The following is a 111,971-nucleotide window of genomic DNA, read 5'->3' on the forward strand; positions in this document are numbered from 1 at the left end:
GGTGCCGAACAGCACCGTGCCGCCATTCTCCGAAAATTGCTTGAGCTGGTTGACGGTCGAAGCCACCAGACGATTGGTGACGTTCGGATCGAGCACCACGGTGGTGAACAGCGACAGTGTGGGAACGAGCGCAGTCCCATTTGCCTTGAACCGCGCCAGCTGATCCGCGGTGTAGCTGGGTTCGCCGGGTGTGGTGTGCGCGAGCACGTCGACGCCGGACTCGATCACCGTCTCGACACCGACCTTGTTCTGCGGATGCGCGAACACCGGTCGGCCCTGCGCATGCGCGACGTCGACAGCGGCCTTGGCGATTGCAGGGTCCATGTTGACAACAGGCTTGTCCCCCATGAACGCCCCGGTGAACAGCTTGATGCCGTCCTCGCCCATCGCGAGCCAGTCGCGCGCCCATTTCGTTGCCTCCTCCGGCGTCGCGACTTCAGGAAGCTGCACTTCGCGCGGGATGTAGACGGGGTGCCCGCCCTTCGGGAAGATGTTGCCGGCGAGCAGGATGTTGGGGCCGGCGACTTCGCCCGCGGCGATGCGCTTGCGCAGCGGCAACGTGTCGCTCGGATCGGAGCCGAGATCCCAGACCGTGGTAAAACCCCAGCGCGTCAGCATCTCCTGCATGTGCTGCGTCAGCGCCGCGGGCGGCGCAGCGCCGGCGTTGCGCCAGACTTTCTGCGTGAAATGGACGTGGCTGTTCCAGAAGCCGGCGACGATGGTCTTACCGCTGCAATCGATCACGCGGGCGTCCGGCGGCGCCTGGATGTCGCCGGACTTGCCGACCGCGCTGATGACGCCGTCGGTCATCACGATCACCGCATCCGGCAGCGCTTCCGCATCGGCCGATGCGTAAAGCGTGCCGCCGCGGAGCACGATGGTCTCGGCCTGCGCCGTCACCGAGGCGATAGCTGAGCCAATCAGGAAAAGCGTGACGCGCAGCCAGGTGCCGATCATGGAGAGTCTCCGTTGCAGGCCGGCAAAGGCCGGCGCGCGAAGATAGCCGCAAGGCGCAGAGCCGTTTGATCGTTGTTGCTGTCCGCGACGGATATTGGAGGCCGCGCTCCGCCCGTCACTCCTCGGGCGCGTTCTCGATCGGGTCGAAGCGGTCGGCCTCGAGTCCGAGCAGATTCCAGGATTGCAGCATGTGCGGCGGCAGCGGCGCGGTGGCATCGATCACGCCGCCGCGCGGGTGCGGAATCACGATACGGCGGGCGAGCAGATGCAGCCGGTTCTGCAAGCCGCCGGGCAGCTGCCAGTTCTCCTTGTTGAAGTATTTCGGATCACCGACGATGGCGTGATCGATATGCGCCATGTGGGCGCGCAATTGATGGGTGCGGCCGGTCACCGGCTTGAGCGACACCCAGGCGAGCTTGGTCGCCGAGGTCTCGACCACGGCATAATATGTCACGGCGTGGCTCGCGCCCTCGTCACCATGCTCGGCGATCCGCATGATGCTGTCCTCCTCGCTCTCCTCCTTGGCGAGATAGGTCGAGATGCGGCCCTGCTTCGGCTTCGGCACGCCGGCGACCAGCGCCCAGTAGATCTTGCGCGCGGAGCGATGGCGGAATGCGCCGGTGAGATGCGTGGCAGCGAAACGCGTCTTGGCGACCAGAAGGCAGCCCGAGGTCTCGCGGTCGAGCCGGTGCACCAGCCGCGGCTTCTGCCCCTTGGCGTCGCGCATCACCTCGAGCATCTGGTCGACATGGCGGGTCATGCCGGAGCCGCCCTGCACGGCGAGACCGGCCGGCTTGTTCAGCACCAGCACGTCGTCGTCCTCGTACAGCGTCATGTCCTTCAGCGCCTGCAGCGTCTTCGCCTCGGCCTCGGAGAGCGTGCCGGCCGTCTTCGGCGTATCAAGCCGCAACGGCGGGATCCGCACGCTCTGGCCCCCCTCGAGCCGGTCCTTGGAATCGGCGCGCTTGCCGTTGACCCTGAGTTCGCCCTTCCGGACGATGCGCTGGATGTGGGAGAACGACAGGCCGGGAAACCGTGCCTCGAGGAAACGGTCGACGCGCATGCCGTTCTCGTCGGCGGTGACGACAACAGTCTGAACCTTGGTCGGCAATGGCTGTTCGGCCGCGGCAGTCTTCGACATGGCGGGCTCAGCCCGCTCCTGCCGGTCGCGGCGCGGCTCGGCAAAGCGCGGTGGCTTTCCGGCCGCATGGTGCGCGAACGGACGGTCGCCGGTCTTGCGCTCACCGGACTTGCGCTCACCGAGCTTGCGATCGTCCGGCTTGCGGCCGCGCGGCGCCGATCCGCTCTTACCATGATCCTTGCCACGATCGCCGGCGCGGTCCCGTTCGCGGCCCTTGTCGCGCCCTTTGGCGCGGTCGCCCGGCGATGTGGTTCTCTTGATACGGCGGCTCATGGTGATTTTTCGGCTCCAGACCTGCATTGTGCCTAGCGCAAATGCCGCGAATCGTCACGGCGAAATCGGTGTGAATCCGGCGCAAGATCGGCCATGTTCGGCCGCATACGGCAATCGACGGGGCCCTGAAATGAGACTGGCGATATCGGCTTTGGCGGCGGCCCTGATGCTCACGGACCCTGCGCTCGCCCAGCAAAGCCCGATGTCCGAAGCCACGATGCCGGACGATCTGGCCTGGAAGCTCTTGGAACTCGGCCGCGTCATCGACCCACCCAAGACCGCCGCACTCTACGCGCCGTTGCAACAGAAGGAGCCCTATCAGGGCGTCAAGGTCGAGCGCGACCTCAAATACGGCCCCGCCGACCGCCATCTGCTCGACGTGTTCACGCCGGAGACGGCGGCGCCCGCACGACCCGTGCTGATCTACATCCACGGCGGCGGCCTCATTGCGGGCAACAAGCGCGCGCCCGGCAGCCCGTTCTACGACAACATCATGCTGTGGGCGGTGAAGAACGGTTTCGTCGGCGTCAATGCCACCTATCGCCTGGCGCCGGCCTCTCCATGGCCGGCAGGCGCGGAGGACGTCGGTGCGATCGTGCAGTGGGTTGCGGAAAACATCGCCTCCCGCGGCGGCGGGCCCAGGCGCATCTTCCTGATGGGCCAGTCGGCCGGCGCGATCCATGTCGCGAGCTATGTCTCCCATGGCGAATTCCACAAGGTGAAGGGCGGCGGGCTTGCCGGCGCGATCATGGTGTCGGGCCTCTATGATCTGACGGCCTCGCCGGCCGGCGACGCCGAGCTCGCCTATTACGGCTCCGACCCCTCGCGCTATGCCGAACGCTCCTCGCTGCAAGGTCTGGTCGGAAGCCCGATCCCGTTCCTGATCACCGCGGCCGAGCTCGACCCGCCGCGCTTCGTCGAGCAGTTCGAGCTCATGAAGCGGGCCAGCTGCAAGCGGCCAAGCGGCTGCGCGCGCAGCTTCATGCTGCCGCAGCACAGCCACATGTCGGAGGTCTATGCGATCAACACGCCGGACACGCGGCTGACGGATGAGATCCTGGAATTCGCAAAGAGCGTCAAGTGACGCGCCAAAGCAATACGAAGTTATGGGCCGTCGCAGCGGGCGCTGCCAAAATATCGAAAACAACCCCATGCAAAGTAGCCGGCGGCGGCCGGCGTTGCACGAAGCAACTTGACACGTCGGGCAACTCAGGGATACCCTTCTAATATTCCGAAATCATACAAGTGTTGCTCGCCCCTAGGCTGTTGCATATGGCATTTGCGGGCTTCTGCAACCGACGCTTCCACGCCGCAGGTGGAAACGGGAACGCACGTTACTCGCGGCCGCGACCCAATCTCTAGCTCCCGCCGCGCTCCTTGCGCAGCCGCTGCCAGTAATCCAGCCGCTTGCGGATCTCGCGCTCGAAGCCGCGGTCGGGCGGATCGTAGAAGGTCTGGCGACCCAGCGCTTCCGGGAAATAGTCCTGGCCGGAGAACGCGTCGGGCGCGTCGTGATCATATTGATAGCCGGTGCCGTAACCCTCCGACTTCATCAGTTTGGTCGGCGAATTCAAAATGTGCTTCGGCGGCAGCAGCGAGCCGCCCTGCTTCGCGGTCTGCATCGCGGCGCCGAACGCGGTGTAGACCGCGTTCGATTTCGGCGCGGTGGCGAGATAGACCACGGCCTGCGCGATCGCGAGCTCACCTTCCGGCGAGCCGAGGAAATCGTAGGCATCCTTGGCGGCGTTGCAGACCGCCAGCGCCTGCGGATCGGCAAGGCCGATGTCCTCGACCGCCATGCGCACCACGCGCCGCGCCAGGAACAGCGGATCCTCGCCGGCATCGAACATGCGCGCGAGATAGTACAGCGCCGCATCCGGATCGGAGCCGCGCACCGACTTGTGCAGCGCCGAGATCAGATTGTAATGGCCGTCGGCCGACTTGTCGTAGATCGGCGCGCGGCGCTGCAGGATGGCCTGCAACTGCTCGGCGTTGAACACCTCGCCCTTGCGGGCGGCGCGCCAGACCTCTTCGGCCAATGTCAGCGAGGCGCGGCCGTCGCCGTCGGCCATCCGCACCAGCACGGCGCGCGCCTCGGCATCGAGTGGCAGCTGCTTGCCCTCGATCTTCTCTGCATTGGCAAACAGTTTCTCGATCGCCGCCGTATCGAGCGAGTGAAACACCAGCACGCGGGCGCGCGACAAAAGCGCCGCGTTGAGCTCGAAGGACGGATTCTCCGTGGTGGCGCCGACCAGCACCACCGTGCCGTCCTCCATCACGGGCAGGAAGGAATCCTGTTGCGCGCGGTTGAAACGATGCACCTCGTCGACGAACAGCAGCGTGCCCTTGCCGGTCTCGCGGCGGGCACGCGCGGCATCGAACGCCTTCTTGAGATCGGCGACGCCGGAGAACACCGCGGAGATCTGCTCGAAATGCAGCTCGGTGGCGTCGGCCAGAAGCCGCGCCACGGTGGTCTTGCCGGTGCCGGGCGGTCCCCAGAACACCAGCGAGCCCAGCGTGCGCGTCTCCAGCATCCGCGTCAGCGCACCGTCGGGGCCGAGGATGTGATCCTGGCCGACGACATCGGCCAGCGTCCGCGGACGCAGCCGGTCTGGCAGCGGGTGCGGCGCGTCCTGCTCCATCCCCGCCGCGGCGAAGAGATTGCTGGCTTCGTGCGGTCGCTTTGGGCTCATCCGCCGAGCGTCACGTTGATCTGCTGGCCGCCACGCACCAGCGTGATGCGCCAGACCCGCGACCCCGTTTTCGAGGCCTTCTCGAGGTCGCTGGTCCGCGCAATCTTCTCGTTGTTGACCACGAGAATGATGTCGCCCTTCTGGAAGCCGACGTTGGCGGCGGTGCCGTCATCGGCCAGTTCGGTCACCACGACGCCCTCAGCGCCCGCGTCGAGATGCAGCTCATCGGCCAGCGCCGGCGAGATATTGGCGACCCTGGCGCCCTGGAACGGCGAGCGCGCGGTCAGCACGATCTCGTCGCGATTGGTATCGGGCGCGGTCTCCAGCGGCACGGTAAGCTTCACCGGCTTGCCGGCGCGCTGCACCTCGATCTCCGCGTTGCCGCCGAGCGGACGGGTCGCGAAGCGGTAGTCGAACGCGTTGGGATCGTCGATCGGCGTGCCGTCGATCCCGATGATCAGGTCGGAGAGCTTGAGCCCGGCCTTCGCCGCCGGGCTGTTCGGCGCGACATTGGCGACCAGCGCACCGCTCGGCAGCTTCAGTCCCAGCGTCTCCGCGATCTCAGGCGTGACCGCCTGCAGCCGCGCGCCGAGCCATGGCCGCTTCACCGCCTTGCCGCCGCTCTTGGCCGAGGCCACCACCACCCGCACCATGTTGGCCGGAATCGCAAAGCCGATGCCCTGCGAGCCGCCGGAGCGCGAGAAGATCGCGGTGTTGATGCCGGCGAGCCGGCCGGTCATGTCTACCAGCGCGCCGCCCGAATTGCCGGGATTGATCGCCGCGTCGGTCTGAATGAAGAATTGATAATCCGTGATCCCGACTTGAGTACGTGCCAAAGCCGAGATGATGCCGTGCGTCACGGTCTGGCCGACGCCGAATGGATTGCCGATCGCCAGAACGACGTCACCGACCTGCAGCTGGTCGGAGTTGGCGAAGTCGAGCGTTGCGAATTTTTCCTTGTTGGTGTTCTTCAGCCGCAGCACCGCAAGGTCCGTGCGGCTGTCCTTCAGCACGATCTCGGCCTCGTATTCGCGCTTGTCGGCGAGCGAGACCTTCACCTGGTCGGCGCCCTCGATCACGTGATTGTTTGTGACCACGAGGCCGGAGCCGTCGACCATCACGCCGGAGCCGAGCGAGCGCTGCATCTGCTCGGGCTGCTGTCCCGGCACGCCGAAGAAGCGGCGAAAAATCGGATCGTCCAGGAACGGATTGCGGTTCTGTACGGTCTTGGCGGCGTAGACATTGACCACCGCCGGCTGCACCCGCTGCACGATCGGCGCATAGGACAATTGCAGCTCGGCCTGCGAGGACGGCACGCGGCGATCCTGGGCCGCGGCTGCGGAAAGATTCCACATGAAGGCCAACGTGCACAGAGCGGATACGGCAACAAAGCGGACAGGTCGGAGCATTCTCACCTCTCGTGGAAACGCCGGAATATAGGCGTGTTCGCCGGGCAATTGAAGGGCGCCCGGCCGGATAACTGGCCCCCCGCCGGACCGGTGCACAACCCGCGGCAGCCGCGTTGAAGCGCGCCGCCAAGCTTCTATGATGGCTGTCATCTCACTGCGCCGCTCCGCTTGTTGCCTGCGGACCACAAGCGGAACTGCGATGCCCGGAAGCACTGTCGTGCGTCAGTCACGATACGCTCCTAGGACCGTTCAGTGAGTGGGGACTTCAAACACAACAGGGGTGCACGATGGGTGCGACAAAAGTTGGTGCAATCGCCATAGGCCTGGCAGGGGCGCTCGCCGCCTCGCCGGCCTATTCACAATCGGCCGGAGGCGGCAGCGATGCGGAGATCGCGCTACTGAAGCAGCAGCTGAAGATGCTCGAACAGAAGCTCGACAGACTGCAGAAGCAGACCAACGCCAATACCGCAACCGCCGCCAGCGCGAACGCCAATGCGAAGGCGGCGGATGCCAAGGCCGCGCGAGTGGCGAGCGCCAACGCCGCGATCCCGGTGAAAGGCCCGGTCGCGCCGTCCGGCGTCGTTGTGACGATGCCGAACAACCGGCCGACGATCTGCACCGCGGACGAACAGAACTGCGTTGCGATCACGAGTCGCGTGCATTGGGATGTCGGCGGCTACGACTATCGTCCGAACACCGCAGGCACCTCGCCGCAGAAGCTCGACAGCGGCGAGAACGTCCGCCGCGCGCGCATCGGCATCGTCGGCAAATTCTTCGGCGACTGGAATTACTCGCTGATCTACGATTTCGGCGGCTCGTCCGACGGCTTCGGCGGCGCGGCACCGGGATCGCTGCCCGGCGGCGGCACCTCGGGCATCGAGAATGCGTATCTGAGCTACACCGGCTTCAAGCCGTTCGGCGGCAAGATGGCGATCGAAGGCGGCATCATGGACGTGCCGTGGACGCTCGACGAAGCGACCAGCTCCAACGACATCCTGTTCATGGAGCGCGCCTCGGTCGGCATCATCGCCCAGAACATCGCCGCCGGTGACTTCCGTTCGGCCGCCGGCACCCGCTGGTGGAACGACCAGTTCTGGATCGGCGGCTATGTCACCGGACCAACGTCGGGCGCCATCCACTCCGCGTCCTCCGCCTCGCCGGCCGGCACGTCCGAGCAGTATGGCGGGGTCATCCGCGTCGCCGGCAATCCGATCAGCGGCAAGAACTATTCGGTGCACATCGGCGCCGATGCGGAATGGCTGGTGCAGCCGCCACGCAACCAGCTCACGCAGGCGCAGACGCTCACGCTCAGCGACCGGCCCGAGCTGCGCATCGATCCGACCACGCTGATCTCGACCGGTGCGATCGCCAACGTCTCCGGCGCGCAGGTCTACGGCGTCGAGGCGGCGGCGACCTATGGCCCGTTCATCGCGCAAGGCGAATATTACTGGTTCAATGTCGACCGCTCGGCGAACACGGGGCTGCCGCCATTCGGCGCGCCGAGCCTGAAGTTCGACGGCGGTTACGCGCAGGTCGGCTACGTGCTGACCGGCGAGAACCACGCCTACAACCCGGCGACGGCCTCCTATAGCGGGATCAAGCCGCATGATCCGTTCTCGCTCGCCGGCGGCGGCTGGGGCGCCTGGGAAATCGCCGGCCGCGTCAGCACGATGGACCTCAACGATCAGATCGCGCAGGCGGTCGGCGTCGCGGGCGGACGGCAGACCATCTACACCGCCGCGCTGAACTGGTACGTCAACAACAACGTCCGCTTCATGCTGAACTACCTGCACGGCGATATCGCCAAGCAGGCCTCGGCGACCTCGGCTGCGGACGTCGGCTCGAAGTTCGACGCGGTCGCGCTGCGCACGCAGGTTGCGTTCTGAGCTGATCGGAGCGGCCGTCAAGATCAACGGCCGGGAGCGACACCGCTCCCGGCCGTTACGCGCTGCCGAAATATCGAAAACAACCCATGCAAAGGAGCCGGCGGCAAAAGAACTTCGTCGTCCCGGACAAGCGCAGCGAAGCGGAGCGCAGATCCGGGACCCATAACCACAGGATCTGGCTTGACGAAGACTCGTGGTCGCTCGCCCGCGCCACAACCGCTCCCTGGGGTTATGGGTCCCGGCCTACGCCGGGACGACACCGAACTTTTCATTTGCGAGTGACCTGCCCCTCGGCGCGTGGCCGGCCTGATTCAATTCAAACTTGAGCTACGCCGCGCGCTTCTTCTTCACGACGACCTCCGGCGCCGGTGCGCAGGACAGCCGCTCCTGATGGCCCTCGCCCCAGGCTTTCAGAATATCGATCACCGGGCGCAGGCTCTCGCCGAGTTCGGAAAGCGTGTATTCGACGCGTGGCGGCACCTCGGCATAGACCTTGCGGATCACGAGGCCATCGTCCTCGAGCGCGCGCAGCTGCTTGGTCAGCATGCGCTGGGTGATGCCGGGCATCCGCTTCCGCAGCTCGCCGAAGCGCTGGGTGCCGGCCTGCAAGTGGTAGAGGATCACGCCCTTCCATTTGCCGTCGATCAGGTCGAGCGCCGCCTCGACCGCGCAGCCCGGCCGGCGCGCAAAATTCTGCCGTTTCATCCAGTATTTTCCCAATAGTATACAAACAGGGACTAGTTCCCTGTTTTTACAGTACTTGCCAAATGGACGCCAGCGCGACAGTTAATCGGCAGGCAATCGCCCACCACGGAGACCAGGCATGAAGGCCGTCGGATACCAAAAATCGCTGCCGATCGAGGCGGCGGACTCTCTCGTCGATTTCGAGATCGCCAAGCCCGAGCCGAAGGGGCGCGACATCCGCGTCGCGGTGAAGGCCATCTCGGCCAATCCGGTCGACTACAAGGTGCGCAAGCGCGCCGCGCCGACCGACGGCGGATACAAGATCCTCGGCTTCGACGCGGCCGGCGTGGTCGACGCGGTCGGGCCCGACGTCTCGCTCTTCAAGCCCGGCGACGAGGTGTTTTACGCGGGCTCGATCCTGCGCCAGGGCACCAATTCGGAATTTCATCTGGTCGATGAACGCATCGTCGGCAACAAGCCGGCGTCGCTGTCCTTCGCGCAGGCCGCCGCCCTGCCCCTGACCTCGATCACCGCGTGGGAGCTGCTGTTCGACCGGCTCGGCGCGGTGCCGGGCAAGAGCCTCGACCCGCGCACGCTTCTGATCACCGGCGGCGCCGGCGGCGTCGGCTCGATCCTGATCCAGCTTGCGCGCCGCCTCACCGGGCTGACCGTGGTCGCGACCGCGACGCGGCCGGAGTCGCAAAAGTGGTGCCGCGATCTCGGCGCCCATGCGGTGATCGACCACTCGCAGCCGATGAAGGAGCAGATCGAGAGCTTGAGGCTGCCGCCGGTCGGCCTCGTCGCCAGCCTCACCTTCACCGACCAACACTACAAGTCGATCGCCGACTTCATCGCGCCGCAGGGCAAGTTCGGCCTGATCGACGATCCGCCGGAGTTCAACGTCGCCGCCTTCAAGGGCAAGGCGGTGTCGGTGCACTGGGAATCGATGTTCACGCGCTCCTCGTTCCAGACGCCCGACATGATCGCGCAGCATCATCTGCTCAACGATGTCGCCGACCTGATCGACAAGGGCGTGCTGCGCACCACGCTCGACCAGACCTTCGGTACCATCAACGCCGCCAACCTCAAGCGCGCCCACGCTCTGCTGGAAAGCGGCAAGTCACGCGGCAAGATCGTGCTCGAGGGTTGGTAAGGCTCCTCACGTCCGCTTCCTCATGCCCGGGGCAACATCCCGGGCATGATATCCCCACAGGCCGGCGGGTGGCTTTGCCAAAGCCACGGCATCGCCTGTATGATTTGCGCAACGATCACCCCGTCCTCAATCCGGCCGCGCAGGACGCAGCCGGAGCTGTGGTGACGCCCACGGGGATGGGAGGAAACCGATGAATTTGCTCACGGCCGATCCGTCGCGGATCGATCCGGAGTGGATGACGCGGGCGCTGCGCGAAGCCGGTGTGATCGATCGGGTCAGAGTCGTCGATCTCGCCTGCAAGCCGGTCGGCAACGGCCTCGTCGGCGACAGTTATCGATTTCGTCTGACCTATGACGGTGACGAGCCGAACGCTCCCCTGAGCGTCGTCGGCAAATTCCCTGCTGCAGATCCCGACAGCCGCCGCTCCGGCTCCGCGCACACGCTTTACGTCCGCGAGGTCGCGTTCTATCGCGAGCTGGCCGCCACCGTCGCCATTCACACGCCCCGGCCGATTCTTGCCGAAATCGATCCGGCGACCGACGACTTCACGCTGATCCTGGAAGACCTCGCGCCCGCACGTCCGGGCGATCAACTCGCCGGATGCTCGATCGCCGACAGCCAGATGGCCATGACCGAGGCCGCGGCGTTGCATGCGCCGCGATGGAATGACCCGAGCCTCGATGCGGTGCAATGCTTCGTGGTGGCCGCAAGCCGGCGCAGAGACCTTCGCGCGGTGCTGCCCGGCATCATCGGTCACTACAAGGAGCGATATCGCGGCGTGATCGAGCCGGAATTCCTTGATCTGATCGACCGGCTTCCGGACGCCCTATTGCGCTATCAGTCCGATCGGTCGGCGCCGCGAACCCTGCAGCATGCGGACTTCCGGCTCGACAACATGCTGTTCGATGTGCGCGGCAACACCCGGCCGATGGCGACGCTGGACTGGCAGACGCTGACAGTGGGCCCGGGAATCGTCGACGTCGCCTATTTCCTCTCGGCCGGCATCGACCCGATCGAACGACGGCTTCATGAGGCCGACCTGGTGCGGCTCTATCATTCGGAACTGATCCGGCGCGGCGTGCGGGACTATGACTGGGATCGTTGCTGGCGCGATTACCGGCGCTACACGCTGCACGGCATCATGATGGGCGTCGTCTCCGCGCTCAGCGTCCAGCGCTCCGAACGCGGCGACGCGCTGTTCCTGAAAATGACCCGCGGCGCCTGCGCGCAAGCGCTGGACCACGACAGTTTTTCATACTGGCAGGACTGACGCGCTTTCGAGCGAAGTGGATTCAACGCGTCAGGCATCGAAAGGGATCGGCGTGCTCAACAAACTGGACGATTTCCCCATCCACCAGACGCCGGAGCCGATCGCGGTTCCCTCGACCAGCGACCGCAATGTCTATGACCGGACCTGGTTCAACGGCTACACCGCCGACGGCGCGTATTATTTCGGGATCGGCATTGCGATCTACCCGCACCGCAAGATCCTCGATTGCGCCTTCAGCGTCGTGGAACGCGGCGGACGGCAGCACTGCTTTTACGGTTCGCGGCGGGCCCCGATCGAGCGCACCGAGATGCAGGTCGGTCCGTTCAGGCTCGAAGTGCTCGAGCCGATGCTGCGGACCCGGGTGGTGCTCGACGACAATGCGACGGGCCTCGCCTGCGACCTGACCTTCTCTGCGCGCACCGCCGCGATCCAGGAAGCGCGCCAGACGCTTTGGTCGGGCGGCCGCCGCGCGATGGATTCGACCCGGTTCGACCAGTTCGGCCGCTGGAGCGGCGTCATCAACCACCCCGATGGCGGGATCAAGGTCGACGATCGCACCTGTTACGGCACCAAGGATCGGTCCTGGGGCGTGCGCAATGTCGGCGAACGCGACGTCGGAGGCGCGCCGATGCCGCCGCCGAGCGTGTTCTTCCTCTGGGCGCCGCTGGTCTGGGACGACCACATCTCGCACGCGATCTTCTTCGACGGGACGCAGGGCGAGGCGCTGGTCCGCGAGGGCATCACCGCGCCGCTCTACCGAAGCGAGGCCGAGATCCCCGGCGTGGTCGACGGCCTCGACCGCCGCATGGCGACCGCGCGGCATCGCGTCAAATACGTGCCGAACACCCGGCTCGCGCAGTCGGCTGAAATCGACCTCGTCGATATCGACGGCCACACCACGACCATCGCGCTCGACCCGATGCTCAAATTCCAGATGAAGGGCCTCGGCTACGGCCATCCGCAGTGGGGCCAGGGCATGTGGAAGGGCGAGCTCGAGATCGGCGGCGAGTCGTTCGATCCATCGACGCTCGATCCGCTGGCCCGCGAGAATGTGCACGTGCAGCAGGTGGTCCGCGCCCGCCAGAGCGGCCAGACCGGAATTGGCGTGCTGGAGCAGATTTGCTTCGGTCCCTACCGTCCCGCAGGCTTCAGCGAATTCCTGGACGGCGCGAAGGGATAGCTAGAGCATGATCCGGAAAAGTGCGAAGCGGTTTTCCGAAAAGATCATGCTCAAACAAAGAGCTAAGGCGCGATGACGATTCAACCTAATCTCATCGCGCTTTAGATCGGCGGCACGCCCTCGACGAACAGCAGGCGTCGCTCCAGCGCGGTTGCACGCAGCTTCAACGCTTCGGCGTATTCCGGTGACGCGTACCATTCGCGCAGGCGCGCCATGGTCGGAAATTCGACGATGACGATCGCGTTCGGTGGTGGACCGCCCTCCACCACCTCGACTGTGCCGCCGCGCACGACATAGCGCCCGCCATATTGTGCGATGGTGTTCGCCGCCAGCGTCCGATAGGCCTCGAACGCCGCGGCGTCCCGCATCTCGACCTCGGAGATCACATAGGCCGGCATGCGGCCTCATGCGATCGTGTTGACGATGCCGCCTTCGGCGCGCAGCGCGGCGCCGTTGGTCGCGGATGCCTGCTTGGAGCAGACATAGACCACGAGATTGGCGATCTCCTCGGTGCTGGCGAAGCGCTGCAGCAGCGAGGTCGGCCGGTGCTGCTTGACGAAGTTGGAGGCGGCCTCTTCGACCGATTGGCCGTTCTGCTTGGCGAGATCCTTGACGAAGGTCTCGACGCCTTCGGACATGGTCGGTCCGGGCAGCACGGAGTTGACGGTCACGGCGGTGCCTTTGGTCAGCTCGGCGAGGCCGCGCGCGATCGCAAGCTGCGCGGTCTTGGTCATTCCGTAGTGAATCATCTCGGTCGGAATGTTGAGGCCGGACTCCGAGGAAATGAAGACGATGCGGCCCCAGTTGCGCTTCAGCATGCCCTGCATGTAGCCGCGCGACAGCCGCACGCCCGACATCACGTTGACCTCGTAGAAGCGGCTCCAATCCTCGTCGGGAATGTCGAAGAACGGCTTCGGCTCGAAGATGCCGGCATTGTTGACGAGGATGTCGACCTCGGGCAGCGCCGCGAGCAGCGCCTTGCAGCCCTCTGCTGTCGAGACATCAGCGGCGATGCCGCGGACCTTCGCGTCGGGCACCGCTTTGGCGATCGCCGTAATCGCGGCATCGACCTTGGCCTGACCGCGGCCGTTGACGACGACCTCGGCGCCGGTTTCGGCCAGCCCCCTTGCAATGGCATTGCCGATGCCCGCGGTCGAGCCGGTCACCAGCGCAGTTTTTCCGGAAAGGTCGATTTTCATCTGTCATCTCCATTGATGTCGATGGAAATATCGTGCGCGGCGTGCAGCGCCGCAATTGCATCTCACCGACGCGTGAGGAAGTAGAACACGCCTCGTCGTGCTGGCGAAAGCCAGGACCCATTACCACCGCATTCGATTGTGAACGCGACCGTTGCCCCATCGCCGTGCAACAATGAGCAGTTGGGGTAATGGGTCCTGGCTTTCGCCAGGACGACGACGGGGATAGAGCGACGCCACCAAAACAAAAACGGCGCCCGAAGGCGCCGCTTTCAAAACCTGGCTCGAGAGAGAGCGGCCTGCGCCGCCTCAGCGAGAGCGGCTTACGCCGCCTCGGCTTCCTTGTCCTGCGTCGGACCGGAGTCCTGGCCCTTGGCGTCGACGTCGCGGTCGACGAACTCGATCACGGCCATCGCCGCGTTGTCGCCGTAGCGGAAGCCGGCCTTGATGATGCGGGTGTAGCCGCCCTGGCGGTCCTTGTAGCGGGTCGCCAGCGTGTCGAACAGCTTCCTGACCTGGTCGACGTCGCGCAGCTCCGAGATCGCCTGGCGGCGCAGGGCGAGGCCGCCCTTCTTGCCGAGGGTGACGAGCTTCTCGACGATCGGCCGCAGCTCCTTGGCCTTCGGCAGCGTGGTGACGATCTGCTCGTGCTTGATCAGCGCGGCCGCCATGTTGGCGAACATCGCACGCCGGTGCTCGGCGGTGCGGTTGAGCTTCCGATGAACCTTGCCGTGACGCATTGACTTCTTCCTTCTTCAATTCTGCCGCGGTGGTTCAGCGACAAGTTTTGCAGGTGGGCATCCTGCGTTCGCCCGGTAGAATCATGGCCGGGACAGCCCGGCCATGATGATGGAATCGGATCAGTAGTGATCCTCGAAGCGCTTGGCGAGCTCGTCGATGTTCTCCGGCGGCCAGCCCGGCACTTCCATGCCGAGGTGCAGACCCATCTGGGCCAGCACTTCCTTGATCTCGTTCAGCGACTTGCGGCCGAAGTTCGGGGTGCGGAGCATTTCCGCTTCCGACTTCTGCACGAGGTCGCCGATGTAGACGATGTTGTCGTTCTTCAGGCAGTTTGCCGAACGCACCGACAGCTCGAGTTCGTCGACCTTCTTGAGGAACGCCGGGTTGAACGCGAGATCGGGGATGATCTCCTGCGTGACTTCCTTGCGCGGCTCTTCAAAGTTGACGAACACGTTGAGCTGATCCTGCAGGATGCGCGCGGCGTAGGCCACCGCGTCCTCCGGCGTGATCGCGCCGTTGGTCTCGATCGTCATGGTCAGCTTGTCGTAGTCGAGGATCTGGCCCTCACGGGTGTTCTCGACCTTGTAGGAGACCTTGCGGACCGGCGAGAACAGGCTGTCGACCGGGATCAGGCCGATCGGAGCATCCTCGGGACGGTTGCGCTCGGCGGCGACATAGCCCTTGCCGGTCGTGACCGTGAACTCCATGCGGATCTCGGCGCCGTCGTCCAGCGTGCAGAGCTGCAGGTCGGGGTTGAGCACCGTGACATCGCCGACGGTCTGGATGTCGCCGGCGGTGACGGCGCCCGGGCCCTGCTTCTTCACGACCATGCGCTTCGGGCCTTCGCCCTGCATCTTGATCGAGATGTCCTTGATGTTGAGGACGATGTCGGTGACGTCTTCACGGACACCGGCGATCGAGGAGAACTCGTGCAGCACGCCGTCGATATGCACCGACTGCACCGCCGCGCCCTGCAGCGAGGACAACAGGATGCGGCGCAGCGCGTTGCCGAGCGTCTGGCCGAAGCCACGCTCGAGCGGTTCGGCGACCACGGTGGCGAACCGGCTCGCGTCCGAGCCGGGCGTCACCTGCAGCTTGTTCGGTCGAATGAGTTCTTGCCAATTTTTCTGGATCGTCACTGTTTCACCCATTTGCCGGTCATAGGGCCAAATCGAATGGCCGAACCCGGCGTTGGAGATCGCGGATCAGTCCGCGCGGTCAATTCCAAAAACCATCGCAGGGCGGCCAGAGGCCGCCCGCGACTTACAGATCAAACGCGCCGACGCTTGCGCGGACGGCAGCCATTGTGCGGGATGGTGGTCACGTCGCGGATCGAGGTGACGGTGAAGCCCGCAGCCTGCAGCGCGCGGAGCGCCGACTCACGGCCCGAACCCGGGCCGGCCACTTCAACCTCCAGCGTGCGCATGCCGTGTTCCTGCGCCTTCTTGGAGACGTCTTCGGCCGCGACCTGCGCGGCATAGGGGGTCGACTTGCGCGAGCCCTTGAAGCCCATGGTGCCGGCCGACGACCAGGCGATGGTGTTGCCCTGCGCGTCGGTGATGGTGATGGTCGTGTTGTTGAACGACGAATTCACGTGCGCGATGCCGGAGGCGATGTTCTTGCGTTCGCGGCGGCGTACGCGGGTGGCTTCCTTGCCCATTTCAAACCTTTCCTGTGATCTCGACGCCGCCGTAGTGCCAGCGGCTACACCTCAAAACGCAAATGGCGAGTAGCGAATTTCCATTCGCTACTCCCCACCTGCAATTCGCAAAACTTACTTCTTCTTGCCGGCGATCGCCTTGGCCGGCCCCTTGCGCGTGCGCGCATTGGTGTGGGTGCGCTGGCCGCGCACCGGCAGACCGCGGCGATGACGCAGGCCGCGGTAGCAGCCGAGGTCCATCAGCCGCTTGATGTTGATGCCGACCTCACGACGGAGGTCGCCCTCGACCAGATAGTCGCGGTCGATCACTTCGCGGATCTGCAGGACTTCCTGGTCGGTCAGCTGGTTGACGCGACGGTCCACCGGGATCTTGACCTTCTCCATGATGTCGGCCGCGTTCTTCTGGCCGATGCCATGGATGTACTGAAGCGCGATCAGGACGCGCTTGTTGGTAGGAATGTTCACGCCGGCAATACGGGCCACGGACTTCTCTCCTGTCGCCGATCCATCACGGATTCGGGCTTCTCAAGTTCTTGCTCTCTCGGGCTTGTGTCCACAAACGCGAACACGACGCCCTCCCCTCATGTCCTTCGGGGCCCGGCATCGTCATAAAACTATCCAACTTGGATGCGGGGCTTATTAAAGGATTCATGTCGGTTTCGTCAACCGCTCCTAGCGTTTAGCTCGCTTTTTCGTGAGCTTTTTTGCCGCCTTTTTGGCGGTCTTTGCTCCGTTGCGGGCTTTCGCGGCGCGGGCGGCCGTCTTTACCGCCTTCTTCGCGGCTTTCTTCACGGTTTTCTTGGCCGCCTTGGCCTTGGAGGGCGCCTTGGCAACCTTCCGGGCCGATTTGGCGGCCTTTTTGGCTGATTTAGCTACCTTCTTGGCCGGCTTCTTACTGGCCTTCATGGCCGCCTTGGCGGCCTTCTTGGCTGACTTGGGGGCGTGATCCTCGTGTTCCTTCGGTTCCAGCGCGCCGAGCGCGGTCAGGATCCGGTTGATCTCGCGGGTGACGTGCTCGATGGTCATCATGCCATCGACCGTCAGCAGCTTCCGCCGCTCCGAATAATAGTGAATCAGCGGCTCCGTCAGCGAACGGTACTGCGCCAGGCGCTTGGTCAGCACTTCCGGCGTGTCGTCGAGGCGGACTTCCTCGCCGCGCGCGCGGGTTTCCTCGGCACGCTTCTCAACGCGGGCGAGCAGCGCGCTCTCGTTGACGCGGAGCTCAACCACCGCGTCGAGCTTGAGGTGCTTTTTCCGGAGCAGATCGTCGAGCGCCTCGGCCTGCGGCACGGTGCGCGGGAAGCCGTCGAGAATGAAGCCCTTCTTGGCATCGGGCTCCTCGATTCGGTCGGCGATGATTCCCACCACCACCTCGTCGGGAACCAGGCCGCCATTGGCCATGATCTCCTTGGCCTGCAAGCCGATCGGCGTGCCCGCGGCGACCGCAGAGCGCAGCATCTCACCGGTCGAGAGCTGGACGATGCCGTGCTTGTGCACCAGCCGCTGCGCCTGGGTTCCCTTGCCCGAGCCCGGCGGCCCCAAAAGGATCAATCTCATATCTGTTTCGCCCCCCGGCTAGGTGGGCGACGTCCGCACACCTGTGTTTTGAGTTCGAAGCCGAGCCGCGATCAGCGGCGGCGGCCCCCCCTGAGCTTCGACTTCCTGATCAGCCCTTCATACTGATGAGCGAGCAGATAGCCCTGCACCTGCGACACCGTATCCATCGTCACGCTGACGACGATCAACAGCGACGTGCCGCCAAAGTAGAACGGGACCGATGCGTAGGAAATCAGAATTTCAGGAATCAGGCAGACGATCGCGAGATAGAGCGCGCCGAGCACCGTGATGCGCGACAGCACATAGTCGATATACTCGGCGGTGCGCTCGCCCGGCCGGATGCCCGGGATGAAGCCGCCATGCTTCTTCAGATTGTCCGCGGTCTCGGTCGGATTGAACACGATCGCAGTGTAGAAGAACGCGAAGAACACGATCAGCGCGAGATACATGAACAGGAACAGCGGCCGGCCGTGGCTGAGCTGGGTCGTGATCCACTGGAACCATTCCGGCCCCTTGCCGGCGTTGAAGTTCGCGACCGTGGTCGGCAGCAACAGCAGCGACGAGGCGAAGATCGGCGGAATCACGCCCGAGGTGTTGAGCTTGAGCGGCAGATGCGAAGACTGGCCCTCGAACATCTTGTTGCCGACCTGGCGCTTCGGATACTGGATCAAAAGCCGGCGCTGCGCGCGCTCCATGAAGACGATGAAGGCGATCACGGCGACCGCCATCACGATGACGATCAGGATCAGGCCGGTCGACATCGCACCCTGGCGGCCGAGTTCCAGCATGTTGGCGAGCGCCGACGGCAATTCGGCGACGATGCCGGCCAGGATGATCAGCGAAATACCGTTGCCGATGCCGCGCGAGGTGATCTGCTCGCCGAGCCACATCAGGAACATGGTGCCGCCGGTCAGCGTGATCGCGGTCGAGATCCGGAAGAACATGCCGGGGTCGCTGACGACATTGCCGGCGCCTTCGAGGCCGATCGCGATGCCGTAGGACTGGAACAGCGCCAGGATCACCGTCAGATAGCGGGTGTACTGGTTCAGCGTCTTGCGGCCCGCCTCGCCTTCCTTCTTGAGCGCCTCGAGCTGCGGCGACACGGTGGTCAGGAGCTGCACGATGATCGATGCCGAGATGTACGGCATGATGTTGAGCGCGAAGATCGCCATGCGGTGGATGCCGCCGCCGGCGAACATGTTGAACATGCCGAGGATGCCGCCGGACTGGCTGCGGAACACCTGCTCCCAGATGTTCGGATCGATGCCGGGCAGCGGGATGTAGGTGCCGAGCCGATAAACAAGCAGCGCACCTAGGGTGAACCAGATGCGCTTCTTCAGCTCGTCGGCTTTCGCCAGCTGTCCGAAATTGAGGTTGGCGGCAAGTTGTTCGGCTGCTGAGACCATGTTTCGGCTTTCTCCCGGAGCCCCATTCGCCGGCGCCCCCAAAGAGATCAACTCCCTGGGCGCCGGCAGACACCGGACATTATCTGGTGCTCGGCCTCGATAAGTCCATCATTCGATCTGCGGATTGCCCGCGCGTCGCGGGCAATGACGCAGATGTTACGCCGCCTCGCCTTCTTCCTTGGCGGGGGCCAGGATCTTGACCGAGCCGCCGGCCTTCTCGACAGCGGCAATGGCCGACTTGGAAGCGCCGTGCACCTCGATGGTCAGCTTGGTCTTGATCTCGCCGCGGCCGAGCAGCCGCAGGCCGTCCTTGGCGCGGCGCAGCACGCCGGCCTTGACCAGCGATTCGACGTTCACCGTCGCGCTCGCATCGACCAGCTTGTTGTCGATCGCTTCCTGCAGACGGTCGAGATTGATCTCGGCGAAGTCGAGCCGGAAGATGTTGTTGAAGCCGCGCTTCGGCAGACGGCGATGCATCGGCATCTGGCCGCCTTCGAAACCCTTGATGCGGACGCCCGAACGCGCGGTCTGGCCCTTGCCGCCGCGGCCCGAGGTCTTGCCCTTGCCGGAACCGATGCCACGGCCGACACGCATGCGCTTCTTGCGCGAGCCGGCGTTGTCGGCGATATCGCTGAGCTTCATCGCCCTTCTCCTTATCTCTGCTTACTCGCCGACGACGCGGACGAGATGCTGAACCTTGCTGATCATGCCGCGAACTTCAGGGGTATCCTGCAGCTCGGCAATCCGGCCGATCTTGTTGAGCTTGAGGCCGATCAGCGTCGAACGCTGCGAGTGATGGCGGCGGATTGCGCTGCCGATCTGCTCGACCTTGATGGTCTTGCTGGCCTTGGCCATGACAGTAACTCCGAATAGCGCTTCGAGAAGCGCGTTGTTATTCCGCCACCACTTCGGCGTCGCCGCCGACGCGGCGCGACTGCAGGGTGGAGACCTTGATGTTGCGGCGCGCAGCCACCGAACGCGGCGAATCCTGATGCTTCAGCGCATCGAACGTCGCGCGAACCATGTTGTAGGGATTCGACGAGCCGATCGACTTCGCCACCACGTCCTGGACACCGAGCGTCTCGAACACCGCGCGCATCGGGCCGCCGGCGATGATGCCGGTACCGGCCGGAGCGGCACGCAGGTAGACGCGGCCGGCGCCGTGACGGCCGGCGATGTCGTGATGCAGCGTGCGGCCTTCGCGAAGCGCGACGCGCGTCAGGTTGCGCTTCGCCGATTCGGTCGCCTTGCGGATCGCTTCCGGAACTTCGCGCGCCTTGCCGTGGCCGAACCCGGCCCGGCCCTTCTGGTCGCCGATCACGACCAGCGCCGCAAAGCCGAAGCGCTTGCCGCCCTTGACGACCTTCGCCACGCGATTGATGTGGACGAGCTTGTCGACGAACTCGCTATCGCGCTCCTCGCGCTCCCTGCTCCGTTCGCGTCCGCCGCGTTCGCGTTCACCTGCCATGGTGTTTTCCAATCTCTAGGAGGCCTTGCGCCTCTTTCCTCGTAATCGTTCGTAAAGTTTAGAAGCTCAATCCGCCTTCGCGCGCCGCATCCGCGAGCGCCTTGACGCGCCCGTGATAGATGTAGGCGCCGCGATCGAACACGACTTCCTTGACGCCCTTCTGCGCCGCGCGCTCGGCGAGCAGCTTGCCGACCGCCTTGGCCGCATCGATATCGGCGCCGGTCTTGCCGGCGTCGCGCATGGTCTTCTCCAGCGACGAGGCGGAAGCGAGCGTCTCGCCCTTCTGGTCGTCGATGACCTGGGCGTAGATGTGCTTGGACGAGCGGAACACCGACAGCCGCGGACGGCCGCCTGCCGAGCGGCGAAGCGCAAGGCGCACGCGCTGCTTGCGCCGGGCATTCGTAACCTTGAGTGACATGACCGGCTCCGTTACTTCTTCTTGCCTTCCTTGCGGAAGATGAATTCGTTGGCGTACTTCACGCCCTTGCCCTTGTAGGGCTCCGGCGGACGGTAGGCGCGGATCTCGGCGGCGACCTGGCCGACGCGCTGCGGATCGTTGCCGGTGATCGTGATCTCGGTCGGCTTCGGCACCGCGATGGTGATGCCTTCCGGGATCGCGTACACCACGTCGTGGCTGTAGCCGAGCGCGAGCTGCAGGTTCTTGCCCTGCATCGCGGCACGGTAGCCGACGCCGGTGATCTCGAGCTTCTTCTCGAAGCCTTTGGTGACGCCCTCGACGAGGTTGGCGACCTGCGCGCGCGCGGTGCCGTACATCGCCTGCGCGCGGTTGGTCTTGACCCGCGGAGCAACCTTGACCTGGCCGTTCTCGAACTTCACCTCGACGTCGTCATGCACGACGAACTGAAGCTGGCCCTTCGGCCCCTTCACCTTGACGGTCTGACCTTCGACGGTCGCCGTCACACCCGACGGGATCGCCACCGGCCTTTTGCCGATACGTGACATCGTAAAATCCTTCCTCAGAACACCGTGAAGAGAACTTCGCCGCCCACGTTGGCGTCGCGCGCCTGGTGGTCAGCCATGATTCCCTTCGGCGTCGACAACACCGAAATGCCGAGACCGTTGTTCACGCGCGGCAGGTTCTTCACCGAGGCGTAAACGCGGCGGCCCGGCTTCGACACCCGCTCGATCTCGCGGATGACGGGCTCGCCGTCGAAATACTTCAGCTCGATCTCGAGCTCGCTGCGGCCCGAGGCATGCTCGACGCTGGCGTAGCCGCGGATGTACCCCTCGGACTTCAGCACCTCGAGCACGTTGGCGCGCATCTTCGAGCCGGGGCTCGAGACCTTGGACTTGGAGCGCATCTGCGCGTTGCGGATGCGGGTGATGAGATCGCTGATCGGATCGTGCGTAGACATTGTTCCGACCCTCCTTACCAGCTCGACTTCACGAGGCCGGGAACCAGGCCCTTGGAGCCGAGTTCACGCAGCGCGATGCGCGAGAGCTTGTTCTTGCGATAGTTCGAGCGAGGACGCCCGGTCAGCTCGCAACGGTTGCGGATGCGCGTCGGCGACGAGTTGCGCGGCATCTCGGCGAGCTTCAGCGTCGCCGCGAAGCGCTCTTCCATCGGCTTGGTCTTGTCGGCGATGATCGCCTTCAGCTTCTCGCGGCGCGGGCCGGCGTTCTTCGCCATCCGCTTGCGCCGGTTGTTCTTCTCGACTGAACTCTTCTTTGCCATGCTTGGCTCCTGGGTATCCGCGTTTGAGTGGCTTTGGCTCAGCTACTCACTGCCGGAACGGGAAATTGAAAGCGGTCAACAAGGCGCGCGCCTCGTCGTCGGTCTTGGCGGTGGTGCAGACCGTGATGTCCATGCCACGCGCTTCCGAGACCTTGTCGAAGTCGATCTCGGGGAAAATGATGTGCTCCTTGATGCCGAGCGAATAGTTGCCGCGGCCGTCGAAGCTCTTCGGGTTCAGGCCGCGGAAGTCGCGGACGCGGGGCAGCGCCACGTTCACCAGGCGGTCGATGAACTCGTACATATGGGTCTTGCGCAGCGTGACCTTGCAGCCGATCGGCTGGTTCTCACGCAGCTTGAAGGTCGCGATCGCGATCCGCGAATAGGTCACGATCGCCTTCTGGCCGGCGATCTGGGTCAGCTCGGCGGCGGCGGTCTCGGCCTTCTTGCGGTCGTTGACGGAGTCGCCCACGCCCATGTTGAGCACGACCTTATCGAGGCGCGGCACCTGCATCACGTTGGCATAACCGAACTTCTCGGTCATCATGCCGCGGATCTTCTTGTCGTACTCCGCGCGCAGACGCGGCGTGTAAGCTGTATCAGCCATCGATCTCTGCTCCCGAGCTCTTGGCAACACGAACCTTCTTGCCATCGGCCTGAATCTTGAACCCGATGCGGGTCGGCTTTCCGTCCTTGCCGACATACGCAATGTTCGAAAGGTCGATCGGCATCTCCTTGGAGATGATGCCGCCTTCCTGGGTCTGGGTCTGCTTCTGGTGACGCTTCACCATGTTGATGCCGCGAACGAGAGCCTTGTTCTCGTCCGGACGCACCTCGAACACCTCGCCGGTGCGACCCTTGTCGCGGCCGGTGAGCACCATCACCTTGTCGCCCTTGCGGATCTTGGCAGCCATCACAGCACCTCCGGCGCAAGCGAAATGATCTTCATGTGGTTCTTGGCGCGCAGCTCGCGCGGCACCGGCCCGAAGATACGGGTGCCGACCGGCTCGGACTGATTGTTGATCAGCACGGCGGCGTTGCGGTCGAAACGGATGACCGAACCGTCGGCGCGGCGGATGTCCTTGCGGACCCGGACCACGACGGCCTTCATCACGTCGCCCTTCTTCACCTTGCCACGCGGAATGGCTTCCTTGATCGACACAACGATAACGTCGCCCACGGTGGCATAGCGGCGCTTGGAACCTCCAAGAACCTTGATGCACATGACACGGCGTGCGCCTGAATTATCGGCCACGTCGAGGTTGGTCTGCATCTGAATCATTGATGCACCTCGTCCTCTTTCTGCGCTTTAGCGCGCTCAAAATTTCCCTGAATTTCCCCGGCCAGGCCGAAGTAATCAGGCCGTTTTCTTGTGTTCGCCCCGGACCACGGTCCAGCGCTTCAGCTTCGAGATCGGCTTCGATTCCTCGATCCAGACCATGTCGCCCGGCTTGAACTGGTTGTTCTCGTCGTGCGCGTGGTAGTTCTTGGAACGGCGGATCGTCTTCTTGTAGATCGGGTGGGTGAAGCGGCGATCGACGCGCACCACGATGGTCTTGGCTTGCTTGTCGCTGACGACCACGCCCTGCAGAGTACGTTTCGGCATAGCTGGCCCCTTACTTCTTCTTCGCGCGCTGCTGGGCAGCGATGGTCTTGATACGAGCGATATCGCGGCGGGCTTCCCGCATCCGCGACGTGTTCTCCAGCTGCCCGGTGGCGCGCTGGAAACGCAGGTTGAAGCGCTCCTTCTTCAGGTTCAGGATCGCGTCTTCCCGCTGGTCGTCGCTCATCGCGCGAATGTCTTCAACTTTCATCTCGGCCATGGCGATTACTCCGCAATGCGCGCAACGAAGCGCGTCTTGATCGGCAGCTTGGCAGCCGCGAGCGACAGCGCTTCCTTCGCGGTCTGCACCGGCACGCCGTCGATCTCGAACATCACGCGGCCCGGCTTGATCCGGACAACCCACAATTCCGGAGCACCCTTGCCGGAGCCCATGCGGACTTCGGCGGGCTTCTTCGACACCGGCACGTCCGGGAACACGCGGATCCAGACGCGGCCGGCGCGCTTCATGTGACGGGTCAGCGCGCGGCGGGCGGCTTCGATCTGACGGGCGGTGACGCGCTCAGGCTCCATCGCCTTCAGGCCGAACTGGCCAAACGCCAACGTCGCGCCAGAGGTCGCAACGCCGTGGATACGGCCCTTATGCGCCTTCCGGAACTTCGTTTTCTTAGGTTGCATCATGGCTTTAAGCCCTCAAATTCCTGCTTTGCCTCAAGCGGCGTCGCGGCGCGAACGCGGCGTGTTGTCGCCCTCGGCCATCTTCTTGTCCTGGGCCATCGGATCGTGCTCGAGGATCTCGCCCTTGAAGATCCAGACCTTGACGCCGCAGGTGCCGAAGGTCGTGAACGCGGTGGCAACGCCGTAGTCGACGTCGGCGCGCAGCGTGTGCAGCGGCACGCGACCTTCGCGGTACCACTCCATGCGCGCGATTTCTGCGCCGCCGAGACGGCCCGAGCAGTTGATGCGGATACCGCCGGCACCGAGACGCATCGCCGACTGCACGGCGCGCTTCATGGCGCGGCGGAACGCGACGCGGCGCTCGAGCTGCTGGGCGATCGATTCAGCGACCAGGGTCGCGTCGAGCTCCGGCTTGCGGATTTCGACGATGTTGATCACGACGTCCGACGAGGTGATGTCGGCAACCTTCTTGCGCAGCTTGTCGATGTCGGCGCCCTTCTTGCCGATCACGACACCCGGACGGGCCGAGTGGATCGTCACGCGGCACTTCTTGTGCGGACGCTCGATCACGATGCGGGCCACGGCCGCCTGCTTGAGCTCCTTGTGCAGGATCTCGCGGATCTTGACGTCCTCGTGCAGCAGCTTGCCGTATTCCTGCTTGCCGGCGAACCAACGGGAGTCCCAGGTCCGGTTGATGCCGAGACGCAGCCCGATTGGATTGATCTTTTGACCCATCGTCTTCTCCTGCGCCCTTCTTAAGCGCTTGCCTCGGCCTCGACCTGACGAACCACGATGGTCAGGTGCGAGAACGGTTTGAACACACGGCCCGAACGGCCACGGCCGCGCGGAGCAAAACGCTTCATCACGATGCCGTTGCCGACATGCGCCTCGGCAACGACGAGATCGTCGACATCGAGGTCATGGTTGTTCTCGGCGTTGGCGATCGCCGATTCCAGGCACTTCTTGACGTCGACTGCGATCCGCTTGCGCGAGAACTGCAGGTCGGCGAGCGCAGCGGACGCCTTGCGGCCGCGGATCAGCTGCGCCACCAGGTTCAGCTTCTGCGGGCTGACACGCAGCATGCGGGCGACGGCCTTGGCCTCATTGTCCGCGAGGCTACGTTCGCGCTTTGGTTTGCTCATCGGTTAATCCTCAAGCCTTCTTGGCTTTCTTGTCGCCCGAATGGCCGTGGAAGGTCCGGGTCGGCGAGAACTCGCCGAACTTGTGACCCACCATTTCCTCGTTGATTGCCACCGGCACGTGCTTGTGGCCGTTGTAGACGCCGAACGTCAGGCCGACGAACTGCGGCAGGATGGTCGAGCGGCGGCTCCAGATCTTGATGACGTCGTGACGGCCGGACGAGCGCGCGGCATCTGCCTTCTTGAGCAGAGAACCCTCGACGAACGGGCCTTTCCAGACTGAACGAACCATGTCCGGCGTTCCTTACTTCTTCCGCTTGTGGCGGCTGAGGAGAATGAATTTGTTGGTCGACTTGTTGGTGCGGGTCTTCTTGCCCTTGGTCGGCTTGCCCCACGGAGTGACCGGGTGGCGACCGCCCGAGGTACGACCTTCACCACCGCCGTGCGGGTGATCGATCGGGTTCATGACGACGCCGCGGTTGTGCGGACGCCAGCCGAGCCAGCGGGTACGACCGGCCTTGCCGATCGAGATGTTCATGTGATCCGGGTTCGAGACCGCGCCGATCGTGCCGCGGCAACGGCCGTGCACCAGACGCTGCTCGCCCGAGTTCAGGCGGACGATCACGTAGTCCTGGTCGCGGCCGACGATCTGGGCGTAGGTGCCGGCGGAGCGCGCCAGCTGACCGCCCTTGCCGATCTTCAGCTCGATGTTGTGCACGATCGTGCCGACCGGCATGTTGCCGAGCGGCATGACGTTGCCCGGCTTGACGTCGACATAGTTGCCGGCGAGGACGGTGTCGCCCGCCGCCAAGCGCTGCGGCGCCAGGATGTAGGCCAGCTCACCGTCCTGATACTTGATCAGCGCGATGAAGGCGGTGCGGTTCGGATCATACTCGAGCCGCTCCACGACCGCCGGCATGTCCACCTTGTCACGGCGGAAGTCGACAGTGCGGTAGGCCTTCTTGTGGCCGCCGCCGCGGAAACGCACGGTGATGCGACCAGTGTTGTTGCGACCGCCATTGCCGAGCTTGCCCTCGGTCAGGGTCTTCACCGGCTTGCCCTTGTAGAGCGCCGAACGATCGACCATGACCAGCTGGCGCTGGCCCGGCGTCGTGGGATTGTAGGTTTTCAATGCCATCGTCGTTGCGCCTTATAGTCCGGTAGTCACGTCGATGCGGTGGCCCTCTTCCAGGGTCACGATCGCGCGCTTGGTGTCCGACTGCGAGCCGAGATTGCCGCGGAACACCTTGGTCTTGCCCTTGCGAACGAGCGTGTTGACGCTCTTCACCTTGACGTCGAACAGCTTCTCGACCGCTTCCTTGATCTGCGGCTTGGTGGCCTTGCCGGCGACCTTGAACAGCACCTTGTTGTGCTCGGAGGCGAGCGTCGCCTTTTCCGTCACGACGGGAGAGATGATGACGTCGTAGTGGCGCGGATCGATGTTCTTCATTTGAAGCGCGCCTCCAGCGCATCAACCGCAGCCTTGGTCAGCACCAGCTTCTGGCGGCGGAGAATGTCGTAGACGTTGATGCCCTGGATCGGCAGCACGTCGATGTTCGGAATGTTGCGGGCCGCGGTCGCGAAACCGGCGTTGAGCTCGGCGCCGTCGATGATCAGCGCATTGGTGAGCCCGAGGCCGGAGAAGTGACCGAGCAGCGCCTTGGTCTTGGCGGCCTCGAGCTGCGCATTGTCGATCACGATCAGCCCGCCGTCCTTGGCCTTGGCCGACAGCGCATGCTTCAGCGCGAGCGCGCGCACCTTCTTCGGCAGGTCGGTCGCGTGCGAGCGAACAACCGGACCGAACGCACGGCCACCGCCGCGGAACTGCGGCACGCGAGCCGAGCCGTGACGGGCGCCGCCGGTGCCCTTCTGCTTGTACATCTTCTTGCCGGTGCGCCAGATCTCGGCGCGGCCCTTGGCCTTGTGGGTACCGGCCTGACGCTTGTTCAGCTGCCACTGCACGCAGCGCTGGATGATGTCGGCACGCGGCTCGAGACCGAAGATCGCGTCCGAGAGCTCGACGGATCCGGCGTCCTTGCCTTCAAGGGTCGTGACTTTCAATTCCATCTCACACGCCCTCCTTCTCGGCCACAGCCTCGGCAGCTTCGCCGCCTGCAACCTTGAACTTGCCGGGCTTCGGGGCTTCCTTCGGCAGCGGCTTCTTGACGGCGTCGCGCACCGAGATCCAGCCGCCCTTGGAGCCGGGAACGGCGCCTTCGACGAGGATCAGGCCGCGCTCGACGTCAGTCGAAACCACGCGCAGATTGAGCGTGGTGATGCGGTCGACGCCCATGTGACCGGGCATCTTCTTGTTCTTGAAGGTCTTGCCGGGGTCCTGACGGCCACCGGTCGAACCGATCGAACGGTGCGAGATCGACACACCGTGGGTGGCGCGCAGACCGCCGAAATTCCAGCGCTTCATGCCGCCGGCGAAGCCCTTACCGATCGAGGTGCCGGTCACGTCGACGAACTGGCCGACCACGAAATGGTCCGCCTGGATTTCCGCGCCGACCGGGATCAGCGCGTCCTCGGACACGCGGAACTCGGCGACCTTGCGCTTCGGTTCGACCTTGGCGACCGCGAACTGGCCGCGTTCGGCCTTGGGCATGTACACGGTCTTGCGGGCGCCCGAGCCAAGCTGAAGAGCGACATAGCCGTTCTTCTCGGTCGTGCGGTGGCCCAGCACCTGGCAGTTGCCCAACTTCAGCACGGTCACAGGGATATGCTCGCCGGTCTCCGTAAAGACCCGCGTCATCCCGACCTTTTGTGCGATCACTCCGGAGCGCATCGGCGTGCTTCCTGTCTTTCTGTCCGCAAGCGGCGGACGTAAAAATCCAAAACCTTAGAGCTTGATCTCGACGTCGACACCGGCGGCCAGGTCGAGCTTCATCAGCGCATCGACGGTCTGCGGGGTCGGGTCGACAATGTCGAGAAGGCGCTTATGGGTGCGCATCTCGAATTGCTCGCGGCTCTTCTTGTCAACGTGCGGCGAACGGTTGACGGTGAACTTCTCGATGCGGGTCGGCAGCGGAATCGGTCCGCGAACCTGCGCACCGGTGCGCTTCGCCGTGTTCACGATCTCGCGGGTCGACGTATCGAGGATTCGATGGTCGAACGCCTTGAGACGGATGCGAATATTTTGGCCGTTCATTGCCGTATTCTTTCTTTAGTGAGTGGCGAGTAGCGAATAGCGAATGGAGTGACCCACTCGCTACTCGCCATTCCCTATTCGCGTAGTTACTCGATGATCGCGGCGACGACGCCGGCGCCGACGGTGCGGCCACCTTCGCGGATCGCGAAGCGCAGCTTCTCTTCCATCGCGATCGGCACGATCAGGTGCACCTCCATCGCGATGTTGTCGCCCGGCATCACCATCTCGGTGCCTTCCGGCAGGTGCACGACACCGGTCACGTCGGTGGTGCGGAAGTAGAACTGCGGACGGTAGTTGGTGAAGAACGGGGTGTGGCGACCGCCCTCTTCCTTGGTGAGGATGTAAGCCTCAGCCTTGAACTTGGTGTGCGGCTTGACCGAACCGGGCTTGCACAGCACCTGGCCACGCTCGACTTCCTCGCGCTTGGTGCCGCGGAGCAGCGCACCGATGTTGTCGCCGGCCTGGCCCTGATCGAGCAGCTTGCGGAACATTTCGACGCCGGTGACGATGGTCTTCTGGGTGTCGCGGATACCGACGATTTCGATTTCCTCGCCGACCTTGATCACGCCGCGCTCGACACGGCCGGTGACGACGGTGCCGCGGCCCGAGATCGAGAACACGTCTTCAACCGGCATCAGGAACGGCTGGTCGATCGGACGCTCCGGCTGCGGGATGTATTCGTCGACATTGCGCATCAGCTCGAGGATGGCGTCGTGGCCGAGCTTCTTGTCCTTGTCTTCGAGGGCGGCGAGCGCTGAGCCCTTGATGATCGGGATCTTGTCGCCCGGGAATTCGTACTTCGAGAGCAGCTCGCGGACTTCGAGCTCGACGAGCTCGAGCAACTCCGGATCGTCGACCATGTCGCACTTGTTGAGGAACACGACGAGCGCGGGCACGCCGACCTGGCGGGCGAGCAGGATGTGCTCGCGGGTCTGCGGCATCGGGCCGTCAGCAGCCGACACGACCAGGATCGCGCCGTCCATCTGGGCAGCGCCGGTGATCATGTTCTTCACGTAGTCGGCGTGGCCGGGGCAGTCGACGTGGGCGTAGTGGCGGTTGGTCGTCTCGTACTCGACGTGCGCGGTCGAGATCGTGATGCCGCGGGCCTTCTCTTCCGGCGCCTTGTCGATCTGGTCGTAGGCGGTGAACGTCGCGCCGCCGGTTTCTGCGAGCACCTTGGTGATCGCTGCGGTCAGCGAGGTCTTGCCATGGTCGACGTGACCGATGGTGCCGATGTTGCAGTGGGGCTTGTTACGTTCGAATTTAGCTTTGGCCATTTGACTCTCCGTTCAATCGTTGACTGCCATCAACGACAATCAGGCAAACTTCTTCTGGACTTCAGCCGACACGTTCGCCGGAGCTTCGGCGTAGTGATCGAACTGCATGGTGAAGGTCGCGCGACCCTGGCTCATCGAGCGCAGGTTGTTCACGTAACCGAACATGTTCATGAGCGGCACCATCGCGTTGATGACGTTGGCGTTGCCGCGCATGTCTTGGCCCTGGATCTGGCCACGCCGGGAATTCAGGTCGCCGATGACCGAACCGGTGTAGTCTTCCGGGGTCACCACCTCGACCTTCATGATCGGCTCGAGCAGAACGGACTTGCCCTTCGTCAACGCTTCGCGGAACGCAGCCCGCGACGCGATTTCGAACGCCAGTGCCGACGAGTCGACGTCGTGATACTTGCCGTCGACCAGCTGCACCTTGACGTCCACCACCGGGAAGCCGGCAACGACACCGGAGCCCATCACGCTGTTGAGGCCCTTTTCGACGCCGGGGATGTATTCCTTCGGCACCGCGCCGCCGACGATCTTCGATTCGAACTCATAGCCCTTGCCGGGCTCGTTCGGCTCGACGACGATCGACACTTCGGCGAACTGACCGGTACCGCCGGTCTGCTTCTTGTGCGTGTACTTGACTTCGGCCTTCTTGGTCACGCGCTCGCGGAACGCCACCTGCGGCGCGCCGATGTTGGCGTCGACCTTGTAGGTGCGCTTGAGAATGTCGACCTTGATGTCGAGATGCAGTTCGCCCATGCCCTTGAGAATGGTCTGGCCGGACTCCTGGTCGGTCGACACGCGGAACGACGGATCTTCCGCGGCAAGCTTGGCAAGCGCCACGCCGAGCTTTTCCTGGTCGGCCTTCGACTTCGGCTCGATCGCGATCTCGATCACCGGCTCCGGGAATTCCATCTTCTCGAGGATCACCGGCTTGTCGGGATCGCACAGCGTGTCACCGGTGCGCGCTTCCTTCAGGCCAGCCAGTGCGACGATGTCGCCGGCATAGGCTTCCTTGATGTCTTCGCGGTTGTTCGCATGCATCAGCAGCATGCGGCCGATACGCTCCTTCTTCTCGCGGGTCGAGTTCACCACGCCGGTGCCCGACTGCAGGATGCCAGAATAGATGCGGCAGAAGGTGATGGTGCCGACGAAGGGGTCGTCCATGATCTTGAACGCGAGCAGCGCCAGCGGCTCCTTGTCGTCCGCCTTGCGCACGACTTCGTTGCCCTCATCGTCGGTGCCCTTGATCGCGGGCACGTCGATCGGCGACGGCAGATAGTCGACGACGGCGTCGAGCAGCGGCTGCACGCCCTTGTTCTTGAACGCGGAGCCGCACAGGACGGGATAGAACGCGCCGGTCAGCACGGCCTTGCGGATCAGACGCTTCAGGGTCGCCTCGTCCGGCTCCTTGCCGTCGAGGAAGGCAGCCAAAGCGTCGTCGTCGAGCTCGACGGCGGCTTCCACCATCTTCTCGCGATATTCCTTGGCCTGCTCGACCAGATCTTCCGGAATGTCGACATAGTCGAACTTGGCGCCGAGCGATTCATCGTTCCAGATGACGCCCTTCATCTTCACGAGGTCGACGAGACCCTTGAAGTTGCTCTCGGCACCGATCGGCAGCTGGATCGCGATCGGCTTCGCGCCGAGGCGGTCGACGATGTCGGACAGGCACTTGAAGAAGTCGGCGCCGGTCTTGTCCATCTTGTTGGCGAAGACGATGCGCGGAACCTTGTACTTGTCGCCCTGGCGCCACACGGTCTCGGTCTGCGGCTCGACGCCCTGGTTGGAGTCGAGAACGCAAACGGCGCCGTCGAGCACGCGCAGCGAACGCTCGACCTCGATGGTGAAGTCGACGTGGCCGGGGGTGTCGATGATGTTCAGGCGCTTGCCGTTCCAGAACGCGGTGGTCGCAGCCGAGGTGATCGTGATGCCACGCTCCTGCTCCTGCTCCATCCAGTCCATCGTCGCGGCACCTTCGTGCACTTCGCCGATCTTGTGGCTCTTGCCGGTGTAATAAAGGATGCGCTCGGTGGTCGTGGTCTTGCCGGCGTCGATATGCGCCATGATACCGAAGTTGCGGTAGTCCTCGATGGCATGTTGGCGGGGCATGAGACTGTTCCTTAAATTCCGTTGTTCGCCTTACCAGCGATAGTGCGAGAACGCGCGGTTGGCTTCCGCCATCCGGTGCACGTCTTCACGCTTCTTGACGGCGTTGCCGCGATTGTTCGAGGCGTCGAGCAGCTCAGCCGAGAGACGCTCCGTCATGGTCTTCTCGTTGCGCTCGCGGGCGGCCGAGATCAGCCAGCGGATGCCGAGCGCCTGACGGCGCACCGAACGGACTTCGACCGGAACCTGGTAGGTCGCGCCGCCGACGCGGCGGGAACGAACCTCGATGGTCGGCATCACGTTCTCGAGCGCCTGCTCGAACACGCCGAGCGGGTTCTGCTTGGTCTTGGCCTCAATCATGCCGAGCGCACCGTAGACGATGTTTTCGGCAACCGACTTCTTCCCGGCGTACATCACCGAGTTCATGAACTTCGTAATGATGATGTTCCCGAACTTCGGATCCGGAAGAACTTCACGCTTCTCGGCAGAATGGCGACGCGACATCTGATCGGTTCCCGCTTACTTCGGACGCTTCGCGCCGTACTTCGAACGACGCTGCTTACGGTTCTTGACGCCCTGGGTATCCAGCACGCCGCGGAGGATGTGGTAGCGCACACCGGGCAAGTCCTTGACGCGGCCGCCGCGGATCATGACCACCGAGTGCTCCTGCAGGTTATGGCCCTCGCCCGGGATGTAGCCGATCACCTCGAAGCCGTTGGTCAGGCGCACCTTGGCGACCTTACGAAGCGCCGAGTTCGGCTTCTTCGGGGTCGTGGTGTAGACGCGCGTGCACACGCCGCGCTTCTGCGGCGACTGCTGCAGCGCCGGCACCTTCTTACGCGACTTCTGCACTTCACGCGGATTTGCGATCAGCTGGTTGATCGTCGGCATGTAGCCTTCACCCTTTAGTTCGCGCGAAACCTTGAATCGGTCCGCCAATTCTTCTCGGGAAAAGCCGTCCCGTACGGCCCGCTCGGCACGGGACAAATACCCGCGCAAAGCGAAATCGCGCCAACCACTCATCGCTGAGCGGAAAGCGCTTCGACGCCACAGAGGACCGCGATCCCGAACCGTTCAGCGTTCGCTGTTCGGTCCGCCACCGAGGTCATGCATCCGAAATCACTCTCAAGAGGACGTGCTCAAGAGAACCAATATCGTCCTGGCATTGCCTAGCTATCATCGACAGCGTTTGAGCGGCATTCGTCGAGGTTGGTGCCCGTCCGGCTCCTCAAAAAGGGCCTTCGGGTGTTCCGTTCCGACGCTGGCGTAGCTCACCGCCTGTCGTTAAGTGGGCGCCTTGTATAATCGAGAGATAGTGAAGTCAAGCAAAACGACAAGCAAAGAAACGCCTCTGGCACTTGCGGATTTCGCATTTCGCCGCGGTTCGGGCAAGGCGAAATGTGACGGCCGACCAACCTCCCCGCGCCCTCATCCGAATCTTCGGGCGCGTGCGGAATCATATTATATCCGGGTAAAATACGAATAGAAACAACTCTCCCCAAGTTAGTCTCGAAGGCAAACTTCGAAACTAAGCCTTTATTTGCCATTCGCAGCGCAAAAATCGGGGTCACAGCCACGGAATTCTCATGCGGTACACCGACATCGCGATCATCGGCGGCGGTCTTGCGGGCTCGACCGCAGCCGCCATGCTCGGCCGTGCCGGGATACCGACGGTCCTGATCGACCCCCACCAGGTCTATCCGTTCGATTTCCGGGTCGAAAAGATCGGCGGCGACCTCCAGCTCGAGCGATTCGCCAGGACCGGCCTCGCCGAGTCGGTGCTCCGCTCGGCGACGCTGGACGGCGAGAACTGGATCGCGCGATTCGGCCGGTTGCTTGACCGGCAGCCGAGCCGGCAATACGGCATCATGTACGACGCGCTGATCGCGGCGATTCGGAACGAAATCGCCGGGCCGGCGGAATTCATCTGCGACAAGGTGATCAATGTCGCGACCAGTTCCGAGCGGCAGCGGCTCGTGCTTGCCAATGGCGAGGAGATCTCGGCGCGCCTTGTGGTGCTCGCCAACGGCCTGAACGTCGGGTTGCGCCGGATGCTCGGCATCGAGCGGCTGGTCACGAGCTTCTGCCACTCGATCTCGCTCGGCTTCGATTTCGTCCCTGTCGGCCGCCCCGCCTTCCCGTTCGCGGCCATGACCTATTTCTCGGAGCGGCCGAGCGACCGCATCCCCTACATCACGCTGTTTCCGGTCGGAAACCGGATGCGCGCCAACCTCTTCACCTATCGCAAGGCCGACGATCCCTGGCTGCGGGCGATGCGGCGCAATCCGGTCGAGACGCTGAACGCCGCGCTGCCGCGGCTGCGCCGGCTCACCGGCGAATTCGACATCGCCGGCGATATCAAGATCAGGCCCGCCGACATCTATGTCAGCACCGGCTATCGGCAGGCCGGCATCGTGCTGGTCGGCGATGCCTTCGCCAGCACCTGCCCCGTCACCGGCACCGGGACCGACAAGGTGTTCACCGACGTCGCCCAACTCTGCAACGTCCACATCCCGGCCTGGCTGTCGACCGACGGCATGGGCGAGGAGAAGATCACCGCGTTCTACGACGATCCGGTCAAGACCGCCTGCGACGCCTGGTCGAATGGCAAGGCATTCAGCTTCCGCGAGGTGTCGGTCGGCAACGGGCCCACCTGGCAGGCCCAGCGCTGGGCACGCTTTTTCGGCTATCTCGGCCGCGGCTGGCTGCGCCGGCTGCACAACCCCGCGGCGGCGGCGTCACCGACGCAGCCGGCCAACCACTTCCGGCAGCGTCCGCACGCCGCGGACCGGGCGTAAAGTAGAATCTAGCGCTCGGCCATCGCCCGCGACGCGACGCGGGCCTTACGCCTCCTCATCCTCGTCTTCGTCCTCATCTTCATCATCGTCATCATCCGCGTCGTCGGCGTCCTCGTCGTGAGTCAGATGTCCCTGGTCGTCCCACAGCTTGCGATAGACGCCATTGCGGGCCAGCAGCTCCTCGTGCGAGCCGCGTTCGATCGCCCTGCCGCCGGAGATCACGATGATCTCGTCCATCTCGACCACCGAAGTCAGGCGATGCGTCGACCAGATCATGGTGCGGCCCTCGGCGACCTTGAGCAGCGTGCGATTGATCGCAGCCTCTGTGGTCTGGTCGAGCGCCGAAGTCGCCTCGTCGAGCAGCAGCACGGACGGGTTACGGATGATCGCGCGCGCGATCGCGATGCGCTGGCGCTGGCCGCCCGACAGGGTATCGCCGCGCTCGCCGACCGGCGTGTCGTAGCGCTGCGGCAGGCTCATGATGTAGCGATGGATCTCGGCCTTGCGGGCAGCGTCCTCGACCTCCGCATCGGTCGCGCCTTCCTTGCCGAGCCGGATGTTCTCGCGGATCGACATGTTGAACAGCATGTTCTCCTGGAACACGACCGCCATATTGGCCCGCAGCGACTCGCGCGTCACCCGGCGGATATCGACGCCGTCGACGGCGACGCGGCCCTCGTCCGGCACGTAGAGCCGCAGGATCAGGTTGATCAGCGTGCTCTTGCCCGAGCCGCTGGGACCGACGATCGCAATGCTTTTGCCGGCATTGAGCTTGAGGCTGAGATTGTCGAGCACCGGCGTCTGCGCCCCCTCATACTGGAAGGTGACGCGATCGAAGGAGATGTCGTTGGTGATGCGCGGCAGATCCGGCGCGCCGGGACGGTCGGCGCCGCGGGTCGGCTCGTCGAGCAGTTCCTGGATGTGCCGCACCGCCGCCGCCGACTGGATCGACACCGGGATGAAATGCATCAGATGGGCGATGTTGTACGACACCTCCCAGAACGCGCTCTCGAAGGTCACGAAGGTGCCGACGGTGATTTGCCCCTTGGTGGCGAGATAGGCGCCGATCGCCAGCACCACGAGGTGGAGCAGCAGCACCGCGATGGTGACGGTGCGCTCCACCATGGTCGACAGGAACATGGCTGACGCGGCCTTGGCCCGGACGTCGCGGTTGCGCATCGTGAACCAGCCGAGCGCCCGGCGCTGCAGATTGAACGCCTTCACCACCGCCTGCGCGGCAACGTTCTCCTGCACGGTTCCGAGCAGCGCGGCCTCGTTCTGCTTCTGCTCGTAATTGGCCTGCACCGCCTTCGGCGTCAGGATGCGCGGCCCGATCAGGGTGATCGGAAACACCAGCAAGGCGACCACGGCAAGCTGCCAGTTCAGGAACAGCATCAGGATGATGCCCGCGACCAGTTCGAGGCCCGGCAGCGCCGCGCTATTGGCGAAGGTCTTGACCGAGCCCTCGAACGCCGACAGATCGATCGAGAAGCGCGACAGGATCTCGCCGCGCTTGGTGCGCGCGAAATAGGCCGACGGCAGGTTCTGGACATGGTCGAACAGCCGCGTCCGCACGTCGGCGATGATGCCGGCGGCGAGCCGCGCATCCCAGCGCTCGTACCAGACCGCGATGATCGAGGTGACGATGCCGGCCACCGCGAGCACGCCGAGGATCTTGTAGAGGGCCCCGAAATCTTCCTCGCCGAGGGCGTCGTCGATCAGGAATTTCAGGCTGAGCGGCATGATGACGTTGAACAACGTCTCGACCAGCACGCCGAAGGCGACGCAGGCGAACGGCTTCTTGTAGTTCGCCAGGATCGGCCTGACGAAGCCAAAGATCGTGGAGAGCGCGCCGGCGGCTTCCTTGGCGGTGAAGACGACGAGGTCCTCGTCATCATCGTCGTCATCGAGCTCGAACTCGTCGTCCGCGTCGTCTTCCTCTTCATCGTCAGCCGGCGCCGCGGCCGGCTTTGTGGAGGCGGCCGCCGCGGGCGGACCGGACGCGGGCTTCTTCTTCAGCTCGGGATCGTCGGCCGCCGCTCTCGTCGGATCGTCTGATGCAGGAGGTCTTGGCGCCATGAAACCAACCGATGCTCCACGGCCGGCATGACCGCAAATCGAAAACGCAGCTGATGACACTGCGGCCGTAATCCTATGCGATCACGACGAATTCGGCAAAGCGTTTGGAACGGCCGACGCGTCGCCGCACGCTCGCGCGGTTTCGCGGAGCAAAGCATTGCCGCCGTTTGACAGCTGGTTGACACGAGGCCGGTCGGCTGGCGGCAAGAGCTTCCGATCGGTCCCGCTAGTCGTCGAGGTCGGCTTCGACCTTGTCGAAGAAGGAATAGCGCAGGCTGTCGGAGTCTGCGTACCACTGCCCCGGCCCCTTGTTGGCGGCCAGCGTCAATGTCCACAGCGCATCGGTGCAGTCGCGTCGGTGCATCGACAGGTCGAAGCCGTTGCCGAAGAACAATTCCGACCACTCCCACCAGGTGCCGAGCTTCTTCACCCCGCGCAGCAGGTCGTAGCGATCGATCACCGCCGGCGCCATGTCGGAGGTCACCGACGCGAACACGACGCCGGTCTTGACCACGCGGTTGAGCTCGCGCACCCCGCGCACGACCTGCTTCTCGCCGAGATGGCACAGCGAGGTCTCGAACACGAAGTCGAACTCGTTGGCCTTGAACGGCATGTCGGCGATCGAGCCGAGCTTGTTGTACTTCTTGAGCGCCTTCGGCGTCTTGCCGTGGATGTAGCGGTTGTTCTCGATGCCCCAGGCATCGATGCCACGTTCGCGCAGCGCGCCGACCAGTTCGCCGCTGGCGGAGCCGGCGATCAGCAGCTTGTAGCCCTTCGCCCTGCCCCAGACCGTCTTGATCAGGTCCGTCAGATAGGCCGGGTCGGTGAAGTTGCGCCAGACCTCGCTGTAGGGCCCGGCGCCGCGATAATTGTCGAAATAGCTGCGATCGATCTTGTCGGACAGCGCGCCCTCGTCCTGCGCGCGGGCGCGGCGCAGCCGCATCATCTCGGTGAGGATGATGTCGGTCGCGGCATCGGAGGAATCGAGCAGTCCGTTCAGCGTCGAATCGAACAGATAGTCGCCGACCACCACGATGCCGGGGTGCTCCTTCGGCTCAGGCCGGTGGTTGGTCATGACGTCGCGCACCGGCAGGCCCCCCGGCAGCGCGTTGACCGACGACAGCCAGCGATGGATCTTGCCCTCCAGGAAATGCTCGCGCGTATCGCCGAGCGAGGCCGGCAGCGACTTCAACGCGGCGTCGATCAGCTCCTGGTCGCTGAGATTGGCGAAGGCCAGCGCATCCGAGCCCGCGATCAGCCAGTTCAGCACGCCGTGCTTGCCGACATCGTGGCGCGCGCCCTCATTGTAGACACAGCAGCCGCCGAAAGCTTCCGACATGAACCAGGCGCCCGGGATCTTCTCGCCCCAGAACGGCTCGTCGAACAGGACCGAGACCCGCAGATAATGCGCGGGCCGGTCGAAATAGGCGACGTGCTTGACCATCGACTTGCGCAGCTGCTCGCCGTCCCAGCGCATGGTCGCGAGCCAGGAGTGCGGCAGGCAGACCAGCACGAGATCGAAGTCGCGCGCCTCCGGCCCCTTGCCGTTCATCATGTTGAGCTGGTAGCGGCCACCGGCGGTCTTGCCGACCTTGAGCACACGATGGTTGAGCTGGATGTCGGCGCTGACTTCCGAGCGCAGACAATCGATCAGCTGCTCGTTGCCGTTCTGGATCGAATACAGGCCGATATAGCCGTCGACGTCCATCACGTAGTTCTTCAGCGCATTGAGGCCGTTGGTGTTGTGGCTCTCGGTCGCGATGTCGGAACGCGCCATCACCTTGAAGAAGCGCTTGGCGGTCGCGTCCTCGACCTCCTCGTCGAGGACCTGCTCGGCGGTCTTGTAGGCCCACGGGTGTTCGTTGTCGTGGGCGCCGACGCCCTCGTAATATTCGATCGGCGACACCAGGTCGCTGCAGCGCTTGCGGAACGCCTCGATCGCGGCCGCGGTCTTCGCCCCGTATTTGCGGCGCATGCCGGGAACGTCGGCGAGCAGTTCGCCGTCGAGCTGCACCTGCTCGGCATCCATCGGGATCGTCTGCAGTCCGAAATGCTGGATCAGTTCGCGCAGCGGATCCGGCCCCGTCATCGAGTAATCATAGATTTCGGCGACGCCGGCCTCATACATCGCAGGCGCAGTGTCGAATTTGCGCGTGACGATCTTGCCGCCGAGGCGGTTCGACGCCTCGAAGATGGTAACGCGGCAGAGGTCGCCGAGTTTGCGCTTCAAATACCAGGCGCTCATCAGCCCCCCGGGGCCGCCGCCTACGATAGCCAAGTCGAGCATATGGATTCCGTCGTCTCCGGCGCGAGCCAAACAGCCGGTCTAAGTCACCCTAGCAAAGGCACTTTTTTGCCTGAAGGAAAGATGAACAAACTGCGTCCCTGCACCGCAGCAAGCAAAGAAAGCAGCAAAAAGGCCGGCTAAACGCCGGCCTTCTCGCCATACCCGTAGTCTTGCGGATGCCTATTCCGCGGGCGGCAGCGCCAGCGGCTCCGCTTCCGGAGCCGTCGGCACGATCGCCGCCTGCTGCTTCTCGCGCTCGTCGAGGATCAGCTTGTCGCGCTTGACCGCGACTTCGCGGATCCGCGCCATCGAGGCGCCGGTGCCGGCCGGGATCAGGCGGCCGACAATGACGTTCTCCTTGAGGCCCTCGAGCGGGTCCACCTTGCCGTTGACGGCAGCTTCGGTGAGCACGCGCGTGGTCTCCTGGAACGACGCCGCCGAGAAGAAGGAGCGGGTCTGCAGGCTCGCCTTGGTGATGCCGAGCAGAACCGGCGTACCCGTGGCGGGCTTCTTGCCCTCCTCCTTGGCCTTGGTATTGAGCGCGTCGAACTCGATCTTGTCGACCTGCTCGCCCGAGATCATGTCGGTGTCGCCCTGATCGGTGACCTCGACCTTCTGCAGCATCTGACGGACAATCACCTCGATGTGCTTGTCGTTGATGAGCACGCCCTGCAACCGGTAGACCTCCTGGATTTCGTTGACCAGATAGGCAGCGAGTTCCTCGATGCCCTTGATCGCCAGGATGTCGTGCGGCGCCGGATTGCCTTCGACGATGAAATCGCCCTTTTCGACGATGTCGCCGTCCTGCAAGTGGATGTGCTTGCCCTTCGGGATCAGGTACTCGCGCGGCTCCTCGGTCTTGTCCATCGGCTCGATCGAGATGCGGCGCTTGTTCTTGTAGTCGCGGCCGAAGCGGATCGTTCCCGCGGTCTCCGCGATGATCGCCGCATCCTTCGGCTTGCGAGCCTCGAACAGTTCCGCCACCCGCGGCAGACCGCCGGTGATGTCACGCGTCTTGGCGCTCTCGGTCGAGATACGCGCCAGGATGTCGCCGGGCATCACCTTCGCGCCGACGTCGACCGACAGAATGCCATCGACCGACAGCATGTAGCGGGCATCGCCGCCACGCGCGAGCTTCAGCACCTTGCCGTCCTTGCCCTTGACCACGATGGCCGGACGCAGGTCCGAACCGCCGCGCGTCGTGCGCCAGTCGATGACCACGCGCTTGGCGATACCGGTCGATTCGTCGAGCGTTTCCGAGATCGACTGGCCTTCGACCAGATCCTCGAACCCGATCGTGCCCTCGACTTCGGTGAGGACCGGGCGGGTATAGGGGTCCCACTCGGCGATGCGCTGGCCGCGCTTGACCATGTCGCCTTCGTCGACATGCATCTTCGAACCGTATTGAATACGGTGGGTTGCACGCTCGGTGCCGTCGGCATCGACGATCGCAACGACCATGTTGCGCACCATCGCGATCAGGCTGCCTTCGCTGTTGCGGGCAATCGCCTTGTTCTTGATCACGATCTTGCCGTCGAAGTTCGATTCCACGAACGACTGCTCGTTGAGCTGCGCGGCGCCGCCGATGTGGAACGTGCGCATCGTCAGCTGCGTGCCGGGCTCACCGATCGACTGCGCCGCGATGACGCCGACGGCCTCACCGTGGTTGACCGGGGTGCCGCGGGCCAGGTCGCGGCCGTAGCACTTGGCGCAGATGCCGTTGATCAGCTCGCAGGTCAGCGCCGAGCGGATCTTCACTTCCTGGATGCCGGCCTGCTGGATCGCGTCGACATGGCTCTCCTCCATCAAGGTGTCACGCTTGATGATCACCTCGTTGGTGGCGGGATCGCGCACGTCATCGCAGGCCACGCGGCCCAGGATGCGGGAGCCGAGCGAGGCGACGACCGTGCCGGCGTCGACGATGGCGCGCATCTTGATGCCGAGCGTGGTGCCGCAGTCGGTCTGCGTGATGATGCAGTCCTGCGCGACGTCGACCAGACGGCGGGTCAGGTAGCCCGAGTTCGCGGTCTTCAACGCGGTGTCCGCGAGGCCCTTGCGGGCGCCGTGGGTCGAGTTGAAGTACTCGAGCACCGACAGACCTTCCTTGAAGTTGGAAATGATCGGCGTCTCGATGATCTCGCCCGACGGCTTGGCCATCAGGCCGCGCATGCCGGCGAGCTGGCGCATCTGGGCCGGCGAACCACGCGCACCGGAGTGCGCCATCATGTAGATCGAGTTGATGTCGGCATCCGCGCCCGCCGCCGTCTTCTTGGTGGACGAGATCTCCTTCATCATCGCCTTGGCGACTTCTTCACCGGCCTTCGACCAGGCGTCGACGACCTTGTTGTACTTCTCGCCATGGGTGATCAGGCCGTCATTGTACTGCTGCTCGAAATCCTTCGCCAGCGTACGGGTCTGATCGACGATCTTCCACTTCGACGCCGGCACGACCATGTCGTCCTTGCCGAACGAGATGCCCGCCTTGAAGGCGTTGTAGAAGCCGAGCGCCATGATGCGGTCGCAGAAGATCACCGTCTCCTTCTGACCGCAGTGCCGGTAGACCTGGTCGATCACGCCGGAGATCTCGCGCTTGGTCATCAGCTTGTTGATGATGTCGTACGAGATCTTCGGGTTCTTCGGCAGCAGGTTGCCGAGCATGACGCGGCCCGCGGTGGTTTCGATCCAGCGCTTGGACTGCTTGCCTTCCTCGTCGAGGCCTTCCCACCGGTACTTGATCTTGGTGTGGAGGTGGATGACCTTCGAATGCAGGGCGTGCTCGAGCTCGGCCATGTCGCCGAAGATCTTGCCCTCGCCGGGCAGGCCTTCGCGCATGATCGAGACGTAGTAGAGGCCGAGCACGATGTCCTGCGACGGCACGATGATCGGCTGGCCGTTCGCCGGATGCAGGATGTTGTTGGTCGACATCATCAGGACGCGCGCTTCCAGCTGCGCTTCGAGCGACAGCGGAACGTGCACGGCCATCTGGTCGCCGTCGAAGTCGGCGTTGAAGGCGGCGCAGACCAGCGGATGCAGCTGGATCGCCTTGCCTTCGATCAGCACCGGCTCGAATGCCTGGATGCCCAGGCGATGCAGCGTCGGCGCGCGGTTGAGCAGCACCGGATGCTCGCGGATCACCTCGTCGAGGATATCCCAAACCTCCGGACGCTCCTTCTCGACCAGCTTCTTGGCCTGCTTCACCGTGGTGGACAGGCCCTTGGCGTCGAGCCGCGAGTAGATGAACGGCTTGAACAGCTCGAGCGCCATCTTCTTCGGCAGGCCGCACTGATGCAGGCGCAGCTCGGGACCGACCACGATCACCGAACGGCCCGAATAGTCGACGCGCTTGCCGAGCAGGTTCTGGCGGAACCGGCCCTGCTTGCCCTTCAGCATGTCGGCGAGCGACTTCAGCGGACGCTTGTTGGCGCCGGTGATGACGCGGCCGCGGCGGCCGTTGTCGAACAGTGCGTCGACGGCCTCCTGCAGCATGCGCTTTTCGTTGCGGATGATGATGTCGGGCGCACGCAGCTCCATCAGCCGCTTCAGGCGGTTGTTGCGGTTGATGACGCGGCGGTACAGGTCGTTGAGGTCGGAGGTCGCGAACCGGCCGCCGTCGAGCGGCACCAGCGGACGCAGGTCCGGCGGAATCACCGGCACGACCGTCATGATCATCCATTCCGGCTTGTTGCCGGAAACGCGGAAAGCCTCGACGATCTTCAGACGCTTGGCGAGCTTCTTGTGCTTGATGTCGGAGTCGGTCTCCGCCATGTCGGCACGCAGCGTCGCCTCGAGCTTCTCGAGCTCGAGCCCCTTCAGCAGCTCGCGGATCGCCTCCGCGCCGATCATGGCGGTGAAGGAATCCTGGCCGTACTCGTCCTGCGCCTTCAGGTACTCGTCTTCCGACAGCAGCTGACGGTCCTTCAGCGCGGTGAGACCCGGCTCGAGCACGACGTAGTATTCAAAGTACAGGATCCGTTCGAGATCCTTCAGCGTCATGTCGAGCAGGAGGCCGATGCGCGAGGGCAGCGACTTCAGGAACCAGATGTGGGCGACCGGCGCCGCCAGCTCGATATGGCCCATGCGCTCGCGCCGGACGCGCGACAGCGTCACCTCGACCGAGCACTTCTCGCAGATGATGCCCTTGTACTTCATCCGCTTGTACTTGCCGCACAAGCACTCGTAGTCCTTGATCGGCCCGAAGATGCGCGCGCAGAACAGGCCGTCACGCTCCGGCTTGAAGGTGCGGTAGTTGATGGTCTCCGGCTTCTTGATCTCGCCGTAGGACCAGGACAGAATCTTCTCCGGAGACGCGATCGAAATCCGGATCTGGTCGAAGACCTGGGCCGGGGTCGTCGGATTGAAAAGATTCATAATCTCTTGATTCATGGTCTTCTCCTCGCGTGCCGATCGTCACCGGCAGCAAATTCGAAACTTCTATTCAGCCCGCGCCCCCACCCAACGTCCGAGCGGAGTGCGGAGGCCCGGCGCGTCTCGCGCCGGGCATGATCACAGCGTTACTCGGCCGCTTCCGACGTCGGCGCCGGTCCCACCTTGGAATTGTGCAGGTCGACGTTGAGGCCGAGCGAGCGCATTTCCTTGACCAGCACGTTGAACGATTCCGGAATACCGGCCTCGAAGGTGTCGTCGCCGCGCACGATCGCCTCGTACACCTTGGTACGGCCAGCGACGTCGTCCGACTTCACGGTCAGCATCTCCTGCAGCGTGTAGGCGGCGCCGTAAGCTTCCAGCGCCCAGACCTCCATTTCGCCGAAGCGCTGGCCGCCGAACTGCGCCTTGCCGCCCAGCGGCTGCTGGGTGACGAGCGAGTACGGACCGATCGAACGCGCGTGGATCTTGTCGTCCACGAGGTGGTGCAGCTTGAGCATGTAGATGTAGCCCATCGTCACCTTGCGATCGAACGCATCGCCGGTGCGGCCGTCATAGACGGTCGACTGGCCGGAGGCGTCGAAGCCCGCGAGCTTCAGCATCTCCTCGATGTCGGCCTCCTTGGCGCCGTCGAACACCGGCGTTGCGATCGGCACGCCGTGGCTCAGATTGCGGCCGAGCTCGACCAGCTCGTTCTCGTTCAGCGACTTGATGGTTTCATCCTCGCCATAGATCTTCTTCAGGGTCTCGCGCAGCGGCTTGAGATCCTGCTTCTGATAGTAGGCGTCGATGGTCTGGCCGATGCGCTTGCCGAGGCCGGCGCAGGCCCAACCGAGATGGGTCTCAAGGATCTGACCGACGTTCATGCGCGACGGCACGCCGAGCGGATTGAGCACGATGTCGGCATGCGTTCCGTCCTCGAGGAACGGCATGTCCTCGATCGGCACGATCTTCGACACCACACCCTTGTTGCCGTGACGGCCGGCCATCTTGTCGCCGGGCTGGATCTTGCGCTTCACCGCGACGAAGACCTTGACCATCTTCATCACGCCGGGCGGCAGCTCGTCGCCACGCTGCAGCTTCTCGACCTTGTCGAGGAAGCGCTGCTCGAGGCCCTTCTTCGACTCGTCGTACTGCTTCCGCATGGCCTCGATCTCGGCCATCAGCTTGTCGTTCGGCGAGGCGAACAGCCACCACTGCGACTTCGGATACTCGTCGAGCACCGCGCGGGTGATCTTGGTATCCTTCTTGAAGCCCTTCGGGCCGGCGATGCCCTGGCGGTTCTCCAGCAGCTCGGCGAGGCGGTTGTAGACGTTGCGGTCCAGGATCGCCTGCTCGTCGTCGCGGTCCTTGGCGAGACGCTCGATCTCCTCGCGCTCGATCGCCAGCGCACGCTCGTCCTTGTCGACGCCGTGGCGGTTGAACACGCGGACTTCCACGATGGTGCCCTGCACGCCCGGAGGCACGCGCAGCGAGGTGTCGCGGACGTCGGAGGCCTTCTCGCCGAAGATGGCGCGAAGCAGCTTCTCTTCCGGCGTCATCGGGCTCTCGCCCTTCGGCGTGATCTTGCCGACCAGGATGTCGCCGGCGCGGACTTCCGCACCGATGTAGACGATACCGGCTTCGTCGAGGTTCTTCAGCGCTTCTTCCGAGACGTTCGGAATGTCGCGGGTGATTTCCTCAGGACCGAGCTTGGTGTCGCGGGCCATCACCTCGAACTCCTCGATGTGAATCGAGGTGAAGACGTCGTCCTTCACGATCCGCTCGGAGAGCAGGATCGAGTCTTCGAAGTTGTAGCCGTTCCACGGCATGAACGCGACCAGCACGTTGCGGCCGAGCGCGAGCTCGCCGAGATCGGTCGACGGACCGTCGGCGATGATGTCGCCCTTCTTGACGATGTCGCCGACCTTCACCAGCGGACGCTGGTTGATGCAGGTCGACTGGTTGGAGCGCTGGTACTTCATCAGCCGGTAGATATCGACGCCCGACTTGGTCGGATCGAGATCCTCGGTGGCGCGGATCACGACGCGGGTGGCGTCGATCTGGTCGATCACGCCCGAGCGGCGCGCGGCAATCGCCGCGCCCGAGTCACGGGCGACCACGCCTTCCATGCCGGTGCCGACGAACGGCGCCTCGGCGCGAACCAGCGGCACCGCCTGGCGCTGCATGTTCGAGCCCATCAGCGCGCGGTTGGCGTCGTCGTTCTCGAGGAACGGGATCAGCGCCGCGGCGACCGAAACCAGCTGCTTCGGCGACACGTCCATGTAGTCGACCTTGTCCGGCGTCACCGGCAGCACTTCGCCGGCGTGACGGCAGACTACGAGGTCGTCGGTGAAGCGGCCCTTGGCATCGAGCGGCACGTTGGCCTGCGCGACGCGGTAGCGGCCCTCTTCCATCGCCGACAGATAGATCACCTCGTCGGTGACCCGGCCGTCCTTGATCTTGCGATAGGGCGTCTCGACGAAGCCGTACTTGTTGACGCGCGCGAACGTCGCCAGCGAGTTGATCAGGCCGATGTTCGGACCTTCCGGCGTCTCGATCGGGCAGATGCGGCCGTAATGCGTCGGATGCACGTCGCGGACTTCGAAGCCGGCGCGCTCGCGGGTCAGACCGCCCGGGCCAAGCGCCGACAGACGCCGCTTGTGGGTGATCTCCGACAGCGGGTTGGTCTGGTCCATGAACTGCGACAGCTGCGAGGAGCCGAAGAACTCGCGCACCGCGGCGGCCGCGGGCTTGGCGTTGATCAGGTCCTGCGGCATCACGGTGTCGATATCGACGCTCGACATGCGCTCCTTGATCGCGCGCTCCATGCGGAGCAGGCCGATCCGGTACTGGTTTTCCATGAGCTCGCCGACCGAGCGCACCCGGCGGTTGCCGAGGTGGTCGATGTCGTCGATCTCGCCCTTGCCGTCGCGCAGGTCGACCAGCGTCTTGATGACGGCCAGGATGTCTTCCTTGCGCAGCGTGCGATGGGTATCAGGCGCATCGAGCTCGAGGCGCATGTTCATCTTGACGCGGCCGACCGCGGAGAGGTCGTAGCGCTCGGCGTCGAAGAACAGCGACTGGAACATCGCCTGCGCCGAATCCAGCGTCGGCGGCTCGCCCGGACGCATCACGCGGTAGATGTCGAACAGAGCGTCCTCACGCGTCATGTTCTTGTCGGCAGACAGCGTGTTGCGGATATAGGCGCCGACATTGACGTGGTCGATGTCGAGCAGCGGCAGGTCCTTGTAGCCCTGCTCGTTCAGCACCTTGAGCGACTTCTCGGTGATCTCCTCGCCGGCTTCGGCGTAGATCTCGCCGGTCTTCGGGTTGACGAGATCCTCGGCGAGATAGTTGCCGACGAGCTCCTCGTCCGACATGCGCAGCGCCTTCAGGCCCTTCTCCTGAAGCTGGCGCGCCTGGCGCACGGTCAGCTTCTTGCCGGCCTCGAGCACCACCTTGCCGGTGTCGGCGTCGATCAGGTCGTTGACGGTCGAATAGCCGCGGAAGCGGTTGGCATCGAACGGCACGCGCCATCCGTCCTTGGTCCGCTTGTAGGTGATCTTCTTGTAGAAGGTCGACAGGATCTGCTCGCCGTCGAGACCTAGCGCGTACATCAGCGAGGTCACGGGCAGCTTGCGGCGGCGGTCGATGCGCGCGAACACGATGTCCTTGGCGTCGAACTCGATGTCGAGCCAGGAACCGCGATACGGAATCACGCGCGCGGCAAACAGCAGCTTGCCGGACGAATGGGTCTTGCCCTTGTCGTGGTCGAAGAACACGCCCGGCGAACGGTGCATCTGCGAGACGATGACGCGCTCGGTGCCGTTGACGACGAAGGTGCCGTTCATCGTCATGAGCGGGATATCGCCCATGTAGACGTCCTGCTCCTTGATGTCCTTCACCGACTTGGCGCCGGTTTCCTCGTCGATATCGAACACGATGAGACGCAGCGTCACCTTGAGCGGCGCAGCGAAGGTCATGCCGCGCTGGCGGCACTCGTCGACGTCATATTTCGGCTGTTCGAACTCGTAGCGGACGAATTCGAGCATCGAGGTGCCGGAGAAATCCGAGATCGGAAACACCGAGCGGAACACCGCCTGCAGGCCCTCGTCGAGCCGACCGCCGGTCGGCTCGTCGACCATCAGGAACTGGTCATAGGACGCCTTCTGAACCTCGATGAGGTTCGGCATCTCGGCGACTTCCTTGATGTGACCGAAAAACTTGCGTACGCGTTTGCGACCGGTGAATGTCTGCTGCGCCATCGTGGCCTCTCATTTTCGTCGCCTTTGTGGGGCGAACCTTCCGGGAGCGACTGCCATCGGCCCCGGGTTGAATTTCGAATCGTCTCGAAGGAACGAAGCGTAAAGTCAGGAATTAAATCCCCGTCCCGGCCCCGACCACCTCCAAAACGCAAAACAACGCGCGGGGCGCATCACTGCACCCGCTCGTCCAAACGCTCCGCTTTACGGACTGAAAAAGCCCGAAATCTGACTGTCTCCCAACGGCTTCCGCCGAGGACCCTGCCGTCCCCGCCGCCTACCGTGTTTTTCCGCTGCCAACCCGATATGGGATGGCAATAAAGGAGATTCGAGGGTTAAGTCCACGGATCCCCACACTTTTTTGTGTCCGGCACGCCACGCGACAACCTGTCGCACGCCGTTTGCATGGCCCGGGAGCGCCCTGCGGCGCTCCCGGATCGCGCATTACTTGAGCTCGACCTTGGCGCCAGCCTTCTCGAGCTGGGCCTTGATCTTGTCGGCTTCTTCCTTGTTGACGCCTTCCTTGACGGGCTTCGGAGCGCCTTCGACGAGGTCCTTGGCTTCCTTCAGGCCCAGGCCGGTGATGGCGCGGACTTCCTTGATGACTTCGATCTTCTTGTCGCCGGCCCCAGCCAGCACGACGGTGAAGTCGGTCTTCTCTTCAGCCGGAGCAGCGGCACCGCCACCACCAGCAGCCGGGCCGGCAACCGCAACGGCGGCAGCGGCGGACACGCCCCATTTTTCTTCGAGGAGCTTGGCGAGTTCGGCCGCTTCGAGCACGGTGAGGCTCGAGAGGTCGTCGACGATTTTCTGCAAGTCAGCCATTGTTCAGTTCCTTAAACGTTTGGTTCGAACCAGGTTTGAGATTAGCGAAGGGTCAGGCCGCTTCGCCCTTTGAGGCATGAGCCTGAATGACGCGTGCGAGCTTGGCCGCGGGCGCGTTGGAGAGCTGAGCAAGCTTGGTCGCCGGCGCCACGAGGAGGCCAACGATCTTGCCGCGCAGTTCGTCGAGCGACGGCAGTGAGGCAAGCGCCTTCACGCTGTCGACATTCAGGACGGTTTTACCCATCGAGCCGCCGAGGATGACGAACTTCTCGTTCGCCTTGGCGAATTCGATGGCAACCTTTGGCGCCGCAACCGGATCGTTCGAAGTGGCGATCACGGTCGGTCCCTTCAGCAGGGAGCCGATGGCAGCGACGTCAGTGCCTTCAAGAGCAATTTTGGCGAGACGGTTCTTCGAGACCTTCACCGACGCGCCCGCCTGCTTCATCTGCATGCGCAGCTTCTGCATCTGGGCCACGGTGAGGCCGGAATAGTGAGCAACGATCGCAACCGACGTGGTCTTGAAGACCTCGTTAAGTTGTTCGACCGACTCTTTTTTTGCCGCTCGTTCCACAGCAAGCTCTTTCCGGTTGGCGGCCTTTCCGCGAAGGCAGGACCGCCGGGTTGCACCCATCGTCCCGCCCTAAACCTGATCCTTGGGGCGCAAGACCCTTCGGACATGCCGGGCAAGACGACATCTAGAAGCCTGCCCTCCCAGAGCCTTGCGGCCATGGGCTGTCGAGGTTCGAACCAAACCAGCCTCCCGGCCGCGAACTGATCGCGACGTGGAGTGCAAAATCCGGTCTTCACCCGTCTATGCAGGCCATGCGATTAAGCCGTTGAAAACACCAGGTTCTCGCGGGCGCCTGCAGTCTTGGACAGGATCGAGGCACTTCAGCACGCTGAAGGCCCCTGCTCTCATTCCTCTGAAGGCGACGGGTCTCCTTCCTTTCGAGCATCCTTGCGGGCATGCGGAAAGGAATGATCTCCTATCATCTCAGGTTTTCGGATTGCGAGCACGGACATGCCAGCAAGTGCCAGCACGCCCGGAAGGGGCTATGTAGCCGGTCCTGCCCTGCTTGCCAAGAGCAAATTTCAGACCAGTTCGGCGACCTGCTGGCCCAGCGAAAAATTTCTTCCCGGACGGCGTCACGCTCCAATGCCGTCGCTCGTCTGGGCGCTGGAGGCTCGCATGAAACGATGGATTGCAGGAATTCTCGCCCTCTTCAACCTCGCCAATGGGCTGGTGATGCTGTCGGCCGGTTCCCTCTGGTGGTCGCTGGTGCCCGGCGCCGCCGATACCGGTCCGTTCAACCCTCATTTGGTCCAGGACGTCGGCATTGCCTTCATCGTGGCCGGGCTCGGCTTGGCGGCGCGAGCCTTGTGGCCGGCCTGGTGGCCGGCAGCGGTCGCGGGCGCCGCGTTCCTGGCCGGCCACGGCCTGCTGCATCTCGTGATGATCGCCGGCGGCCACGACCGCCATGCCGCATCCGATCTGGTGGCGGTCGTCCTGCCCGCGGCGCTCGCCCTCTATTCCGCCCTGCCAAATCAAGGAGAACGACATGCGTAGCTTCATCGCGCGCCGCATGCTGCGCGCCTATTCCAGGCGCTACGGCTACGACACCACCTATCTCGAGATCATGCTGAAGGAATCGCCCGCCGCGTTCTTCAAATTCGCCGGCGCGATGAAGGCCGCCGCCTACCGCGCGGTCGCGCCGGTTGAGGCCTTCTACGCCGCCAAGCTCACCGGCGCGCTGGCGGAAGATTGCGGTCCCTGCGCGCAACTGGTCGTCGACATGGCGATCGAGGCAGGAGTGGCGGAGCGGCAGGTCACCGCCGTGCTCCGGCGCGATGTTGCCGCCATGACCGCGGACACCGCGCTCGGCTTCCACTTCGCCGACGCGATCGTGCAACGCTCGGCCGACGATGACGCCTGCCGCGACGCGGTTCGCGCGCGCTGGGGCGAAAAAGGCGTGATCGACCTCGCCATGGCCCTACAAATCGGCCGCATCTTCCCCATGATGAAGCTGGCGCTGGGATATGCCAGGGAGTGTCGCCGCGTGACCGTGGCCGGCCATCAGATCGATGTCATCAAGCAGGCCGCCTGAGCGCGACCCGCTGGCGCCGTATCGGGCGCGGCTGACCGGGCTTGCCTATCGCATGCTCGGCAGCCGCGGCGATGCCGACGATGTGGTCCAGGACGCCTGGCTGCGCTTCGCCGCGGCGGACGACGTCCGCAATCCCGAGGCGTTCCTCGTCACCGTGGTGACCCGGCTTTGCCTCGACCGGCTGAAGAGCGCCCGCGCCCAGCGCGAAGTCTATGTCGGCGCCTGGTTGCCCGAGCCGGTGTTCGACGAGACGCTGTCGGCCGAGGCGGCGACCGAACTCGCCGACGATCTCTCCTTCGCGCTGATGCTGGCGCTCGACGCCCTGACGCCGCTCGAGCGCGCCGCGTTCCTGCTGCACGACGTGTTCGACCGGCCATTCGCGGAAGTTGCCCGCACCCTCGAGCGCAGCGAGGCGGCCTGCCGGCAGCTCGCCGCGCGCGCCCGCCGATCGGTCCGCGACAACCGCCCTGTTCCCGTCGAGCCACCCGAAGGCCACGCACGGCTGCTGACGGCATTCTGCAAGGCCGCGGCCAGCGGCGACGTCTCCGCCCTCGCCAACCTGCTGCGCGCGGATGCCATCGCGATCACCGACGGCGGCGGCCGCAAGCTGGCGGCGCTGAAGCCGATCAAGGGGGCAGAGAAGATCGTCCGCTTCATCATCGGTATCGCCGGCAAGAACGCCGGCAGCGAGGTTCGCGTCGAACCGATGCTGGTCAATGGCAGCGCGGGCGCGCTGATCTTCCTCGATGGCGAAGTCGACCACACGCTGAGCATGGCGATCGACGGCGAGACTGGCCGGATTGCGGCGATCTACATCGTCCGCAACCCGGACAAGCTGTGCCACGCGCCGCGCCGGAGCTGAAGCTCCGGTCAGGACGCCGTCGCCACCGGATAGGCGAGCGGCTTGCCGGCAAAGAACGCGTCGAGATTGGCCAGCACGCAATCCTGCATGGCGACGTGCGATTCCAGCGTGTGGCCGCCGAGATGCGGCGACAGCACCACGTTCGGCAACGCGGTCAGCGCATCGGGCGCATGTGGCTCCCTCGCGAAGACGTCGAGGCCGGCTCCGGCGATCACGCCGTCGGTCAACGCTGCGACCAGCGCCTTCTCGTCGATGACCGAGCCGCGCGCGATGTTGACGACGAACCCGTCGCTGCCGAGCCGGCGCAGGATGTCGGCATTGACCGCATGCTCGGTCTCGGCGCCGGCGCGGACGGCCACCAGCAGCACGCTGCACCAATCGGCGAGCGCCTCCAGCGTCGGAAAGTATTGATAGGGCACCTCGTGCTTCGAGCGGCTGAAATAGCCGACCTCGGTCTCGAAGGCGGCGACGCGGGCGGCGATCTTGCGGCCGATCTCGCCCATGCCGTAGACGCCGACCTTGCGGCCGCGCATGCCGGCCTGCGGCCGCATCATCGGCGAGGGCTTTGCACCGGCCCAGTCGCCGCCCCGCACGTAATCGTCAGCCACCAGCAGCCGCCGCACCGACGCCAGCATCAAGGTGACCGCGGTGTCGGCGACGGAGGCCGCATTGGCCCCCGGGCTGTGGCCGACCGCGATGCCGCGTCTGGCGGCAGCGGCGAGATCGACGCCGTCATAGCCGGTGCCGTAGCAGACGATCGCGCCGAGCTTCGGCAGCATGTCCATGGCCTCCGTGCCGAGCGCCGTGCCGCCCGCGGTGATCATGGCGCTGATATCGGCGAGCTTGGCCGCCGGGAACGCTTCGTCCAATCGCTTGCCCGCCGCGTTCAGCAGCTCATAGCGCTCGCCGAAGCGGATCAGCTGGGCCTTGGGAAAGCGTGAATAAACCAGGACCTTATCGGGCATTGTTGTTCTTTCTTGCGAGAGGCTTCAGATCTTGTCTTGGCGCGTTTTCTTCACGCGAACCGGTAGCCACTTCGCTTGAAAACGCTTTGGCAAAAACAAAGGGCGGAACCGGTTGCCCGGTCCCGCCCCTCTTTATCTCGTCACGGCCAAGGATCTCAGCCGAGGATCGTGCCCGGCTCGACCTTCACGCCCGGGCCCATGGTGGAGGAAACCGCCACGCGCTGGATGTAGGTGCCCTTGGAGCCCGCCGGCTTCGCCTTGGAGACGGCGTCTGCAAGCGCCTTGACGTTCTCGACCAGCTTGTCCTCGGAGAACGAGGCCTTGCCGATGCCGGCCTGCACGATGCCGGCCTTCTCGACGCGGAACTCGACCGAGCCGCCCTTGGCACCCTTCACGGCGTTGGTGACGTCCATGGTCACGGTGCCGATCTTCGGGTTCGGCATCATGCCGCGCGGACCGAGCACCTTACCGAGGCGGCCGACCAGGGGCATCATGTCGGGCGTGGCGATACAACGATCGAAATCGATCGCGCCGCCCTGCACCTTCTCGACCAGGTCTTCGGCACCGACGACGTCGGCACCGGCGGCCTTGGCTTCCTCAGCCTTGGCGCCGCGCGCGAACACGCCGACGCGAAGCGTACGGCCGGTTCCGTTCGGCAGGTTGACGACGCCGCGGACCATCTGGTCGGCATGGCGCGGGTCGACGCCGAGATTGATCGCGATCTCGATCGTCTCGTCGAACTTCGACTTGGCGCGCTCCTTGACCATCTTGATGGCATCCGCGAGCGGATAGAGCTTCTCGCGATCGACGCCCTCGCGGGCCTTCTTCAAACGCTTTCCGATTGACATGGCCCGTTACCCCGCAACTTCCAGACCCATCGAACGGGCAGAGCCCTCGACCATCTTCATGGCCGATTCGATGGTGTCGCAATTCAAGTCCTTCATCTTCTTCTCGGCGATCTCGCGCACCTGCGCCTTGGTCACCTTGCCGGCCTTGTCACGGCCCGGCGCCTTCGATCCGGACTGGATCTTGGCGGCCTGCTTGAGGAAGTAGGACATCGGAGGGGTCTTCATCTCGAAGGTGAAGGACCGGTCCGCATAGATGGTGATGATCACCGGGATCGGGGTGTTCTTCTCTTCCTTCTGGGTCTGCGCGTTGAACGCCTTGCAGAACTCCATGATGTTCAGACCGCGCTGACCAAGCGCGGGACCGATCGGGGGCGAAGGATTCGCCGCACCGGCCGGGACCTGAAGCTTCAGGTATCCGGTCACCTTCTTTGCCATTTATCACTCCTGTTGTGCCGGACGGGCCGGCGGTTTCAGGTTCCGTGGTTCGGTTGAAGGGGCTGGCGACCGCCTCCTCCCTCCCACGGCCTCTCTACTTGACGCGAGGCATATACCCCGCGCCGTCCGGTCAGACCACCTTTTCGACCTGACCGAATTCCAGTTCCACGGGCGTCGCGCGGCCGAAGATCGACACCGCGACCTTCACGCGCGAGCGCGCCTCGTCGATTTCTTCCACCACGCCGGAGAACGAAGCGAACGGGCCGTCGGCCACGCGCACGTTCTCGCCGATTTCGAACGACACCGACGCCTTCGGGCGCTCCACGCCCTCCTGCACCTGGTGCAGGATCCGCATCGCCTCGGCCTCCGAGATCGGCATCGGCTTGTTTTCCGCGCCGAGGAAGCCGGTCACCTTCGGGGTGTTCTTGATCAGATGGAACGCCTCGTCGGTCAGCTTCATCTTCACCAGCACATAGCCCGGGAAGAACTTGCGCTCGGCATCGATCTTGCGGCCGCGCCGCACCTCGGTGACCTTTTCGGTCGGCACGAGAATCTGCTCGAACAGCTCTTCCAGTCCGCGCTGCTTGGCCTGCTCGCGGATGGATTCCTGAACCTTCTTCTCGAAGTTCGAATAGGCGTGAACGATGTACCAGCGCTTGTCCATCAATTGAGTTCCCATGCTCATCAGTGGATGCCCAGTATCAGGGTAATCAGATAACGAATGATCTGATCTGCGGCGAAGAAGAAGACCGAGGCCAGCGCCACCATCACGAACACCATGATGGTGGTGATGGTCGTCTCGCGGCGCGTCGGCCAGGTGACCTTGGCGGTCTCCGAGCGCACTTCCTGCAGGAATTTGAACGGGCTGAAAGCCATCGTGAGATCCGCGTCCGTCTCCGGACGATTGCAACGTTTCAAGGAATCCGAACAGCCGACCTTGCGGACCCAGCCCTCGTTTGGAAGGTTGAGCCGATAAACGAGCTCGAATGTTCGGGGAATTAGGCCGCGCCGGATATCCGCCATCAAAGCGGGCCGGCTGCGAGTGCCGGGTATCTACTGCGAGACCGGCCAAACGTCAAGGTCGACGGGGTCCGACCCGGCGCCCGCCCGGTTCGGGCAGATCGGGCATTGGTCTCTCCAAATCAAGGGCTTAGCCGGCGCCCTGCAATCCCCTGGCGTCCTGGCGCGATCAGCGTCGTCCGTCTCGCCTCCTCTAGGCCAGGCCGGGTTTTGGCGGCAGCAGCATCGATACGAGCAGTCCACTCGGCTCCCGCAGCCTCAACGCGATGCTGCCGCCATGGCGCTTGGCGATATCCTGCGCGATCGATAGCCCCAGCCCGAAGCCCCCCTCCTGCCGGGCGCTGTCGGCCTTGAAGAAGGGCTCGAATACCTTGTCGTGCAGCGCCGGCGGAATGCCCGGACCGTCGTCGGCCACCTCGATCTCGATGTGGCCGGCCTCCATGGGGCGAAGCGTCACCGCGACCTTGCTGCCGTGCTTGACCGCATTCTCCACGATATTGGTGACGGCGCGCGACAGCGCGCGGGGCCGGCAGGCATAAGGCAGACGCGCCGGCCCGACATAGGATACCGCGTGGCCCATGTCGGCGAAGTCCGAACAGATGGTCTGCAGGAAGCTCGGCAGGTCGATGAATGACGCCGCCTCCGAGCGAGCATCCTCGCGCAGATACTCCAGGGTCTCGTTGATCATGCGCGTCATCTTGGCGATATCGCCCAGCATCGCAGGGCGCAGGGTGTCGTCGCCGACGCGCTCGGTACGCAGCCTGAGCCGGGTCAGCGGCGTCCGCAGGTCATGACTGATGGCGGCGAGCATGCGGGTGCGGTCGTCGAGCAGCGCTGCGATACGCGTGCGCATGTCGTTCAGCGCGTCGGCGACCTGGGCGATTTCGAGCGGACCGCGCCGGCGCAACACCTCGGGAGCCCGCGGCGAGCGGCCGAACGAGGTCGCGGCACGCGCGACATCGGCCAGCGGCGCAATCACCCAACGCACCGCATAGACCGACAGCAGCAGCATCGAGATCAGCACGATGATCCCGCCTCCTGCCACCGGGCGGAGCAAAAAGGACCAGAAGCCGCCGTTGACCGCAACGTCGGCCATCAACGCGTGGCCGTCGTCGAGCTTCACGAGCACCTGTGACGACGAGCCCGCCGGATGGCGCAGTTCTTCCAGCAACTCAATTCCGGACTCGGCCGCCAGCTGCCGAAACGCTCTTATGGAAAACGGCCGCGTCTCACCGACCGTCCGAGGCACGAGTTCGCTCAACGCGACGCGCCTGGCGTCGAGACCGCCGCGCCTGGCTGCCGCCAGCAGTTCTTCGGCGTCGACGGGCGTCTTCGTGAAACGCAGAAGCTGCGTGAGCTCCGCGACCCGCCCGGCAAGAAACTTCTGCGTGTCGTTGACCGAGGGAGAATCGAACAGAAAGATGACGGTCACAGCTGCGAGCATGATGCCGATCAATTCCGAGAGCGCGACGAGGCTCATGAGCTGCGCGGCGATGCTGCGCGGCGTCAGCCGCTGCGCCCATCCCATCAGAGCGGCTCGACCGCGGGCGTGAACACGTAGCCGCCGAGCCGCACCGTCTTGATCATCGAGCGGTCCTTCGGATCCGGTTCGATCTTCTGCCTGATGCGGCTGATATGAACGTCGACGCTGCGCTCGACCGATGCGATCAGGCCGCCGAAGGCCTGCTCGATCAATTGCTCACGTGACAGCACCTGCCCAGGATTGCGGCAGAACGCCAGCAGCAGATCGAACTCGGCACCGGTCAGCGTGATCCGAACGCCCGCGGGGTCATGCAGCTCGCGGGTGGTGGGGTTGATGCGCCATCCGGCAAAGGTCAGCGGACGCGGCCGTGACCGCGACGAGGCGCCGCTCTCGACGCGGCGCAGCAATGCCCGGATGCGGGCGACCAGTTCGCGAGAATTGAACGGCTTGGTGACGTAGTCATCGGCACCGAGCTCGAGGCCGAGGATGCGGTCGATGTCCTCGCCGCGCGCGGTGACCATGATGATCGGAATCGAAGACGACATGCGCAGGCGCCGGCAGATGCTCAGCCCATCCTCGCCCGGCAGCATCACGTCGAGTACGACGAGATCAAAGCTCTCGCGCTTGAGCAGCGCGTCCATCTCCACGGCCGAGCCGACCAGCACCGGTCGGAAGCCGTTGTCCTCAAGCGCCTCGGCCAGCATGCGCGCGATATCGGCATCGTCCTCGACGCAGAGGATGCGTGCGTTGGTGACGGGGAAAGCCACGAGGTCGTATTCCAGGATTTGCATCACGGCATTTTAGAGGCCTCGGCCCCGGATGCGCAGCGCGCAAATATAGCGTTTTGTTAAGCCTGCACGGCCAAATGTGGCTCAAATAGGTCGCGCGGTTTCGCGAGCTACATCTGACTTAATATCTCTTAATCCCGACCCGGGCGGCCCTGCCCTATCGTGACGTCCGATCGTTCGTGGGGTGAGCGGTCGTTCGAGGGGTACATGAGAATCGAATTTCTGCCGGGCGCTGCGACTGATGCGCAGAGCACGGACCGGGCGTCGCGCAATGGTCAGCCCAATCGGCCGTCCCTGCTTGCCACCGCTGCGGTAGTGGTGGCGTTGTTGTCGGGCTGTGCCAGCGCACCGATGACGCGGGGCGGGTCATTGGCATCCTACGACAATCTCACGCCGTCCGACGGAGTGCTGGCGAAATCGCTGGTTCGCGTCAACAAGGACGAGGTCCTCGCTGCGAAGACGGTGCGGATCGTCCCGACGACCTTCTCGCAGGCAGCGTCGCCGACGCTGTCGCAGGAGCAGCGGCACCTGGTGGCCAACGCGATCGATCGTTCGCTGTGCGTCGGCCTGAGCGAGCGGCTTCAGGTCGTTGGTGCCGATCAGCCTGCGGATCTGTCGTTGCATGCGCTTGTCACCCAGGCGGCGCCCACCGACGAGGTCGCGGCGGGCACTTCCAAGGTGGTCAGCTTCCTGCCGAGCGCGCTCGGCGCAGGCGTGCCGGTGCCGGTGCCGCGGTTGCCGGTCGGACTTGGCAGCCTGACCGTCGAAGCCGAGGTGCGCGATCAGGCCAGCCGCCAGCAGGCGGCGATGATCTGGGCCCGCGGGGCGAATTCGTTCACCAACTCGCCCATGGTCTCGAGCGCCGGTGACGCCTACGATCTCGCCCCTTCCTTCAGCGACGATTTCAGCAAGCTCGTCGTCACCGGCAGCACGCCGTTCGGAAAGGCGCCAGAGCTGCCATCGTTCGACAAGATTGGCGCAACGCTCGGCGGCAAACCGAAATACGCGGCCTGCGAGGCGTTCGGCCGCAGTCCCGGCCTGGTCGGAATGGCCGCCGGCAAGCTTGGCTTGCCGCCGGAATGGTCGGACAAGGCGCCGGCGACGGCAGGCCAGTAGACCGCCGCCTAGCCGGCGAAGCTCTTCTGCACCGCCTGGTCCAGCGTGGCGCCGCCGACATAGCGCTGGCGCAGCTCGCGCTTGAGCAGCTTGCCGCTCGGATTCTTCGGCAAGGCATCCACGAAGATGACCTGCTTCGGCACCTTGAAATGAGCCATCGACGCCGCGCAATGCTTGATCACCATATCGGCATCGAGGCTTTCGCCGGCCTTGACCACGACGATCGCGGTCACCGCCTCGATCCAGCGCGGATCGGGCAGCCCGACCACCGCAACCTCCGACACCGAAGGCAGGCGATAGATCATCTCCTCGACCTCGCGGCTCGCGACATTCTCGCCGCCGCTCTTGATCATGTCCTTTACGCGATCGACGACGGTGATGTAGCCGTCGGCATCGACGGTCGCGAGATCGCCGGAATGAAACCAGCCGCCGGCGAACGCGGCCGCGGTCTTGACCGGATCGTTGTAATAGCCGGACAACAGATGCGGCGAGCGATGCACGATCTCGCCGACCTCCCCGACCCCGACGTCGGTCATGTCCGGCCTGACCACCCGCGTCTCGACATTGATCGCGGGCTTGCCGGCCGAGCCCGCCTTCGGCAGCTGGTCCTCCGGCGTCAGCACGGTCGCGAGCGGCGCGATCTCCGTCTGGCCGTAGAAATTCCAGAACTTCACCTCGGGCAGCCGCCGCTGCAACTCGAGCAGCACCTCGACCGGCATGATCGAAGCGCCGTAGTAACCCTTGCGCAGGGTCGACAGGTCGGTGCGGTCGAACGCGCCCGAGCGCAGCATCGCGATCCAGATCGTCGGCGGCGCGAAGAACGAATTGATCTTGTGGGCCGCGATCAGCGCCAGGACATTGTCAGGCACCGGCTTGCCGGTAATGAGACTTGTGGCGCCGAGGTAGATCGCGGGCCCCAGGAAAACGTCGAGCTGCGCGCAGTGATAGAGCGGCAGCGCGTGCAGCACCGTGTCGTCCGTCGCCATGCCGCCGTCGATGATGCAGCTGACATACTGCCACATGACGGCTTCGTGGGTGAGGATCGCGCCCTTCGGCAGCGACTCGGTGCCGCTGGTGTAGATGATCTGCGCGGGATCGCGGCTGTCCACCGACGCCTCCGGCGCCGACGCGTCGCTGTGCAGCAGGCTGTCGAACGTCGTGATACCTTCGGGCGCGGTGGCCGGATCCTCGCCCGGCAGCCAGATCAGGGTCTCGACCGCCGAGCCCTTGGCGGCGGCGGCATGCGCCGTCTCCACGAAGTCGGGGCCGACCGCGAGCAGCTTGGCGCCGGAATTGGCGAGGATGAAATTGATCTCGTCCGAATTGAGCATGAAGTTGATCGGCACCAGGATCGCGCCGATCCGGGCCACCGCAAAGCGCAGCGCGGCGAAGCCGTGCGAGTTGCGCGACAGCACCGCGACGCGATCGCCCTTCGCAACGCCGAGCGCGAGCAAGCCTCGGCCGAGCCGATTGCAGATCGCGTCCATCTCCGCAAAGCTCCAGCTCACCGCGCCGCAGATCAGCGCGGTCTTGCCGGGGTAGCGCTTCGCCGACCGGCGCAACAGATCGCCGATGCTGTGCTCGCGGGCGCGCTGGATGGTTGGTGCGATGTCTCCGCTCATTTGTCCCTCCCGAATGTGCTTGTTGTCGTGGTCTTGTTTTCGTCTTGTCTTGGCCGCTTGTCTTGGCCGCGCCGTCGCTATTGCCGCGCGGCGTAAGCGTGTTCCATGTAGGTGTGCTCGACCGAGCGATCGAGCGAGGCGATCTTCTCGAAGCCACGCCGCCAGTCCTGCAGGTGCCGCCGCGTCCACAGCACGCCGGCCTCCTTGTCGCGCCGCTTGATCGCGTCGAGCAGATGATGGTGCGCCTCGACCAGCCGCGTGCCGCCCTCAGGCACGCCGCCCACGATCATCTCGGTGGTCGGAAAGAACAGTTGTGCGGCGGGCTCGCGCGCCAGCTGCAGCACGCGGTTCTGCGAGGCCTTGGCCATCAGAACATGGAATTCCGCATCGAGCTCGGCAAGCGCAGCGGGATTGCCGACGACAGCTGCGCTGCGCTCGAGATTGCCGGCGAGCTCGGCGATGTTCTCCTCGGTCGCGCGCTCCACCGCGCCCTCGACGCTCGCGACCTCCAGCGTCATCGAGGTCTCGAACAGTTCGCGGAACGTCACCTCGTGCAGGATCAGTGCACGGGACAGTCGCGTCGCGAGCTTGTTGTAGCGCGGCAGGCAAGCCTGCAGCCGGCGGCTGGAATCGCGGCGGATCAGCCCGCCCTCCTCGAGCACGCGAATGCCTTCGCGTACCGTCGAGCGGTTGACGCCGAACTGCGCAACCAGCTGCTGCTCGGTGCCGATCGGCTCGCCCGGCTTGATCCGGCCGTTGATGATCTCGCGTTCGATTGCGTCGGCGACCTTCTGATAGGCCGGCGCGACATCGATGCGCCGGAACAGCGGCGTGGTGGGCATCTTAAGCTCCCCCGGCTCCCGATTGTCGTTTGTCCGACAAAGGATAGGCGAAGGCCCTTGGAGCGTCAAATGAGCAATATCCGGCCTGATTGTCGCACCCGAACGGCCGGAATTGACACCGGAACCGGGCAAATCTAGCTTTGTCGGACAAACTGATAAGAACACCCTTGGGGAGGCACGCCATCATGAAATCCATCGTCACGAATCTGTCCGCCGCCGGCCTGATCGCGGCTGTGCTGGCAGGGCCGGCGCTCGCGCAGCAGGCGCCGCTCAAGATCGGCGTGCTCACGGATTTCCAGTCGGTCTATTCGGACATCGGCGGCGCCGGCAATGTCGAGGCCACCAAGATGGCGATCGAGGAGTTCGGCGGGTCGATGTTTGGCAAGCCGATCGAGCTCGTCACCGCCGACGCCCTCAACAAAGCCGACGTCGCCGCCACCATCACCCGCAAATGGTACGAGGCCGAGAATGTCGACATGATCATCGACATGCCGACTTCGGCGACCGCGCTCGCCGGCATGGAGATGTCGAAGCAGTTCGAGAAGATCATGATCGTGACGGATGCGGCGAGCTCCGACATCACCGGCAAGTCCTGCTCGCCCTACACACTGCACTGGACCTACGACACCTACGCCAATGCCCACACCGTCGGCAGCGCGATCGTGAAGAACGGCGGCGATACCTGGTTCTTCATCACCGCCGACTACCTGTTCGGCCATTCGATCGAGCGCGACACCGGCGACGTGGTCCGCGCCGCCGGCGGCAAGGTGCTCGGCAGCGCGCGGCATCCGCTCAACACGCCGGACTTCTCGTCCTTCCTGCTGCAGGCGCAGGCCTCGAAGGCCAAGATCATCGGCATGGCCAATGGCGGCGCCGACACCATCAACACCATCAAGCAGGCCTCCGAATTCGGCATCGTCGCGGGCGGGCAGAACCTCGCCGGCATCGTGATGTTCATCTCGGATATCCACAGCCTCGGGCTGAAGCTCGCGCAGGGCCTGATCATCACCGAGGCCTACTACTGGGACCTCAACGACCGCACCCGCGCCTTCGGCAAGCGCTTCTTCGAGCGCATGAAGCGGATGCCGACGATGAACCAGGCCGCGACCTACAGCGCCACCCTGCACTACCTCAACGCGGTGAAGGCCGCCGGCACCAAGGAGACCAAGCCGGTGCTGGCCAAGATGCGCGCGACCCCGGTCCGCGACGCCTTCACCGACAACGGCGTGGTGCGCGAGGACGGCCGCATGGTGCACTCGATGTTCCTGTTCGAGGTCAAGAAGCCCGACGAATCGAAGGCGCCGTGGGATTACTACAAGGTACTCGCCGAAGTGCCCGGCGACCAGGCCTTCCGGCCGCTGAAGGACGGCGGCTGCCCGCTCATCAAGTAGGCAAACATGATCATGGCCGGGGTCGGGGACCTCGGCCAACACCTTCAAATGATTGGGTAAAAGCTGGCAGGAGTGGCAGGGCTCGAACCTGCGACCCCCGGTTTTGGAGACCGGTGCTCTACCAATTGAGCTACACTCCTGCAGGGAACCAGCGTCGCCGCCGGTTCGCGCCGTTTCAAGCACAGGGCATGGCCGGTTTGCAAGGGCGAAGCGGTGAAGCTTCTGTTCATTGCAAAACTTCTGCGCCAGACTTCGGCGATCACCCCAAGATCACGCCGTGTCGGCACCTCGCCGCAAGAATCAAGAACCAGGGAGAGACCATGAACGCCCAAACCGCCACCAAGCACGCCGCCAACCCGACCACCCCCTCCCTCCCCCTCGCCAAGCCCGAATCGATCGGACTATCGAGTGCGCGGCTGCAGGCGATGTCCGACACCTTCCGCCGCGAGGTCGACAAGGGAACCGTGCCCGGCGTGACGGTGCTGGTGGCGCGGCGCGGCCAGATCGGCTGGTTCGACGCGATCGGCCGGCAAAGCCCGACCGCCTCGGCGCCGATGGCCCATGACACGATCTTCCGCATCTTCTCGATGACCAAGCCGATCGTCTCGATCGGCATCATGCAGCTGCTGGAGGACGGCCACTTCCTGCTCAACGACGCCGTCGCGAAATTCATTCCCGAATTCGCCGAGACCAAGGTCGGCGTCGAGAACAACGGCAAGCTCGAGCTGGTACCCGTGCAGCGGCAGATGACGATCCAGGACCTGCTCCGCCACACGTCTGGACTTACTTATGACCACACCGGCAACGGCCCGGTGCAGCAGCTCTACCAGCAGTCGCGGCTGCGCAGCCGAAAGATCACCAATGCCGAGCACGCCACCATGCTCGCCGGCATGCCGCTGGTCTGCCAGCCCGGCGCCGAGTGGAACTACAGCCGGTCCACCGACATCCTCGGCCGCATCATCGAGGTCGTCAGCGGCAAGACGCTCGGCGCGTTCCTCACTGAGCGCATCCTCTCGCCGCTGCAGATGACCGAGACCGCCTTCCACACCGGGGAAGCCAATGCCGGCCGCCTCGCCGAGGCGTTTGCCAACGATCCCTGGACCAACGAGAAGGTGCAGCTGTTCAACATGCTGGAGAAGCCGGCGATGGAATCCGGCGGCGGCGGACTGGTTTCGACCACGATGGACTATGCCCGCTTCGCGCAGATGCTGCTGAACGGCGGCTCGCTCGACGGCACCAGGATCATCGGCCGCAAGACGCTCGAATTCATGGCCTCCGATCACCTCGGCGCCGGCGTGAAGATCCAGGGCACGCTGGTGTCGCCCGGCCACAGTTTCGGCCTCGGCTTCGCCGTGCGCATGCAGCAGGGCATCGCGCCGTTCTCCGGCTCGGTCGGCCAGTACTTCTGGAGCGGCATGGCCGGCACGTTCTTCTGGATCGATCCGAGCGAAGACCTGATCGCGGTCTTCATGATGCAGGGCCCGGGCCAGCGCGAATATACCCGCTCGCTGGTGCGCAACGGCGTGTACGCGGCGGTGGAGTAATCGCCGCGCTCCCCTCGTCCTCAACACTGTCATGCCCCGCGCATGCGGGGCATCCGTACGCCGCGGCAGTCGTGATGAATCGAGAGGCCTCGGCGTACTGGATCACCCGCTTTCGCGGGTGATGACACCTTGAGTGCGTGGCGCGCTTTGCGCACCAACGAAGGCGTCAGCTGATCGTCGCGCCGCCGTCGATCACGATGGTCTGGCCGGTCATGAAGTCGCCGGCGCGCGAGCCCATCATCACGGCGGCGCCCGCGATCTCGTCCGGCACGCCGATCCGCAGCAGCGGCGAGCGCCCGGTCGAGGCCTTCAGATTGTCCGGATTGTCCCACAGCGCCTTCGCAAAGTCGGTCTTGATCAGGCCGGGCGCGATGCAGTTCACGCGGATATTGTGCTTGCCGTATTCGCAGGCGAGGTTGCGCGCGAGCTGCATGTCGGCGGCCTTGGAGATCGCGTAGGCGCCGAGGATGGTCGAGCCCTTCAGGCCGCCGATCGAGGACACGATGATGATCGAGCCGTCCTTGCGCTCGATCATCTGCGGCACCACCATCGAGATCAGCCAGTTGTTGGCGACGATGTTGTTGTCGAGGATCTTGCGGAACTGATCGTCGGAGATGCCGGCGAGCGGACCGTAGTAAGGATTGGACGCCGCGTTGCAGACCAGTACGTCGATCTTGCCGAAGGCGCGGTTGCTCTCGTCGACCAGGTTCTGCAGGTTTTCCTTCGACGAGATGTTGGCCGCGATCGCAACCGCGGTGCCCTTGCCGTAGCTGTCGTTGATCTCCTTCGCCACCTGCTCGCAGACGTCAGCCTTGCGCGAGGAGATCACGACCTTGGCGCCGTGCTCGGCCATGCGCTCGGCGATCGCGCGTCCGATGCCGCGCGTCGAGCCGGTGATGACGGCGACTTTTCCCTTCATGTCGAACAAGGTCATGTTTCTCTCCCTGATGTTACGGTGTTTGAATTCTGCGGTGAGCTTAAGCAGCGTCGTGGGGTTGCGATAGCAGCAATCACGCAAGCTTGCTCGCCGGCCTGACTTCAGGCCCGGATGGCTGATGCATCGCGGCGTGGCGCGGATCGGCAATCCACGGCTGCTGGTTCACCATCGGCAAGCGCCAGGTCGACAGGCCTGCGCTCGCGATGTGATCAAGTCGCGTCACCGAGACATTATCGATATCGAACGACAGCCCCCTGTCCGGCTGGCCGCCGAGCGCCAGCCCGACCGCGGCCTTGATCACGCCGCCATGGCCGACGGCGATGATATTCCTGCCCGCTTCCGCGGCGGTGATCCGCACAATGGTGCGGCAGACGCGGGTGTAGAGATCCATGTAGCTCTCGCCGCCGGGCGCGGGATCGTTGACGTCGGCGAACCAGGCCGTACCCGGCGGACGACTGGCGAGAAACGCGGCGCGGTTCATACCCTGCCATTGACCGAGATGCTGCTCGGCGAAGTCGCGTTCCTGCGTCATGCTTTCCGGCTTTGGAAACCCGGCAGCCCAGATCGCGTCCGCGGTCTTGTGCGTGCGCTTCAAATTGCTCGAATACCAGACGGCGTTGCGCGGCAGCATCTTGGCGACCGCCTCGAACACCTCGACATCGCCGGTATCGCAGTCGATATCCTCTTGTCCGTAGATGTTGCCGCCGTCGCTGCGCACCGGCGCGTGGCGAACCCACCACCACCGCGTCACCGTCACGTCAGGTTTGTCTGGATTGGACATCGGATGAGCCCTTCAATAGTGTCCCGTCTCGCTGTACGTCACGCCGCACATCGTCTCAAGTGCTTCGGACGTTTGAAATTTTGTTTGAATTCCGTCGCGCGGCAGAGGCGCCGCGGATCACGTGAACAGGGAGAAAATCATGGGCCGCCTCGAAGGCAAATCCGTCATCATCACCGGCGCTGGCAGCGGCATCGGCCGCGCCGCCTCGCTGCTGTTCACCAGAGAAGGCGCCAAGCTGATCGCGGTCGATCGAACCGAGGGCGTGAACGAGACCGCCAAGCTGGTGCGCGATGCCGGCGGCACCGTCGAGGCCGTCACCGCCGATGCCGGCTCGGAGAGCGACGTGAAGGCCTTCATCGAGAAGGCGGTTTCGAAGTACGGCAAGCTCGATGCGATCTGGGCCAATGCCGGTGTCAGCGGCGGCCTCGTCCCGCTCGCCGACCAGACCGTCGAACACTGGCAGGAAGTGCTGCGCGTCAATTTGATCGGCCCGTTCCTCGCGATCAAGCATTCGATCCCGCACATGACCAGGCAGGGCTTTGGCTCGATCGTCTGCACCGCTTCCGTCGCGGGCCTGAAGTCGGGTGCCAGCGGACATCCCTACGGCGCGAGCAAGGCCGGCGTCATCAGCCTGGTGCAGACCACCGCCTACTCGCTCTCCGGCACCGGCGTGCGCATCAATGCGGTGTGCCCGGGCCTGATCGAAACCGGCATGACCAAGCCGGTGTTCGATCGCGCCAAGGAGCGCGGCACCCAGGACAAGATCGGCCAGCTCAATCCGCTCAAGCGCGCCGGCCAGCCGCACGAGCTCGCCGCGATGGGATTGTTCCTGGCAAGCGATGATGCGTCCTACGTCAACGGCCAGGCCATCCCGGTCGACGGCGGCCTCACCGCATCGATGCCGTATACGGGCAAGCCGATCTAGCGAGGCCGTCTCCGTTCGCTGGGCCGGTGAAGTCCGAATGGCGCGGTGACGCGGCCACATCCACCACTGTCGTCCCTGCGAAAGCAGGGACCCATACTCCGCAGCCGGAGTTGTGAGCGGGACTCGTCGTTCCGACGTCGCGCAACAAGCAGCATTGGTGGTTATGGGTCCCGGCCTTCGCCGGGACGACGGCAGTGGATGGTCTCCGATTCATGATGACAAATGCGCGGTGTCATCACCCGCGCACGCGCGGGTGATCCAGTATTCCAGAGACGTCTGTGCTTGAGCCGAGAGGCCGCGACGTACTGGATCGCCCGGTCCGAGCCGGGCGGATGACAGCCGAGAATGGGGATACAGTTTCGCATTCTCGCGACATGAATCGCCCGAGTCTTGAATCGCCCAAGTCTTGCCTTTCGTTCCGCCCTAGGTCCGCGCAACGCGCGCGACCCGATGATAAGCTCCACGAAACCCATCATCTCGCCGCGCGGATATATTCGATGGGTTTCGCTTCGCTCTCCCCATCCTACAGGCCTGGACCTGCAATAACCGCCGGCAACGGTCCGAATATTGCTTGGCCTTGGCAGGCCAACCAGCTGCTATACTTCGCTGGCAGGATCGCCCGTACACGCGTAGTTCCTCGCACAATCCCCTCGCAAACGAACAGGCAATGCAAAATCAACGTTCCGACCGCATCCGCAAGCTATTGGCCGACCTCGTCGTCTTCGACACCGTCAGCGACCGCAGCAATCTGCCCCTGATCGACTACATCGAGCGCTACCTCGCCTCGCTTGGCCTCACGGGGCAACGCATCGTCGATGAAACCGGGCAGAAATCCTCGTTGTGGGTCACGATCGGCCCCGAGGACAAGGCCGGGCTGGTGCTGTCGGGGCATACCGATGTCGTGCCGGTTGTGGGACAGGACTGGAGCCACAACCCGTTCGAGCTCGTCGAGCGCGATCGCCGGCTGTACGGCCGCGGCACCACCGACATGAAAGGCTTTGTCGCCGTCTGCCTCGCGATGGTTCCCGAGATGCTCGCGGCCGATCTGAAGACGCCGATCAATCTTGCCATCTCCTATGACGAGGAAATCGGTTGCGTCGGCGTGCGTCCGATGCTGCGCGAGGTCGCGCGCAAGCCGATCAGGCCACTCGGCTGTTTCGTCGGCGAGCCGACCCAGATGCAGGTGATCATCGGGCACAAAGGCAAGCACGGCGTGCGCGCTACCTTCCGCGGGCTCGCCCGCCACTCCTCGATCACGCCCGACGGCGTCAACGCCATCGAATATGCCGCCGACCTCATCACCGAGATCCGCCGCCGCGCCGCGTTGCTGGCCGCGGATGCCGAACAAGGCAGCCTCTACGATGTCCCGCACTCGACCCTGCTCACCAGCATCGTGCACGGCGGCGCCGCGCTGAACATCGTGCCCGACAGTTGCGTGGTGGAATTCGAATGCCGCGGCATCGGTATCACCGAGTCGAGAGAGGTGACGGACGCGATCATCGCCTGGGCGAAGGCCGAGATCGAGCCTGACATGCGCAAGCGGCACCCGGAATGCGGCATCGACTTCGAGGAGATCCTCGATTATCCCGCACTCGACACCGCCGCCGACGCCGCCATCGTCACGCTCGCCAAGCAATTTGCTGGCCGCAACGACCACGCCAAGGTCGCCTTCGGCACCGAGGCCAGCCTGTTCGTCAGCATGGCGGACGTGCCGTCCGTCGTGGTCGGCCCCGGCTCGATCGCACAGGCGCATACGCCGGACGAGTTCGTCGAGATGTCGCAGCTCGAGGCTTGCGGCGCATTCGTCGCACGGCTGATCGCACATTGTGCGAAGTGATTCGCAAATGATTGCGTAGGATGGGTAGAGCGAAGCGAAACCCATCACCTCGTATCAGCGGCGTCATGATGGGTATCGCTGCGCTCCACCCATCCTACGGATCACGGATGCCTCACAGCCCATCCGGCGGCAGGCCCGGTCCGGTCGCGGCGGGACGGAGCTTGTCGCGCTTGCGCTCGCGGTAGAAGGCATAGAGGCCGGAAGCGACGATGATCGCGGCACCCGCGAGCATTGGACCGTCGGGCTTGTGGCCGAAGGCGAGATAGCCCGTCAGCATCGCCCACGGCAGCGCGGTGTAGCGGAACGGCGCCACCGCCGAGATGTCGCCGGTTCGCAGTGACACGATGATGCACTGATAACCGATCAGGATCAGGACCGCGGCCAATGTGAGCAGGCCGAGCGCATTGCCGGACGGCGCCCGCCAGCCGCCGAGCGGGACAAGGACGACAGCACCTGCCGTCGTCACGGTCACGGTGGTGAGCAGCGTGATGAACACCGTCGGCAGATGCTTCGGGATGCGGCGGGTCGCGAGATCGCGCACCGCGCAGAACCCGACCGACGCCAGCGCCAGCAGCGCAGCCTGGCTGAAACCTTCCGCGCCGGGCCGAACGATGACGAGCACGCCGATGAAGCCGGCGGCGATCGCAAGCCATCGCCGCCAGCCGACCGGCTCGCCGAACACCAGCGCCGCGCCCAGCGTGATGACCAGCGGCAGCGCCTGGAAGATCGCCGAGGCGTTGGCGAGCGGGATTTGCGCGATCGCGGAGAGATAGGTCAGCGTGCCGCCGATCTCGCCAAGGACGCGCAGCCCGACCGGCCAGATCAGCAGCACGCTGAAACTGCGCAGCGCGTCACGGTACCAGGCGAGCGCCGCGACCAGCACCATCGCAACCAGGCCGCGCACCAGCAGGATCTCGCCGATGTTGAGCTCCGCCGACACCGCCTTGGTGATGGTGTCGTTGACCGTGAAGCTGGCCATGGCCGCAGCCATGAACAGGCTGCCGCGAAGATTCGAGGAGAGGGTCAAAATGAAAATGTCCGATCAGGACCAGGGCGGGCGTTGACCGGACTGACTTGCCAAAGCGGCAGCGCGAACTCAAGTCACAGATGGCTACAATGCGGAAACATGCCGCACCTTGCAGCAGTGGCGCGAACTTTTGGAATCGCGATCGGCCTAGTGCTCCCTCGCCCCGCTCTTGCGGGGGCCGAGACGAGCGAAGGCCGCTCTTCGGGGATTTCGGTGAGGGGCTCTCTCCGCAAGCGATGTGCGTGGATAGTCCGGTACCCCCTCACCCGGATCGCATTTCGCTTCGCTGCATGCGGTCCGACCTCTCCCCGCAAGCGGGGCGAGGTAGAAAGAGAAGCGGCGCGAACCCTGTGGGACCGCGCCGCATTCGGATCAGGTAGCGCCGGCCTTCTGCGCGTATTCCCATGACGCCTGCGACAGCGGCACGGTGCGCTTGGCCGACTCGAGGGCCTTGGCATTCGCCGCGGTGCCGTCGCGGACCCGGCCCGCGATGCCCTGCGTGATGCCCGCAAGGCGGAACAGATTGTAGGAGAAATACCAGTTCAGGTCGGGCACCGGGATGCCGGTCACGTCGCAGTAGATCTGCGCCGCCTCATCCTGGCTCGGAATGTTCAGTGCCTTGAGGTCGGCATTGACGAGGCCCGGCATGGTCCACTGCATCAAGAGGTAGGTGAAGTCGGCCATGGGATCGCCGAGCGTCGACAGTTCCCAGTCGAGCACCGCCTGCACCCGCGGCTCGGTGGCGTGGAAGATCATGTTGTCGAGGCGATAGTCGCCATGAACGATCGAGACGCGCTTCTGCTCCGGAACGGTTTTCGGCAGCCACTCGGCGAGCTTCTCGAATTCGGGAATGTGCTGGGTTTCGGAGGCACGGTACTGCTTGGTCCAGCGATCGACCTGCCGCGCAAAATAATTGCCGGGCTTGCCGAAGTCGCCGAGACCGATCGTCTCGGGATTGAACAGATGAAGCTTGGCCAGCGTCTCGATCTTGCTGGCGAAGATCTTGCGCCGCGCGTCGGGCTCCTGGCTCGGCAGCGTCGGATCCCAGAACACCCGCCCCTCCTCCATCGACATGATGTAGAAGGCCGAGCCGATCACCGCGTCGTCGGTGCACAGCGCGTAGGCTTTCGCGACCGGGAAATTCTGCTTGCCAAGCGCCGCGATCACGCGGAACTCGCGATCGACCGCATGCGCCGACGGCAACAATTTACCGAACGGCTTGCGCCGCATCACGTAGTTGCGGCCGGGGGTCTCCAGCTTGTAGGTCGGGTTGGACTGGCCACCCTTGAACTGCAGGACCGTGAGCGGGCCCCGATAGCCTTCGACGTGTTCCCTCATCCAGGCGTCGAGACTGGCCTCGTTGATACGATGGCGCTCCTCGACTTCCCTTGTGCCGGAAAATTCTTCGTCTTTCCTGACGCCGTCCGCCACGATGACGCTCCCTCAACTCGATTTTTCAAGGAGCGCGTCGGGGCGCTCCCTCAATCAGGCTGGCACGCCAGCCTGATCTCTCTTTTTCATTCTGAGCACGATGTGCGCGCGAACGCCATGCGTTCCGCATCATGCTCAGTGCGACGTGTTTGCATACTTCCGAAGTTCAAGTCTGGCAATGGCGCGATTGTGCACCTCGTCCGGACCGTCGGCGAGACGGAGCGTGCGGATGTGGGCATAGGCGCGAGCCAGCCCGGCGTCGTCGGAGACGCCGCCGCCGCCAAAGGCCTGAATCGCCTGGTCGATGATCTTGAGCGCCATGTTGGGCGCCGCGACCTTGATCATCGCGATCTCGGCCTGCGCGGTCTTGTTGCCGACCTTGTCCATCATGTCGGCGGCCTTGAGGCAGAGCAGACGGTTCATCTCGATGTCGGTGCGGGCATCGCCGATGCGCTGCTCCCAGACCGAATGCTCGATGATCTTCTTGCCGAACGCGGTGCGCGAGGCGAGCCGCTTCACCATCTTCTCCAGCGCCTCCTCGGCCTGGCCGACGGTGCGCATGCAGTGATGGATACGGCCCGGACCGAGCCGGCCCTGCGCGATCTCGAAGCCGCGGCCCTCGCCGAGCAGGATGTTTTCCTTCGGCACGCGCACATTCTCGAGCAGCACCTGGGCGTGGCCGTGCGGCGCATCGTCGAAACCGAACACCGGCAGCATCTTCTCGACCTTGATGCCGGGGGTGTCGAGCGGCACCAGGATCTGCGACTGCTGCTGATGCTTGGCGGCGTTGAAGTCGGTCTTGCCCATCAGGATCGCGATCTTGCAGCGGGGATCGCCGACGCCCGACGACCACCATTTGCGGCCGTTGATGACGTAGTGATCGCCATCCTTCTCGATGCGGGTCTCGATGTTGGTGGCGTCGGACGAAGCAACCGCAGGCTCGGTCATCAGGAAGGCGGAGCGGATCTCGCCGTCCATCAGCGGGCGCAGCCATTTGCGCTTCTGCTCCTTGGTGCCGTAGCGGATGAACACTTCCATGTTGCCGGTATCGGGGGCGGAGCAGTTGAACACTTCGGACGCCCAGGAGATGCGACCCATCTCTTCCGACAGCAGCGCGTATTCGAGATTGGTCAATCCCGCGCCATGGAATTCGTCGTCCTCATGTGAGGACGGCGGCATGAACATGTTCCAGAGGCCTTCGGCCTTCGCCTTCTTCTTCAGATCCTCGAGGATCGGAATCACCTTCCAGCGCGGGCCCTCGGCGTCCTGCTTCTCGTAGATCGGCACGGCCGGGCGGACATGCGTTTTCATGAAGGCCTGAACGCGCTCCAGCCACTCCTTCTGCTTGGGCGACATCGTGAAATCCATGGGACGCTCCTCGTTTCCTAGACTTGGGCCGCTGACCTGGGCCGTAGCCATTTGTCGACATTGTTGACCCCGCCCCCGCGGCTCGCAAGGGCGTTCGCGGAAGGGCGGCGGTGGTGTGCCGGAAGACCGCCCGCGATCAGCGGATTGACATTTCCGGCTCTTCAAACGATAGTTTCATACAAATGTTTGAAATGCAACCTCGCGTTCGTCATTCCGGGGTAGCCCGCAGGGCTGAACCCGGAATCCGGAAATTGTGGAGCGAGATTCCGGGTTCGATGCTGCGCATCGCCCCGGAATGACCGGAGGCTCTCAGCCATGGCCAGCGACCAGACCCGATCCGCCATTCTCGCCGCCGCCGAGCGGCTCTATGCCGACCGCGGCTTCGGCGACGTCACGCTGCGCGACATCGTCGCGGAGGCGAACGTCAACCTCGCGGCGGTGAACTATCATTTCGGCTCCAAGGACGAATTGATCGCGGAGCTGTTCGTCACCCGCAGCATCCAGACCAACCGCGAGCGCCTCAACGAACTGCGGGCGGCGGAGGAAAAAGGCGGCGGCCGCGCCTCGATCGAGGACATCATGCGCGCCCTTGTCGGCCCCACCTTGCGCGGCTGCCTCGGGCCGGATCGCGAGGGCTCGACCGCGGCGCGCTTCATGATCCGCGCCTCGATCGAATCCGTGCCGCCGATCCGCCGCATCAAGAATCGCGAGGTCGATCACTTGCGCAAGTTCGCCGCCGCGATGCGCCGCGCGATGCCGGCCAGCAGCGACACCGAGCTCTATTGGGGCCTGCACTTCGCACTCGCGATGGCGCACCACACCATCCGCGAGAAGGAACGCCTGCTGCGGCTGTCGGAAGGCAAATGCGACCTCGACGACGTCCGCGCCATCATCGACCGCGTGGTCACGGTCTCGGTAATGGCACTGACGATGGGCGACGTGCCGAGCAAGCCGGCGCCGCGAACGGTCGCGATGCACGGGCGGCTGACGCGGCAGGATCTCTGAAGCGAGGATGCCGCTACGGCGCCCTGCCCCTAGACCATCGCGATGCAGTCGATCTCGACGTCGAACGGCCCGGTCCATTCCGGGATGCAGACGAAGATCCGCGCCGGCGGCTGGTGCGGGAAGTACCTTGCATAGACTGCGTTGAAGGTTGTGAAGTGCTTTGCCGAGGTGCAGAACACGTTGCACTTCATCACATTGTCGAGCGTGGCACCCGCAGCCTCGAGGCATTGCTTGAGCTGCTCCATCACCAGCTCGCTCTGCCGCTCGATCGACGCGCCGGCGGCGATCTCGCCGGTTGCGGGATCGAACGGTGGCAGGCCGGAGACGAACACCATGTTGCCGGCGCGCGTGACCGCCGATGCCGGCGCCTTCCAGCGTTCCAGCCAGTTCGAGATCGGCTCGACGCGGACCACTTCGCGTTTCATGATTGGCACCTTCGATGAGGGATCGATGGCGCCAATCTAACAGGCGGATGTCAATGATGGTTCGACATCGGCCGAAGTGTTTCTGCGGAATGACGACCCTGGTCCCGTCACCCTGAGGAGCGCGCCCTTGCGCGCGTCTCGAAGGGTCGACGGCCACCAGCGGGGCTGTTCATCCTTCGAGGCTCGCAAGAGCTCGCACCTCAGGATGACGGAGAAACTCCACCGCCCGCGGCCTCGAAGTCAGCGCCTACAGAATCCCCTGCGCCTTCAGTCCCTCGACCTTGGCGTCGTCATAGCCGATGGTCGCCAGGACTTCCTTGGTGTCGGCGCCGAGCAGCGGGGGGGCGCGGTATTCGGTGATCGGCGTGCCCGAGAAGGTCAGCGCGTTGCGGATCAGCGACAGGTTGGGCTCGAAGGGATGGTCGACCTTGACCCGCATGCCGCGCGACTGCACGTGCGGATCGCTGAAGACCTGCTCGAAATTGTTGATCGGGCCCGACGGCACGCCGGCCTCCTCGAGCTTCTCCAGCCAGTAGGCCACCGGGTGCTTCAGGAACAGCCCGGCGAAGATCGCCATGATCTCCTTGCCGTGCACGACGCGGTCGTTGTTCTTGACGAAGCGCTTGTCGTTGGCGAGCTCGGGCTCGCCGAGCACGGCGCATGTGCGCTGGAACTGGCCGTCATTGCCGACCACCAGCATCAGCTCGCCGTCGGTGCAGCGGAACACGCCGGCCGGCATGCCGCCATTGCCCCAGGTGCCGCGGCGTGGCGGGGTCTTGCCATTGACGAGGTAGATCTGCAGCCAGTGCGACAGCGACGCGATCACGGTGTCGAACAGGCAGACGTCGATATGCTGCCCTTCCCCGTTGTTGGCGTCGCGATGGTAGAGCGCCGAGAGGATGCCGATCGAGGTGTTCATGCCGGTCATGTAGTCGACGATCGAGGGGCCGACCTTCATCGGGCCCTCGCCGGGCTCGCCGTCGATATGGCCGGTGACGCTCATCAGGCCGCCCATCGCCTGCAGAATCGCGTCATAGCCGGCGCGCGGCGCGTAAGGTCCGGTCTGGCCGAAACCCGTCACCGAGCAATAGATGATGCCGGGGTTGAGCTGCTTGATGGTCTCGTAGTCGAGGCCGTAACGCTTGAGGTCGCCGACCTTGTAGTTCTCCATCATCACGTCCGCGGTCTTGGCGAGCTCGCGGATGATCGCCTGCCCTTCCGGCTTGGCAATGTTGACGGTGACCGACTTCTTGTTGCGGTTGGCGCAGAGGTAGAACGAGTTGTTGTTGTTCTGCTTGCCTTCGGGATCGGCGAGATAGGGCGGGCCGAAGGCGCGGGCGTCGTCGCCGCCGCCGGGCCGTTCGATCTTGATCACCTCGGCGCCGAGATCCGCCAGCATCTGGGCCGACAGCGGGCCCGCGAGCACCCGCGTCAGGTCGAGAATCTTGATGCCCGAGAGTGGCAGAGCCGACATGAACCTTCCTCCAAATCTTGCGATATCTTGATTATTCGGCGCCCGACCGCTGCCCGGGCGCGCTCAAGCCTGCCGATACACCATTTTGGTGTGGCGAGCACTGCATTGTCGGCATGAAGCCATCCCCGGACGGCCTATGTGCGACGCACCGGGGGGGCAGCCCCGGGGAACCGGCTGCGAGAATCGGGCGATTGCCGCCACGCGAAATTGTGAAGATGGCCGACACCGATTTGCCGCAGCGTCAGCGGTATTTTGCCGCGACGGGGAGGAAACCATGCGGACGATCACGACGGTCGGGCTGCTGCTGACGCTGTTTGCGGCCGCAATGCCGCCGGTGGACGCGCGCGGCGGCCGCGGCCATGGCGGCGGGCACAGTCACGGCATGCACGCGGGCGGCGCCGATAGCGCCGGCGGATTTGCTGAGGACAGACGCCGCGGCAACGATGCCTATACCAAGGCAGCCTCGGATGAGGAGGACCGCCTGCTCAACAGCAAGCTGAAGAGCATCTGCCGCGGCTGCTAGAGCATGATCCGGAAAAGTGCGAAGCGGTTTTCCGAGAAGATCATGCTCAAAGAGGCCTCGGATACCGAGCGGATCAAGCGGCTCAGGACGCGATCGCCTGCCGCGGCTGTGCGGTGGCGCCGATCAGCTTGCCGATCTCGGGCTTGCAGCCGCCGCAATTGGTGCCGGCCTTGAGGCAGCGGCCGATCGCATCGACGCTGTCGGCGCCCTTCCTGATCTCGGCGGTGATCTGGTGCCGTCCGATGCTGAAGCAGGAGCAGACGATCGGGCCGACATCCTCGCCCGCGCCGAACGGCCGTCCGGCGAGCAGCGACATCCGCGCATTGGCCGACAATTGCTGCTCGGCGAACAGCCCGGTCAGCCAGGCCCGCGACGGCAGCGTGTGATCGGGCGCGATGAACACGCAGCCCTCGAGCCGGCCGTCGCGCACCGCCGCGTAGCGGAAGCGTCCCGCCGCCGGATCGCGATAGGCGAGCCATTCGATCTCGACACCTTCGAGGCCGAGCTGTGCCCTCGCCCAGTCGCGCCAGCTCTCCGGGCGAGTGTCGAGCGCGAGCTCCAGCCGCGTGCAATCGCCGGCCTTGCCGTAAACCCAATAGCCGCTTGCCGGACGCCTGATCGCGTCACGGCTCAGGATGAAGGCGTGCCATTTCGGCGCGTAAGGATCGGCCTTGACCGGCGTGTGCTTGGACTCAGGCTGGCCGGACAGCGGATCCGTCGCCGGATTGACCAGCGCGTTGACGCGTCCCTCGCCGGCGAACTCCGCGTTCCAGTGCATCGGCACGAACACGCAGCCGCGGCGCTGGTCGGCGCTGACCACGACGCGCGCGATCATCTCGCCCCAGCTGCTGGTCAGCCGCACCAGACCCTCGTTTTGCAGCCCGGCCTGTCGCGCATCCTCGGGGTGAAACTCGGCATAGGGCTCGAAAACATGCGCCATCAATCGTCCGGTTTTGCCGGTCCGGGTCATGGTGTGCCACTGATCGCGCACGCGGCCGGTGTTGAGCACCAGCGGATAGTCACGGCTGGTCGCATTGCGCGCCGCGCGCGGCGCCACCGGCACGAAGCGCGCCTTGCGGTCCGGCGTAAAGAATTGCTGGCTCTCGAACATCCGCGGCGTGCCGGCCGGATAGTCTGATGTCACCGGCCACTGCACCGGCGCCAGCGCGTCATAAGCGCCGTCGTCGAGCGCCGCCAGCGCCGAGATATCGAAATCGCGCCGGCCGCTATTCTCGAAGCCCGACAGTTCGGCGTGCTCGCGGAACACTTCGGCGACCGAAGCGTAGTCGAAGCCCGAATATCCCATCCGACCGGCGACGTCGCAGATGATGCGCCAGTCGGCGCGCGCCTCGCCCGGCGCCGCGAGAAACGGCCGCTGCCGCGAGATCCGGCGCTCGGAATTGGTGACGGTGCCATCCTTCTCGCCCCACGCCAGCGCCGGCAGCAGCACGTCGGCATGGCGCGTGGTGTCGGTGTCGCGCATGCAATCCGTCACCACGACGAGCTCGCAGGCGTCGAGTGCGGCGCGGGCGCGATCGGCATCCGGCAAGCTCACCACCGGATTGGTCGAGATGATCCACACCGCCTTGATGCGGCCGTCGGCGATCGCGTCGAACATGTCGACCGCTTTCAGCCCGGCCTTCTCCGCGATCACTGGCGCACGCCAGAACCGCTGCACCAGCTCGCGGTGCGCGGGATTCTCGATCTCCATATGCGCGGCGAGCTGGTTGGCGAGCCCGCCGACCTCGCGGCCGCCCATCGCGTTGGGCTGGCCGGTCAGCGAGAACGGACCCATGCCGGGACGGCCGATGCGCCCGGTCAACAGATGACAATTGATGATGGCGTTGACCTTGTCGACGCCGCTCGACGACTGGTTGATGCCTTGCGAATACAGCGTGACGACGCGCTCGGTGCGCGTGAACCAGTCGAAGAACAGCCCGACCGCGCCTTCGGTCAGGCCGCAGGTCGCCGCGGTCTGCGCCACGGTCTGGCCGCCGATTTGCTTGAGCGCGTCGACGATCCCCGTCGTGCAATTGCCGACAAAGCCGCGGTCGACCGCGTTGCTGCCGGCGAGGAAGGCGAACAGCCCGTTGAACAGCACGGAGTCGCTGCCCGAGCGCAGCGGCAGATGCAGATCGGCGCCTTCGCAGGTCGCGGTGCGGCGCGGATCGATCACCACGATCTTGCAGGCCGGGTTCTTCTCCTTCGCCGCCAGCATGCGCTGGTGCAGGATCGGATGGCACCAGGCGGCGTTGGAGCCTACCAGCACGAGCAAGTCCGCCTGCTCGAGATCCTCATAGCAGCCCGGCACGGTGTCGCTGCCGAAGGCGCGCTTGTGCCCGGCGACGCTGGAGGCCATGCACAGCCGCGAATTGGTGTCGATATTGGCGGTGCCGACGAAGCCCTTGGCGAGCTTGTTGATGACGTAATAGTCCTCAGTCAGCAGCTGGCCGGAAACATAGAACGCGACCGCGTCGGGCCCGTGCTCGCGTATGATCCTGCTAAAGCCATCGGCGACGCGACCGAGCGCATCGTCCCACGCCGCCGGCGCGCCGTCGACAACAGGCTCAAGCAGGCGTCCGTCGAGATCGATGGTCTCAGCGAGCGCCGAGCCCTTGCTGCAGAGCCGGCCGAGATTGGCCGGATGGTGCCTGTCGCCCTCGACGGTGACGGCACCCGCCGCGTCCTTCGACGCGATGACGCCACAGCCGACACCGCAATAGGGACACGTGGTCTTGACGGACATGCCCGGCCGCTCAGCTCACCGCAGCCGCCTGCCGCACCGACAGCCAGACAACGCCGTTCTCGACCTTGGCCGGATGGGTATGGGTGCAGCCTTCGTCGGGCGCGACCGCCTGCCCGCTCGCCAGCTCGATGACGAAATTATGCAGCGGACAGGTCACGCGCTTGTTGTGCACGATGCCCTGCGACAGCGGCCCGCCCTTATGCGGGCAGCGGTCGTCGAGCGCGAACACCTCGTCGCTCTCGGTGCGGAACACCGCGATGTTGCCGCCCGGCGTGCGCACCACGCGCGAGCCGAGCCGCGGAATGTCGGTCAATGCGCCGATTTCGATCCACTGGGTCATGCGAGCTCCAATTCGGCGAGAGGCGCGAACTCGTTGCGGTCGACGCCGCGGCTGGCACGCTCGGCCCACGGATCGGTCTGCGCGAACTGCTGCGAATAGGCAAAGCGGGCGAACAGCGCCTTGCGGTTCGCAACGTCATCGACCACCCGCTTCCTGATCTGCTCGAGACCGACGCGGTCGCACCATTTGTACATGCGCTCGAGATACCAGCCCTCCTCGCGGTAGAGCTGGGTCAGCGCCACGATCACCTCGAGGCATTCGTCCTCGGTCTCGACCTTGGTCAGGAACTCGGTGCCCTTGATGTGCAAGCCGGCGGCGCCGGCGAAATGGATCTCGTAACCGGAGTCGACGCAGACCACGCCGACGTCCTTGCAGGTCGCCTCCGCGCAGTTGCGCGGGCAGCCGGAGACGCCGAGCTTGACCTTGGCCGGCGTCCACGAACCCCACATGAACTTCTCGAGCTTGACGCCGAGGCCGGTGGAATCCTGGGTGCCAAAGCGACACCATTCGGAGCCGACGCAGGTCTTCACCGTGCGCAAGCCCTTGGCGTAGGCGTGGCCCGACACCATGCCGGCGTCGTTGAGATCGGCCCATACCGCCGGCAGGTCCTCCTTCTTGACGCCGAGCAGGTCGATGCGCTGGCCGCCGGTGACCTTCACCGTCGGGATGTTGAACTTCTCGGCGACGTCGGCGATCGCGCGCAGCTCGCTCGGCGTCGTGACGCCGCCCCACATCCGCGGCACGACCGAATAGGTGCCGTCCTTCTGGATGTTGGCGTGGACGCGCTCGTTGATGAAGCGCGACTGCTGGTCGTCGCGATATTCGCCGGGCCAGGTCGCAAGCAGATAGTAGTTCAACGCCGGACGGCAGGAGTGGCAGCCGTTCAGGGTCTTCCACTCCATGAAGCGCATGACCGCGGGAATGGTCTTGAGCTGCTGCTCGACGATCACGCGGCGAACGTCGTCGTGGCTGTGATCGGTGCATTTGCACAGCGGCTTGACCTTCGGCGCCGCCGAATAGTCGCCGCCGAGCGTGAACGCCAGGACCTGCTCGACGAGCCCGGTGCAGGAGCCGCAGGACGACGATGCCTTGGTATGGGCGCGGACGTCGTCGAGCGTGAACAGCTTCTTCTCGCTGATCGCCTTGACGATGGCACCCTTGCAGACGCCGTTGCAGCCGCAGATCTCGGTCTCGTCGCTCATCGCGGCAACCGAGCTCTGGCCGCTGACGCCGCCGTCGCCGAGATTGGCGGCGCCGAACACCAGGCGCTCGCGCATATGCGAGACGTCGGTGCCGTCACGCAGATGCTGGAAGTACCAGGGGCCGTCGATGGTGTCGCCATAGAGCACGGCGCCGACGATCTTCTTGTCCTTCAGGATGATGCGCTTGTAAACGCCGCGGTTGGCGTCCTGCAGCACGATCTCCTCCTTGTCCGGCCCCGGCGCGAAGTCGCCGGCCGAGAACAGGTCGATGCCGGTGACCTTCAGCTTGGTCGAGGTGACCGAACCGTCATAGGTGGCAAAGCCCTTCATCGCGAGGTGGTTGGCGCAGACCTTGGCCTGGTCGAACAGCGGCGCGACGAGACCGTAGGTCTGGCGGCGGTGCTGCACGCACTCGCCGACCGCGTAGATGCGGCCGTCATAGGTCTGCATGGTGTCGGAGACGACGATGCCGCGCTCGCAGTACAGCCCGGCCTTCTTGGCGAGCTCGAAATTCGGGCGGATGCCGACCGCCATCACCACGAGATCGGCCGGCAGCTCGGTGCCGTCGCCGAACCGCACGCCGGTGACGCGGTCCTCGCCCAGGATGGCCTGGGTCTGCGCCGGCATCTTGAACACCATGCCGCGCTCTTCCAGCGACTTGCGCAACAGGCCGCCGGCCACCGGATCGAGCTGACGCTCCATCAGCGTGTCGAGCAGATGCACGACCGTGACGCTCATGCCGCGCTTCATCAGCCCGTTGGCGGCTTCGAGGCCCAACAGGCCGCCGCCGATCACCACCGCGTTGCGATAGTCGGTCGAGGCCTTGATCATGCGATCGACGTCATAGATGTCGCGGAAGCCGATCACGCCCGGCAGGTCCTTGCCCGGCAGCGGCAGCATGATCGGGTTTGAGCCCGTCGCGATCAGCAGGCGGTCATAGGGCACCCGCTCGCCGGCTTCGGTGACGACTTCGCAGGTGCGGCGATCGATCATGGTGATCGTCTCGCCCTTGCGCAGCGTGATGTTGTTGTCCTCGTACCAGTCGACGGTGTTGAGCATGATGTCGTCGACGGTCTTCTCTCCGGCGAGCACCGGCGACAGCAGGATGCGGTTGTAATTGCCGTAGGGCTCGGAGCCGAACACCGTGATGTCGTAGAGATCGGGGGCGCGCTCCAGCAGCGCCTCGACCGTCCGGATGCCGGCCATCCCGTTGCCGATCACCACGAGCTTCTGCTTGGTCACTTTGTCGAGCATGGTCCGCCTTTCAATTCCGACGGCGCTGCGCAGCGACGCGGCGTGCGTCGTTGATGGGCACCGTTAAAGGTTTGGAGTTGTAGGAAGCCCAGCCGCGGGCGCAGACCGTCTTCGATGACGACCGATGTTCCGTTATTGATTGATATTCAAAACGCGTGCCAACTCGTAGCGGGCGAATCCGGCTGCAAAATCAAGAGGTTTCCAGCCGATCAAAATCCGTCGGTTCGCGCGCTGCGGCGACAGCCGGCCGAAATTTTAGCCACGCCGATGATCTCTTGTGCATCACAGCATCGCGGGCCGCGATGGCAATCGCGAAATCGCATTTGATGCGCGATCGCACGGACTTGGCGCATCGCACAAAAAAGCACCAGCGTGCGCGTTTGCGCGGCGGCACTTGCCGCAAGCCACGCCACGCGCGGAGGCGGAACGCTGTTCACGATTGCGCGGCAACGTCTTGCGACTGCACAGCAAAGCGACACGACCGGATCGATGGCACGGTAATTGCTGACCACAGCTGTTGACGGAGTGCGTCTCAACGACGAGCGCACTCACCATTCACCAACATTCCATTTGTCTGCGCCCGAGATGGCCGCGCTTTTGCGGCTGCCTCCGCCGCATCAACGCGAGATGCTTGCGATGAAGCTAGCCGAGTTCAAGAAGGCAGGTCACTGGCCGACACTGCTTGCCGCGTTCCTGTACTTCGACATCAGTTTCATGGCGTGGGTCGCGCTTGGACCGCTGATTGTCTACATCGCGCGAGACATGAATCTGGCCGTGAACGAGAAGTTCACCCTGGTTGCCATTCCCGTGCTCGCCGGCGCGCTGCTGCGCGTACCGATGGGCATTCTCGCCGACATCATCGGCGCCAAGCGCACCGGCATCATCGCCCAGCTCGTCGTGATCGCCGCGACTGCTGCAGTGTGGCACTTCGGGCTGACCAGCAAGCTCGCGATCGAGCTGTTCGGGCTTGCGCTCGGCGTCGGCGGCGCCTCGTTTGCCGTCGCCCTGCCCCAGGCGAGCCGCTGGTATCCGCCGCAATATCAGGGCGTGGTGATGGGCATCGCCGGTGCCGGCAATATGGGCGTCGTGCTCGACACGCTGCTTGCGCCGACCATTGCCGAGCATTGGGGCTGGCAGGCCGTGTTCGGCTGCCTGCTTATTCCGATGCTGATGGTGCTCGCCTATTACGCGTTCGCAGCCAAGGACGCGCCGGGCGAACGCAAGAAGGTCTCGCTGCAAGCCTACGGCGCACTGCTGAAGGATTCCGACAGCCGCTGGTTCATGTTCTTCTACTTCATCACCTTCGGCGGCTTCGTCGGCCTCGCCAACGCGCTGCCGCTCTATTTCACCGTGCAGTATCATGTCTCCGGCGTCGCGGCGGGCATGCTGGTCGCGCTGATCGTCGCGTTCGGCTCGGGATTCCGTCCCGTCGGCGGCATGATCGCCGACCGGATCGGCGGCATTCGTTCGCTGTCGATCCTGTTCGGTGTCGTGGTCGCCGCCTATCTCGTCATCGCCTTCATGCCGGAGGGCCCGACGGCGCCGACGCAGGCCGGCTGGGCGTTGACGGAATTGCCGCGCATTGCCTGGATCTCGGTGCTGCTGTTCTCGATCGGCGTGCTGGCGCTCGGCATGGGCAACGGCGCGGTGTTCCAGCTGATCCCGCTGCGCTTCCGTCACGAGATCGGCCTGATGACCGGGCTGGTCGGCTGCGCCGGCGGCGTCGGCGGCTTCTTCCTTGCCCAGACGCTCGGCGCCGCCAAGGGCATGACCGGCGGCTTCGGGGCCGGCTTTCTGTTCTTCGGCGGGCTGGCGTTGCTTGGCTTCATCGGACTTGCCATGGTCAAGGTCCGTTGGCGCACCACCTGGGGCGCGGTATCAGGAGCGCGCGTCTGAGGACTCCGCTCCGCAACGTGACGGGGCTCGGACGTGGCGAATGGTTCGCAACGGGACTTGGGGGTGCGCGTCGGCTTCGCCAGCGAGACCGGCAAGCGCGCCGCCAATGAGGACTATGTCGCGGCCAGCCTCGGCCAGCCGGGCGCGGTTCACCGCGACGTCGTGGCCGCGGTCGCCGACGGCGTGGGCGGCCACAAGGGCGGACGCGAGGCCGCGGAGGTCGCGGTCCGCAGCTTCATCGACGCCTATTATTCGTTGCCCGAGACGCTCGGCGTCCGCCGCCGCGCAGCGCGGGCGCTGGAAGCCGCCAACAGCTGGATCTACGGCCAGGGCCGCGTCGATGCCGCGCGCAGCGGCATGGCCTGCGCGTTCTCCTCGATCATCCTGTCACGGCGGCAATGCCATGTGATCCATATCGGCGACACCCGTGCCTATCGCCTGAGCGACGGTCGGCTGGAACGCCTGACGCAGGATCATATCGCCGGCCGCGGCGACCTCGCCCACATGCTGAGCCGCGCCATCGGTTTCGAGGAGTTCGCCCGCTTCGACTACACGTCCCTCGGGCTCCGGCAACATGATCGCCTGCTGATCTGCAGCGACGGGGTTCACGGTGCGCTCGGCGATTTGCGCCTCCAGCAATTGCTGGAGGAGCGCACGCCGCCCGACGAGTCAGCGCGCGGCATCGTCGATGCCGCCCTCGCGGCCGGCAGCAGCGACAACACGACCGCGCTGGTGCTCGACGTCGTCGACCTGCCGCCGGCGGATCGCGACGATCTTACGCACGCGATCGCGACGCTGCCGATCCTCGACTTGCCGGTGACCGGCGATACGATCGACGATTTCAGCCTCGGCGACGTCCTGTCCGACGGACGCTACAGCCGCCTGTTCAAGGCGACCGACAAGCGCGCCGGCCGCGAAGTGGTGCTGAAGTTTCCACATCCGCGGGTCGCGAGCGAAGGCTCCTACCGCCTCGCCTTCGTGCGCGAGGCCTGGGTCGCCGCGCGCGTGCGCAGCCTCTGGATCGGCGAGATCATCGAGGTGCCGGCGGAGCGGCAGACCAGGCTCTATTCGGCGATGCCGCTCTACGAGGGCGAAACGCTGGAGCAGCGGCTTGGCCGCGCGCCGCGGCTGTCGCTCACCGACGGCATCGCGATCGCGACCAAGCTGGTGCGCGCGGTCACCGCGCTGCACCGCGCCGGCATCATCCATCGCGACATCAAGCCCGACAACGTGATCCTGCTGAAGGACGGCGGGTTGCGCCTCGTCGATCTCGGCGTCGCGCGGGTGCCGCTGCTCGAGGATTTTCCCGCCGAGGACATTCCGGGCACCGCGAGCTACATGGCGCCCGAACTGTTCGGCGGCAAGGCCGGCGACGAGGCCTCCGACCTGTTCGCGCTCGGCGTCACGGTCTACCGCATGTTCACCGCGAACTATCCGTTCGGCGAGATCGAGCCGTTCTCGCGGCCGCGCTTCGGCAAGCCGGCGCCGCTGTCGCGCTACCGGCCGGATCTGCCGGCCTGGCTCGATGCGGTGATCGGCAAGGCGCTCAGCGTCGACCCGGCACAACGCTTCGGCGACGCCATCGAGTTCGCCCACGAACTGGAAAACGGCGCGACCTGGGCTGGGCCCGCCGTCACCACCCGCAAATCGCTGCACGACCGCGATCCCGTGACCTTCTGGAAGGTGCTGTGCGCGATCCTGGCCCTGATCATCGTGGTGCTGCTGGCGCGGCACTGAAGCAGGTGATCTTGCTTCGAGCCGCGAGCATCGCACTCCGCTTCACCTCGCCTCGCCTGCGGCGAGAGGTCGGAACGCATCGCTCATCACGCTCAAGACCCGGCACGACGAATCGTGATCCGGGTCTCGTCGGTCATGTCTTTGAGCTCCTTGTTCGGCTCGCGATAGAGATGACGCTCGATCTCGACCGTGCGGCCGTCGATCGTCTTGGTGCATTTCTCGTCGACAAATACGCCGCCGACCTCCTGCTTGTCGGCGCCCGGCTGTGCCTTCGAACAGGTCCAGCCGTCCTCGCCATAGCGCGATCTCGCCTGCAGGCCGAGCAGGAAGGCCTTCTTGCGCAGATAGAGCCGCGCCTTCGGATCGGTCTCGATCATCAGCGCCGCGATCTTGGCGTCCTTGTCGATCATGACGGTGAGGATCGCGGGATGGCCGCCGACCATGGTACCTTCCCGCCCGCTCTCGCGATCATACTCGAAGCGGATGCCGCGCAGCTGGTCCGGTCCGGCCTGGCAAGCCTGCCACTGCGCCCAGTCAGCCAATCTGTGGGTCTTCTCTCCGACGCAGGTCAGATTGATGTAGCCCGCGTCCGGAACGCTGCTGATCGCCATTCCGACGCTGATGTCGCGCAGGTCTCCCGCGGTCGCCATCGCCGGCACCGCTGCCGTGACGGTGACAGCGAAGACCAAGCCACGGATTGCCGATCCTTGCTTGCTCATGGCTTTGCCTTCTCGCTCTGGTCGGACGGCGCGGCGGCGTGGCCGGCCTCCTTGTAGATGTTGCAGACCCGCGAGCCATCGCCGAAGAACGCGATGCATTCATCGTAGGTCGGCTCGCCCTTGCCCTTGACGCGGGCGAGCACGTAGTCTGCGACGGCCTCGATCTCGTTCGGACGCAGGAACACATTCGCTTCGGGCGGCATGCGGTCCGCGACGTCCTGCCGGGTCATCTCGTAGCACTTCGTGGTGTCGTAGGAGCCGCGCACGAAGAACGGCATGCCGGTGCCCGGCCGCCCGCACGTCACGGTCTCGATGATCTGCTCGCGGGTCAGCTCGGTCTTGCGCAGCGACAGCGCGTCGCCGCCATAGCCGCCGCCGCCATTGCCATGCCATTTGTGGCACCCGACGCAATTGCCGCGCTTGAACACCGCCTTGCCCGCATCGGTCGGATCGCTCGCCGACTGAGCTTGCGCGGTACCGATAAATCCCATCACCAGCGCGCAGCCGAGCCACGCGCCAACCAGCCAATTTTTTTTCATTTGTCTTGTTTCTTGTCTTTCTCGGCCAAATCGACGCGGGAGGCCTCGGTGAGAGACCTCCCGCGCTTGCGACGTCAGAGGGCGAACACGTAGAGCATCGAGCCCGGCTGCATCCGCTTCAGCTCGGGCGTGGCATCGATGAACCACTTGTCCCAGGCTCCGCCGAGGCCGACCAGGATCGCGACGTACTGCTTGCCGTCCACCGAGAACGTCATCGGAGGCGCATTGACGCCGCCGCCGGTGTTGAACTGCCAGAGTTGCTGCAGCGATTTCGCGTCATAGGCGATCACCTCGCCGGACGGCTGTCCGGAGAACACGAGGTCGGGCGTTGCCAGGATGCCGCCGAGGTTCGGGAATTCGGTCTCCGCCTTCCCTGCCACCTTGCCGGTGGTGACGTCGATCGCGGTGACGCTGCCGGTGATCTTGACCGGCTGGCTCGGTCCGCCGCCGGTGAAGAACTCGCGCTTCTTCAACTTGTCCGGCGTCGTCTCCTCGACCGTGATCCGGTTGCAGCTCTCGATCACCGGGATGTACCAGAGCTTCAGGTTCGGATTATACGCGGTCGGCGGCCAGTTTTTGCCGCCCATGTTGCCGGGGCAGATGTCCGTCACCTTGTTGGTACGGCTTGGCGTCACCGCCGCGTTGTAGCGCTGCACGCCCTGCTTCGGATCATACTCCACCGGCTTGCCGGATTCGGGGTCGAGACCCTTGGTCCAGGTCACCTTCTTGACGAACGGCAGACCCCAGATGAACTTGCCGCTGTTGCGGTCGATCGCATAGGCAAAGCCGTTGCGGTCGGCCTCGAGCGCGAGCTTCTGCGTCGTGTTGTTCGGACCGGGGACGTCGACCAGCACGTTCTCCGCCACGCTGTCATAGTCGTAGGGATCGTTCGGCGTGTGCTGGTAGTGCCACTTGATCTTGCCGGTGTCGGCATCGAGACCAAGCGAGGAGTCGGTGTAGAGGTTGTCGCCGGGCCGATACTCGTTGTCCCAGTCCGGTCCGGGATTGCCGACGCCCCAGACGATGGTGTTGGTCGAGGGGTCGAAGCTGCCGGTTACCCAGGTCGATCCGCCGCCGCTCGCCTTGGCGTCCTTGTCGTCCTTCCAGGTCTCGTGACCGGCTTCGTCCTTGCCCGGGATGGTGTGGGTGCGCCACACTTCCTTCTGGCTCTTCAGGTCGGTCGCGGCGATCCAGCCGCGTATGCCGTATTCGGCGCCCGCCACGCCTGTAATCGCCATGTCTTTGACGATCAGCGGTGCGCCGGTGATCACCTCGCCCTTGTCGGGATCGGCGACCTGGCGCTGCCAGGCGACCTGTCCGGTCTCCTTGTTGGTTGCGATCAGGCGACCGTCGAGCGTGTGCGAGACGACGAGGTTGCCCCACAATGCAACGCCGCGGTTGTCGACGCCGCAGCAGGCGACCGCGCCGGCCCAGTCATGGTCGGTCTTCGGATCCATCTTCCAGAGCAGCACGCCTTTGCCGCCATGTGCATCGATCTTGTAGACCGAACCCCAGCCGTCGGTGACATACATGAAGCCGTTCTCGACGATCGGCGTCCCCTCCAGGCCGCCATGCGACCAGATTCCGCCGCCCTCGACGCCGCCGAGATGCATGGTCCAGGCGACCTTGAGGTTTTTGACGTTGTCCTTGTTGATATCGGCCAACGACGAGAAGCGCGTCGCCGAATAGTTCTTGTGGTGGTGCAGCCAGTTGCCTGCTTCCTTGTCAGCATTGAGCAGACGGTCCTGGCCGACATCGTCGGCGAGCGCGAAAGAGCCCGCGAAGGTCGCTGCGGATGCTACTGCCGCGGCGAGCATATGTGACTTTACCCAATTCAACCTTGTCATGAGTTCATTTCCTCCGGATCTAGCATTCTTCATTGATCGAACCGCCCGTCACACACGGGCGATCACGCGAGAAGCCTTGAGTCCCGGCGCATGGCTGTGCACCACCCGCCGTCTTCTTGAGTCACTTGTGTGAGGTCACTTCTGGACCTGTACCTCCGTCTCGATGGTGCCTGCTTTCTGAAAAACGATCGCGCATTTGAAGGTCTCGCCCGGCGTGAGCGCCTGACGCATCTGCAGCAGCATGACGTGATAACCGTCACGCTTCAGCTCGAGCATTGCCTTTGCCGGCACTGGTATATTGGATATCGAGCGCATCGCCGGTGCGCCCTCGCCGCGATCCACAGTATGACGCTCGGAAAAATTCGCAACCGGGCAGCGGACACGAAGCAGCGCATCGGCGCTGTCGGCCTCGTTCTTGATCGTCATCGTCAACGGAAGGTCCCCGCCCGCTTTGTCGACCGCCGGCACGCGCGCGTCCACAATCTGCAAGGACTCGTTCGCGGCGGCGTTATGCATCACTCCGAACGTGCTGATCAGGCAGAATAATGGCAACGCGATCCATGATCGGCACGCAACGGCGCAATGCAACTCCCGCTCGAACGACATCAAGTTCTCTCCCAACATGATTTTTGCAGCATTGTTTCACGCTTCGTCGTGCGCTTCCAGCAATAGATCGCGAACGCTGCATCAACGCGATTTTGGGCTCGCATAGCGGCCATGCTAACTTCCTGCGCATGAGTACTCTCGATAAACTTCCGCCGGCACAGCGCGACGCAGCACATGCCGCACTGCATCAGGTGATCGGCACCGCAGCGATCGAGGCCGTCACATCGGTCTCGGGCGGCGCAACGTCGGCGCAATTGTTCCGGATCGATGCAGGCGGCGAGAATTATTTGCTCCGAATCGAAGGAATGCCGAGCCCGCTGCGCAATCCGTTTCAGTATGTGTCGCTCAGGATCGCCGCCGAGGCCGGCATCGCGCCGCGACTCCATTATGTCGACGAGGCCTCGCGCGTCGCGGTAATGGATTTTGTGCAGCGGCAGCCGCTCGGCCGCTATCCCGGCGGCCTGCCGGCGCTGGCGAAGGCGCTCGGCGAATTGCTGGCGCGCCTGCAGGCGACGCCGACCTTTCCCGCCTTCCTGCGCTACCCCGACATCGTGGCCCGGCTGTGGGCCCATGTCGGCCGCACCGGCCTGTTCGCGCCCGGCGTGCTTGACCGCTGCAACGCGCATCTCGCGCGGATCCGCGCGGCCTATGCCTGGGATGAGGCCAACTCGGTGTCGAGCCACAACGACTCGCTCCCCGCCAACATCCTGTTCGACGGCAACAGGCTCTGGATGATCGACTGGGAATCCGCCTATCGCACCGATCCGCTGGTCGACCTTGCGATTGTCGGCGACAGCCTGGCGAGGACGCCGGAGCTGGAGCACATCTTGCATCGTACCTGGCTCGGCCGCCCGCTCGACGAGGCGCTGCGCGCACGGCTCGCACATGTCCGCGCGCTCACCCGGCTCTACTATGCCGGCGTGCTGCTCAGCGCATCGGCGACGGCGCCGCGCATCACACCCGACACGAGCCTTGCGGCACCGACGCTTGCCGAGCTCGCAGAAGCCACACGCGCCGGCCGGCTCAAGGCCGGCACGCCGGCGGCCAAGCACGTGCTGGGCAAGATGTTCGTCGCCGCGTTCCTGACCGAGGTCGCAACGCCCGGCTTCGATCTTTCGGTCTGACGTTCAACCCGGCGGATTGAACGTCGACGGAAAGAACTGCGGCGCAGCTCACTGCGGCACCGGGTGCAGCCTTGCGAGCTGGTCGAGCGACAATTCGGCCTCGCGATCGCTCAGGGGAAAACGCACGATCACATCCTGACGCGCCAGCTGGCCCCATAGCGCGTCCGACGACCATTTCTGCGGCTCGGGTCCGCGCGGACCGTCGACCCAGATGAAATACCATTCCGGCATGGACGCGACCAAAGCTCCCTCGCCGGAACATTGGTCCTTCGCCGGCCGATCCGCAACGCCCGATTTCGTGCGCGGCGCGACAGGCGGGGCTATTCGTACGGCGTGCCGTCCTTGTGCAGGAAGCTGTCGTCGGAGCTAGGGCTCATCATGTCGATGTCGGAGCAGGTGATGACGTCGGCGCGCGAGCGCGAGCCGATCTCGAGATAGGTCGCCGTCATCTGCGACCTGTTGATCAGATGATGCCCGTTGCCGGAGTTCTTCGGAAACGCCGCGCAATCGCCGGCGCGCAGCACCGTCTCGCCGCCGCCCTCCACCAGCACCACTTCGCCCGCGAGCACATAGACGAACTCGTCCTCATCCGAATGCCAGTGGCGCTGGCTCGACCAGTTGCCGGGCGGCAGCCGCATCAGGTTGACGCCGAAGTCGGCGAGCCCGCCGGCATCACCGAGACGCTGCCGCACCCGCTCGGCGCACGGCGCGGCGAACTCCGCCGGATAGCCGGTCCCCTTGCGCTCCGGCACGTTTGCAAGGTCGATCCTGGGCATGGCGTCTCTCCGGCGGGTGGCGGGCGAACGGACGTGGCGATACCCACTTGGCGCAACGGTCCGCCGAAACTGTGTCGCGCCATCAGAGCGCCGTCAGGCACGCGCGACCAGATCCCTCGCCATCAGGATGTCGTCGTAGTAGCGGCCGTCAATCTTCAGCGCGTGCCGCTCGAGCCCATATTCGACAAAGCCCGCGTTCTGATAAAGCTGACAGGCCGGCTCGTTGCCCTTCACCACGACGAGCTGAACCAGTTCGACCGATTGCGCCGCGAGTTCGAGCGCGGCATCGACCAGAAGCCGCCCGACACCGGCGCGCCGCGCCTCTCGCCGCACATACATCCCGACCAGCGCGCCCTTGTGCTGCCGCTTCGGCCCTTCCGCCGCGACGAAGCCAACGATGCCGGCGAGCTCGCCGCGACGAAACGCGCCGAGGATCACCGCGTCGCCCTCAAGTCGGTGCGCGAACCACTCGACGGGATGCGCGCTTTCCGTCTCATATGCACTGCCGAACGCTTCGGGGCTCAACCGCAGCGCCTCGAGGCGGATGTCGCGATAGAGGCCGGCGTCCGCGGGCGCGAGGCGGCGAATCTCGATGGACGGCATGTTCATCTCGTGTCCTGTCCAGGTCGCGTAACTATGGCCGATTGATCGGCGCATCGATCAGCGCCGTCTATCGTAAGGCCTGCCTATTCCAAGGGGAAATGGAGCGGGTGAAGGGAATCGAACCCTCGTATTCAGCTTGGAAGGCTGCTGCTCTACCATTGAGCTACACCCGCATCTCGGGTTCACCTAACACGGCCGGGCGGCGGCCTCAACTGCCCCCGGGGTGCGTTCTGTTCTCCGGTAAACGAAACCATTTCGCCGCAATCCGGCCGGTTTCCCGGCGCGGACGGGCCGGAGGCGGCCTTAACAGCGGCGGATTCGGCACCTATATTGGAAGTCCCATCAACAAAGAAAGGAGGTGATCTAGTGTCTTGTCTCAAGCGCTGTCACCTCGCTGGGATCGCCCGCTAGGCCCTGAGCAATCAGCCTGGCATCGGGGCGCTCTCAGCCCTGGACCAGCGAGACATCAAAATCGGGGGCGCGGCGGAAGCTAATCCGCCGCGCCTTTTTTGCTGTTTTGGCCTGCGCGATTCGCCGCCGCCATGCCGGACGGCGGGATACCTTGTCGCAACACAAAGACCGTCCGATCCGCTACAGATGAAATGTCGGCTCGGATCGCCGCGAGACGTCCTTGGGCCAGTCGCATCAGAAATAAGGAGCCCATCAGATGCTTTATGCCATCCTGGCCTATCACGTCGAAGCCGAGGTCAAGTCGTGGAACGCCGAGGAGGATGCTGCCGTGATGACGGGTCTGCGCGAGGTCCATCAACGGCTGAAGGGCAAGCTCGGCCCGGCTGCGCGGCTCGGCGATACCCGCAACGCCAGCACGCTGCGTGGGCCCGGCCACGGCATGGTGATCGACGGGCCGTTCTCCGAAACCAAAGAGCAATTGCTCGGCTTCTACGTGATCGATTGCGCCGATGAGGCGGAGGCGATCGCCGCGGCGCGCGATCTGCGCAGCGTCAACCCGTCGGCGGTCTACGAGATCCGCGCGCTGAAGCTCTACATCCCCGGCGCGCCGTTTCCGGAGACTGCGGGCCCGCGCGACGCGTAGCGCGTGATCCCCGCGCAAACGGCTTTGGCGTTTGTCGCGAGGGAAACCGCTTCGCACTTTTCCGGATCATGCCTTAACGGCTGGAGCGTTTCGGCAGCTTCGGAAGCTTGCTCGGGTCGAATTTCGGCAGCGGCAGATCCGGCGGCGGCTTGGCCGCCATCTCCTGGCTCGGAATCAGCGTCACCTCGAAGGCGAGATCGGGTACGGCGTCCGCCCTGCCCGTGCAGGTCGCGATCGCGCCGGTCCAGATGCCGTCGAGCCGCACCACGAGGTCGTCGGTGCCGAACACGGTCGTGCCGTCCCTGGAATGCCGCTGCGTGGTGAGCACGGCGGAGAAGCGCTCGCCGTCGACCTCATAGGTGCCGCTGTAGAGCATGACCGCGTCGCTGCCCCACAGCCTGCCATCGGCGACGTGCACGATGCCGGTGCCGTCCGCAAGCGACGTTCGAAACCACGCCGCGTAGGTGCCATTCTTGAGCATGGAGCCGGTCTCCATCTGCTCCCGTTTCATAGTGCACGATCTGGGCACCGCTGCGTTAACAGGCGATGAAGGAACTCACGCCTGCGCTCATTGGCCGTCGATCTGCCGCCCCATGATGGCGATCGCCTTCTGGTAGACGCCTGCCGCGTTCCACGCCTCGATCGCGGCGAAGTTGGGTTCCCCGGGCTGATAGCCGGCGCCGGCGCGCCAGCCATGGGCGCGCAGGAAGTTCGCCGTCGAGCTCAGCGCGTTGGCCGCGACGTCGAGATTGCCGGTGCCGTAGGCGAGGACGTTCTTCGGCATGAACTGGGTCTGGCCGATCTCGCCATGCATCGAGCCGCGCGTGCTTCCGGACAAAGTGCCGCGGTCGACGAGCTTCAGCGCCGCATAGAGCTGGTCGGTGAAGAACTCCGGACGGCGGCAGTCATAGGCAAGGGTTGCGATCGAGGACAGCATGTTCTGATTGCCGCGCTGGCTGCCAAAACCGCTCTCCATACCCCAGATCGCGATCAACGGTCCCGGCGGCACGCCATAGCGCTGCTGGATCGAGGCGAATAGCGCCGCCTGCGACTGCTTCAGCGATCGGCCGCGCGCTACGATGGTCGCAGATCCCCGCTTGGCCATGAACTGCTCGAGCGACAGGCCGAAGCTGCGCTGGCCGCGATCCGCTGCAATCGTCGCACTGGCGTAATGGGTCTGCATCAGCGCAGCGATCGCGGTGGCGCCGATGCCCTTGGCGCTCGCCTCGCCCGAGAACTGCTGCTTCCAGGCTTCGAACCCGCCGGGCCCGTTGCCGCACTGCGCCGCGTTCGCCTCAGCCCCCAGCGTTGCAACCATCACGACGATGGCGAGCGCCGACGTCGCAACCTGCCAGCCCCTGATCATCCAAGACCTCCTCCGCAAATATGCCGCCGCCCTCGCGGGCGCGGCGCTGACGATGGCCGGATTGACATGACCCGGCGATGAACGATCCGCCTCAGATTCGGCCGCGAACCGTCACGATATGTCGCCGGCAGCGGATTGGCCATCCCGGCCGCCTCAGGCAGGCCGGGACATTTGGCCCCTGCGCCCGGAAGGCGTCATGCGCCGGGCATGACGACGAACACGGCCTGCGTGACGATGTGTGACGATGCAGATCGCGCGTGAGAAGTGCGAAATCCGGTGGTGAACGGCGTGCGATGTAGTAGGTTCTCCGCGGGGACGGCGGCCCCGCTGTCCTCCAACTTGGGAGGCGATGGCTATGATGAAGACCCTGTCACTTCTAGCGGTCCTGCCCTTTATCGGCGTCCTGTCGATGTCGACGGGCCACGCCGCATCCACATGCTCGACCAGCAATTTCGGCATCTCTGCGGTACCGTGCGGAAAGCGGTATGCGGTCAGCTACGAAGCCTGCCGGAAGTACGTGATCGAGCATGGCGCATCGCCCGCCGAATCCTGGTGGTACTGCAGCAGTCAAGGCTACACGAAATAGGCAGCACTTCCTGAGCGATGCTTTTCGCCGCCGCGGACAGCGCGTTGAGCTGCCGCGACGCCGAACGCGCGTGCCTGCCGATCCGCGTGTTAAGGCACGTCGCCTCGCCTCACCGGGCCGACAGTCTGCGGCCGGTTGAGGAAGAACTCGCGGTTGCCGAGCGCGGCCTCGGCATACTGGTCGATCGCCACGATGATCGCCTGCACATGGTGAAAGCACCAGCCTTCCCGCGTCGCCATGTGCCGGACCTCGGCCAGCGCCTTGATCCAGGGCGCGTGATCATCGCTGTCGTGGAAATACCGAAGCGGCTCTCTCATCTTTCCACATCACGTCTTGCAGCTCGGCGCGCAGCCGCCGCATCCCGAGCACTCGGTCATGCACGCGCTTCGCCGGCGCCGAGCTCTTGCTTCACCGGGCGAATGAAGGCCGGCGTCGCGGCGCGACGGCGCGGTGCAACGCTCGCATGCACGATGATCGGATCGCGGTCGCCCAGGACGCCCCGCTCCTCGACCAGGCGGCTCATGACCAGCCGCATCTTCAAAAGGTCCCCGGCAACGAAGGCGCAGTCCTCATCGCGGTTGATCTGCTGGCGCATGATGGCTTCGGCCTCGAGCATGCTGACGCGCAGCGCCCTGATCTGCCTGCGAATTTCGCTGATGCGGTTGTCCATGGCGTCCTCCAATTCCCGGTGGAGGGCAATTAGAACAAAACAAGAACATTGAGTCAAGCGGGTGAAGGCACCTGTCATGGCGTATCGTTATCACGACGCAACCGGATGAGTTCCGGTCATCCGCCGTACAGCTTCACGAATTCAACGTGAGGTGCCGGATATCAAGCGAGATCAACGAAGCTACGGTGACCGCGCGCAGCGAGGATCGCCGCCGTCAAAGACAAACGGCCGACATACGACAGTGGAACAATGCGGCATCGAACTTGTCTACACAAATAGACAAGTTAAAATAGGTCGATTCTATTTCGATCATTGCGCAGCAAATGCCCAAGTCTTCCAATGCCCAAGTCCTCCAAGCTGGTAGCCGCGAAGCGCGGCAAGGTTCTTCTGGTTAGACGCCGATCTGACGGGCTGTGGATGTTTCCCGGCGGGCGCAGGCGTGCGCGAGAGACCGGGAAGGATTGCCTCAAGCGCGAAATCAAGGAGGAGCTGCCGAAGCTCAAGCTCGGCAGGCTCAGCCTGTGGAAGGAAGTGACGGCCAGGAACAAGCGTTCCGGCCGCAGGATGAGCGACGCGATCTTCATCGCCAAGAACGCCAAAGGCCGACTGGCGATCGGCGACAAGAAGGAGATCGACCGCGCCGCCTGGCAGAAGCCGCGGGGCCTTCGCCTGACGCCGACCTCCCGCTACATCCGCGACCGGCTGTTTCCGAGAAAGCAGCGGCGTCGGAGATAGGCGGCGGGATCATCGCGGCTTGAAAGGCCGCGCTTCCACCCCAAAGAAACGGCCCCAGCGAGGGGGCACAAGCTGGGGCCGCGAGTTACTGTGATCGTCCGGGCGCTGCCGGCAGGGACAGCACCGAACCTGTGACAATCATGCTCCGCAGCGTCGGTTCCTGGACGGAGGGCCTGGGCCTTTTATCCGGGCGACATCACACGTTATTTATCCGCGCTCGCTGACCTGCAATTTGACGCGACGTAAGTTTGTTAATCGTTGCGTGGAGTCATGGAACCGAAGACCGAGATTTGCCCGAAGTGCGGGCACAAACCGGAATTGGCATTGCCTCCGGGCGGCAAAGGCAACCGCCTCTATCGGTGCTTCAATTGCGGAGGCCCGGCCCCTCTGAAGGATCACACGGCGGACGGATATCTGCGCGGTCCGAAGTCCCCGGAAAAATAACACAGGTTAGTCAGCAACACCGTACTGATCCGGATTTCTGGAAAGATAGGACGGCCGTAATACGACCCTGCCGGCGTTGCCGTTCTTTGCAGAGCATTTTTTCACGACTGAGTTGTTACAGACCTATTGTAACCGGCAGAAAAGGGCCGTCGATGCGACGGCCCTTTTCGATTCAGCGCCCATGTCATTCGCGCGGCATCAACCCCGGTGACGACAGCCATACTCCGGGAATATCTGTTCTACCCAACTCGGTACCAGGCAAAGAACGAGGCCGCCAACCGGCGGTCTCCTTAATTGAGTGGCCCCAGCAACCTATGGGGGCCTGGGAGGGCTGGCGCTGGGGCCGTCTACCGGCCCGGTTGGCGCGGTCGGGCCAGGTGAGCTTCCATCAAATGAATAGAGCAACGGCAACCATTGCGATTGGGCAAAGTCCCAATACGACGATGCCCGCTCGAACAATCACTTCGGACATGACATGCGCCCTTCAATGGGGCGGTCAAAATACGCCGCGGCGGAAGCCGCGCAAAGTGCAGTTTGTGCCAGATTTTCCGCGTCCCTCAATCATGCGTCACGGCGGGAAAGGACGCGCCAAGGCGGAGTCGTTGAGACACCAAAACTCACGCGCGAGCCTCCTGGAGATCGCCGAAGAGTGAGGCCTCAGGCGGTATCGCGGATTTCGGCCCTGGAGTTTGGCGGCTGCGCCGGCACACCGTGCTGATTTCTTCAGCTTCGCCTACCGCCGACGCGTGCTAGGAATGACGCGATCCGCTTCGTATCGGACCACGACATGAGCTAAGAATTCGTCCAAAATGACCTTCCCCTCCAACCGCCAGAGGCGGCTGCTCAGACTAGTCTCCGCGCGTTGGCAGCGCCGCGCCCTGTTCTTGCTGGGCGGCATTGCGGTCGGTGCTGCGGCCGTCGCGCTGGCACAGCTCGCCGATCTGGCGCAGATTGCGTTTGGCGCGGTGGTATCCCGTTTCCATTATGCCTCGCTGCTGCTGACGCCGGCCGGGTTCGCGCTGTCGGTGTTTCTGACCAACCGCTTCTTTCAGAACGCGCAAGGCAGCGGAATCCCGCAGGCGATCGCCGCACGCCATCTGACCGACCAGACCGCGCGCGAAAGCCTGGTTTCGCTGCGCGTTGCGGCCGGCAAGATCCTGCTCACGCTGTTCGGCCTGTTGTGTGGCGCGTCGGTCGGGCGCGAGGGACCGACGGTGCAGATCGGCGCCTCGATCATGTTTGCGCTCGGCCGCTTCTCGCCGCGGCGCCAACCCGGCCTGATCCTTGCCGGCGCGGCAGCAGGTGTCGCGGCCGCCTTCAACACCCCGCTGGCAGGAATCGTGTTCGGCATCGAGGAAATGAGCCGTGCCTTCGAGACGAGAACCAGCAGCCTGATCATCGGCGCGGTGATCGCTGCCGGCCTGACCTCGCTCGCGCTGATGGGCAACTATACGTATTTCGGCACCAGCGCGACGGCCTTGCGCAACGGCACCGACTGGCTCGCGGTGCCGCTCTGCGGCGTTGCCGGAGGTCTTGCGGGCGGCCTGTTCAGTCGCATCCTGATCGCGATGGCGCGCGGATTTGCCAATCCGGTCGGACGCGCGATCAAGCGTTATCCAATCGGCTTTGCCGCGATCTGCGGATTTGCGGCTGCGATTTGCGGGATTGCGTCCGACGGCGCGATCTATGGCACGGGATATCAGCAGGTCAAATCCGCGCTCGAAGCCGGAACACAATTGCCGGCGAGCTTCAGCGTCTGGAAATTCCTGGCGACCACGTTCGCCTCGATCAGCGGCATGCCGGGCGGCATCTTCGCGCCCTCGCTCGCGGTCGGCGCCGGGCTCGGCTCCAACATCGCGCCGCTGTTTCACGGCGCGCCGCTGTCGGCCATCATGCTGCTCGGCATGGTCTCCTATTTCGCCGGCGTGGTTCAGGCGCCGATCACCGCCTTCGTGATCGTCACCGAGATGACCGACAATCACGCGATGGTCGTGCCCTTGATGGCCGCGGCCCTGATCGCGCACGCGAGCTCGCGCCTGATCTGCAAGGAAGGCGTCTATCACGCCCTCGCCAAGGGCTTCGTCGAGCGCGCTGCGCCGGCGCAGAAGATCACCTCGATCTGAATTCCGGGCACCACGGGAAAACGGCCCCGGCATCTCGCGTTGCCGGGGCCGTCCTATTCCATGCTCACTCACGCCGAACCGCCGGTGCCGATAATCAGGCGGACCCTCTGGGCCTTGAAAAATTTCCTTAATGAAAAAGCCTGCCCAGCGCCCGAATGATTCGCGCGATCCGGCGTTCCGGAAAATAACGCGTGTGAATCCAGCCTGAATAAATTTCGCTCGAAACAAACGGAATGTTTCAGTGACTCTTCATGCGTGAACGGAGTTCCGGGGTTCCTCGGGGAGCGGACTTGTCGCGGCGACGTTGGTCTATGGGCAATCCCTGAGAAAGGGGGAAGCGCCATGGTCGAGAACGTCATGACCAACGCCACTTATTGGCGGGACCGAGCCGCCAAGACACGTGCCAAGGCGGATTTGTTCAGATATCAAAACTCACGCGCGAACCTTCTGAAGATCGCCGAAGAGTACGACCGTCTGGCCAACTATGCCGAGCAGCAATTGCTGCGCGCACCGACGGCGAAACTGTCCGGCCAGTCTCCTTAACGGCAGGAGCCTTTTGGACATTGGGCCGTCTCAGCCGGTGCGTGCGCCGCACGTCACGCTGCTTTCGGCCAATCGAGCCTCAGCCCCGATAGGCAAACAGCTCGATCGGTTCGCTGAAACCGCGCACCGAATGCTCGCCGACATGCTCGAGCGCGAAATCGTGCGCGACCAGATCGGCGAAGGCGCGCGACAGCAGCACGTTTCGTCCCAATTGCTTGGTCAGAGCCTCGAGCCGCGAGGCCATGTTGACTGCGGGGCCGATCACGGTGAAGTCGAGCCGGCTGCGCGATCCGATATTGCCGTACATGACGTCGCCGACATGGACGCCGATGCCGTAATTCATCGGCGCCCGGCCCATCATGCTGTTCTTTTCGCTCAGCGCCGCCATCGCCTGCCGCGCCTCGGACACCGCGTGAAGCAGATTGGCGCAGGCCCTGGGATCGCTGAGCGGGAAAATCGCAAGCAGACCGTCGCCGATGAACTTCAGGATTTCCCCGCCGTGCCGCGCAATCGGCTCCGACATCGCGTCGAAATAGTCGTTGAGGAGATCGATGACGTCGTCGCGCGGCCAGGAGTCGGAGATCCGGGTGAAGTCCCTGAGATCGCAGATCATGATTGCGGCGCGGACCGTGGTGCCGCTGCCCCGCCTCGTCGCACCCGCCAGGATCATCTCGCCGGCATGGGTGCCGACATAGGTCTCGAGCAGCGTCCGCGCCAGGCGGTTCTTCATCCGGATTTCGCTGACCAGCGCCAGCACCGGCAGCACCTTGCGCAGCTCGGCGATGTCAGCGTCATCGAAACCGCCGGACCGGTCGGTCGCGAACGTCACGACATGCCGCTTGCCGAGCGTATGCAGCAGCGGCCACGCCACATAGTCGGTCAGGCCTTGCGCGCGCATCTCGTCAAAGAGCGCATGCGTGCGGCCAGGCGCCCGTTCGAGTCGCTCGCGCACTTCGCCGGCGCCCTGGTGGATTTCGTAGACCGGGCTGCCGATATATTCTGAGCGCTCCCTCACCTCGTAGTCGACCCGCGTGATCTCGGCCTCGCGCTTGCCGTCGCCCCAGATGATCCGGGCGCCGAGCCATTGCGGATGCTGGATCAGCAGATTCATCGTCGCCCGCTTGAGGGGGATACCCGTTTGCTGCAACCGGATGCACAGCTCGGCGAAGATATTATCGATGAAGCGCTCGTCGCGGGTCTCGTTGGTCAGCCAGGCCACAACGTCGCCGCCAGACTGCGGCGTGACGGACTCGATGTTGGGGGCGTTCATGGCTTGCTCCGGAGCGGCGGGTGGAATCGGCACGCGATATGTCGTGCTTCTGCCCGGCAACGTCAACGCCGCCATCGGTAACGTGATCGGGCGTGCCGGGTGGCCCAGGCGGTAGCCCGACCACTGCAGGGCGCGTTGCCAAAATATCGAAAACAACCCCATGCAAAGTAGCCGGCGGTGGCCGGCCCTCGACCAGGCTCCTTGACACGTCGGGCAACTCACGGGTACTTTTCCAATATTCCGAAATTCTGCGGACGCACGCTCGGCCCCGGCAGGCATTTGGCATTTGCGTGCTTATGTAACCGACGTTTCCACGTCGTCATGGCCAACAGCCACATGCGATAGCCCTGCCTTTCAGGGCGGAGCCAGACGCCGCTTGCGCACGAAACCGCGCCCCGCACGCACTCAACTGGTTAGCGATCGATTAATTGCAGCGCGCGGACGTTGCATCGCGGGCACACTGCTTGCTGTTTCGCATGGGGAACACCAAGCTTCATTTGTTTGCTCACAGTGAGTCACATAGCGTGACGCACATCCGCGGCTGGCGAAGGTTTGCCGGAATGCAACCTGCCTGGCGGCGGCAAGAACAAGGGGCTGAGCACCATGCGCGAATGCATCGGGGCTACGACGATCGCACGACACGTTGGTGACAATCCGCTCAATCTACGCCTGACCGCATCGCCCTCCCGCACCCGCGCGCAAGTCCAGCGGCTGCTGCTGCTGAGCGCCTCGGTGGCCGCGCTCTCGGCGCTGATGCCGGGCTCAGCGGCGGCGCAGACCTGGACCGGCGCCATCAGCAACGACTGGACGGTGGGCTCGAACTGGAACACCGGCACGGCCCCGGCCGGCGGTGCGGTCAATATTGTGCCCGGCTCAAACGTCGTCCTCGGCGTGAGCCCAGGGGCGACCGGCACGACCAGCACGCTGAATGTTCGCGACCTGGTCGGAGGCACGACAAATCTCACGATTCAAAACGGCAGCACGCTGACGAGCACTACCGCTTCGATCGGCGATGTCGCAGGTGGCATCGCCACGGTCACCGTGACAGGGGCCGGCTCCCGGTGGAACGCCAGTACGATCAACCTGTTCGCTGGCGCCACAAGCGTGCTCAACGTTACGGACGGCGCGACCGTCTCCGTCACAAGCAGGCTCATCGTCGGCACGCCGGCCGGCACTAGCACGGCCACCCTCAACATCAGCAACGCCACGGTGGAGAATCGCGGCTTCGGCATCAGCGTTGGCAACGCACGGGGCCAGGTCAATTTTGACAACGCCACTTTCCGTGCGGCCATTAACACCTCCAACATCTCCAACGGAACGGCCGACCAGAACAACATCGCCGCGGGCGGACTGACCGTCGATAGCAACGGGTTCCTCGTCCTCCAGGCGAACGGCTTCAGCGGCGTCGGCGGATTGACCAAGATCGGCGCTGGGACCTTGCGGCTCAGTGGCGCCAGCACCTACATCGGCGACACGGTGATCCAGCAAGGCACGCTGGCACTGACGGGCGCAGGCGCGATCAGTCTCAGCCGAGTGGTCGACAACGCAACCTTCGATATCTCGGCAATATCCGCCGTGCCAGGTATAGCCGGCATTCAAAGCCTCGCGGGCACCGGCACCGTCACGCTCGGCACCAGGACGCTGGGCATCGTCAATGCGAGCGACAATTTCGCCGGCACCATCAACGGCAGCGGCGGGCTGAGCCTCACCGCCGGCACGCAATTGCTGTCCGGCGTCAACAGCTATAGCGGCGTGACCTTTATCGCAGGCGGCACCTTGGCGCTATCAGATGCGGGCTCGATCGCAACTTCCAGCCAGGTGATCGCGAACGGCACGTTCAGCATCGCCGGCCTCTCCGGCGCAGGCACCAGCATCCAGCGACTGTCGGGCTCAGGCAGCGTCGATCTCGGCGCCAAGACGCTGACGCTGACCGCCGCGAACGACACGTTCGCAGGCGTGATCGGCGGCAGCGGCGCCCTGACGCTTGCCGGTGGCACGCAGACCCTGTCCGGCGCCAACACCTATAGCGGCGTGACCATGATCTCTGCGGGAACGCTGGCGCTTGCAGGGGCTGGCGCGATCAGCAATTCCCGCGTGGTGGCGAATGCCGCGTTCGACATTTCCGGCCTCGCCGGCACCTCGACCAGCATTCAGGGCCTCGCCGGCAGCGGCAATGTCGCGCTCGGCGCCAAGAGCCTGACGCTCACCAATGCCAGCGACAATTTCGCGGGCGCGATCGGCGGCACCGGCGGGCTCGCCCTGACCGGCGGCACGCAAATCCTGTCCGGCGTCAACACCTATAGCGGCGCGACGACGGTGAACGGCGGCACGCTGCAAGCCGGCGCGGTCAATGCGTTCAGCGCCGCCTCCGCCATCACCGCCGGCGCCGGCACCACGATCGACCTCGACGGCTTCAACCAGACCATCGGCGGCTTCAGCAATGCCGGCACGGTGCGGTTCGGCGCGGCGCCCGGAACGACGCTGACGGTCGCCGGCAATTATGCCGGCAATGGCGGCACGCTGCTGTTCAACACCGTGCTCGGCGGCGACGGCTCGGCGACCGACCGCCTCGTCGCGGGCAGCACGTCGGGCACCTCGACCGTGCGGATCAACAATGCCGGCGGCGGCGGCGGCGCGCAGACCGCCGACGGCATCAAGCTGATCGACGTCAGCGGCGCCTCCAACGGCGTCTTCGCGCTGGCGGGCGACTATTCGCTGCAGGGCCAGCAGGCGATCGTCGCCGGCGCCTATGCCTATACGCTGCAGAAGAACGGCATCTCGACGCCGGCGGACGGCGACTGGTATCTGCGCTCCAGCCTGGTCAATCCGCCTGGTGATCCGGCCACACCGGCCAAGCCCGCGGGCCCGCTGTACCAGCCCGGCGTGCCGCTTTACGAGAACTACGCCCAGGTGCTGCTCGGCATGAACGCGCTGCCGTCGCTGCAGGAGCGTGTCGGCAACCGCTATTGGGGCGGCAGCGCCGGCCCGAGCGAAGCGATGGCGCGGATGGGCGTCACGCCGGCGGCGCAGACAGACAGTTCATGGACGCAGTCGGCGTTCTGGGGCCGCGTCGAGGGCGGTCAAACCAGCCTGCGGCCGTCGAACACCACGGGCTCGAGCATGAACAGCGATGACTTCAAGGCGCAGGCCGGGCTCGACGGCCTCGCGCTCGAGAACACCTACGGCCGCCTGATCGTCGGCCTCACGCTGCAATACGGCCTGACCACGGCTTACGTGAATTCGTTGTTCGGCAACGGCCGCATCCGCGCCGAGGGCACCGGCGTCGGCGCCACCGCGACCTGGTATGGCGACAACGGCGTCTACATCGACGGCCAGATGCAGACCATGTTCTATCGCGGCGACCTGACCTCCGATCTCGTCGGCAGCATGACCCACGGCAATGAAGGCCTCGGCTATGCGTTCAGCGTCGAGGGCGGCAAGCGCTTCACGATCGGCAACGGTTTCTCGCTGACGCCGCAGGCGCAGCTCGCCTATTCGAAGGTCGACTTCGATGGCTTCACCGACCGCTTCGGCGCGCTGGTCTCGCTCGGCAAAGCCGACAGCCTGCTCGGCCGCGTCGGGTTGTCGCTCAATCACCGGAAGAGCTGGAGCGAAGGCGCCCGCTCCGACCTCTACGCCATCGGCAACCTGCACTACGAATTCCGCGACGGCACCAACGTCGATGTTGCGGGCACCGGCTTCGCCAGCGCCAACGACCGGCTCTGGGGCTCGATCGGCGGCGGCGGCAGCTACAGCTGGGCGGGCGGGCGTTACACCGTGTTCGGCGAAGCGACCTATCGCGCCAGCCTGGAGGATGCCGGCGACAACCACAGCTACAAGGGCACCGCCGGTTTGCGCGTGGTCTGGTGAGGACGGAAGGTCAAGGCGCGATGAGATTGGGTCGTAAGGCGACGGCAGTTTGCTCCCTCGCCCCGTTCTTACGGGGTCGAGACCAGCGAAGCTTGCTCTTGGAGGGTTGGGGTGAGCGGCTCGCTTCGCACATACGGTGATAGCTGCGTCCGCGGAGACTCCCCCTCACCCGGAACGCATCTAACGATGCGTCATAGCCGAAGCTCTGCTTCGGCGTTCTTGAGAACGGCCGCCGAAGGCGGCCTATGCCTCTCCCCGCCACGCAGGGCGAGGTGACGAAGCCTACCCGCCCAGCCGATCGACCTCGGCCTTGCCGGCCTTCATGACCAGCGGGATGTGCTCGCCCTGGCCGAGCAGACAACTCACGTCGCGCAGTGGATTGCCCTCGACCACCAGCAGATCGGCAAAAGCCTCCGGCGCGATGCGGCCGAGCTTGCCTTCCATGCCGAGCACCTCGGCGCCGATGATGGTCGCGCTGGCGATCACCGCCTGCGGTCCGAGCAGCTCGGCGCGAATCCGGAATTCGTCGCTCTGCAGGCGCTGCGACGGTCCGAGCAGGTCGGAGCCGTAACCCATCTTGACGCCGGCCTCGCGGTAGATCGCGAGCGAGCGCAGTCCGGCGTCGCGCACGTCGGCGATCTTGGCGACGCTCGCCGCCGGGAGGCCGTATTTCGCACCCTCATTGGCCAGCGCCTCATAGGTGACCAGCGTCGGCACCACATAGGCGCCCTGCTCGGCCATCAGCCGCGCGGTCGGCAGATCGACCAGATTGCCGTGCTCGATGGTGCGCACGCCGCAGCGGATCGCCCGCTCGATCGCCTCCGCGGTGTAGGCGTGCGCCAGCACATAGGTGTGCCGCGCCCTCGCCTCGGCGACGATGGCGCGGATCTCGTCCTCGGAATAGCCGTAGGCGCCGATCGGATCGGTCGGCGACGCGACGCCGCCGGACGCCATGATCTTGATCTGGTCGGCGCCCATCTGCAGCTCCTCGCGCACCGCCTTGCGCACCGCGTCGACGCCGTCGACGACGCGCGCGATCGCACCGACCCGCACGCAGCAGGAGCAGGTCGGGTCGGCCAGATAGTCGGAGCGGGCGCGCCCGTCGCCATGCCCGCCGGTCTGGCTCAGCGCGCGGCCGGAGACGAACAGCCGCGGACCGTCGGTCAGGCCGGTGTCGATCGCCTGCTTCAGCGCATAGCCCGCGCCGCCGGCATCGCGCACGGTGGTGAAGCCGCGCTTCAGCATGCCGCGCAACAGCATGGTCGAGCGTAGCGTCACCAGCACGTTGGCCATCCGGGCCTGCTGCGACAGATCGAGCTCGACCGCGACCGCATGCACATGCAGATCGATCAGGCCGGGCATCAGCGTCTTGCCCTTGAGGTCGATGACGCGATCGGCCGAGGTCTCGATCGGCCGGTCCGAGACCTCCTTGATCAGGCGATCCTCGACCAGCACGTGGTGGCCTTCGAGCAGATCGGAGCGCAGGGGATCGAGCAGCGCGGCGTTCTTGAAGAGGGTCGTAGCCATGATGGTCTCCTGAGCGCCGCGATCACGCGGCTTCGCTTGCGATGTCTTCCAGCGACCGGCCGCGCGTCGGCACGCCCATCAGCACGACGGTCAGCGCGCCAATCAGGAGGACGGACGTGGTGACGCCGAACACGCCGGCAAAGCCGAAATTCGGATAGAGGTAGCCGACCAGGATCGGCGCTGCGATCGCGCCGATGCGGCCGATCGCGGATGCGAGCCCCGCCCCCGTGGTCCGGATCGATGTCGGAAACACTTCGGCCGTGTAGGCATAGACGCCGGCATAGGTGCCGTTCATGAAGAACGACAGCAGCAGGCCGGCCGTCATGATCTCCGCATCGCTCTTGGCAAAGGCCAGCCCGAGCGCGCTGACGCCGCCGAGCAGCATATAGGTCGCGATCGTCGCCTGCCGTCCGATCCGCTCATTGAAAAAGGCGGCGGTGAAATAGCCTGGCACCTGCGCGCAATACATCGCGAGCGAATAGCCGAAACTCTTGGTGATGCTCATGCCGTTCTGCACCAAGAGGCCGGGAATCCAGACGAAGAAGGAATAGTAGCTGAAGGTGATCGACAGCCACATGATCCAGGTCATGGTGGTGATCCGCGCCTGCCGGCCGGCCAGCAGCGCGGCAAAATTGCTCAACAGCGTTCCCGACGAAGCGACTGGCGCGGCCGGCTCGGCGACCGCAGGCGGCAGCGCGCGGCCCTCGCGCGCGAAGCCGGCCTCGATCCTGTCGAGCACCGCTTCGGCCTCCTTCGCCCTGCCCCGGCTTTCCAGCCAGCGCGGCGATTCCGGCAGCGATCTCCGCCACCACAGCAGCATCACGACAGGCACGGCCGTGATGACCAGCACGATGCGCCAGCCGTTCTCGTAGGCGGGCACGATGAAATAGCCGAGCAAGGCAGCAGCGACGAAGCCGAACGAGAAAAAGCCCGCCAGCGCGCCGGTGAAAGCGCCGCGGTAACGCCGCGCCACGAACTCCGCGAGGTACGGCGCGATGATCGCGCTCTCCGCGCCGGTGCCCATGCCGGCGACGACGCGGGCGGCAAAGAACGCCGGCCAGCTGTCCACCGCCGCGCTGACCAGCGAGGCCGCGCTGTAGAGCGCGAGCGCCGACATCATCACCGCGCGGCGGCCGATCAGGTCGCCCAGCGTCCCCGCGAGCAGCGCGCCGAACAGATAGCCGACGAAGGTGCTGCTGCCGAGCACGCCGGTCTCGACATTGGTCAGCCCCCAGGAGGTGCGCAGCACCGGCAGGATGAATGCCAGCACCGCGGCATCCATCGCGTCGAAGAGATAGCCGAGGCCGCCCATCAGCAGCAGGTGCACATGGAACCGCGCGAACGGCAGGCGCTCGATGCGCGCCGAGATCATCGACATGAAAGTCCCCCCTCGCCCCGCGGCGGCACGCGCCACAGGGTCAGGCGGGAATGATAGACAAACCAATATTATCCGAATAATTTATAATCGTTATCTGGCACATCACCCTTGTGAATATTGCTCGTGTCCTTCCGCACGCTCGACCTCAACCTGCTGAAAGTCTTCGAGGCGCTGATGACCGAGGGCAGCGTCACGCGCGCCGCCAGCGCGCTGACCATGACGCAGCCCGCGGTCAGCAACGCGCTCGCGCGGCTGCGCGACGCGCTGGGCGATCCCCTGTTCGTGCGCACCGCGAGCGGGATCCGCCCGACGCAACGCGCCGTGGCGCTGTGGCAGCCGATCGGCGATGCCCTGGAACATGTCCGCCACGCCCTCGACGAGGACGCCTTCGATCCGCGACAGACCCAGGCCGAATTCATCCTGTCGATGTCCGACTACGTGGCCTCGCTGGTGATGCCGCGGCTGCTCAACCGCTTCAGCGAAGTGGCGCCGTCGGCGCGCATCCACACCGTGCCCAACACCATCCTGGAGATCGGCGACCGGCTCGAGGACAACCGGGTCGATTGCGTGCTGAGCGTCTATGTCAACGAGGCGCAGCAGCCGCCGGCCGTGATCCGCTCCCGCTCGCTGTGGACCGTCGAATATGCCTGCATGATGCGGCGGGACCATCCGCTGGCCAGGCAGAAGCGGCTCAACACCCGGAGCTTCCTTGCCGCCAAGCATGTCGATGTCAGCCTCGCCGGCAAGACGCTGCCGACCTACGACCAGTTTCTCGCCTCGCGCGGGCTGTCGCGCAATCTGGTCGCGACCGTCAACCACTACAACGCCGCCTACGAGATCGTGCGCCAGTCCGACCTGATCGCCGTGCTGCCGCGCGATCTCAGCGCGCAGTCCCGCCACGCGCCGCATCTGCACGCCATGCCGGTGCCGCTGCCGGCGCCGCCGCGCATCGTCAGCCTGTTCTGGCACCAGCGCAACGACACCGTTCCCGCGCAACGCTGGCTGCGCGAGACGCTGGTGGAGATGTTCGCAAGGATGGAGTGAGCGGGTGGATTGGCGCATGCGGACGAATCCGGCTCTTGGACACCCGTGATCCCCGTAGCGGCACGGGGATGCTGATTAACGCTCCCACAACCCGGGTTTGGTTTCCGATTGACGCCATCGGGGACCGAGGTGGTAGGCTGTCGCCATTTCACGTGGCCATTTGAATGCGCGAGTTATTGGAACAATACCAGCTTTTGCTGGCGCCCTTGATCTTCGTGCCGTTCGAGCAACTCTTTGCGGCGAGGCAGCAGAAGATCTTCAGGCGCGGTCTGCTGACCGATATGGCCTTCCTGTTTCTCAACGGCTGGCTGGTGTTCATCGGCGTGACCGCGATCATCGCGGTGGCGACGCTGGTCAATCAATCGATCCTGCCCTCGGCCGTCAAGCAGGCGGTCAGAGATCTCCCGTATTGGGCTCAGGCGCCCATCGCGATCGTGATCGGGGACCTCGGCATCTACTGGACCCACCGCATCCTGCACGTCGTGCCCGCCATGTGGCGCATCCATGCCGTTCATCACGCCGTCGAGGAACTGGACTGGCTCGCCGCGATCCACCAGCACCCGCTTGACGTGACCTTCATGAAGGTTGGTTCGCTGTTTCCGCTGTTCGCGCTCGGTTTCTCCGCTGAGGCGATCGGGACCTATCTTGCGATCTACTATTGGCAGTCCTGGCTTGCGCACGCCAACGTGCGCCTGGGCTACGGCCCGCTGCGCCATGTCCTGGTGTCGCCGGAGTTTCATCACTGGCACCACAGCAGCGAGCGGGAAGCCAGGGACAAGAACTACGCCGGGCTGTTCTCGTTCTACGATGTGCTGTTCGGCAGCCTCTATCTTCCGGAAGGGCAGAAGCCGACGGCATTCGGCGTCGATCATCCGATGCCCACGAGATACCTGGCGCTTTTGGCCTATCCATTTTTCGCCTGGGCCTCGATGCTCAAGCGCGACGATCCGTCGGGCACCAGGCGCCCGGTTGGCGCGGAGGCCGTGCCCGGCACGGCAACGCCGCCGGCGCACCAAGACGGCTGATCGTGATGATCTTCGCCGTAGACTGTTCGCGATCAGCACACTAAAGCGCGATGAGATCGGGTTGAATCCTCATCGCGCCGGATCATGCTTTAGCCGCCAACGGTCGCAGATTTTCGCAACCCCTCGCCTGTAGCCGTCTCGCTGGCCTCTTGCCGGTATCTCATCCAGATCAGCGCGATCACGGTTGCGCACATCATGGGGCCGAGAGGCGTGCGCACGAACGGGAAAGCGTATCCCAATACGAAGACGACGCTGACAGCGATCCGGAAGGCGCTTCGACCCGAACGCGACGCGAGGCGGCCCGCGCCGGCGTTCATGAGAAACACCAGCGCGACCACCAGGACCGGCATATCGTAGATCGCGAAGTAAGGAGAAATCAGCGGCGTCGCCGCCAGCAGGCTTGCGGCCTTTACGGCGAAGCTGACATGGCCGCGCCACAGGATCAGCACCCCAATCGCAACCACCGATGCGACGGCGACGTGGAATGCCATCGCCAAACCATAGCCGAGACCGGCGTCTCTCAAGAGCCCATAGATACTCTGCAGTTTGTACCATGGCAGCGCGCCACTGAGGTGGAATTGCGTCGTGGCGAAGGTGGCGGCCGCGCGGAATCCATCGAAGGTATCCCAACCGAAGATCAGCCCGGCGAGCAGCAGGAGGACCGGAATCACCAAAGCGGCGGTGATGACGACGCGCCAACGCCCGGTGGCGATCAACACGAAGGGAAGCAGCACGCCATATTGCGGTTTGAAGATCAGCAGCGCGATCAGGATTCCACTGAGAAGCGGACGCCTGTCCAATGTCAGCAGGATGCCGCCGAGCAACGATGCGGCGAGCAGCGCGCTTTGGCCGGAGATGAAATCGTAGAATACGGGCGGAGCAGCGAGTGCCAGCAGCAGCGCGGCGGAGCGTGGCCGGATGGCATGAACGACGAGCAGCCAGCAAGACAGCTTTGCCGCGCTCCAGACCCAGAACGCGATCGGAAACGGCAGCAGCGCCAGCGGCGCCACAACCAGGAAAAACACCGGCGGATAAAAGAACGGAACCGGTACCTGATCGTAAGGATATGGAGCGTGATTGAGGGATTGCAGCCGGAGAGCAAGTTGCTGATGCAGCAGCTCCCAATCGTAGGCTGCCGCCGCATGGCCTTCGAGCGCCATCGTGCCCGCGCCCCAGAAACACGAAAAATCGATTCCGGCCTGGCCGGCACCACCGAAAAATGCCGGTATCGAAACCAGGATCGAGACGCCGAGCAAGACCGCGCAGCCAACCATCAGCGCCGGGTCGTCTCCTGCAGAAGCGTCCCAGTGCAAAATTTTCTTCATGTCGTCTGAAACGGCTCAATCATGAAATGGCGCAATCTACCATTGCGCTCGCAGGCCGAGCAATGGAACGCCGGCGGCGGCTGGAGATGTTTGCGCGGATAGGGTGAAGACGCAGGCGTCGAATGGATGAGCGGGCTGTGCGCCGCCTTGGCTCGCTTCGCTACGATGAAGTTTTCTGGGCTTGCTGAGCCTGGGTCGCGGATGTCAGTCCGTCTACGCTTTCGCTGGCGCTCAAGCTACGCCGGACACACGCTTCGCCCTGACGGGCCCCGGCGCGGCTGCGCCACGCGCAGCCCGTCAGGGCGAAGCGTGGTGGGGGAGGCAGGACTCGAACCTGCGAAGCCATGAGGCGGCTGATTTACAGTCAGCTCCCTTTGCCACTCGGGACACTCCCCCGTCCAACAGCATCAGACCGGCCGCGCGAGTGGCGGCGGACCGGGTCATCGAAATGACGCTGATAACCGGCCGACCCGAAGCGGGTGCGCGGTCGGGCGCGTTTATGGGGGAAGGCGGTCCCCAAAGTCAACCAAGCCGGCCGTCTATTTGGGATACTTTTGCAGGCTCTGGCGATCTCTGTTCCAAAGTAGTGAGTCGTGCGGCTAGATTCTTGTTTTGTCGCGTTTTCCTCACGCGAACCGGACCCCACTTCGCTCGAAAACGCTGTGTAAAATTGCCAATATTCGGGAGCCGTGACACAAGCCTCACATGAGCGATCGCGACCGCAAACCCAATTTCCGAGGCAAGGGCGGTAAACCCTTCCAAAAAGGGCCGAAATTCGGCCGCCCGCCGGCCCGGCGGGAACGCGAATCCGGTTCCGACGGGCCGGTGATTCTGTATGGCTGGCACACGGTGTCGGCCGCGCTCGCCAACCCCGACCGCCATATCCGCAAGCTTTACCTCACCGAGAACGCGGCGAAGCGGCTCGCCGACGAAAACATCGCGACCCGCGTCGCCCCCGAGATCGTCCGGCCCAGCGAGATCGACCGGCGCCTCACCCCCGATGCGGTGCATCAGGGCCTCCTGGCGGAGGCCGATCCCCTGCCCTCGCCCGGCATCGACACGCTGGCGCTGGAGGGCATCGTGCTGGTGCTCGACCAGATCACCGATCCGCACAATGTCGGCGCCATCCTGCGCTCGGCCGCGGCGTTCGCGGTGAAGGCGATCGTCACCACCGCCCGCCACAGCCCGGAGGCGACCGGCGTGCTGGCGAAGTCCGCCTCCGGAGCGCTCGAGCTGGTGCCTGTTGTCACCGTGCAGAACCTGGCGCGCGCGCTGAACGAGTTGAACGAGCGCGGCTTCCAGACCGTCGGCCTCGACAGCGAGGGTACCGAGGATCTCGGCAAGGCCGCGCTGCAAGCGCCGCTCGCCCTGGTGCTCGGCGCCGAAGGCAAGGGCTTGCGGCAATTGACGCGCGAGACCTGCCGCGTCGTCGCCCGCCTCGACATGCCCGGCGAGATCAAGAGCCTCAACGTCTCGAACGCCTGTGTGCTCGCGCTCTATATCGGCGCCAGCCGGCTCGGGCTGATGTGAACGACAAACGCCCGCTCGCGTGGCGCGAACGGGCGTTGATGTCTCGAACTGACGATCGGATCAGTAGTAGCGGCGCAGCACCGGGTGGCCGTAGCGGCCGTAGCGATAGCCGTAGTGCGAACGATAGCCGTAGTGCTGGCGGTAGCCGTAGCGACGGTAGCCATAGTGGCGATAGCCGTAATACGGGCGGCCGTAGCCTTCGCGGTAGTACGGACGCGGTGCCCAGTTGCCCGGACCGGTGTAGGTCGGTCCCTGGTTGACGTAATAGTACTGCTGCGCCGCGCTGGGATAAGCGGCATCCGGGTCGGGCAGGCGTTCGACTGCGCCGTAACCGTAACCGCCATAGTAGCCACCGCCGCAACCACCGCAGCCGTAATTCACGACGGGCGCGGAATAGCCGCAAGGGTTGAAGCCGCACGCCATTGCGGGCGCGGCCACCA

107 protein-coding genes and 3 tRNA genes (2 of these 110 running past the window's edge) are annotated in these 111,971 nt (G+C 64.6%); 28 read left to right on the forward strand and 82 right to left on the reverse strand.

Features of this window, described 5'->3' with window-relative positions; genetic code table 11:
- Positions 1 to 957, reverse strand: partial view of an amidohydrolase family protein gene (locus tag QA639_RS26015; protein ID WP_283087635.1) — the 5' portion only. 258 nt of this gene lie to the left of the window's left edge; the window shows 957 of its 1,215 coding nt (coding positions 1-957); its start codon is at positions 955 to 957; the stop codon falls past the left edge of the window.
- Positions 958 to 1,072: 115 nt separating this feature from the next.
- The gene (locus tag QA639_RS26020) at positions 1,073 to 2,371 is read right to left on the reverse strand and encodes an RluA family pseudouridine synthase (RefSeq protein ID WP_283087636.1); all 1,299 of its coding nucleotides are present in this window, start codon (positions 2,369 to 2,371) and stop codon (positions 1,073 to 1,075) included.
- 166 nt (positions 2,372 to 2,537) lie between these two features.
- On the opposite strand from QA639_RS26020, the gene QA639_RS26025 reads away from it, so the two are divergent.
- Positions 2,538 to 3,455, forward strand: coding sequence for an alpha/beta hydrolase (locus QA639_RS26025; RefSeq protein ID WP_283087637.1), 918 nt, complete (start codon positions 2,538 to 2,540; stop codon positions 3,453 to 3,455).
- A 274-nt stretch (positions 3,456 to 3,729) separates the two neighbouring features.
- Here the strand turns inward: QA639_RS26025 and QA639_RS26030 are convergent, their stop codons facing one another.
- Both QA639_RS26030 and QA639_RS26035 read right to left on the reverse strand, forming a co-directional pair.
- A complete protein-coding gene (locus QA639_RS26030) occupies positions 3,730 to 5,064 on the reverse strand; it encodes a replication-associated recombination protein A (protein WP_283087638.1) in 1,335 nt (444 codons plus the stop codon).
- The gene (locus QA639_RS26035) at positions 5,061 to 6,419 is read right to left on the reverse strand and encodes a DegQ family serine endoprotease (RefSeq protein ID WP_428841187.1); all 1,359 of its coding nucleotides are present in this window, start codon (positions 6,417 to 6,419) and stop codon (positions 5,061 to 5,063) included. Before QA639_RS26035 ends, QA639_RS26030 begins: the two co-directional genes overlap by 4 nt.
- A gap of 341 nt (positions 6,420 to 6,760) precedes the next feature.
- On the opposite strand from QA639_RS26035, the gene QA639_RS26040 reads away from it, so the two are divergent.
- On the forward strand, positions 6,761 to 8,359 hold the full coding sequence (locus QA639_RS26040) for an OprO/OprP family phosphate-selective porin (RefSeq protein WP_028335472.1): 1,599 nt from the start codon (positions 6,761 to 6,763) through the stop codon (positions 8,357 to 8,359).
- A gap of 327 nt (positions 8,360 to 8,686) precedes the next feature.
- Here the strand turns inward: QA639_RS26040 and QA639_RS26045 are convergent, their stop codons facing one another.
- A complete protein-coding gene (locus QA639_RS26045; RefSeq protein ID WP_028335471.1) occupies positions 8,687 to 9,064 on the reverse strand; it encodes a winged helix-turn-helix transcriptional regulator in 378 nt (125 codons plus the stop codon).
- A 118-nt stretch (positions 9,065 to 9,182) separates the two neighbouring features.
- Between QA639_RS26045 and QA639_RS26050 the strand changes: the two genes are divergently transcribed.
- The 3 genes from QA639_RS26050 (at position 9,183) to QA639_RS26060 (ending at position 12,646) form a co-directional block, all read left to right on the forward strand.
- Complete coding sequence (locus QA639_RS26050) at positions 9,183 to 10,196, forward strand: zinc-binding alcohol dehydrogenase family protein (RefSeq protein ID WP_028335470.1); 1,014 nt, start codon at positions 9,183 to 9,185, stop codon at positions 10,194 to 10,196.
- Positions 10,197 to 10,386: 190 nt separating this feature from the next.
- On the forward strand, positions 10,387 to 11,466 hold the full coding sequence (locus tag QA639_RS26055) for a phosphotransferase family protein (protein WP_283087640.1): 1,080 nt from the start codon (positions 10,387 to 10,389) through the stop codon (positions 11,464 to 11,466).
- Positions 11,467 to 11,518: 52 nt separating this feature from the next.
- Positions 11,519 to 12,646, forward strand: a complete 1,128-nt coding sequence (locus QA639_RS26060; RefSeq protein ID WP_283087641.1) for an Rv3169 family protein — start codon at positions 11,519 to 11,521, stop codon at positions 12,644 to 12,646.
- 101 nt (positions 12,647 to 12,747) lie between these two features.
- Here QA639_RS26060 and QA639_RS26065 read toward each other — a convergent pair whose 3' ends face one another.
- The 33 genes from QA639_RS26065 to rpsL form a co-directional block, all read right to left on the reverse strand.
- Complete coding sequence (locus QA639_RS26065; RefSeq protein WP_283087642.1) at positions 12,748 to 13,044, reverse strand: DUF1330 domain-containing protein; 297 nt, start codon at positions 13,042 to 13,044, stop codon at positions 12,748 to 12,750.
- Positions 13,045 to 13,050: 6 nt separating this feature from the next.
- Positions 13,051 to 13,845 carry an SDR family NAD(P)-dependent oxidoreductase gene (locus tag QA639_RS26070; RefSeq protein WP_283087643.1) on the reverse strand — a complete coding sequence of 265 codons (795 nt, stop codon included), beginning with the start codon at positions 13,843 to 13,845 and terminating at the stop codon, positions 13,051 to 13,053.
- A gap of 320 nt (positions 13,846 to 14,165) precedes the next feature.
- Positions 14,166 to 14,582 (reverse strand): 50S ribosomal protein L17, encoded by a 417-nt coding sequence (gene rplQ, locus QA639_RS26075; RefSeq protein WP_028335465.1) that lies wholly within the window; start codon positions 14,580 to 14,582, stop codon positions 14,166 to 14,168.
- A 120-nt stretch (positions 14,583 to 14,702) separates the two neighbouring features.
- Complete coding sequence (locus tag QA639_RS26080) at positions 14,703 to 15,734, reverse strand: DNA-directed RNA polymerase subunit alpha (RefSeq protein ID WP_035631062.1); 1,032 nt, start codon at positions 15,732 to 15,734, stop codon at positions 14,703 to 14,705.
- A gap of 119 nt (positions 15,735 to 15,853) precedes the next feature.
- Positions 15,854 to 16,243, reverse strand: a complete 390-nt coding sequence (gene rpsK / locus QA639_RS26085; RefSeq protein WP_006021048.1) for a 30S ribosomal protein S11 — start codon at positions 16,241 to 16,243, stop codon at positions 15,854 to 15,856.
- A gap of 114 nt (positions 16,244 to 16,357) precedes the next feature.
- Positions 16,358 to 16,726, reverse strand: a complete 369-nt coding sequence (gene rpsM / locus QA639_RS26090; protein WP_016843766.1) for a 30S ribosomal protein S13 — start codon at positions 16,724 to 16,726, stop codon at positions 16,358 to 16,360.
- Between the two features lie 189 nt (positions 16,727 to 16,915).
- Positions 16,916 to 17,800, reverse strand: coding sequence for an adenylate kinase (locus QA639_RS26095; RefSeq protein WP_157348028.1), 885 nt, complete (start codon positions 17,798 to 17,800; stop codon positions 16,916 to 16,918).
- A gap of 71 nt (positions 17,801 to 17,871) precedes the next feature.
- Complete coding sequence (gene secY, locus QA639_RS26100; protein WP_028335463.1) at positions 17,872 to 19,206, reverse strand: preprotein translocase subunit SecY; 1,335 nt, start codon at positions 19,204 to 19,206, stop codon at positions 17,872 to 17,874.
- Positions 19,207 to 19,362: 156 nt separating this feature from the next.
- Positions 19,363 to 19,848, reverse strand: coding sequence for a 50S ribosomal protein L15 (rplO, locus tag QA639_RS26105; protein ID WP_028339310.1), 486 nt, complete (start codon positions 19,846 to 19,848; stop codon positions 19,363 to 19,365).
- A gap of 21 nt (positions 19,849 to 19,869) precedes the next feature.
- Entirely contained in the window at positions 19,870 to 20,061 is a 192-nt protein-coding gene (gene rpmD, locus QA639_RS26110; RefSeq protein WP_157348027.1) for a 50S ribosomal protein L30, read from the reverse strand.
- Positions 20,062 to 20,098: 37 nt separating this feature from the next.
- Positions 20,099 to 20,674, reverse strand: a complete 576-nt coding sequence (gene rpsE / locus QA639_RS26115; RefSeq protein ID WP_028335460.1) for a 30S ribosomal protein S5 — start codon at positions 20,672 to 20,674, stop codon at positions 20,099 to 20,101.
- A 58-nt stretch (positions 20,675 to 20,732) separates the two neighbouring features.
- Positions 20,733 to 21,092 carry a 50S ribosomal protein L18 gene (rplR, locus tag QA639_RS26120; RefSeq protein WP_016843760.1) on the reverse strand — a complete coding sequence of 120 codons (360 nt, stop codon included), beginning with the start codon at positions 21,090 to 21,092 and terminating at the stop codon, positions 20,733 to 20,735.
- An 11-nt stretch (positions 21,093 to 21,103) separates the two neighbouring features.
- Complete coding sequence (rplF, locus tag QA639_RS26125) at positions 21,104 to 21,637, reverse strand: 50S ribosomal protein L6 (protein ID WP_024578581.1); 534 nt, start codon at positions 21,635 to 21,637, stop codon at positions 21,104 to 21,106.
- Between the two features lie 14 nt (positions 21,638 to 21,651).
- Complete coding sequence (gene rpsH / locus QA639_RS26130) at positions 21,652 to 22,050, reverse strand: 30S ribosomal protein S8 (RefSeq protein WP_018272133.1); 399 nt, start codon at positions 22,048 to 22,050, stop codon at positions 21,652 to 21,654.
- 14 nt (positions 22,051 to 22,064) lie between these two features.
- Entirely contained in the window at positions 22,065 to 22,370 is a 306-nt protein-coding gene (gene rpsN, locus QA639_RS26135; RefSeq protein WP_016843757.1) for a 30S ribosomal protein S14, read from the reverse strand.
- A 46-nt stretch (positions 22,371 to 22,416) separates the two neighbouring features.
- Positions 22,417 to 22,974, reverse strand: a complete 558-nt coding sequence (gene rplE, locus QA639_RS26140; RefSeq protein WP_016843756.1) for a 50S ribosomal protein L5 — start codon at positions 22,972 to 22,974, stop codon at positions 22,417 to 22,419.
- Positions 22,967 to 23,281 carry a 50S ribosomal protein L24 gene (gene rplX, locus QA639_RS26145; RefSeq protein WP_016843755.1) on the reverse strand — a complete coding sequence of 105 codons (315 nt, stop codon included), beginning with the start codon at positions 23,279 to 23,281 and terminating at the stop codon, positions 22,967 to 22,969. The genes rplE and rplX overlap by 8 nt, the downstream gene beginning before the upstream one ends.
- The gene (gene rplN / locus QA639_RS26150; protein ID WP_011473865.1) at positions 23,281 to 23,649 is read right to left on the reverse strand and encodes a 50S ribosomal protein L14; all 369 of its coding nucleotides are present in this window, start codon (positions 23,647 to 23,649) and stop codon (positions 23,281 to 23,283) included. The genes rplX and rplN overlap by 1 nt, the downstream gene beginning before the upstream one ends.
- Positions 23,650 to 23,724: 75 nt before the next feature.
- Complete coding sequence (gene rpsQ / locus QA639_RS26155; protein ID WP_016843754.1) at positions 23,725 to 23,973, reverse strand: 30S ribosomal protein S17; 249 nt, start codon at positions 23,971 to 23,973, stop codon at positions 23,725 to 23,727.
- 10 nt (positions 23,974 to 23,983) lie between these two features.
- Positions 23,984 to 24,190 carry a 50S ribosomal protein L29 gene (gene rpmC / locus QA639_RS26160; RefSeq protein WP_016843753.1) on the reverse strand — a complete coding sequence of 69 codons (207 nt, stop codon included), beginning with the start codon at positions 24,188 to 24,190 and terminating at the stop codon, positions 23,984 to 23,986.
- A gap of 5 nt (positions 24,191 to 24,195) precedes the next feature.
- Positions 24,196 to 24,609: a 50S ribosomal protein L16 gene (gene rplP, locus QA639_RS26165; RefSeq protein ID WP_016843752.1), complete on the reverse strand. Its 414-nt coding sequence runs from the start codon at positions 24,607 to 24,609 to the stop codon at positions 24,196 to 24,198.
- 30 nt (positions 24,610 to 24,639) lie between these two features.
- Entirely contained in the window at positions 24,640 to 25,341 is a 702-nt protein-coding gene (gene rpsC / locus QA639_RS26170; protein ID WP_024578575.1) for a 30S ribosomal protein S3, read from the reverse strand.
- A 20-nt stretch (positions 25,342 to 25,361) separates the two neighbouring features.
- On the reverse strand, positions 25,362 to 25,748 hold the full coding sequence (gene rplV, locus QA639_RS26175) for a 50S ribosomal protein L22 (protein WP_018272136.1): 387 nt from the start codon (positions 25,746 to 25,748) through the stop codon (positions 25,362 to 25,364).
- Positions 25,749 to 25,758: 10 nt separating this feature from the next.
- The gene (gene rpsS / locus QA639_RS26180; RefSeq protein ID WP_028335459.1) at positions 25,759 to 26,037 is read right to left on the reverse strand and encodes a 30S ribosomal protein S19; all 279 of its coding nucleotides are present in this window, start codon (positions 26,035 to 26,037) and stop codon (positions 25,759 to 25,761) included.
- A 12-nt stretch (positions 26,038 to 26,049) separates the two neighbouring features.
- On the reverse strand, positions 26,050 to 26,883 hold the full coding sequence (rplB, locus tag QA639_RS26185; protein ID WP_157348026.1) for a 50S ribosomal protein L2: 834 nt from the start codon (positions 26,881 to 26,883) through the stop codon (positions 26,050 to 26,052).
- A 12-nt stretch (positions 26,884 to 26,895) separates the two neighbouring features.
- On the reverse strand, positions 26,896 to 27,195 hold the full coding sequence (locus tag QA639_RS26190; RefSeq protein ID WP_016843746.1) for a 50S ribosomal protein L23: 300 nt from the start codon (positions 27,193 to 27,195) through the stop codon (positions 26,896 to 26,898).
- On the reverse strand, positions 27,192 to 27,812 hold the full coding sequence (rplD, locus tag QA639_RS26195; RefSeq protein ID WP_016843745.1) for a 50S ribosomal protein L4: 621 nt from the start codon (positions 27,810 to 27,812) through the stop codon (positions 27,192 to 27,194). The genes QA639_RS26190 and rplD overlap by 4 nt, the downstream gene beginning before the upstream one ends.
- A gap of 1 nt (position 27,813) precedes the next feature.
- Positions 27,814 to 28,533, reverse strand: a complete 720-nt coding sequence (gene rplC, locus QA639_RS26200) for a 50S ribosomal protein L3 (protein ID WP_018272139.1) — start codon at positions 28,531 to 28,533, stop codon at positions 27,814 to 27,816.
- A gap of 54 nt (positions 28,534 to 28,587) precedes the next feature.
- Entirely contained in the window at positions 28,588 to 28,896 is a 309-nt protein-coding gene (gene rpsJ, locus QA639_RS26205; RefSeq protein WP_002712302.1) for a 30S ribosomal protein S10, read from the reverse strand.
- An 86-nt stretch (positions 28,897 to 28,982) separates the two neighbouring features.
- Positions 28,983 to 30,173 (reverse strand): elongation factor Tu, encoded by a 1,191-nt coding sequence (gene tuf / locus QA639_RS26210; protein ID WP_018272140.1) that lies wholly within the window; start codon positions 30,171 to 30,173, stop codon positions 28,983 to 28,985.
- 39 nt (positions 30,174 to 30,212) lie between these two features.
- Entirely contained in the window at positions 30,213 to 32,285 is a 2,073-nt protein-coding gene (gene fusA / locus QA639_RS26215) for an elongation factor G (protein ID WP_028352166.1), read from the reverse strand.
- Positions 32,286 to 32,315: 30 nt separating this feature from the next.
- Positions 32,316 to 32,786, reverse strand: coding sequence for a 30S ribosomal protein S7 (gene rpsG, locus QA639_RS26220; RefSeq protein WP_016843741.1), 471 nt, complete (start codon positions 32,784 to 32,786; stop codon positions 32,316 to 32,318).
- Positions 32,787 to 32,801: 15 nt separating this feature from the next.
- Positions 32,802 to 33,173, reverse strand: a complete 372-nt coding sequence (gene rpsL / locus QA639_RS26225) for a 30S ribosomal protein S12 (protein WP_006611834.1) — start codon at positions 33,171 to 33,173, stop codon at positions 32,802 to 32,804.
- A gap of 695 nt (positions 33,174 to 33,868) precedes the next feature.
- Here rpsL and QA639_RS26230 point away from each other — a divergent pair.
- Entirely contained in the window at positions 33,869 to 35,080 is a 1,212-nt protein-coding gene (locus tag QA639_RS26230; RefSeq protein WP_283087644.1) for an FAD-dependent oxidoreductase, read from the forward strand.
- Between the two features lie 45 nt (positions 35,081 to 35,125).
- Here QA639_RS26230 and QA639_RS26235 read toward each other — a convergent pair whose 3' ends face one another.
- From QA639_RS26235 to rplJ, 6 genes are all read right to left on the reverse strand, one after another.
- The gene (locus QA639_RS26235; protein WP_283087645.1) at positions 35,126 to 37,159 is read right to left on the reverse strand and encodes an ABC transporter ATP-binding protein; all 2,034 of its coding nucleotides are present in this window, start codon (positions 37,157 to 37,159) and stop codon (positions 35,126 to 35,128) included.
- 226 nt (positions 37,160 to 37,385) lie between these two features.
- On the reverse strand, positions 37,386 to 39,446 hold the full coding sequence (locus QA639_RS26240) for an FAD-dependent oxidoreductase (protein WP_283087646.1): 2,061 nt from the start codon (positions 39,444 to 39,446) through the stop codon (positions 37,386 to 37,388).
- A 180-nt stretch (positions 39,447 to 39,626) separates the two neighbouring features.
- On the reverse strand, positions 39,627 to 43,829 hold the full coding sequence (rpoC, locus tag QA639_RS26245; RefSeq protein WP_028335455.1) for a DNA-directed RNA polymerase subunit beta': 4,203 nt from the start codon (positions 43,827 to 43,829) through the stop codon (positions 39,627 to 39,629).
- A 128-nt stretch (positions 43,830 to 43,957) separates the two neighbouring features.
- On the reverse strand, positions 43,958 to 48,076 hold the full coding sequence (gene rpoB / locus QA639_RS26250; RefSeq protein ID WP_028335454.1) for a DNA-directed RNA polymerase subunit beta: 4,119 nt from the start codon (positions 48,074 to 48,076) through the stop codon (positions 43,958 to 43,960).
- 441 nt (positions 48,077 to 48,517) lie between these two features.
- Positions 48,518 to 48,898 carry a 50S ribosomal protein L7/L12 gene (gene rplL / locus QA639_RS26255; protein ID WP_028335453.1) on the reverse strand — a complete coding sequence of 127 codons (381 nt, stop codon included), beginning with the start codon at positions 48,896 to 48,898 and terminating at the stop codon, positions 48,518 to 48,520.
- A 52-nt stretch (positions 48,899 to 48,950) separates the two neighbouring features.
- Positions 48,951 to 49,469 carry a 50S ribosomal protein L10 gene (rplJ, locus tag QA639_RS26260; protein ID WP_028335452.1) on the reverse strand — a complete coding sequence of 173 codons (519 nt, stop codon included), beginning with the start codon at positions 49,467 to 49,469 and terminating at the stop codon, positions 48,951 to 48,953.
- A gap of 585 nt (positions 49,470 to 50,054) precedes the next feature.
- On the opposite strand from rplJ, the gene QA639_RS26265 reads away from it, so the two are divergent.
- From QA639_RS26265 to sigJ, 3 genes are read left to right on the forward strand one after another with little or no spacing between them, the layout of a single operon-like run.
- Complete coding sequence (locus tag QA639_RS26265) at positions 50,055 to 50,465, forward strand: hypothetical protein (RefSeq protein WP_038377664.1); 411 nt, start codon at positions 50,055 to 50,057, stop codon at positions 50,463 to 50,465.
- Positions 50,458 to 51,003 (forward strand): hypothetical protein, encoded by a 546-nt coding sequence (locus tag QA639_RS26270; RefSeq protein WP_028335451.1) that lies wholly within the window; start codon positions 50,458 to 50,460, stop codon positions 51,001 to 51,003. The genes QA639_RS26265 and QA639_RS26270 overlap by 8 nt, the downstream gene beginning before the upstream one ends.
- Positions 50,981 to 51,865, forward strand: coding sequence for an RNA polymerase sigma factor SigJ (gene sigJ, locus QA639_RS26275; protein WP_157348022.1), 885 nt, complete (start codon positions 50,981 to 50,983; stop codon positions 51,863 to 51,865). Before QA639_RS26270 ends, sigJ begins: the two co-directional genes overlap by 23 nt.
- 8 nt (positions 51,866 to 51,873) lie before the next feature.
- On the opposite strand, the gene QA639_RS26280 is transcribed toward sigJ, so the two are convergent.
- The 7 genes from QA639_RS26280 to QA639_RS26310 all read right to left on the reverse strand — a co-directional run bounded on the left by QA639_RS26280 (position 51,874) and on the right by QA639_RS26310 (position 57,407).
- Positions 51,874 to 52,830, reverse strand: coding sequence for a 2-hydroxyacid dehydrogenase (locus tag QA639_RS26280; RefSeq protein ID WP_157348021.1), 957 nt, complete (start codon positions 52,828 to 52,830; stop codon positions 51,874 to 51,876).
- 155 nt (positions 52,831 to 52,985) lie between these two features.
- A complete protein-coding gene (gene rplA, locus QA639_RS26285; RefSeq protein WP_018272150.1) occupies positions 52,986 to 53,678 on the reverse strand; it encodes a 50S ribosomal protein L1 in 693 nt (230 codons plus the stop codon).
- Positions 53,679 to 53,684: 6 nt separating this feature from the next.
- The gene (rplK, locus tag QA639_RS26290) at positions 53,685 to 54,113 is read right to left on the reverse strand and encodes a 50S ribosomal protein L11 (protein WP_011088164.1); all 429 of its coding nucleotides are present in this window, start codon (positions 54,111 to 54,113) and stop codon (positions 53,685 to 53,687) included.
- A gap of 130 nt (positions 54,114 to 54,243) precedes the next feature.
- A complete protein-coding gene (gene nusG / locus QA639_RS26295) occupies positions 54,244 to 54,777 on the reverse strand; it encodes a transcription termination/antitermination protein NusG (protein WP_021081670.1) in 534 nt (177 codons plus the stop codon).
- Positions 54,778 to 54,797: 20 nt separating this feature from the next.
- Complete coding sequence (secE, locus tag QA639_RS26300) at positions 54,798 to 54,989, reverse strand: preprotein translocase subunit SecE (RefSeq protein ID WP_028335448.1); 192 nt, start codon at positions 54,987 to 54,989, stop codon at positions 54,798 to 54,800.
- Between the two features lie 337 nt (positions 54,990 to 55,326).
- Positions 55,327 to 56,589 (reverse strand): ATP-binding protein, encoded by a 1,263-nt coding sequence (locus QA639_RS26305; RefSeq protein ID WP_198400303.1) that lies wholly within the window; start codon positions 56,587 to 56,589, stop codon positions 55,327 to 55,329.
- A gap of 71 nt (positions 56,590 to 56,660) precedes the next feature.
- Positions 56,661 to 57,407, reverse strand: coding sequence for a response regulator (locus QA639_RS26310; RefSeq protein ID WP_283087647.1), 747 nt, complete (start codon positions 57,405 to 57,407; stop codon positions 56,661 to 56,663).
- A 204-nt stretch (positions 57,408 to 57,611) separates the two neighbouring features.
- Between QA639_RS26310 and QA639_RS26315 the strand changes: the two genes are divergently transcribed.
- The gene (locus QA639_RS26315) at positions 57,612 to 58,520 is read left to right on the forward strand and encodes a DUF3313 domain-containing protein (RefSeq protein ID WP_157348019.1); all 909 of its coding nucleotides are present in this window, start codon (positions 57,612 to 57,614) and stop codon (positions 58,518 to 58,520) included.
- An 8-nt stretch (positions 58,521 to 58,528) separates the two neighbouring features.
- Here the strand turns inward: QA639_RS26315 and QA639_RS26320 are convergent, their stop codons facing one another.
- A complete protein-coding gene (locus QA639_RS26320) occupies positions 58,529 to 60,142 on the reverse strand; it encodes an acyl-CoA synthetase (RefSeq protein WP_157348018.1) in 1,614 nt (537 codons plus the stop codon).
- A 77-nt stretch (positions 60,143 to 60,219) separates the two neighbouring features.
- A complete protein-coding gene (locus tag QA639_RS26325) occupies positions 60,220 to 60,984 on the reverse strand; it encodes a FadR/GntR family transcriptional regulator (RefSeq protein ID WP_050384829.1) in 765 nt (254 codons plus the stop codon).
- A 185-nt stretch (positions 60,985 to 61,169) separates the two neighbouring features.
- Between QA639_RS26325 and QA639_RS26330 the strand changes: the two genes are divergently transcribed.
- On the forward strand, positions 61,170 to 62,375 hold the full coding sequence (locus QA639_RS26330; RefSeq protein WP_283087648.1) for an ABC transporter substrate-binding protein: 1,206 nt from the start codon (positions 61,170 to 61,172) through the stop codon (positions 62,373 to 62,375).
- A 64-nt stretch (positions 62,376 to 62,439) separates the two neighbouring features.
- On the opposite strand, the gene QA639_RS26335 is transcribed toward QA639_RS26330, so the two are convergent.
- Positions 62,440 to 62,515, reverse strand: a tRNA-Trp gene (locus tag QA639_RS26335).
- A 180-nt stretch (positions 62,516 to 62,695) separates the two neighbouring features.
- On the opposite strand from QA639_RS26335, the gene QA639_RS26340 reads away from it, so the two are divergent.
- Positions 62,696 to 63,919 carry a serine hydrolase domain-containing protein gene (locus QA639_RS26340; RefSeq protein ID WP_283087649.1) on the forward strand — a complete coding sequence of 408 codons (1,224 nt, stop codon included), beginning with the start codon at positions 62,696 to 62,698 and terminating at the stop codon, positions 63,917 to 63,919.
- 166 nt (positions 63,920 to 64,085) lie between these two features.
- On the opposite strand, the gene QA639_RS26345 is transcribed toward QA639_RS26340, so the two are convergent.
- The gene (locus QA639_RS26345) at positions 64,086 to 64,853 is read right to left on the reverse strand and encodes an SDR family NAD(P)-dependent oxidoreductase (protein ID WP_283087650.1); all 768 of its coding nucleotides are present in this window, start codon (positions 64,851 to 64,853) and stop codon (positions 64,086 to 64,088) included.
- 76 nt (positions 64,854 to 64,929) lie between these two features.
- Positions 64,930 to 65,637, reverse strand: a complete 708-nt coding sequence (locus tag QA639_RS26350; protein WP_283087651.1) for a histidine phosphatase family protein — start codon at positions 65,635 to 65,637, stop codon at positions 64,930 to 64,932.
- Between the two features lie 139 nt (positions 65,638 to 65,776).
- Between QA639_RS26350 and QA639_RS26355 the strand changes: the two genes are divergently transcribed.
- Positions 65,777 to 66,562: an SDR family NAD(P)-dependent oxidoreductase gene (locus QA639_RS26355; protein ID WP_157348449.1), complete on the forward strand. Its 786-nt coding sequence runs from the start codon at positions 65,777 to 65,779 to the stop codon at positions 66,560 to 66,562.
- Positions 66,563 to 67,229: 667 nt separating this feature from the next.
- Positions 67,230 to 68,399 carry an acetylornithine deacetylase gene (gene argE / locus QA639_RS26360; RefSeq protein ID WP_157348448.1) on the forward strand — a complete coding sequence of 390 codons (1,170 nt, stop codon included), beginning with the start codon at positions 67,230 to 67,232 and terminating at the stop codon, positions 68,397 to 68,399.
- 112 nt (positions 68,400 to 68,511) lie between these two features.
- Here the strand turns inward: argE and QA639_RS26365 are convergent, their stop codons facing one another.
- The 3 genes from QA639_RS26365 to QA639_RS26375 all read right to left on the reverse strand — a co-directional run bounded on the left by QA639_RS26365 (position 68,512) and on the right by QA639_RS26375 (position 72,225).
- Positions 68,512 to 69,426, reverse strand: coding sequence for a DMT family transporter (locus QA639_RS26365; protein WP_050384825.1), 915 nt, complete (start codon positions 69,424 to 69,426; stop codon positions 68,512 to 68,514).
- A 372-nt stretch (positions 69,427 to 69,798) separates the two neighbouring features.
- Positions 69,799 to 70,857 carry a phosphotransferase family protein gene (locus tag QA639_RS26370; protein WP_050384824.1) on the reverse strand — a complete coding sequence of 353 codons (1,059 nt, stop codon included), beginning with the start codon at positions 70,855 to 70,857 and terminating at the stop codon, positions 69,799 to 69,801.
- A gap of 135 nt (positions 70,858 to 70,992) precedes the next feature.
- Positions 70,993 to 72,225 carry an acyl-CoA dehydrogenase family protein gene (locus tag QA639_RS26375; RefSeq protein ID WP_028335435.1) on the reverse strand — a complete coding sequence of 411 codons (1,233 nt, stop codon included), beginning with the start codon at positions 72,223 to 72,225 and terminating at the stop codon, positions 70,993 to 70,995.
- 315 nt (positions 72,226 to 72,540) lie between these two features.
- Between QA639_RS26375 and QA639_RS26380 the strand changes: the two genes are divergently transcribed.
- Positions 72,541 to 73,230, forward strand: a complete 690-nt coding sequence (locus tag QA639_RS26380; RefSeq protein ID WP_157348447.1) for a TetR/AcrR family transcriptional regulator — start codon at positions 72,541 to 72,543, stop codon at positions 73,228 to 73,230.
- A gap of 29 nt (positions 73,231 to 73,259) precedes the next feature.
- Here the strand turns inward: QA639_RS26380 and QA639_RS26385 are convergent, their stop codons facing one another.
- Complete coding sequence (locus QA639_RS26385) at positions 73,260 to 73,655, reverse strand: Rid family hydrolase (RefSeq protein WP_028335433.1); 396 nt, start codon at positions 73,653 to 73,655, stop codon at positions 73,260 to 73,262.
- Positions 73,656 to 73,902: 247 nt separating this feature from the next.
- Positions 73,903 to 75,129 carry a CaiB/BaiF CoA transferase family protein gene (locus tag QA639_RS26390; protein ID WP_028335432.1) on the reverse strand — a complete coding sequence of 409 codons (1,227 nt, stop codon included), beginning with the start codon at positions 75,127 to 75,129 and terminating at the stop codon, positions 73,903 to 73,905.
- A 274-nt stretch (positions 75,130 to 75,403) separates the two neighbouring features.
- Here QA639_RS26390 and QA639_RS26395 point away from each other — a divergent pair, with 274 nt between their 5' ends.
- Entirely contained in the window at positions 75,404 to 75,652 is a 249-nt protein-coding gene (locus QA639_RS26395) for a hypothetical protein (RefSeq protein WP_028335431.1), read from the forward strand.
- Positions 75,653 to 75,734: 82 nt separating this feature from the next.
- Here the strand turns inward: QA639_RS26395 and QA639_RS26400 are convergent, their stop codons facing one another.
- From QA639_RS26400 to nirB, 3 genes are read right to left on the reverse strand one after another with little or no spacing between them, the layout of a single operon-like run.
- The gene (locus tag QA639_RS26400) at positions 75,735 to 78,398 is read right to left on the reverse strand and encodes a nitrate reductase (protein WP_283087652.1); all 2,664 of its coding nucleotides are present in this window, start codon (positions 78,396 to 78,398) and stop codon (positions 75,735 to 75,737) included.
- A gap of 10 nt (positions 78,399 to 78,408) precedes the next feature.
- Positions 78,409 to 78,738, reverse strand: coding sequence for a nitrite reductase small subunit NirD (gene nirD / locus QA639_RS26405; protein ID WP_028335429.1), 330 nt, complete (start codon positions 78,736 to 78,738; stop codon positions 78,409 to 78,411).
- Positions 78,735 to 81,194 (reverse strand): nitrite reductase large subunit NirB, encoded by a 2,460-nt coding sequence (nirB, locus tag QA639_RS26410; RefSeq protein ID WP_028335428.1) that lies wholly within the window; start codon positions 81,192 to 81,194, stop codon positions 78,735 to 78,737. The genes nirD and nirB overlap by 4 nt, the downstream gene beginning before the upstream one ends.
- Before the next feature lie 636 nt (positions 81,195 to 81,830).
- Here nirB and QA639_RS26415 point away from each other — a divergent pair.
- Together QA639_RS26415 and QA639_RS26420 are read left to right on the forward strand one after the other, a co-directional pair.
- A complete protein-coding gene (locus tag QA639_RS26415; RefSeq protein ID WP_028335426.1) occupies positions 81,831 to 83,090 on the forward strand; it encodes an MFS transporter in 1,260 nt (419 codons plus the stop codon).
- Positions 83,091 to 83,153: 63 nt separating this feature from the next.
- Positions 83,154 to 84,827, forward strand: a complete 1,674-nt coding sequence (locus tag QA639_RS26420; protein WP_028335425.1) for a bifunctional protein-serine/threonine kinase/phosphatase — start codon at positions 83,154 to 83,156, stop codon at positions 84,825 to 84,827.
- A 92-nt stretch (positions 84,828 to 84,919) separates the two neighbouring features.
- Here the strand turns inward: QA639_RS26420 and QA639_RS26425 are convergent, their stop codons facing one another.
- The 4 genes from QA639_RS26425 to QA639_RS26440 all read right to left on the reverse strand — a co-directional run bounded on the left by QA639_RS26425 (position 84,920) and on the right by QA639_RS26440 (position 88,538).
- On the reverse strand, positions 84,920 to 85,546 hold the full coding sequence (locus QA639_RS26425) for a hypothetical protein (protein WP_063709654.1): 627 nt from the start codon (positions 85,544 to 85,546) through the stop codon (positions 84,920 to 84,922).
- A complete protein-coding gene (locus QA639_RS26430) occupies positions 85,543 to 86,037 on the reverse strand; it encodes a c-type cytochrome (RefSeq protein ID WP_035631104.1) in 495 nt (164 codons plus the stop codon). The genes QA639_RS26425 and QA639_RS26430 overlap by 4 nt, the downstream gene beginning before the upstream one ends.
- A gap of 122 nt (positions 86,038 to 86,159) precedes the next feature.
- Positions 86,160 to 87,932, reverse strand: coding sequence for a PQQ-dependent dehydrogenase, methanol/ethanol family (locus QA639_RS26435; protein WP_129965109.1), 1,773 nt, complete (start codon positions 87,930 to 87,932; stop codon positions 86,160 to 86,162).
- A 135-nt stretch (positions 87,933 to 88,067) separates the two neighbouring features.
- On the reverse strand, positions 88,068 to 88,538 hold the full coding sequence (locus tag QA639_RS26440) for a copper chaperone PCu(A)C (RefSeq protein WP_307720401.1): 471 nt from the start codon (positions 88,536 to 88,538) through the stop codon (positions 88,068 to 88,070).
- Positions 88,539 to 88,666: 128 nt separating this feature from the next.
- Here QA639_RS26440 and QA639_RS26445 point away from each other — a divergent pair, with 128 nt between their 5' ends.
- Entirely contained in the window at positions 88,667 to 89,662 is a 996-nt protein-coding gene (locus QA639_RS26445; protein WP_157348443.1) for a phosphotransferase, read from the forward strand.
- A 48-nt stretch (positions 89,663 to 89,710) separates the two neighbouring features.
- Here QA639_RS26445 and QA639_RS26450 read toward each other — a convergent pair whose 3' ends face one another.
- From QA639_RS26450 to QA639_RS26465, 4 genes are all read right to left on the reverse strand, one after another.
- The gene (locus tag QA639_RS26450) at positions 89,711 to 89,893 is read right to left on the reverse strand and encodes a hypothetical protein (protein ID WP_229158945.1); all 183 of its coding nucleotides are present in this window, start codon (positions 89,891 to 89,893) and stop codon (positions 89,711 to 89,713) included.
- Between the two features lie 89 nt (positions 89,894 to 89,982).
- Entirely contained in the window at positions 89,983 to 90,438 is a 456-nt protein-coding gene (locus tag QA639_RS26455; RefSeq protein ID WP_157348442.1) for a cupin domain-containing protein, read from the reverse strand.
- Positions 90,439 to 90,531: 93 nt separating this feature from the next.
- Entirely contained in the window at positions 90,532 to 91,041 is a 510-nt protein-coding gene (locus QA639_RS26460; protein ID WP_198400323.1) for a GNAT family N-acetyltransferase, read from the reverse strand.
- A gap of 99 nt (positions 91,042 to 91,140) precedes the next feature.
- A tRNA-Gly gene (locus tag QA639_RS26465) sits at positions 91,141 to 91,214 on the reverse strand.
- A 494-nt stretch (positions 91,215 to 91,708) separates the two neighbouring features.
- Between QA639_RS26465 and QA639_RS26470 the strand changes: the two genes are divergently transcribed.
- Positions 91,709 to 92,095: a YciI family protein gene (locus QA639_RS26470; protein WP_028335390.1), complete on the forward strand. Its 387-nt coding sequence runs from the start codon at positions 91,709 to 91,711 to the stop codon at positions 92,093 to 92,095.
- A gap of 73 nt (positions 92,096 to 92,168) precedes the next feature.
- Here the strand turns inward: QA639_RS26470 and QA639_RS26475 are convergent, their stop codons facing one another.
- Both QA639_RS26475 and QA639_RS26480 read right to left on the reverse strand, forming a co-directional pair.
- The gene (locus QA639_RS26475; RefSeq protein ID WP_283087653.1) at positions 92,169 to 92,576 is read right to left on the reverse strand and encodes a hypothetical protein; all 408 of its coding nucleotides are present in this window, start codon (positions 92,574 to 92,576) and stop codon (positions 92,169 to 92,171) included.
- 87 nt (positions 92,577 to 92,663) lie between these two features.
- Complete coding sequence (locus QA639_RS26480) at positions 92,664 to 93,461, reverse strand: lytic murein transglycosylase (RefSeq protein ID WP_038383190.1); 798 nt, start codon at positions 93,459 to 93,461, stop codon at positions 92,664 to 92,666.
- A gap of 355 nt (positions 93,462 to 93,816) precedes the next feature.
- Here QA639_RS26480 and QA639_RS26485 point away from each other — a divergent pair, with 355 nt between their 5' ends.
- Positions 93,817 to 94,047 carry a hypothetical protein gene (locus QA639_RS26485; RefSeq protein ID WP_225160192.1) on the forward strand — a complete coding sequence of 77 codons (231 nt, stop codon included), beginning with the start codon at positions 93,817 to 93,819 and terminating at the stop codon, positions 94,045 to 94,047.
- Between the two features lie 89 nt (positions 94,048 to 94,136).
- On the opposite strand, the gene QA639_RS26490 is transcribed toward QA639_RS26485, so the two are convergent.
- The gene (locus QA639_RS26490) at positions 94,137 to 94,364 is read right to left on the reverse strand and encodes a hypothetical protein (protein ID WP_016843397.1); all 228 of its coding nucleotides are present in this window, start codon (positions 94,362 to 94,364) and stop codon (positions 94,137 to 94,139) included.
- A gap of 56 nt (positions 94,365 to 94,420) precedes the next feature.
- A complete protein-coding gene (locus QA639_RS26495; protein ID WP_283087654.1) occupies positions 94,421 to 94,795 on the reverse strand; it encodes a hypothetical protein in 375 nt (124 codons plus the stop codon).
- A gap of 261 nt (positions 94,796 to 95,056) precedes the next feature.
- On the opposite strand from QA639_RS26495, the gene QA639_RS26500 reads away from it, so the two are divergent.
- From QA639_RS26500 to QA639_RS26510, 3 genes are all read left to right on the forward strand, one after another.
- Positions 95,057 to 95,452 (forward strand): NUDIX hydrolase, encoded by a 396-nt coding sequence (locus tag QA639_RS26500; protein ID WP_026192922.1) that lies wholly within the window; start codon positions 95,057 to 95,059, stop codon positions 95,450 to 95,452.
- A gap of 1,253 nt (positions 95,453 to 96,705) precedes the next feature.
- Positions 96,706 to 98,019 carry a chloride channel protein gene (locus tag QA639_RS26505; RefSeq protein WP_050384792.1) on the forward strand — a complete coding sequence of 438 codons (1,314 nt, stop codon included), beginning with the start codon at positions 96,706 to 96,708 and terminating at the stop codon, positions 98,017 to 98,019.
- A 342-nt stretch (positions 98,020 to 98,361) separates the two neighbouring features.
- Positions 98,362 to 98,562, forward strand: a complete 201-nt coding sequence (locus QA639_RS26510) for a hypothetical protein (protein WP_028335384.1) — start codon at positions 98,362 to 98,364, stop codon at positions 98,560 to 98,562.
- 79 nt (positions 98,563 to 98,641) lie between these two features.
- On the opposite strand, the gene QA639_RS26515 is transcribed toward QA639_RS26510, so the two are convergent.
- Positions 98,642 to 99,832 carry an adenylate/guanylate cyclase domain-containing protein gene (locus tag QA639_RS26515; RefSeq protein WP_028335383.1) on the reverse strand — a complete coding sequence of 397 codons (1,191 nt, stop codon included), beginning with the start codon at positions 99,830 to 99,832 and terminating at the stop codon, positions 98,642 to 98,644.
- A gap of 552 nt (positions 99,833 to 100,384) precedes the next feature.
- Between QA639_RS26515 and QA639_RS26520 the strand changes: the two genes are divergently transcribed.
- Positions 100,385 to 103,702 carry an autotransporter outer membrane beta-barrel domain-containing protein gene (locus QA639_RS26520; protein ID WP_283087655.1) on the forward strand — a complete coding sequence of 1,106 codons (3,318 nt, stop codon included), beginning with the start codon at positions 100,385 to 100,387 and terminating at the stop codon, positions 103,700 to 103,702.
- Between the two features lie 282 nt (positions 103,703 to 103,984).
- Here QA639_RS26520 and QA639_RS26525 read toward each other — a convergent pair whose 3' ends face one another.
- Positions 103,985 to 105,229, reverse strand: a complete 1,245-nt coding sequence (locus QA639_RS26525; protein ID WP_283087656.1) for a metal-dependent hydrolase family protein — start codon at positions 105,227 to 105,229, stop codon at positions 103,985 to 103,987.
- A gap of 22 nt (positions 105,230 to 105,251) precedes the next feature.
- Complete coding sequence (locus tag QA639_RS26530; RefSeq protein WP_283087657.1) at positions 105,252 to 106,607, reverse strand: MFS transporter; 1,356 nt, start codon at positions 106,605 to 106,607, stop codon at positions 105,252 to 105,254.
- Positions 106,608 to 106,724: 117 nt separating this feature from the next.
- Here QA639_RS26530 and QA639_RS26535 point away from each other — a divergent pair, with 117 nt between their 5' ends.
- Both QA639_RS26535 and QA639_RS26540 read left to right on the forward strand, forming a co-directional pair.
- Positions 106,725 to 107,651: a LysR family transcriptional regulator gene (locus tag QA639_RS26535; protein WP_028335380.1), complete on the forward strand. Its 927-nt coding sequence runs from the start codon at positions 106,725 to 106,727 to the stop codon at positions 107,649 to 107,651.
- A gap of 164 nt (positions 107,652 to 107,815) precedes the next feature.
- Positions 107,816 to 108,676, forward strand: coding sequence for a sterol desaturase family protein (locus QA639_RS26540; RefSeq protein ID WP_283087658.1), 861 nt, complete (start codon positions 107,816 to 107,818; stop codon positions 108,674 to 108,676).
- 89 nt (positions 108,677 to 108,765) lie between these two features.
- Here the strand turns inward: QA639_RS26540 and QA639_RS26545 are convergent, their stop codons facing one another.
- Positions 108,766 to 109,932: a glycosyltransferase family 87 protein gene (locus tag QA639_RS26545; protein WP_283087659.1), complete on the reverse strand. Its 1,167-nt coding sequence runs from the start codon at positions 109,930 to 109,932 to the stop codon at positions 108,766 to 108,768.
- Between the two features lie 379 nt (positions 109,933 to 110,311).
- Positions 110,312 to 110,397: transfer RNA gene (locus QA639_RS26550), tRNA-Tyr, on the reverse strand.
- A 309-nt stretch (positions 110,398 to 110,706) separates the two neighbouring features.
- On the opposite strand from QA639_RS26550, the gene rlmB reads away from it, so the two are divergent.
- Positions 110,707 to 111,531: a 23S rRNA (guanosine(2251)-2'-O)-methyltransferase RlmB gene (gene rlmB, locus QA639_RS26555; protein WP_028335377.1), complete on the forward strand. Its 825-nt coding sequence runs from the start codon at positions 110,707 to 110,709 to the stop codon at positions 111,529 to 111,531.
- A 60-nt stretch (positions 111,532 to 111,591) separates the two neighbouring features.
- On the opposite strand, the gene QA639_RS26560 is transcribed toward rlmB, so the two are convergent.
- A protein-coding gene (locus tag QA639_RS26560) for a hypothetical protein (protein WP_198400322.1) crosses the window boundary here: on the reverse strand, positions 111,592 to 111,971 show its 3' portion. 43 nt of this gene lie beyond the right edge of the window; the window shows 380 of its 423 coding nt (coding positions 44-423); its start codon lies off the right edge, out of view; the stop codon is at positions 111,592 to 111,594.

Source organism: Bradyrhizobium pachyrhizi (genome assembly GCF_029714545.1).
Taxonomy (GTDB): domain Bacteria; phylum Pseudomonadota; class Alphaproteobacteria; order Rhizobiales; family Xanthobacteraceae; genus Bradyrhizobium; species Bradyrhizobium pachyrhizi.

Bases quoted from the DNA above. Each gene is read 5' to 3' on its own strand.
- QA639_RS26050 (WP_028335470.1), top strand. From the start codon at position 9,183: ATGAAGGCCGTCGGATACCAAAAATCGCTGCCGATCGAGGCGGCGGAC.
- rpsN (WP_016843757.1), bottom strand. From the start codon at position 22,370: ATGGCAAAGAAGAGTTCAGTCGAGAAGAACAACCGGCGCAAGCGGATG.
- QA639_RS26055 (WP_283087640.1), top strand. From the start codon at position 10,387: ATGAATTTGCTCACGGCCGATCCGTCGCGGATCGATCCGGAGTGGATG.
- rpsG (WP_016843741.1), bottom strand. From the start codon at position 32,786: ATGTCGCGTCGCCATTCTGCCGAGAAGCGTGAAGTTCTTCCGGATCCG.
- QA639_RS26375 (WP_028335435.1), bottom strand. From the start codon at position 72,225: ATGGATTTCACGATGTCGCCCAAGCAGAAGGAGTGGCTGGAGCGCGTT.
- QA639_RS26190 (WP_016843746.1), bottom strand. From the start codon at position 27,195: ATGAAGAACATCGATCCGCGCCACTACGACGTCATCATCTCTCCCGTC.
- QA639_RS26425 (WP_063709654.1), bottom strand. From the start codon at position 85,546: ATGAGCAAGCAAGGATCGGCAATCCGTGGCTTGGTCTTCGCTGTCACC.
- rplF (WP_024578581.1), bottom strand. From the start codon at position 21,637: ATGTCACGTATCGGCAAAAGGCCGGTGGCGATCCCGTCGGGTGTGACG.
- QA639_RS26340 (WP_283087649.1), top strand. From the start codon at position 62,696: ATGAACGCCCAAACCGCCACCAAGCACGCCGCCAACCCGACCACCCCC.
- secE (WP_028335448.1), bottom strand. From the start codon at position 54,989: ATGGCTTTCAGCCCGTTCAAATTCCTGCAGGAAGTGCGCTCGGAGACC.
- QA639_RS26280 (WP_157348021.1), bottom strand. From the start codon at position 52,830: ATGCCCGATAAGGTCCTGGTTTATTCACGCTTTCCCAAGGCCCAGCTG.
- rplL (WP_028335453.1), bottom strand. From the start codon at position 48,898: ATGGCTGACTTGCAGAAAATCGTCGACGACCTCTCGAGCCTCACCGTG.
- rplV (WP_018272136.1), bottom strand. From the start codon at position 25,748: ATGAGCAAACCAAAGCGCGAACGTAGCCTCGCGGACAATGAGGCCAAG.
- QA639_RS26330 (WP_283087648.1), top strand. From the start codon at position 61,170: ATGAAATCCATCGTCACGAATCTGTCCGCCGCCGGCCTGATCGCGGCT.
- rplC (WP_018272139.1), bottom strand. From the start codon at position 28,533: ATGCGCTCCGGAGTGATCGCACAAAAGGTCGGGATGACGCGGGTCTTT.
- tuf (WP_018272140.1), bottom strand. From the start codon at position 30,173: ATGGCCAAAGCTAAATTCGAACGTAACAAGCCCCACTGCAACATCGGC.
- rpsC (WP_024578575.1), bottom strand. From the start codon at position 25,341: ATGGGTCAAAAGATCAATCCAATCGGGCTGCGTCTCGGCATCAACCGG.
- argE (WP_157348448.1), top strand. From the start codon at position 67,230: ATGCAAAATCAACGTTCCGACCGCATCCGCAAGCTATTGGCCGACCTC.
- QA639_RS26345 (WP_283087650.1), bottom strand. From the start codon at position 64,853: ATGACCTTGTTCGACATGAAGGGAAAAGTCGCCGTCATCACCGGCTCG.
- rpsL (WP_006611834.1), bottom strand. From the start codon at position 33,173: ATGCCGACGATCAACCAGCTGATCGCAAATCCGCGTGAAGTGCAGAAG.
- rpoB (WP_028335454.1), bottom strand. From the start codon at position 48,076: ATGGCGCAGCAGACATTCACCGGTCGCAAACGCGTACGCAAGTTTTTC.
- rpsQ (WP_016843754.1), bottom strand. From the start codon at position 23,973: ATGCCGAAACGTACTCTGCAGGGCGTGGTCGTCAGCGACAAGCAAGCC.
- QA639_RS26525 (WP_283087656.1), bottom strand. From the start codon at position 105,229: ATGGCTACGACCCTCTTCAAGAACGCCGCGCTGCTCGATCCCCTGCGC.
- QA639_RS26235 (WP_283087645.1), bottom strand. From the start codon at position 37,159: ATGGCGCCAAGACCTCCTGCATCAGACGATCCGACGAGAGCGGCGGCC.
- QA639_RS26390 (WP_028335432.1), bottom strand. From the start codon at position 75,129: ATGTCGGCTCTGCCACTCTCGGGCATCAAGATTCTCGACCTGACGCGG.
- QA639_RS26030 (WP_283087638.1), bottom strand. From the start codon at position 5,064: ATGAGCCCAAAGCGACCGCACGAAGCCAGCAATCTCTTCGCCGCGGCG.
- QA639_RS26325 (WP_050384829.1), bottom strand. From the start codon at position 60,984: ATGCCCACCACGCCGCTGTTCCGGCGCATCGATGTCGCGCCGGCCTAT.
- secY (WP_028335463.1), bottom strand. From the start codon at position 19,206: ATGGTCTCAGCAGCCGAACAACTTGCCGCCAACCTCAATTTCGGACAG.
- QA639_RS26095 (WP_157348028.1), bottom strand. From the start codon at position 17,800: ATGAGATTGATCCTTTTGGGGCCGCCGGGCTCGGGCAAGGGAACCCAG.
- rpsJ (WP_002712302.1), bottom strand. From the start codon at position 28,896: ATGAACGGCCAAAATATTCGCATCCGTCTCAAGGCGTTCGACCATCGA.
- rplD (WP_016843745.1), bottom strand. From the start codon at position 27,812: ATGGAATTGAAAGTCACGACCCTTGAAGGCAAGGACGCCGGATCCGTC.
- rplO (WP_028339310.1), bottom strand. From the start codon at position 19,848: ATGAAGCTCAGCGATATCGCCGACAACGCCGGCTCGCGCAAGAAGCGC.
- QA639_RS26230 (WP_283087644.1), top strand. From the start codon at position 33,869: ATGCGGTACACCGACATCGCGATCATCGGCGGCGGTCTTGCGGGCTCG.
- rplR (WP_016843760.1), bottom strand. From the start codon at position 21,092: ATGTCACTCAAGGTTACGAATGCCCGGCGCAAGCAGCGCGTGCGCCTT.
- QA639_RS26065 (WP_283087642.1), bottom strand. From the start codon at position 13,044: ATGCCGGCCTATGTGATCTCCGAGGTCGAGATGCGGGACGCCGCGGCG.
- QA639_RS26490 (WP_016843397.1), bottom strand. From the start codon at position 94,364: ATGAGAGAGCCGCTTCGGTATTTCCACGACAGCGATGATCACGCGCCC.
- QA639_RS26460 (WP_198400323.1), bottom strand. From the start codon at position 91,041: ATGCCGTCCATCGAGATTCGCCGCCTCGCGCCCGCGGACGCCGGCCTC.
- rpsE (WP_028335460.1), bottom strand. From the start codon at position 20,674: ATGGCAGGTGAACGCGAACGCGGCGGACGCGAACGGAGCAGGGAGCGC.
- QA639_RS26395 (WP_028335431.1), top strand. From the start codon at position 75,404: ATGCGGACGATCACGACGGTCGGGCTGCTGCTGACGCTGTTTGCGGCC.
- rplE (WP_016843756.1), bottom strand. From the start codon at position 22,974: ATGGCTGATACAGCTTACACGCCGCGTCTGCGCGCGGAGTACGACAAG.
- QA639_RS26470 (WP_028335390.1), top strand. From the start codon at position 91,709: ATGCTTTATGCCATCCTGGCCTATCACGTCGAAGCCGAGGTCAAGTCG.
- QA639_RS26080 (WP_035631062.1), bottom strand. From the start codon at position 15,734: ATGGGTGAAACAGTGACGATCCAGAAAAATTGGCAAGAACTCATTCGA.
- QA639_RS26445 (WP_157348443.1), top strand. From the start codon at position 88,667: ATGAGTACTCTCGATAAACTTCCGCCGGCACAGCGCGACGCAGCACAT.
- rplQ (WP_028335465.1), bottom strand. From the start codon at position 14,582: ATGCGTCACGGCAAGGTTCATCGGAAGCTCAACCGCACCGCCGAGCAC.
- QA639_RS26485 (WP_225160192.1), top strand. From the start codon at position 93,817: ATGATGAAGACCCTGTCACTTCTAGCGGTCCTGCCCTTTATCGGCGTC.
- QA639_RS26455 (WP_157348442.1), bottom strand. From the start codon at position 90,438: ATGCCCAGGATCGACCTTGCAAACGTGCCGGAGCGCAAGGGGACCGGC.
- QA639_RS26320 (WP_157348018.1), bottom strand. From the start codon at position 60,142: ATGAGCGGAGACATCGCACCAACCATCCAGCGCGCCCGCGAGCACAGC.
- QA639_RS26070 (WP_283087643.1), bottom strand. From the start codon at position 13,845: ATGAAAATCGACCTTTCCGGAAAAACTGCGCTGGTGACCGGCTCGACC.
- rpsS (WP_028335459.1), bottom strand. From the start codon at position 26,037: ATGGTTCGTTCAGTCTGGAAAGGCCCGTTCGTCGAGGGTTCTCTGCTC.
- rpmD (WP_157348027.1), bottom strand. From the start codon at position 20,061: ATGGCCAAGGCCAGCAAGACCATCAAGGTCGAGCAGATCGGCAGCGCA.
- fusA (WP_028352166.1), bottom strand. From the start codon at position 32,285: ATGCCCCGCCAACATGCCATCGAGGACTACCGCAACTTCGGTATCATG.
- rpoC (WP_028335455.1), bottom strand. From the start codon at position 43,829: ATGAATCAAGAGATTATGAATCTTTTCAATCCGACGACCCCGGCCCAG.
- QA639_RS26310 (WP_283087647.1), bottom strand. From the start codon at position 57,407: ATGCAAATCCTGGAATACGACCTCGTGGCTTTCCCCGTCACCAACGCA.
- QA639_RS26380 (WP_157348447.1), top strand. From the start codon at position 72,541: ATGGCCAGCGACCAGACCCGATCCGCCATTCTCGCCGCCGCCGAGCGG.
- rpsK (WP_006021048.1), bottom strand. From the start codon at position 16,243: ATGGGCAAGGAAGCCACCCGCGTACGCCGCCGCGAACGCAAGAACATC.
- QA639_RS26530 (WP_283087657.1), bottom strand. From the start codon at position 106,607: ATGTCGATGATCTCGGCGCGCATCGAGCGCCTGCCGTTCGCGCGGTTC.
- QA639_RS26540 (WP_283087658.1), top strand. From the start codon at position 107,816: ATGCGCGAGTTATTGGAACAATACCAGCTTTTGCTGGCGCCCTTGATC.
- QA639_RS26510 (WP_028335384.1), top strand. From the start codon at position 98,362: ATGGTCGAGAACGTCATGACCAACGCCACTTATTGGCGGGACCGAGCC.
- nirD (WP_028335429.1), bottom strand. From the start codon at position 78,738: ATGACCCAGTGGATCGAAATCGGCGCATTGACCGACATTCCGCGGCTC.
- QA639_RS26515 (WP_028335383.1), bottom strand. From the start codon at position 99,832: ATGAACGCCCCCAACATCGAGTCCGTCACGCCGCAGTCTGGCGGCGAC.
- QA639_RS26265 (WP_038377664.1), top strand. From the start codon at position 50,055: ATGCCGTCGCTCGTCTGGGCGCTGGAGGCTCGCATGAAACGATGGATT.
- QA639_RS26270 (WP_028335451.1), top strand. From the start codon at position 50,458: ATGCGTAGCTTCATCGCGCGCCGCATGCTGCGCGCCTATTCCAGGCGC.
- rplA (WP_018272150.1), bottom strand. From the start codon at position 53,678: ATGTCAATCGGAAAGCGTTTGAAGAAGGCCCGCGAGGGCGTCGATCGC.
- QA639_RS26040 (WP_028335472.1), top strand. From the start codon at position 6,761: ATGGGTGCGACAAAAGTTGGTGCAATCGCCATAGGCCTGGCAGGGGCG.
- QA639_RS26355 (WP_157348449.1), top strand. From the start codon at position 65,777: ATGGGCCGCCTCGAAGGCAAATCCGTCATCATCACCGGCGCTGGCAGC.
- QA639_RS26440 (WP_307720401.1), bottom strand. From the start codon at position 88,538: ATGTCGTTCGAGCGGGAGTTGCATTGCGCCGTTGCGTGCCGATCATGG.
- nirB (WP_028335428.1), bottom strand. From the start codon at position 81,194: ATGCTCGACAAAGTGACCAAGCAGAAGCTCGTGGTGATCGGCAACGGG.
- QA639_RS26240 (WP_283087646.1), bottom strand. From the start codon at position 39,446: ATGCTCGACTTGGCTATCGTAGGCGGCGGCCCCGGGGGGCTGATGAGC.
- rplK (WP_011088164.1), bottom strand. From the start codon at position 54,113: ATGGCAAAGAAGGTGACCGGATACCTGAAGCTTCAGGTCCCGGCCGGT.
- rplB (WP_157348026.1), bottom strand. From the start codon at position 26,883: ATGGCATTGAAAACCTACAATCCCACGACGCCGGGCCAGCGCCAGCTG.
- rlmB (WP_028335377.1), top strand. From the start codon at position 110,707: ATGAGCGATCGCGACCGCAAACCCAATTTCCGAGGCAAGGGCGGTAAA.
- QA639_RS26025 (WP_283087637.1), top strand. From the start codon at position 2,538: ATGCTCACGGACCCTGCGCTCGCCCAGCAAAGCCCGATGTCCGAAGCC.
- QA639_RS26480 (WP_038383190.1), bottom strand. From the start codon at position 93,461: ATGATCAGGGGCTGGCAGGTTGCGACGTCGGCGCTCGCCATCGTCGTG.
- QA639_RS26505 (WP_050384792.1), top strand. From the start codon at position 96,706: ATGACCTTCCCCTCCAACCGCCAGAGGCGGCTGCTCAGACTAGTCTCC.
- rpmC (WP_016843753.1), bottom strand. From the start codon at position 24,190: ATGGCCGAGATGAAAGTTGAAGACATTCGCGCGATGAGCGACGACCAG.
- QA639_RS26385 (WP_028335433.1), bottom strand. From the start codon at position 73,655: ATGAAACGCGAAGTGGTCCGCGTCGAGCCGATCTCGAACTGGCTGGAA.
- QA639_RS26430 (WP_035631104.1), bottom strand. From the start codon at position 86,037: ATGGGATTTATCGGTACCGCGCAAGCTCAGTCGGCGAGCGATCCGACC.
- QA639_RS26415 (WP_028335426.1), top strand. From the start codon at position 81,831: ATGAAGCTAGCCGAGTTCAAGAAGGCAGGTCACTGGCCGACACTGCTT.
- QA639_RS26435 (WP_129965109.1), bottom strand. From the start codon at position 87,932: ATGACAAGGTTGAATTGGGTAAAGTCACATATGCTCGCCGCGGCAGTA.
- QA639_RS26500 (WP_026192922.1), top strand. From the start codon at position 95,057: ATGCCCAAGTCCTCCAAGCTGGTAGCCGCGAAGCGCGGCAAGGTTCTT.
- QA639_RS26020 (WP_283087636.1), bottom strand. From the start codon at position 2,371: ATGAGCCGCCGTATCAAGAGAACCACATCGCCGGGCGACCGCGCCAAA.
- QA639_RS26475 (WP_283087653.1), bottom strand. From the start codon at position 92,576: ATGCTCAAGAATGGCACCTACGCGGCGTGGTTTCGAACGTCGCTTGCG.
- QA639_RS26035 (WP_428841187.1), bottom strand. From the start codon at position 6,419: ATGTGGAATCTTTCCGCAGCCGCGGCCCAGGATCGCCGCGTGCCGTCC.
- QA639_RS26495 (WP_283087654.1), bottom strand. From the start codon at position 94,795: ATGACAGGTGCCTTCACCCGCTTGACTCAATGTTCTTGTTTTGTTCTA.
- QA639_RS26350 (WP_283087651.1), bottom strand. From the start codon at position 65,637: ATGTCCAATCCAGACAAACCTGACGTGACGGTGACGCGGTGGTGGTGG.
- nusG (WP_021081670.1), bottom strand. From the start codon at position 54,777: ATGGACAAGCGCTGGTACATCGTTCACGCCTATTCGAACTTCGAGAAG.
- QA639_RS26315 (WP_157348019.1), top strand. From the start codon at position 57,612: ATGAGAATCGAATTTCTGCCGGGCGCTGCGACTGATGCGCAGAGCACG.
- rplP (WP_016843752.1), bottom strand. From the start codon at position 24,609: ATGATGCAACCTAAGAAAACGAAGTTCCGGAAGGCGCATAAGGGCCGT.
- rplX (WP_016843755.1), bottom strand. From the start codon at position 23,281: ATGGCTGCCAAGATCCGCAAGGGCGACAAGGTGATGGTGCTCACCGGC.
- sigJ (WP_157348022.1), top strand. From the start codon at position 50,981: ATGTCATCAAGCAGGCCGCCTGAGCGCGACCCGCTGGCGCCGTATCGG.
- QA639_RS26450 (WP_229158945.1), bottom strand. From the start codon at position 89,893: ATGCCGGAATGGTATTTCATCTGGGTCGACGGTCCGCGCGGACCCGAG.
- QA639_RS26045 (WP_028335471.1), bottom strand. From the start codon at position 9,064: ATGAAACGGCAGAATTTTGCGCGCCGGCCGGGCTGCGCGGTCGAGGCG.
- QA639_RS26400 (WP_283087652.1), bottom strand. From the start codon at position 78,398: ATGTCCGTCAAGACCACGTGTCCCTATTGCGGTGTCGGCTGTGGCGTC.
- rpsH (WP_018272133.1), bottom strand. From the start codon at position 22,050: ATGTCTACGCACGATCCGATCAGCGATCTCATCACCCGCATCCGCAAC.
- rplN (WP_011473865.1), bottom strand. From the start codon at position 23,649: ATGATTCAGATGCAGACCAACCTCGACGTGGCCGATAATTCAGGCGCA.